Here is a 115,343-nt window from a genome sequence, read left to right on the forward strand (position 1 = left end):
ATGTAGGTTCTGTTTCAAATGTAACGGCAAGTTAATAAACATCATACTGTTGCAAGTCCACATCAATAAGCATGCTAAGGCTAAAAATGTTGTAGATTTGCGATTACTTTCAATACCATTTTCTCGTAATGTCTCATCCGTTTCCCTTGGCTTAACGTGACGTTGTACCGAAGATGGCAACATTAACACCACAATAAGAATAGAAACGGCAAAAATCAAAGCAGCAACAATATACATAAAGGTAAAACCGAAATTACCCGATAAATAATAAGCTACCGGAGGGCCGATAATCCAAGCGAGTGAAAGTTGTGCTCGTAAAATCGTATTGAACATCGTCCCGTCTTTTTGTTTGCTTTCGGTATATTCTCGAGAAAGCGCAAAGACTTGTGAAGTAGCGGACGAACCTAATCCGATAATCAGGGTACCGACAATCAGTAAAGTATAATAATCTCGGTTAAATGCAAAAAGTAAGCAACCGCTCAGTTGCATAACACAACTAAGTGTAACGATCCATTTACGGTTTGTATAAAGATCCGAGTAATGGGCTACAATCTGACTCAACACCATCGCCATCAAGGAGTTAACCGAATAAAATATACCAATCATAAATGGGTCGCTAGTTACTTCATTATGCAGGAAAACACTGAGTGCAGGCACCCTCAATGCCCCTGCAAGACCTGTCATAAAGATAACAATCAGGAAAGCAAAAGAAGCTAATCTTAACAAGCCTCTTTGGATAACAAGCGGTCTTAAATTGTCAGAATTTTGCATTTGTAGGATCTCACAAAAAGAAAAGGCACGTCATTATAACGTGCCTTTCTTAATTTCTTTGTATTTTTCTACAAAAAGATTATTTGATCTACATCCTAACGTTTATGCGGTAATTTTTCCCAAGTTACTTCATTACGTAAATAAACCGGTTCAATTTGTAATGCCGATTGTGTATTCCCTTGAGCAAGTTCGAATTCTGCAAGTGTGAGCATTGATTTTGCTGAAGGTAATGTAATATCACTTACTAAAAGTGATAATTGTGCATCAGAAAATTGCGAATATGCCACCCAACCGGTACCTACCACCACAGTATTATCTTTCGGCTGTATTTGGCTAATAGCATGCTCCGGAGAACAGACTTGCTCAGCAACAATTGCTTGCCAGCACTGCCCTACTCTCTCATATTGCGCAAAATAAACTTCATTCATACGGGCATCAATCAGTGCAACAACATTTGTTGCTCCTGTTTTCTCGTAAGCTGCTTGTGCCATTGTTAAGAGATTTGAGACCGGCACAACTGGTAAATTTGCTCCCATTGCCAGCCCCTGAGCAATACCAACACCTACTCGAACACCGGTAAAGCTTCCCGGCCCTCGACCAAATGCTAATGCATCGACTTGTTTAAGAGAAAGTCCTGCCTTTGCCAATAATTCATCTACCATGGGCAGGATTCGCTGCGTATGCGTTCTAGGACTTAATTCATCTAATGAAGAGATTTGTCCATTATGTAATAACGCCACAGAGCAAGCTTCAGTGGCCGTATCAATAGCAAGAATTGTTTTGTTCATTAATTTATTATCCTAAAAACGACAGAAAACACGGAAACAAGCGGTTAACTTTACAAAAAAGTTTGCAAAAACCAATTATTTCCGTGTTTCTGATATTAATTTTAGTGATTAAGCATGCTTAGCTCGGCGCTGTTCAACCGCTTCCGCTAATGCAAATAACGCTTTTTCACTGTCTTCCCAGCCAATACATGCATCTGTCACGCTTTGACCGTACACTAAATTATCTAAATTACCATCACCCAGTTCTTGGCGACCCTCAACTAAATGGCTTTCAATCATCACGCCAGAAATCAATTCTGAACCATTCGCAATTTGCTGGCATACATCGGCACAAACATCCATTTGACGTTTAAATTGCTTTTGGCTATTTGCATGGCTAAAGTCAATCATTACGTGCGGACGGCGACCGGATTTCTCAATATCCGCACACACTTTTGCAACAGACTCCGCATCATAGTTTGTGCCATTATCGCCACCACGTAAAATGATATGGCAATCAGGGTTACCTGCCGTAGAGACAATCGCAGAATGACCAAATTTGGTAACCGATAAGAAATGGTGTGGTGCTTCTGCAGCACCAATTGCATCTAAAGCAATTTTTACGCCGCCGTTTGTTGCATTTTTAAAGCCAACCGCACAAGATAAACCTGAAGCTAATTCACGGTGTACTTGAGATTCGGTCGTACGAGCACCAATTGCACCCCAGCTCATAAAATCAGCCATATACTGGGGCGTGATCATATCTAAAAATTCACCTGCTGCCGGTACGGTTAAGTCATTGATATCAGACAATACTTTACGCGCAATACGTAAACCATCATTTAGCGCATAAGTTTCGTTTAGGTATGGATCATTGATTAGTCCTTTCCAACCGACAGTGGTACGAGGTTTCTCAAAATACACTCGCATCACTACTTCAAGATTTTGATTAATTTTAGGATCAGCACGAAGGGCTTTAATACGCTGTGCATATTCTAAGGCTGCTTTAGGATCGTGAATTGAACATGGGCCAATCACTACCAATAAGCGATCGTCCGCACCATGAATAATTTTATGGATAGCTTGGCGAGCATTTTCCACCGTTTCAGCAGCGACTTCACTTGCCGGAAAACGTTCTAATAACGCAACCGGTGGCAAAAGTTCTTCAATTTTAGTAATACGTAGGTCATCATTCTTGTAAGACATTGTGTGCTCTCTTATTGTTTGTTTTAAACAGTTATTAGAAAAGGTGTAGACCTAACTTAATAAAATTATAAAATGATGTCAAATGGTTTTTGAACTATTTAACTAGTACAAAAATATTTTGCTGATTTAACGAACAGAAAATGTATCACAAACAGCTGGATTACCGGATTGTAATCCCTTACGGAACCAAGCCAAACGCTCAGCAGAAGAGCCGTGTGTAAAGCTATCAGGCACAACATAACCTTGAGCTTGTTTTTGCAAACGGTCATCACCAACAGCCTGTGAAGCAATAAATGCCTCTTCTACATCACCGGCTTCTAATTTTCCTTCTTTTTGAATTTGGTAACCCCAAACACCGGCAAAACAGTCTGCTTGAAGCTCTACGTTTACTGATATTTTATTCGCTGTCGCTTGGTTACGAGCGTTACGTTGTGCTCTTTGAGTCTGCTCACTGATGCCTAATAAGTTTTGAACATGATGACCAACTTCGTGTGCAATGACATAAGCAAAAGCAAAATCACCTGATGCCCTGAGCTGTGACTTCATATCATCATAGAACGATAAATCGAGATAAACTTTTTGATCTGCCGGACAATAAAATGGTCCCATAGCCGATTGCCCCGTGCCGCAAGCGGTATGCGTAACGCCTGGGTAAAGCACTAATTTGGGTTCACGATAAGTCAAACCGTTTTGTTTAAAATAATTACCCCATATACGTTCCGTAGTGTACAGTACTTTGCGAGCAATCGTATTAAGTTCCGCTTCTTCTGCAGAAATAATCGGTGCCGTTTGTTGCTGCTGATAAGAAGATTGTGAATCGTTATATCCCATCAAACCGGTTAAATCCACGCCATAATAAGCCCCAATTAATACGATGATAAAGCCTAAAATCCCACCTTTAGCTCGTCCACCGGAAGAACGACGACCATAACCGGAGTGTCCGCGTCTATCTTCTACGTTCGAACTCTCTCTTTCATTATCTAAACGCATTTTGCTTTCCTTGAAACTAAAATAATAAATCAACCCTAATTTTATACGAATATCCAGAGATATCCTACAAGTAATTCCTATGCTAAATCCAAATAACAAAAAGCGATTAAATTCAAAGCCAAACTTGCAAAGTTTTGCCAAAATTTAACCGCTTGTTTAAAGAATAAAACGTTACATTGTCGCTTTATCTTGCTAAAATTTCACGTTTTCCGTTTTTTCCTTGCTCTGAAAGAATACCTTGTGCTTCCATTTGATCAACAATGCGTGCCGCACGGTTGAAACCTAATGAGAAGCGGCGTTGGAGACCACTTATTGAAGTCACTCCACTTTCAATCACAAATTCAACAACTTCATCAAATAGTGGATCGAGGTCACCGACTCCACCAATACGCTCCGTACCTTCGGATTCTTCAACGGAAGCAACAATACTTTCTAAATATTGCGGCTTTCCTCGTGCACGCCAGTTATCTGCCACACGTTGCACATCTTCATCGCTCATAAACGCACCGTGGATACGAATAATATCCGGACTGCCTGCACCAGAATACAGCATATCACCACGCCCTAATAATGCTTCCGCCCCGCCCGCATCTAAAATAGTACGAGAGTCAATTTGACTTGCTACGGTAAACGCAATACGGCTTGGGATATTCGCTTTAATTACACCGGTAATTACATCGGTTGAAGGACGCTGCGTTGCAAGAATTAAGTGGATACCGACTGCTCGAGCCTTTTGCGCAATACGCATAATATATTCTTCAACCTCTTTACCGGCAGACATCATTAAATCTGCAAATTCATCCACAATCAGTACAATATAGCTGAGTTTCTCTAGAGCCGGCGGTAATTGATCCATTGAATCGCCCGGACGCCAAGTTGGATCAGGAATCGGGTAATTCATCGCGGCTGCCTGATCAATTTTATCGTTATAGCCTTCAATATTACGCACACTTAAGTGGCTTACTAATAAATAACGGCGCTCCATTTCTTCCACCGCCCAACGTAAAGCATTTGCCGCTTTCTTCATATCGGTCACGACCGGTGTTAATAAATGCGGAATATCGTTATAGATGGATAGTTCAACCACTTTCGGGTCAATCATAATAAAACGCACTTGTTCCGGTGAAAGCTTAAACAATAAGCTCAAAATCATCGTGTTAACACCAACCGATTTACCACCGCCGGTTTGCCCTGCTACCAGTAAGTGCGGCATTTTCGCCATATCAACCACAATCGGTTCGCCACTAATATCTTTACCTAGCGCCATTGGTAAGGTTGCTTTGCTGTGTTTAAAGGCATCACTATTTAACACATCACGAAGCCAAACCGTTTCACGCTGTTTGTTAGGCGTCTCAATCCCCATATAAGGCTTACCCGGCACCACTTCGGTGATACGAATTGCTTTAAACATTAATTCGCGGGATAAATCGCTCGCTAAACCGACTACTTTTGCGGCTTTAACACCGGCAGCCGGTTTGATTTCATAGCGAGTAACAACCGGACCAACCAATACGTCTTCAACCGTTGCTTTCACACCATAATTTGCTAATGCACTTTCTAAACGATGGGAAGTTTCAACAATCTCTTGCTCGGTAATTTGCTGTGTTTGACGTGGCGACTCATCTAACAAATCAATCGTTGGTAATGGCGTTGTCGGTTTTTCTGTTGTATGGTTACGTTGTAGCAATGGGTGTATTAATGTATCGCCATAACCTTTTGGATAATTAGGCGTTGATACTGATTCCACTTCCGACGACATATTAGCTACTTTCACACTTGGCATAACGACGGGCTCCGGCTCACTCTTGACAATTTGTTCAAATGTTTGCTCTAAACCTTGCGCTTTAGCACGTTGTTCCATTTGCGCTAAACGAGCCTGCTCCGCTTGTTCAAATTCTTTTGCTAACAATGCTTCATAATCTTCTTCAAGCTCTTCTTTCTGTGTTGATTCTTCAAGCACCGGTTGTAAACGTACCACCGGTTTCGCTTCTTGAACAAATGCCGGCATAGGCGGATTCATATCTTGATATTCAACCGTTGCATCTGCCTCATCATTATTCTCTACTACTTCAAATTCATCTTGCTGTTCAAGCGCTTGCTTGAATTCATCAGTTGGCGAAATCACTTCAGACTGAGGTACTGCCGCTTCTACTAACGGATTTAAACGAATTTTCGGTAATTCAATTTCTGCATTAGGCTCAGCAAATTCTTGGGTGGCAATCGGCTGACTAGCAATTTCCATTCCTTGAATATTAATTTTTGGTAACTCAAGTTCAGTTTCTACGTTAAACATATTTTGATCTGCTAATTCAGAATCCATCTTATTGTCTGCAAATTCAGGTTGTACTTTCAAACCGGTAATATTCGGACGACTAAATACTGAAACATCCGTCAGCTGCTGAGTCTCAGAATCATCTTGAGCCTCTTCTGCTGTATTTTCATCAATAACAAGCGGTTGAATTTCTTCTGAATTTTGCAAATGAGCTTCATTTGCTTCCGTATCTGCTGCTACCGACGTCTCTTTAGGCTGATCTTTTGCCACAATCCAATCATAGAATTGGGCAAATAGTGGTAGGAGTGATTGACCTGAACAAAAATAGAAACCAATACCGGTAAAGATCATCGCTACAAATAATGCACCGAATTGACCGATCGTGCTTGCCAGTAAGGATTGGAACATTCCGCCGATAAAACCACCGGATAAATAATAGGCATTATTTGACAACACCACGCTAGCAAGCCCAGCCAAACCAATCAGTAATAAAATAAAACTACTGAAACGCAAGCAAAAATGTTTCCAAGTCCATTCATTCGCTAAACGGAAAGCCAATGAATATACCGATACGCCGCATAAGGTCAATGGCACAATAAATGCAACTTTACCTAAGAAAGCATACAGTAAATCCATCGTCCAAGCACCGAATACCCCCGTTTTATTCAATACCCTATGCTCCGTGACACTACTTGCCGTGCTCCAAGCATTATCTAGCGGACTATAACTTGCCCATGCCACGATCAAATAAAAGCCAAATAACCCTGCCAAAATTAATGCAAGGTTAATCATATTTTCCTTACCCTTTAATCGTGGTTTGAATCGTTCGATCACACTCACTCCTTATTTTAATAAGAGATAATTAGTTTGTTTTACTTCTTCCATTACCACGTATGTACGAGTGTCATTCACACCGGGTAAACGAAGTAAAGTCGTGCCTAATAATTTACGATAAGCTGCCATATCCGCTACACGTGTTTTGAGCAAATAATCAAAATCACCGGAAACTAAATGGCACTCTTGAATTTCATCCAGTTGTTGCACTGCACGATTGAATTCCTCAAATACATCCGGTTTTCCGCGTACTAAGGTGATTTCTACAATCACCAGTAATGGTGCTTCGAGTAATTCCGGATTCAGCAACGCACGATATCCCATAATCACATTTTGCTTCTCTAAACGTTTTACACGCTCCAAACAAGGTGTCGGCGATAAACCAACTCGTTTAGAAAGCTCAATATTAGAAATTTTACCGTTACGTTGTAGCTCATTTAAAATTTTTAAATCGATCGCATCTAATGCTTTAGGTAGTTTTTTATGTTCCATTTTTTACCCTTTATAGTTTTTTGTGCTAATGAGCCATTGTACAGGGTTTAAGCGCATTGGTCTAATCGAGTTTGCAAAAAATAAGGGAAATTTTACCGCTTGTTACGGTAACCTTTCCCTTTCACATTTAAGATCTAATTTTAGAGAACTTGTACGAGTTGCATACCAAACTCTTTTCGCCAACCTTTGAGCAATTCCGGCAATTTATCCGGATTTTGCCCTCGAATAAACCAACTAAATAATTGATTTAACTGACGCTTGCTTGCTAATAATTCAGGTGCAAGATCAAGCGGTCGAATTTCTGCCAATTTTTGCTGTAATAATTTTAAGCTGTGTTTATAACCTGGTTCATCGACAAGACGGGATATTGTCGGCGGATAATCTTCTTCCCTAACCGCCTTCCCTTGCTCAACTAATAGTAATAACTTTTTACCATGTATACGAACTTCATTCGGGTGCATAAATTCCAATAATTGAGAAGTATGTTTAGGCTGTAGCTTGGCTATTTCAAATAAATTCTGCTCTTTTACAACAAAGTTAAGCGCTAAATCACGTTTTTCCGCCTCTTCCATACGCCATTTGGCTAAAACTTGTAATACAGCTAATTGTGCTGGAGTTAAACGCCATGCATTAGAAATATCTTTGTATGCTTTTGAACTATTCGGTAAGTTTTGACGTTTTTCCAAGAGAGTTTGGCACTCTTCTTCTACGGCATTCTGCCAACGCGTAACATCAAGATCTACAACTAGGCGTTGATAAACCGGTAATAAATACCATACATCTGCTGCTGCATATTGTAATTGCTCTTCACTTAAAGGACGGGCTAACCAATCTGTACGAGATGCACCTTTATCCAGTTCAATCTGTAAATAATGCGCTACTAATTTAGCAAATCCCATCGAAACACCGATTCCGGCAAAGCCTGCCATAATTTGTGTATCCACCAGAGGTGTTGGTAATTGTTTAAAGCGGTGTTGGAAAACCTCGAGATCTTCACTGCAAGCGTGTAAAACTTTTACTACTTGTTGATTAGCTAATAACGCAATAAAAGGCGAAAACTCATCAATTGTGGTTGGATCAATAAGACTCACCTGTTCGCCATCAAATAATTGAATCAAACCTAATTTAGGATAATAAGTACGAGTACGAATAAATTCTGTATCCAATGCAACTGCCGGCTTTTGACTTGCATTTCGACAAACTTCGGCTAATTTTTGATTGGTATCAACCCAAATATAGTGAATGTTCTGATTCATTTGTATGCTCTTTTTAGTTAATTTTTTCAAAAAATAAATTAATTATGTGAGTTAGCTCACATAATTACAATAAAGTGGTTGTACTTCAAATGTATTGAAGCAAAAATAATTATCTTATGGAGTGTTTGCTTTTGTAAATTTTAATAGCTGTGCTTCTTTTTATAAGTATGAAGTACTGTTTAACCTAAGGATTATACTATGATTTCTGATAATAAAACCCAACATCTTGGTACAATTTATCGACTAGTGGAACAATTTGAACTTATTTCGCGAACAGATCTTGCTAAACTTTCTGGCTTAGCTCCCGCTTCTATCACTAACCTCACCAAATCTCTGATTGATAATAAATTCATTTTGGAACGTACAGTACAAAATAATACCTCTCGTGGCAGACCTGCGGTCGGATTGGCCGTATCTAATTTTTTCTGGCAATTACTTTATTTTACGATTTCTCCGAATAACGTAGAAATTTCATTGTGCGAATTAAATGGCAAACCAATTCAGACCAAACATTACCCTCTTTCATCTAACGACTATCCGCAACTCGATTCTTACTTACAAACTTGCTTAAATGACCTCTTTTGGCATTCACCAATGGAAGCTAACCGAATATTAGCGGCTTCTATTAGCGTAGTTGGACAAATTAGTGCTGATCACAGCAAAATTATCCGTTTAGGTGATACCGCTATTGAAAGTTCCTTTGTAGAAACATTAAAAGCACAATTTGATTGTCCAATTTTATTAAATGAACATTTTCAATTATGGCTTCTCACAGAATCAACACTTGGCAGTTTAATTAATAATGATAATGTGATTTTCCTCCAATTAGATGAGGCGGTAAATTTAAGTGTCTTATTGCGTGGTAATCTATTGCATCAACAATCAAAAATGAATGTAGATAAAATGCTGATGCCTAAATTTAGTCCATTAAGCGATATTGCTGCACCGAATGATTGCGATGAAATTCAACGCTATCAGCTAAATAACCAAGTCACTTTCCCAGCGATCGTACGCTTAGTTGATCATTATCTACCGAATAGCTTTACTCAGAGCCATGAAAAAATTCAGTATTTATGTGAGCAAGTTGAGCAAAGAAATGAAACAGCATTAATGATTTTAGAACATATCAGTGATAATTTAGCTTATGTTTTAATGAATCTGATCAATATTTTTTCCACGGAAAAAATTATGTTGAACTCGCCGCTACTGCGCATTAAACATATTCTATTCGAACAGATTCAACAAAAATTACAAAAAGAGTTACTTCTTGGAAATCTCCATGTAGATCTAGTAACCAGCCAGTTTGAATGGGATAGCCCTCTTATTGCTTGTTCCGCAATAAAACAAGGGATTTATGAGGGAAATTTGATCAAGGACATCATTCAGCTTTAAAACTTCAGTTAAAATATAGGCGATTTTGTAACTTTTTTGTTATTTTTAGATAATAGAGAAATAAAATATGCCTTCGTTATTTATTACCGGCACGGATACCAATGTGGGAAAAACCATTGTTACTCGTGCTATTTTACAAACATTAGCTGCTAACCAATTTATGGCTGTCGGTTATAAACCGATTGCTTGTGGCGGTGATGACTCTCTTCCGACAGAACCTAATCAGGCAGACTATGCTAGCGAAGATAATCTGGATGTATTGACAATTCTAGATAGTTGTCCTACGCCCGTTGCTTATCGAGAAATTAACAGTTATACCTTTATTCACTCCAGTACACCAGTATTTGCTGCATTAGATGCCGTTCACCATATCCAAGAAGAAAAATTAAACCAAGATTTAACCCGTTTACAGCAAAATTATCCGAATGTTGTGGTTGAAGGTACTTATGGTTGGCTAACTCCGATCAATAAAGATTTAAGTTTTGCTGACTGGGTGAAGAACAATCAAATGCCAGTTGTATTAGTGGTAGGAATTAAAGAAGGTTGCGTTAATCATGCGCTATTAACTGCACAGGCGATTAAGCAAAAAGGGGTTAAGTTAGTTGGGTGGATTGCAAATCGTATTAACCCGGGGCTACGTCACTATGCCGAGCTCATTGAACTGCTGAGTCAGGAAATTGATGCGCCACTATTGGGCCAAATTCCTTATATTGGCTATCCAAATAAGAAAGATTTGACACCATATATTCAAAATCCCGAGCCATTATTACAATATTTTCAAAAATAAAAATGCCAAAGGCCTCCTTTTAGGAGGCTTTTTATTGTTTGCTATTGCTTGAGCTAAATTGGTAAAAAAGATAAGAAATTCAACCGCTTATACAAATTTAGAGATAAAAAGGTATAAAAAAAGCCCCTCAACTAGGGGCTACTCGGAAAGCAAATTTATGAAATCGGTTGTTGAACACAACACTTTTTGTTAAGTACGTATAGGATACGTCAATTTATTAAATTTTTCAAATTTTATTCCAATAAATTTGTAACTTTTTTCTAAAAATGTGATCTCTGTCATATTTTTAAATTATAAACGGCGAGCTTGCCAGAAAGTTCTCGACCAATATGGTGAGTTTATATCTGAGTAAATAACTCCCCCCTTGGTCGAAGCATGTAAGAACTGTCCGTTTTTTACATATACGCCAACATGTTTACCATTAGGACCTCGTCCTGTTTTGAAGAATACTAAATCACCAGTTCTAAGCTCATCACGATCAATTCGAGTTCCCTCTTTTGCTTGCTCTGAGGTTGTTCTCGGTAAATCGATTCCAAATAAATCACGGAAAGTTACCTGCATAAAGCCGGAGCAATCAATACCTGCTTTGCTATTCCCACCTAAACGGTAACGTGTACCTTTCCATTCATGTTGTTGTTCACTTAAGCTACTGATCGCCATAATCGGATCAGATAATGTACTGTGATGAGTGCGGAAAATTCCTGCTCTTGCCTTAATTGGTCCTGATGTATTATCACTACTTGAACATGCTGTTAATAGCGCTGCACAAGCTAAAATAGCAAACGAAGAAAATCGTTTTTTGTTGAATTTAATCATATATTCACTGCCTATAAAAAAACATCCTACAGGCTTTATTTCGCCTGTAGAATGCTATAACTTTTTTATGCCTTCACTTTTACATTTTCGACTCTGTCTCTAAGCTTCTGACCGGGCTTGAATACCACTACTCGGCGAGCTGTCACGGCAACAGTTTCTCCGGTTTTAGGATTTCGCCCTGGGCGAGCATTCTTCTCACGTAACGAGAAATTACCGAAACCGGATAGTTTAACCTCTTCGCCTTTCTCTAGAGAACTACGAATTTCTTCGAAAAATTGCTCTACAAAGAGCTTAGCGATACGTTTATCAAAGCCACATTTTTCAACGAGGCTTTCTGCGAGTTCAATTTTAGTGAGTGCCATAAAAATAATCCTTAAATCTAATCTCTTAGATATGCTTGGAAACGTTGTGCTAATTCAGCTAAGACTGCTTGAGTTACAGCTGAAATTTCTTCTTCTTCAAGCGTTTTTTCAGTGTCTTGAACCGTTAAGCTAATTGCTAAACTTTTCTTACCAGCTTCTAAATTTGTGCCACGGTAAACGTCAAATAAGTTTACTGCAACTAATTTTGAGCCACCTGCATTGCGACATGCATCTAATACATCACCAGCTGCTACATTCTCATCTACCACAACTGCAATATCACGATTATTCGCAGGGAATTTAGAAATTTCTTTTGCCGCAGGAATTGGACGGTTTGCAATCGCTTCCCCGAGAATCTCAAATACCACTGGTTTACCTTTAATACCAAGTTTTTGCACGATAGACGGATGCACAGAACCAATGAAGCCGATTTCTTTACCATCTAACATAATTGCCGCAGATTGTCCCGGATGTAATGCAGGGAATTGTTTTGCCACAAATTTTAAATCATGACGAGCTGACGTTAGTGATAATACACGCTCCATATCGCCTTTCAAGTCGAAGAAATCTACCACTTCGCCTTTACTTTCCCAATGTACCGGACGTTTATCACCGACAATTGCTGCACCGAATACGAATTCTTGACGAACTCCTGATTCTGCTGTTGCATCTGGAATAAAGCGTAAACCGCCTTCAAAAATACGAACGCGTGTTTGCTGACGGCTTTGGTTGTAAACAATCGTATCTAATAAACCGGTTAAAAGCGATAAACGCATTGCTGACATTTCGCTTGAAATCGGGTTAGGTAGAATTAACGCTTCTTGATTCGGATGCAATAATGATTGTTTTTTCGGATCAACGAAGCTATATGTCACCACTTCTTGGTAATCGCTATCCACTAATGCAGTACGGATACGGCTTGCTTCTAATAATTTCTCCGGTGTGCCTTTCATTGTTAAGTGTGCAAGCGGAGAATTATTTGGAATACTGTTATAGCCATAGATACGAGCAACTTCTTCGATAAGATCTTCTTCGATCTCAATGTCGAAACGCCAACTTGGCGCTACAGCAGTCCAACTATCATTTGTGAAGGTTACGTTTAAACCTAAACGAGTTAAAATATCAGTTACCGTTTCATCTTCAATGTGGTGACCGATTACAGCATCTAATTTGCTACGACGTAAGGTAACCGTATTACGTTTTGGTAAGTGTTGTTCACTTACTGCTTCTACGATTTCACCCGCTTCACCGCCACAAATTTCAAGTAATAATGCAGTTGCACGTTCCATCGCATCACGTGCTAATTGTGGGTCAACACCACGTTCAAAACGGTGTGATGCATCGGTATGTAAGCCATATTGACGTGCACGGCCGGTAATCGCTAATGGTGCAAAGAATGCCGATTCTAATACTACGTCAGTCGTATTTTCATTTACACCGCTTGCTTCACCACCAAAAATACCCGCCATTGCTAATGCAACTTTGCTATCGGCAATGACTAAAGTATTTGGCTGTAATTTTGCGGTTGTACCGTCTAATAAAACTAATTCTTCACCCTCTTTTGCCATACGTACTTGGATAGCACCTTCAATTTTAGACGCATCAAAAGCGTGCATCGGTTGACCAAGTTCTAACAGGCTTAAGTTAGTAATATCGACAATCGGATCGATTGAACGAATACCACAACGGCGTAATTTCTCTTGCAACCATAATGGTGAAGCTGCTTTTACGTTTACATTTTTCACAACACGAGCAAGGTAACGCGGGCAAGCTTCCGGCGCTTGTAATTCTACAGCCACTTTGTCCGCAATCGTTGCAGGTACGGCCGAAATCACCGGCGATTTTACTTCCGCTCGGTTAATTACGCCCACTTCACGTGCGATACCTGCAATGCTTAAGCAGTCCGCACGGTTTGGGGTTAAACTGATTTCAATTGCCACATCATTTAAATCTAAATATTCACGGAAATCTTTACCAATTGGCGCATCTGCCGGTAATTCGATAATACCGCTATGATCTTCTTTGATACCTAATTCAGAATATGAACAAAGCATACCTTCAGACGGCTGACCGCGTAATTTGGTTTTCTTAATTTTAAAATCGCCCGGTAATACCGCACCTTCCGTTGCACACGCCACTTTTAAGCCCTGACGGCAGTTCGGTGCGCCACATACGATATCTAATAAGCGATCACCGCCTACATTCACTTTAGTGACACGTAATTTATCCGCATCCGGGTGTTGAGCACATTCAACCACTTCACCCACAACTACACCGGTAAATGCGCCGGCAACCGGTTCAACATCATCGACTTCTAAACCTAACATGGTGATTTGGTCGCATAATTGCTCTGTTGATACTGCAGGATTGACCCACTCACGCAACCAAGATTCATTAAATTTCATTTTATATCCTCTATTTTCTTACACGGAATTTGCAAAATTCCACTTAATTTTGACCGCTTGTCATTCCCGTGTATTCAGTGAATCTAACTATTATTTAAATTGTTTTAAGAAACGTAAGTCATTTTCAAAGAACGAACGTAAATCCGTTACGTTGTATCGTAACATCGTTAAACGCTCAACTCCCATACCTACCGCAAAACCACTGTATTCTTCCGGATCGATACCTACGTTACGTAATACATTTGGATGCACCATACCGCAACCTAATACTTCTAACCATTTACCGTTTTGACGCATTACGTCCACTTCAGCCGAAGGCTCTGTGAATGGGAAGAATGACGGACGGAAACGCACTTGTAAATCTTCTTCGAAAAACGCTTTTAAGAAATCGTGAATCAAACCTTTTAACTCAGTAAAGTTTGCTTTTTTGTCCACATAAAGCAATTCGATTTGGTGGAACATCGGTGTGTGAGTTTGGTCGTAGTCGTTACGATATACACGGCCCGGTGCCACGATACGGATTGGCGGCTGCATATTTTCCATGGTACGAATTTGTACGCCTGACGTTTGCGTACGTAATAAACGTTGCGCATCGAACCAGAACGTATCGTGATCCGCACGTGCCGGGTGGTGAGCAGGAATATTTAACGCATCAAAGTTATAGTAATCCGTTTCGATTTCCGGACCGCTTGCCACGGTAAAACCTAATTCAGAGAAAAATTTTACGACACGTTCAATCGTAATTGAGACTGGATGTAAACCACCTAATTCGGTTTTACGACCCGGTAATGATACGTCAATGCTTTCCGCCGCGAGTTTTGCGTTTAACGCTTCTTGTTCCGACGCTTCTTTTTTCGCATTTAAAATATCAAGAATTGTTTGCTTCGCTTCATTGATTTTCGCACCGATTGCCGGACGCTCTTCCGCCGAAACATTGCGTAATTCTTGCATTAACGCAGTAAAATGACCTTTTTTACCGAAATATTCAACACGAAACTCTTCTAACGCATCTAAACCTTGATCTAAGGCATCTAAAGCATTTCTCGCTTTCTCTGTTAATTCTTTTAGGTGTTGCATTACCTATCCTCTAAATATATTGATGAAAAATTATTGTGATGATAATACTTTGCCTGAAGAAAGTAAATGTAAAGTTAAGCTAAAGTGTTGATTTTTAAGGTTTCACAAAAACAATTAATTTGAATGATTTATCTATACAAGCGGTTTATTTTTGGAGTTTTTTTGCAAAAATTAGAAATAAAACAAAGTTTGGTGATTTGCTTTTATGAAGCATTAGCTTAATAGTTGATAAAAGCGTATTATCACAGCGTTTACTACAACTATGAATGAGGAAATTATGTCACATATTGCCAAACAAGACGTTCTAGACGCATTTAGCTTCCGCGCTGCTTGTCGTAGCTATGACCCGGCTAAAAAAATCAGCCGTGAAGATATGGAATATATTTTAGAGCTCGGTAGATTATCACCAAGTTCTGTAGGTTCCGAACCTTGGAAATTCATTGTGCTGCAAAATGCGGTTATCCGTGAAAAAATTGCGCCAGTTTCTTGGGGAATCAAACACCCAATGCACGAAATGAGCCATTTAGTCGTGATCTTAGCTAAGAAAAATGCGCGATACGATTCGGATTTCTTCCACCAGGGCTTATCAAAACGTGGCTTAACACCGGAACAAATGGAAACCACCATTGCTCGTTATAAATCGTTCCAAACCGATGATATTAAAGTGTTAGAAAGTGATCGTACCTTATTCGACTGGTGCTCGAAACAAACTTATATTGCACTCGCAAATATGATGACCGGCGCAGCAATGATTGGGATTGACTCTTGCCCGATTGAAGGCTTTAACTATGATGCGGTAAACGAAATCTTAGCGAAAGAAGGCTTATTTGACGCTAACGAATACGGTGTTTCTTGTATGGTGACCTTCGGTTATCGTGCGAAACCGATTACCAAAAAATACCGTAAGCCGGCTGAAGATGTGATCAGTTGGGTGGAATAAATCTTGCTATCCATATCAATAACAAAGGGGCTTAAGCCCCTTTTTCTATTTTCGATAACAAGCGGTCAAATTTCATAAAAATTTTACCCAAAATCACCGCTTGTTATGCCCGATTAAGCCACTTGTTACTTAATGTGCCTGCCACCATTGAACCATTTACATTTAATGCGGTGCGTCCCATATCAATTAACGGCTCAACTGAAATTAATAAGCCAACCAATTCAATCGGTAAATTTAAGGTGGAAAGCACGACAATCGCTGCAAAAGTTGCTCCGCCGCCTACACCGGCAATGCCGAATGAAGAAATCGCTACCACTAGAATTAACGTGACAACGTAACTGAGACTAAACGGATCTATACCTACAGTTGGTGCGACCATCACCGCTAACATTGCAGGATAAATCCCAGCACAGCCATTTTGCCCAATAGTGGCACCGAAGGTCGCCGAGAAATTAGCAATAACATTATTATTACCCAATTTATCGGTTTGCGTCTCAATATTTAGCGGTAAAGTCGCAGCACTTGAGCGAGAGGTAAAAGCAAAGCTAAGAGTCGGTAACACTTTCTTGTAGTAATCCAGCGGATTCACTTTTGCCACGAAAAGTAGAATGCCATGTACTAAAAACATCAAGCCGATTGCTAAGTAAGACGCCACAATAAAGCTACCCAAATTAACAATATCTTCCCATTTTGAAGTAGTTGCCATTTTTAGCATGAGTGCAAATACGCCGTAAGGGGTTAAGCGAATCACAAAACGGACTAAACGCATAATCAGTTTATTTAAGGTATCCACCCCAGTTGCAATACGTTCACCTAATGCGGCATCTTCTTTGGCAAGGCTTAATGCCGCCACACCTAAAAATGCAGAGAAAATTACCGTGCTAATAATTGAAGTCGGGTTTGCACCGGTTAATTCTAAGAATGGATTTTTTGGAATAAAAGAGACTAACATTGCCGGTACAGATAAATTTGACACTTGCTCTGCACGCCCCGCCACTTTGCCCTGCGCAGCTAATTCTCTCTCACCAGCTACTAATCCTTCCGCTGATAAATCAAATAAATACACCATTGCAATACCGATTGCAGCCGCAATTGCGGTGGTAATCAATAAAACCGATAGTACACTGAAGCTGATTTTACCCAATGATCCCGCTTGTTTTAGACGGGTAATCGCAGACAAAATCGAAATAAACACTAACGGCATTACAATCATTTGCAATAAACGTACATAACCGTTACCGACTAAATTCACCCACTCTAACGTTGCGTCAATTTCTGACTTTTGGTAAAAATTTTGCAAAATTGCACCACTTACCACCCCAAGTAATAAGCCGACAAAAACAGTTTGTCCTAATTTTTGCGTGTTTTTATACAGTAAAAACAGTAGGAATAGTAGCGCTGTAAACACAGCTAAATTAAGGATAATCATCCGAATCTCCAACACAATAAAAAATAAAAGCGAGAATATAACTCTCGCTCTATATTTTCAATATAACTTTCTCATTTTATAGTACTAAAAGTTATATTATTGTACTTCCCAGCTTAAATTAGAGATTAAACGACATTTATCACACTTAAAGTGGAATACTTGATGCAACGGTTGTGCTAATTTCCATTCTCCTTGGCATTTAGGACATTTACGCTGATGTTCTGCAGCTAAATCATTACCTAAACGATATAAATAATAGAAAGTCGGCACACCGCTTAGTGCTTCAAGTTGATGACATAACGTTATTCCTGTTTGTGAAAGTTCGCTATCGACTTCACTAATTTGCGCTAAAGCCTGCTGTTCTAGTACACCGCCATTCATTTGTAACTGATCACAAGCTTGCCAATTTTCTTGCCATTTAATCAACTGTTCGCCAAGTTGTTGCTGTTGCTCGGTTGCTTTATAGAGTGGAATCGCACAAAAATCCTCACCACCATAAACCGGTGAACAGCTATCTAAGTGGGTAGTATAAAGAATTTGGAACGCCTGTTGTTCAAGTTCGCTGGTTTGTTCTGCTTGATAATCTCGACCAACAATCTCAAACGATTCGAATTCTACGCCATTTTCTTCCGCTTGTAATAGTGCCTCATTAACTTCTGCACTATTCCATTCCGGCATTAGACTGGTTTGCTCCGGGGTTGAAACTCGTACTTGAAAATGCGCCAGCGGATTTTGGTGGTAAGTCACCGCAAATTCTCTGCCGATAATCTGTCCGTTAAAACGCCATTGATTGACAACTTGGTTAATTAACGTGACAGGATCGCTTTCAAAATCTTGATAGCTAAAATTAGCGATAACTTGGTACATAATCTTTTACTTGTCCTAATTTAAGTTCTTGCTGAACAATTGAGGTTGGCTCTTGATGAATAATAATTTCCGAACGAGGAAAAATCGCTAGAATTTTCTGTTCCAGTGAATCGGTAATATCATGCGCTTCCCGTAAAGTCAGGTTATCTTCTAGCTCTAAATGAAGTTGAATAAAACGCACAGCCCCCACTTGGCGAGTAAGCAAATCATGCATACCGATAATTCGCTCATGATGTGCGGCAAGTTCTAAAATTTGATCGATTTCTTCCTGTGGTAATGCTTGATCTAGTAGTACTTGTACCGCTTCCCAAAACATTTTAAAAGCATTAATACCGATATAAAGTGCAATCCCAATTGCAAAAATCGCATCGGCATAAACAAAGCCATACAGACTTAGCAGCATAGCGACTAGAATCGCGGCATTCATTAACAAATCCGTTTGATAATGCAGAGAATCTGCCGCAATTGCCGGACTTTTAGTTAAAGCCACAACGCGTTTTTGATACCACACTAAAGCGCCGGTCACAATAATCGAAATCAGGCTGACAGCTATCCCTATTTCCGATCCTTCCATAAAATGCGGATGCATCAATTTATGCACACCTTGTAGCACTAAGAACACCGCCGAGCCACCGATAAACGCACTTTGAGCAATCGCAGCAAGCGATTCCGCTTTGCCATGCCCGAATGTATGATTTTCATCTGCCGGTAGCAGTGCAAAACGTAGCACTAAGATATTGGTGATCGAGGCCAATAAGTCCACAACAGAATCGGTCACTGCCGCTAAAATCGAAATTGAGCCGGTTTTCCACCATGCAAACGCTTTAATGACTATCAGCAAGCAAGCTACCAAAATCGCAAAATTTGCTGCTCTTTTCACCAATTTAATATATTGTTGCTCCATACTCCCCCCAAGTATGTACTATTTATCCTTACTTACAAGTAATTAGCCATGGCATTGCCGCCAGCTGCTGTGCTAATTGGACTAATGAGGCTTGATAAGCGGTCGAATTTTGCCATTTTTTTGCAACCATAGCGCGTTTGTCCGAATATTGAATTTGCCCATAGCCACACTGCAAATCTTTGCCTCGAGAGACTTCAAGTAATACGTCATTAAAACGTTCTGTCGGCGGATAAATCACTTCACTGCGCAATTCTTGCTGCTCAATACTCACTTTAGATTGCGTATTATTTTGTTGCGCAAAAGCAGCCTGTCGAAGCACTACTCGTTGTTGCAACGTTTTACCCTGCGAATTCTGATCTAGAAAAAATAAAATCCCATTATTCCAATGTTCAGGATCTTGCTTTCCATCAGCCGGTAAATAGAGCAATTGTCGCATTTCATCAATACGATTATCCGTTACCTTCACATAAGATTTACCTTGAAAATCCACTTTTTCCGGTAAATCAAATTGCTTTTGGGTTAGGCTACAAGCGGTCAAAAATAACGAAAATCCTGCAAGAAAAAGCCAACGCATTATGCCTGCTCCTTGCGTTTAAAGACGAGTTCCGTTGCGCTGGAAGCCTCTTCATCAAACCAATAGCCACCATAATTAAAAGCTTTCAGTTGTTCTACGCTAGTCGGTTGCGTTTCTAAAATAAAGCGTACCATCATACCGCGCGCTTTTTTCGCATAAAAACTGATTTGCTTAAACTTGCCGTTCTTTTCATCTAAGAATACCGGCTTAATAATGGTTGCCTGTAACTGTTTTGCTTTTACTGCACCGTAATATTCGTCCGAAGCAAGGTTCACTAAGATATTATCGCCTTGTTCATCAATCGCAGTCTGTAAATGTTGGGTAATAATCTCGCCCCAAAACGCATAAAGATCTTTGCCTTGTGGATTAGCTAACTTCGTCCCCATTTCTAAGCGGTATGGCTGCATTAAATCAAGCGGTTTTAATAGCCCATATAAGCCGGATAACATTCGCAAATGTGTTTGTGCATATTCTACTTGCGCTTGAGTAAGAGTTTCCGCATCCAGTCCTGTATAAACATCACCTTTAAATGCAAATAAAGCCGCTTTAGCATTTTGTTCGTTATGTTCCAGTTGCCATTCTGTAAAACGGGCTACATTCAGGCTAGCGAGTTTATCGCTGATCGACATTAATGAGCCTAATTCTGCCAGTGAAAATTGTTTGCAGATATCGACAAGTTGTTGACTATAAGCGGTTAATTTCGGTTGAGAATTTGCAAATGGGAAATTAGGTGCGGGCGTTTCAAAATCTAATGTTTTTGCAGGAGAAATGATGGCTAACATAAAAAATACCTTGATTAAAAATTTGGTTCATTTTAGCACTTGTCAGGCGATAAAAACAGAAAAGGCAGGAATAATCCTGCCTTCTGCTGATAATACTTTCGTATATCTGTAATACTCGAAATTAACGTTTTGAGTATTGTGGACGACGACGTGCCTTGTGTAAACCCACTTTTTTACGTTCAACGCGACGTGCGTCACGAGTAACGAAGCCAGCTGCACGTAATGCAGGGCGTAAAGTTTCGTCGTATTCCATTAATGCACGTGTGATACCGTGACGGATCGCACCTGCTTGACCAGAAATACCACCACCTTTAACAGTGATGTATAAATCTAATTTATCTAATAACTCAACTAATTCTAATGGTTGACGAACTACCATGCGTGAAGTTTCACGACCGAAGTAAACGTCTAAAGAACGTTGGTTGATGGTAATGTTACCACTGCCCGGTTTGATAAATACACGAGCTGAAGAGCTTTTGCGGCGACCTGTGCCGTAGTTTTGATTTGCTGCTGTCATTTTCGATGCTCCGTGATTAGATGTCTAAAACTTGTGGTTGTTGTGCAGCGTGGTTGTGTTCGTTACCTGCGTAAACTTTTAATTTACGGAACATTTCACGGCCTAAAGGACCTTTTGGTAACATACCTTTAACTGCGATCTCGATCACTGCTTCTGGACGACGTGCAATCATTTCTTTGAAAGTTGCATCTTTGATGCCACCTACGTAGCCAGTGTGCCAGTAGTAGATTTTGTCAGTTTCTTTTTTGCCAGTTACTGCTACTTTCTCTGCGTTGATAACGATGATGTAATCACCTGTATCTACGTGTGGAGTATATTCAGCTTTATGTTTACCGCGTAAACGGCGTGCTAATTCAGTAGCTAAACGACCTAAAGTTTTACCTGTCGCATCTACTACGTACCAGTCACGTTTTACTGTTTCTGGTTTTGCTACAAAAGTTTTCATTAATTAAATACCAATATTTTTAGTTATAACCCAATTCACTTATAAATAAGCGAATTACCTATATGACGGTAGAATCCGACCCCTTCGAGTCAAAATCTGACCAAACTTGTTCGGCGGGAAAGTCCAAACAAAACAGGGTGCGAGGATTATACAGATATTTTATCTAAAAAGCTAAGTTTTTTTGCATTAAATCTGAAAAATGTCGGAAAGCTCAAATTTTCAAAATTTAATCGCTTAAAGCCCTTCTCTTGCCTAGCGGATCGTGATACAAAAAGCTGACTTTTCACTAGCAAGAGGAATCGATTATGATGGGACAATGGACACCAGAAGTTTGGTCTGCAATTGGCGTTGCCTTTGTGATTGGCATCATTGCAGGATGCGTGATTGTACGTGCTTTTAAGGGCAATGTGCAGCAACATATTCAACTCGAAAATGAGCTAAAAGACACCAAAGAGAAAGTGGAAGAACAAAAGCAGCAACTTGAGCAACATTTTGAACAATCCGCTGCTTTACTCTCAACCCTTGCTGAAGATTACAAAAAATTGTATCAGCACTTAGCGAAAGGTTCGGAAAAACTATTACCTGAAGCAGAACAAATCGCTTTTTTCAAACAATCTCAACTTCCGCTCAAACATGAAAATAGTGAAGACCAACCGAGAGATTATTCGGAAGGCTCATCAGGCTTATTAAAATCGTAAAATTTCATCAAAAAAAGACCGCTTATTTGGCATAACCAATAAGCGGTCTTTTTATGTTATGAATCGGACAATTCCTCTAATAAACATGTTTTCAGTAATTTCTGCTGTTCTTTGCTTAATGCCTGATTTTGCGAGGTGCAGACGACAAAGAAATCCTCTACCCGTTCACCGATAGTCGTAATTTTTGCATTGACCAAGACGAGTTCTAATTGCCCGAAAATATGACTTACCTGAGCAAGTAATCCTTCTCTGTCTAAGGTAAATAACTCGAATGAAGTTTGGTTTGGGTGTTCATCCGAGAGAAATTTAACTTTGGTTGTGCGTTTAAAAGATTGATGTTTCACCGGTTTTCTCAATAATTTAAACGTTACGCTTTCCGCATCGGTCAGTACTCGCTGCAAAGATTGACGAACTTGTTCACAACGAGAAGGGTCAAGCTCTGCACCGCTTAATTCCGTGACGATGAAGCTATCGAATACCAAGCCATTATTACTCGTGATAATTTGTGCATCGTGAATACTGATCTTTTTCTGACTCAACGCTTGAGCAATACGCGCAAATAATTGCGGTTGGTCATTACAGTGCACAAAAATTTCGGTCGCCCCTCGTGCATATTCGTTACTCACTAATACCATTGGTAACGTTTTATGTTTGAGATAGTCTAATGCGTGCCAAACCAGCTGCTTTGGCGTATTACGTAAAAAGTAACCATCAGGACAAGGCGCCCAAAAGTCTTGCAAGCGTGTTCGTTCTAGAGGTGATAAGGCAAACTTCATAAGTTCTAACGCATCTAAACGATTTTGCTGGCTAACACGTTGATAATCCAGTCGTTTTTCTAATTCCTCGATAGTAAATTGATAAAGTTGCGTAAACAAAGAACGCTTCCAATCATTCCATAAACTTTCATTAGTTGCGCAAATATCCGAAATAGTTAGGCACATCAAATCGGTTAAAGCGGTCGAATTTTCCACTATTTTTGCAAAACTTTTCACTACCGCAGGATCATGAATATCACGGCGTTGTGCAGTTAATGACATGGTTAAATGCTCTCTCACTAGCCATGTGATTTGTTGCGCTTCAGCTTCGGAAAAACCGTGTAATACCGCAAACTGATAAGCATCGACCGCTCCGACTTGAGCGTGGTCACCTTCTCGGCCTTTCGCAATATCATGGAATAATGCCGCAAGATACAAAATAGGTTTATGTGTACAAGCCCGGAAATATTTACAGCATAAAGGATGTAATTCTTCAGCATCATCAGTTAAAAAACTTTCCAATTTCTGCATAACACGAATCGTATGCTCATCAACCGTATAGATGTGGAACAGATCAAACTGCATTAGCCCTTTAATGCCGTCCCACTGTGGCAAATAGGCGGATAACACGCCCAATTGGTGCATTGGTATAATCGCACGTTCCACCACCTTCGGCTGAGAAAATAACGAGATAAAACGGGCTCTAGCTTCAGCATCCATAGATAACGGCTGTTGCTGTTTTTTTAATGCCAATCGTAAATTACGTAGTGTGATAGCGTTAGCTTTAGCTTCCGAATACTGCGTTAAATGATAAAAAAGATCTAAAATTGATACCGGATCTTGCGTAAAACAACGGCGATGACGACAAACAATCTCTGTTCCTTGTAAATAGTAGTTCTGATCAAGCGGTCGTTTTTCGGCAACATTTTGCTGGCCGAGAATAATTTGCTCGAAGTTATCCAGTAGCAATTGACTTAGTTGCGAAATGGATTGAGTAGCTTGGAAAAACGCTTTCATCATTGCTTCAACCGGCTGATTCCCTTCGCCTTTATAGCCCAATTGTTCGCTTAGCTGCAATTGGCGATCAAAACGTAGGCGGTTGTCATAACGCTTAAGCTGCAGGTGTAAGGCAAAACGCATCTGGAAAAGTACGGTTTGCGCTTCATTCAGCTCACTAAATTCTTCAGGAAAAAGAATCCCTTTATTCAATAAACTCTCAAACGTATAAGTACCGAAGTGTCTTAATGAGATCCAAGCAATCAAATGCAGATCTCGCAACCCGCCCGGACTATGTTTTAGATCCGGCTCAAGGTTATAGCTGGTATTATGATAACGCGCATAGCGCTCGTTTCGTTCTTGTATTTTAGCGCTAAAGAAGTGGTCAATCGGCCAGAAATCTTCTGCATATAAGCTTTCGAATAAAGCCTGCCATAGCGCTTTATTACCGATTAAATAACGCCCTTCATACATATTGGTCGCCACCGATAATTCGCTTTTGCCGATCTCAATACATTCTTCGAGCGTACGAATACTGGCGCCGACTTGTAATTTACTGTCCCATAGTAAATTAAATAAGTCATTCAGCTTTGAATGTGTTTCATCATCTAATGTTTGCGCTGTAATTACCAAAATATCTACATCGGATAAAGGAAACATTTCTCGTCTGCCATAACCCCCAACTGCGATAAGTGTTAAATCGTGGCATGCTGTAAAGCCGAATTGTTGCCATAAGTTCAGTAATAGCTGATCATAAAAATCGCTACGTTGACGTAACAACGTAACGACTTCTGTAGTAGCAAAATCGTTTTTTTGTTGTAAGTTAAATTCGGTGAGTTGATTTTTCAACATTGTGTTTGTCATCTTTTTATCTCTAAAATATAACGTGCTTCAATAGCACATCTATTCTCAACAAAATAACATCAGCAAGATTAAAGATAAATAAAAAAGCGGTTAGAATCTGCAAATTTTTTGCAATTTCTAACCGCTTGTTTTTAATTAGCCGGCAACTTGTGGTAAGTAACCTAGCTGAATAAAGAACGGAATAATCATAATAATGACACCGGCGATTAACGCAATCACAAGTGCTGCATTGCCGCCAATGACTCGATAAGCTAAATTAGGATGTAGCTTACGAGCTTTCCATGCTAAACCGATTGGTAATAACATTCCGTAGAATGCAAATAGCAAGCCTGCATAACCTAATGCGGCAATAAATCCGTTTGGATAGAACAGCGCAAACAATACCGGCGGAATAAAGGTTGCTAAGGTCAACCATAAACGATTCGCCGGTAAATTCACACGTTTTAATAAATCACCAACACACTCGAAAATACCCATTGCCACACCTAAGAATGAGGTAATCAATGCAAGTGCTGAGAATAAACGCACCATTTCACCTAAAATCGTGCTGCCGGTAATTTGGCTGGTTGCTTTAACTAAACCGTTTAGTGTTGGGTCTTGTTTTAAGATCTCAACGAATTCCGCTTGGGTTAATACACCGTGCGTTGCAAGTTGCCATAATAAATACGCTACTAACGGAATTGCAGTACCGATATAAATCGCAATGCGGATTTTGCGAATATCCGCATCTAAATAGGTATTGATACTCGCCATAATCACGTGGAAACCGAATGAGGTAAAGAAAATCGGAATGGCTGATACTACAAATAAGTTATCAAGCGGAACGGCAGTTAAATTCTCCAATTTTGCTTTTGGTAGCATCATTAGTAATACAAAGACAAACGCAACAATTTTCCCGATAAATAATAAGCGAGTTAAACCATCCACGCCTTTAATACCAATTACCACGAATGAACCAAGTAAAACGGTAAAGAGTAAAATACCGACTTGAGTTGTAGTATGCGCATCGCCAATTTGAGGTAATAAGCCAGAAAGCAGCGAGCCGCCGCCAGTAATATAAGCGGCTAATAATGCATATAATAAAATTAGTAAACTTGCTGTCGCTAATACCCTCCCCGTGATACCAAAATATTGTTCCGCTAAACTTGCCACACCAATATCTTGCTTCGGTGCGGTTTGGTAAACCTCCATAAACAGCAAACCGGTATAAGCTAATAACGCCCATAAGCAAATGAGTAACGCGACTGTTGCGCCAAATCCCATTCCCGCTGAAGTAAGCGGCATCGCTAGCATTCCTGCACCAATTGTTGTGCCGGCAATCATCAAGGCACTGCCTAAAATTTTATTTTTCATTTATATAATAACCAATTAGATTGTATTTACAGTTAACTTAAAACAAGCGGTCAAAATTTGTAATTTTTTAGCAAAACTTGGCCGCTTTCACTCATCATTAGCCAATTACTCTCGGTAAATAACCGGCTTCAATAATAAATGGCACATTAATGATAAATATTGCTAATAATAATGCAATCAATAATGCCACATTGCCACCAAATACTTTGTATTTAGCATCCGGATACAATTTTCGGAATTTCCATACCATCGCAATCGGTAAAACTAACGCATAGAAAGCAAACATTTGTCCTGCGTACCCCAGTGCGGCAATAAAACCTTCCGGATAGAAAAAGGCGAATAGCATTGGTGGAATAAAGGTTAATGCGCCAAGAGAAATGCGAGGTGTGTTGATATGTACTCGTTTAAATAAATCCTCTAAACACTCAAATAAACCCAATGCCACACCTAAGAATGATGTAATTAAAGCTAATGCTGAGAATAATTTCACTGCGCCGCCAATTACCGAGCTACCGGTAATTTGCTGAATCGCTTCCGCTAAGCCATTTAAAGTCGGATCTTTCTCAATTAACTGTAAAAATGCGGTTTGATTTAACAAACCGTGTGTTGCAAGTTGCCATAACACATAAGCAATTAATGGGATCGCCGTACCGACTAAAATTGAAATACGTAACGCTTTTACATTACCGCCTAAATATTTATTTAAGCTAGGAATTGAACCGTGGAAACCGAAAGCCGTAAAGAAGACCGGTGTTGCAGAAATTAATAATGCATTATCAATCGGCATCTCAAGCAAATTGCTTACCGAGATATTCGGTAATAACAGCGCTAATACTAATAAAAATGCACCGATTTTCGTTAAGAATAAAATACGGTTAATCACATCTACACTTGTAGTGCCAATAACAACAAAAGCACCAAATACAAGGGTAAAAATAACACCCGCAATTCTTTTGGTTGTTTCAGCATCATTGATGGTTGGCATGATACCAGCCAATAATGAACTACCACCAGAAACATAAGCGGAAAGAATCGCATATAAAAAAATCACTAATACAGCAGTAGAAACGATACGGCCGAAATTTCCATAATATTTTTCGGCTAAAGTGCCAATGCCCGCATCACTTTCCACGTTTTGATAAAGTTCAACAAACAGCAAAGCACTAAAAGAAAGTAATAACCAAAGTGCGATAAGCAATGCAACCGTCCAGCCGAAACCAATTCCTGCTGAAGTGAGAGGCATTGCCAGCATTCCTGCACCAATTGTCGTCCCCGCAACAATTAATGTACTGCCAAAAGTTTTGTTTTGCATATCTAACCTCTAAAATTGTTATTAGGTGGGCTATTCTACAAGAACAAAAAACAAATGTAACGAAAAACTTTCACTGTAAACCATATTTTACACCATTAAAAATCAATGAGTTAGCTCCATTTTAGGGCTTGTAAGTTTCCAAAAAAATTCAACCGCTTGTAAAATCAACAAATTATTGTAATAAAAAAGCCGAGAAACATTTGCTTCTCGGCTTGTATTGATAGCTAATAATTAAGCGTCTGCTTGTTTATCTGCAACTTCTGCATCCGTATTCGGCGCATCTGTCGGCTGCTGTTCATCAGACTTCGATGCCGTGCTGGAATCATTTGACGAACTATGATCGTTCTTATCATTCCAACCAGCCGGTTCACCAACCGGACGACGATTCATTAAATCATCAATTTGTTTGCGATCTAAGGTTTCATATTTTAACAATGCGTCTTTCATCGCATGTAAAATATCCATATTGTCTTCTAAGGTTTTCTTCGCACGCTCGTAGTTACGATCAATGATTTTACGCATCTCTTGGTCAATCAGTTTTTGTGACTCTTCCGATACGCCTTTGATTGCCCCCATACCGTCTTCATTTTGATAGAACAACGGACCTAACTCTTTAGAGAAGCCCCATTGGGTTACCATTGCACGAGCAATTTGCGTTGCACGGTGAATATCCGAAGACGCACCGGTAGTAATTTTATCTTCACCAAAAATGAGTCCTTCGGCAATTCGTCCTGCAAATAAGGTTGAAAGCTGACTTTCCAATTTAGTAAAGGTTTCGCTTACACGGTCACCTTCCGGTAAGAACTGCGCAAAGCCAAGCGCTTGACCGCGAGGCACAATGGTTACTTTATTGAGCGGATCGTGCTCAGGCATTAAATAACCGACAATAACGTGACCGGCTTCGTGATAAGCGGTATTCATCAATTCTTTTTCGGTCATCGTATTTGAACGACGTTCCGGTCCCATATTGATTTTATCGCGTGCTTTTTCAAAGTCATCCATAGTTACGACACGTTGGTTTTTACGTGCGGCAAATAATGCGGCTTCATTAACTAAGTTTGCTAATTGTGCACCTGAATAACCCGGTGTACCACGTGCAACCACCATTGGATCAACATCCGGTGCAAGTGGCACTTTTTTCATATGCACTTTTAAGATTTGCTCACGACCTTTCACATTCGGTAAATCTACCGTTACTTGACGGTCAAAACGTCCCGGACGAGTTAACGCATCATCAAGCACATCCGCACGGTTCGTTGCAGCGATAATAATAACGCCTTCTGAGCCTTCAAAACCGTCCATCTCAACTAACATCTGGTTAAGGGTTTGTTCACGCTCATCATGACCACCGCTAAAACCAGCACCGCCACGTTTACGACCGACTGCATCAATTTCATCGATGAAAATGATACAAGGTGCATTTTTCTTCGCTTGTTCAAAAAGATCACGTACACGAGAGGCACCTACACCGACAAACATTTCAACGAAATCAGAACCCGCCATAGTAAAGAACGGTACACCCGCTTCGCCAGCAATTGCTTTCGCTAATAATGTTTTACCCGTACCTGGAGGCCCCACCATCAAGATACCTTTTGGAATACGTCCACCTAGTTTTTGGAATTTACTCGGATCTTTTAAGAAGTCCACTACTTCACCGACTTCTTCCTTAGCTTCATCACAGCCTGCAACATCGGTAAAACGAGTTTTAACTTGCTCGGCAGTCAGCATTTTTGCTTTGCTTTTACCAAAGCTCATTGCGCCACGACCGCCACCGCCTTGCATTTGGCGCATATAGAACACCCAAAAGCCAATTAGCATTAACATCGGGAACCATGAAATAAAAATCTGCGATAACAAACCACGGCGTTCTTCCGGTTGACCGGTAACCGTTGCGTTTGTTTTTGCTAGATCCGCCAATAAGTATTCATCATACATCGGCATCACGGTTTGATATTGCGTACCATCATTTTTAGTAACAGAGATGGTTTCATCATTACGTTTGAAATCCACTTCTTTCAGATTATTCGATTTGATATCGTTTAAGAACGTTGAATAAGCAACCGTATTATTGTTACCAAAGTTTGAGTTAAAGCCTTCAAAAGCCGTCATGAGCACAATCGCCACAACTACCCAAAGGACAATATTTTTAACCATATCGCTCAAGGTTAATTTCCTCTTTTAGAATAAAAAAAACTTGTTATGTCGCTAGATAATAAGCGGTCTGATTTTGCAAATTTTTTGCAATTTTTAACCGCTTATTAACCTTTATAACCTGTTGCTACAATATAAACTTCTCTTGAACGATCTCGAGAAGCTTCAGGTTTACGCACTTTCACGGTGCTAAACATTGCACGAATATCTCTTAAATAATCATCAAAGCCTTCACCTTGGAACACTTTAACGACAAAACTACCTTTAGGTGCAAGTACCTGACGACACATATCTAAAGCCAGTTCTACTAAATACATTGCTCGCGGAATATCAACTGACGGCATACCACTGAAATTCGGCGCCATGTCCGACATTACCACATCCACCATATCATCACCGACACGTTCTAACAGTGCATTCAGTACCGATTCTTCTCGGAAATCGCCCTGTAAAAAATCCACACCGACAATCGGATTCATATCTAAAATATCACAGGCAATAATACGACCTTTACTGCCGATTTGCGTTACCGCATATTGTGACCAACCGCCCGGTGCCGCCCCTAAATCCACTACGGTCATCCCCGGTTTGAATAAGCGATCGGTTTGTTGAATTTCATCTAGTTTAAAATAAGCTCGTGAGCGTAATTTTTGTTTATGTGCTTTTTGTACGAACTGATCTTTAAAATGTTCTGCCAGCCAACGCGATGAACTCGCACTTCTTTTTCTGCCCATTAAAATAAATCTCTTTCCTGCCTTTTAAAAAATCTAGTTTACCATAATAAGGGCAATTTGGCGCTATTCAAGAGCGAAAAGAGAAGTAAAGTTAAAATTTTGTAATAAGCGGTCGATTTTTGTCATTTTTTACAAAAAACAATCAACCGCAACCGTTTGCGCAAAATTCAATTTTACAACTTTGTAAAACACCTGTATAATTCGCCCGCAATAATTTCTAGACAGCAATTTTATTTTATCTTTTAAGGAACTATTGCAAATGGCATTACGTATCAAACAAGAAGCCCTTACCTTTGATGATGTTTTACTCGTCCCAGCACATTCTACCGTGCTTCCAAATACCGCAGATCTTTCAACTCAACTTACCAAAACGATTCGTTTGAATATCCCAATGCTTTCAGCTGCAATGGATACCGTTACTGAAACCAAATTAGCGATTTCTTTAGCGCAAGAAGGTGGTATTGGCTTTATTCACAAAAATATGTCCATCGAACGCCAAGCAGATCGTGTACGTAAAGTGAAAAAATTTGAAAGTGGTATCGTTTCTGAGCCCGTTACTGTATCACCGGATCTTACCCTTGCCGAACTTGCCGAATTAGTGAAGAAAAATGGTTTTGCCGGCTACCCTGTTGTCGATGGTGAAGATAACTTAGTCGGTATCATTACTGGTCGTGATACTCGTTTTGTGAAAGACTTAAGCAAGCCTGTTTCTAAATTAATGACACCTAAAGAGCGTCTTGTGACTGTAAAAGAAAATGCAACTCGTGACGAGATCTTAGAATTAATGCACGATCGCCGTGTTGAAAAAGTCCTTGTGGTTGATGATAACTTCAAACTAAAAGGCATGATCACCGTTAAAGACTTCCAAAAAGCGGAACAAAAACCGAATGCGTGTAAAGATGAATTCGGTCGTTTACGTGTTGGTGCGGCTGTTGGTGCTGGCCCAGGCAATGAAGAACGTATTGATGCGTTAGTAAAAGCGGGTGTGGACGTGTTATTAATCGACTCTTCACACGGTCACTCTGAAGGCGTATTACAACGTGTACGTGAAACACGTGCAAAATATCCTAATTTACCAATCGTTGCCGGTAATATTGCAACTGCTGAAGGTGCAATCGCATTAGCGGATGCCGGTGCAAGTGCAGTGAAAGTAGGTATTGGTCCAGGTTCAATCTGTACTACACGTATCGTAACCGGTGTAGGTGTACCACAAATTACTGCAATCGCAGAAGCAGCAGCAGCATTAGAAGGCCGTGGAATTCCGGTCATTGCCGACGGTGGTATCCGCTACTCTGGCGACATCTCAAAAGCAATCGCAGCGGGTGCAAGCTGTGTAATGGTAGGTTCTATGTTTGCTGGTACCGAAGAGGCACCGGGTGAAATCGAACTTTACCAAGGTCGTGCATTTAAATCTTACCGTGGTATGGGTTCATTAGGTGCGATGAGCAAAGGTTCTTCAGACCGTTATTTCCAATCGGATAACGCCGCAGACAAATTAGTACCAGAAGGTATTGAAGGTCGTATCCCTTACAAAGGTTTCTTAAAAGAAATCATCCACCAACAAATGGGTGGCTTACGTTCTTGTATGGGCTTAACAGGATCAGCGACTATCGAAGATTTACGTACCAAAGCACAATTCGTACGTATTAGCGGTGCAGGTATCAAAGAAAGCCACGTTCACGATGTAACGATTACTAAAGAAGCACCTAACTATCGTATGGGTTAATTCTTAGGTTATCTTGTGCAGCACAGTACCCACGGCTTATGCCGTGGGTTACGCATAATTCAGCTTCTCTAGAGCTGGGCCTTACAAATAAACAAGAGCTACAGCGTAGCTCAACTATGCGTAACCTAGGGCGGCTCGCCCTAGGTTTTTATGAAAAAGAGAACAAAATGAACAACATTCACAATCATAAAATTTTAATTTTGGACTTCGGTTCACAATACACGCAATTAATCGCACGTCGTGTGCGTGAGATTGGGGTTTACTGCGAGCTTTGGGCGTGGGACGTTACCGAAGAACAAATCCGTGAATTTAACCCGACCGGGATTATTCTTTCAGGTGGTCCTGAAAGTACCACTGAAGAAAATAGCCCTCGTGCGCCGGAATACGTATTTAACGCAGGCGTGCCAGTACTTGGTATTTGCTACGGTATGCAAACCATGGCGATGCAATTAGGCGGTTTAACTGAAACTTCTGATCATCGTGAATTCGGCTATGCTTCAGTTGATTTACAAGCGACCGATGCGTTATTTGCAAAATTAAACGATAATTTGACCGCTTCCGAGCCGAAATTAGATGTTTGGATGAGCCACGGCGATAAAGTAACTCGTTTACCGCAAGGTTTCCAAATCACTGGTGTCACACCTACTTGCCCGATTGCTGCAATGTCAGACGAAAGCCGCCGTTTTTACGGTGTACAATTCCACCCGGAAGTAACCCATACCAAAAGCGGTTTAGAGTTATTAACCAACTTCGTAGTAGGTATTTGTGGCTGTGAATGTAAATGGACAGCAGAAAACATTATCGAAGACGCTGTGGCTCGCATTAAAGAGCAAGTGGGCGATGATGAAGTTATTTTAGGCTTATCAGGTGGCGTGGATTCATCAGTAACTGCACTTCTTCTACATCGTGCAATCGGCAAAAACTTACACTGCGTATTCGTGGATAACGGTTTACTTCGTTTAAATGAAGGCGATCAAGTGATGGAAATGTTCGGCGATAAATTCGGTTTAAACATCATTCGAGTAAATGCTGAGGATCGTTTCTTAGATGCATTAAAAGGCATTGATGAGCCGGAAGCAAAACGTAAAACCATTGGTAAAGTGTTTGTCGATGTATTCGATGATGAATCGAAAAAACTGACCTCAGTGAAATGGTTAGCACAAGGTACTATTTACCCTGACGTGATCGAATCGGCAGCAAGCAAAACCGGTAAAGCACACGTAATTAAATCTCACCACAACGTAGGCGGCTTACCAGATTATATGAAACTCGGTTTAGTGGAACCGTTACGAGAATTATTCAAAGATGAAGTGCGTAAAATCGGTTTAGCACTTGGTTTACCGGCAGAAATGTTAAATCGCCACCCATTCCCAGGCCCAGGCTTAGGCGTGCGAGTATTAGGTGAAATCAAGAAAGAATACTGTGATTTACTGCGTAAAGCAGATGCAATCTTTATCGAAGAGCTATACAAAGCAGATTGGTATTACAAAGTAAGCCAAGCGTTCACCGTATTCCTTCCGGTGAAATCGGTGGGTGTAATGGGCGATGGACGTAAATACGACTGGGTTGTTTCACTCCGTGCAGTGGAAACTATCGACTTTATGACCGCACATTGGGCGCATTTACCATACGATTTACTTGGTAAAATCTCAAACCGTATTATCAATGAAGTAAACGGCATTTCCCGCGTGGTATATGACGTTTCAGGCAAACCACCTGCAACGATTGAGTGGGAGTAAGATTTAAAGGCACTATTTATAGTGCCTTTTTTATATCAATGTAGAGAATATGTAATGACTACAGAAATACTCAATGAATTATCGCCCCTTTCAAGTTCAGAAAAGAATCCCGAACCTTGGCATGTTTTGATAAAAGCAGTTAATACTACGGATATTATTGGTACAGTTTTACGCCTACACTTAGTTCTAGAGAAAACTATTGAAACATATGTTTGCATAATCACAAATCAAAAGAACTTATTTGGATTCTCATCAGTGGATAATGAAAAATTTATTATTGAGTGTTCAACCAAGCTAAAAATGGCTAAGGCTATAGGACTCCCGAGTAAATTATATAAAGCCTCATCAAAAATTAATAAAATTAGAAATGAAATAGCTCATATAACCGATGTAACTATATCAGAATCGGATCTTAAAAGCGCACTCGCGCATCTAACACAATATTTAGCTGAACAAGACAAAGATATATTAAAGTATGGATTAGAATTACGAGAATTTGATGGGACTATTCTTTATAATAAAACATTTGGAGATAAAGACATATCAAGCAAAGATAAATTTATACTAATTGTAAGTACCATAGTTAATGAAATCCATCATCTGATGATAACTCAAAGTCATTAATATAAAGATCGTAATTGACACTAATGCTATACTCCCCTTTTTAGATAGCCAATTCCTTATCTAATTACTTAATAAAAAGTGGGTTTGCCTAGGTAAAGACTTATAACCCACTTTATGATAACTTTTACTAGGTTAACTATTTCTTCCTAGCAAAATTCTCATCATTCTGACAATATACTAAACAATCACGAATTAACCCACTGATTCTCAATATATTTTCAGGTCTATCTATAATAATATTACTTCCTGTAATATCTAATCCTGCTCTCTGAATCTCTGCCCGGTGAATATCTAAAAGCTCTAATGGCACATTAATGCAAGGATGCTGTTTATTATCAAAATAACGTAATATCCAGCGATTAGACTTTCCTTGAAATAAAATACTAAAATAGCTTTCAGTATCTTTAGCCACTAATTCTACAGATTCTCCGAGTATTAATACAACATAGTCAAATAACTGTCTTTCTGTATACGTTGTTATAATTTTATTGTTTTCTGAATCTACTATCGGAGCCTTCTCATCAATTTGAGGTTCTTGTGCCTCTGTATCTTCTACTTCATTCTGAGCCTGTCTTGATAACCCAGACACAACCATTGCGCTAACAGCTTTTTCAACCGCTTGCTTAACGATGGGAGTAATTGCGTCAATAAAACGCTGATTAAGCTGCCTTCCTACATTAGAACGTCCTGCTACATATCGAACAAATTCAGAGTCAACCTCTTTTAAGCTTTCACTTATTGTCTTAGTGAATGCCGATAAATATACACTCTCTTCTGCTAATGTTCTCAACGCTTCTGGCTGAAAACGGTCATGACAAAATTGGCTTAACTGATTAATCTTTGAGTCATCTACATTTTCGAAATTAATCCGCAAAAATGGCGATTCATCCATAATATTTTTATCTTTTAGATCCGTAAAAAATCGCCATTCTCGCCCATTAGTCACAGCAGCAACAGTTACCTCGGGTGTTGCATTAAAATATCTCGCTAATTGTGGAACATGATTAGATAAATTTTCATTATATGATTTAGCTTCAATGAACATTACCGGAACATCATGGCAAAATAAAGCATAATCAACACGTTCCCCATTTTTCACACCAGGAAAGTCTGCCCCATACTCAGCTCGAACTTTCGTTGGGTCATAAGGGTTAAACCCCAAAATATCTAGCAATGGTAAAATTAATGCTTGCTTGGTCGTTTCTTCCGTACTGCAATGTGAACCGACCTTAATAACATGCTGAATATGTGATAATACTTTTTCTTTAAATATACTTTGATTCATTATTTTATCCTCATAGGTAAGAAAACTATAATCTATCCGATTCGGTATTTATATACTGTGATAGCAATCACAAAATCATGAAATAAAATAATAAAAAGTCATTTATATATTAATAACTAAGACCTGAGCTAGCTTTCACGCACACTTTTTCTCCCCAACTCATAATACTCTTTTATTGAGGTGCCATAGCCATCTTTAGTTATTGTGCCATTTTGGGCAAATTTGATTGCGTTGCCGACGCCTTTGAGATGTGCGGCGAATAGAAGTCCTGCTTTATGTGCGGCACTGCCTTGATAAACGCCTTTTGTTTCCATTGTGCGAGCATTGCGGTTCATTAGTTTAATAACAGCATCATCTTGAATCATTTTTGAATTCAAAAAGGCAAACTTCCCGCCGGCTAATACCCAATTCTCTGCGTTTGCCAGAAAAGCTCTGTGCTGAACAGCATTTGCACCACTGGCAATACCCGGTTTTGTTTTAATTGCTGCTGCATATTTATCTTTTTGAATCAAACCAACATCTACTAACGCCGCAGCACCGAATTGATAAGCACCTAAATAGCCATAGCTATTTTCTGCCGTATAATCTCCCCCGCTCTCACGCTTGGCTAGTGCTTGTAATAACATTTTGGTTTGATTCAAAGTGAGTCCTTGTACCGTATTCCCTTTTCCAATTGATTTTAAAGCTAAATCAGCAATTTGTTTTGCCATTTTAATTAAACTCATTTTTACCACCTTTTTGAGATTAATAATGCTTTTTGGCAATCAATCTATAATTGGGTTCAGTTTTTGTCTTTTCCTTAAATAATTGACACAAAAAAAGCGAACCATTCGGTTCGCTCTTAAACATATTATCTACTAATTAATTATTAGCAATCTTGCTTGCCATATTGCTCTTGGCGTAATAATTCACGTACGCTTTCATCGAATTGGCTTAATACTTTATCTGCATCTGCCGCATCTTTACCTTTTGCATCTAAGTAGAACTTAATTTTCGGTTCTGTACCAGACGGACGAGTAATTAAACGGCTACCGTTTTCTAATACGAATACAAGAATGTCGCTTTGACGATCTGTTTTCGTATGGTCAATTAATTGAGCCACGTTGAAACCACCGATTGCACTTGGTGGGTTGTTGCGTAATGCCGTCATTAATTTACCGATTTCAGATAAATCGCTTACACGAATTGAAATTTGACCGCTTACATAAGCGCCGAATTCATTATTGAAATCGTTGATTGCGTCTTGTAACGTTTTACCTTGTGCTTTCAAGTTACGGATAAAGTCTAAGAACACAATAGCCGCTGAAATACCGTCTTTATCACGTACTTTATCAGGGTCAACTAAATAGCCTAACGCCTCTTCGAAACCGAATAATAAACCATCTACTTTACCGATATATTTAAAACCGGTTAAGGTTTCTTCTGATTGTAAACCGTATTTTTTCGCAATCTCAGCCAATGCAGGTGAAGATACTAATGAACAAGCTAATACGCCTTGTTTACCTTGTGCGTGATACTGCTTAGCTAAATACCAACCTAATAAGCAGCCTACAACGTTACCGTGTAAACCTTTCCAGTTGCCTTGCGCATCCGGCATTGCCACCGCTAAACGGTCTGCGTCTGGGTCGTTCGCAATGATAAATTCCGCATTTTTCTCTTTCGCTAATTTAATTGCTAAGTCTAATGCACCTTTTTCTTCCGGATTTGGGAAATTCACGGTTGGGAACGAACCGTCCGGTTGAATTTGTTCTGCCACTAAATGCGGTTGTGGTAAGCCGGCTTTTTCTAACGTTTTGCTTAACACTTCATAACCGACACCGTGCATTGCGGTATAAACATAGTTAATCTCTGCTGCCAGCTCTTTCGCTAATGCAGCTGTTTTTGCGATATATGCTTCTACGATTTCATCATCTAATACCGTAAAGTCTTGGCTACGTGGTAGATCCGCAATATTACCTGCCGCAACTTTATCAATTAATGCTGCAATATCTTTATCCGCTGGTGAAACAATTTGACCACCGCCGTTTGCTTTACCTAAATACACTTTATAACCGTTATCTTCCGGTGGGTTGTGACTTGCTGTCACCATAACGCCCGCTGTAGTATCAAAATATTTAATTGCATATGCAAGTACAGGCGTTGGCAATTTACGAGGTAATAAGTAAGCTTTGATACCTGCACCCGCCATAATTTCCGCGGTGTCACGTGCAAACACATCTGAGTTTTTACGGCCGTCATAACCAATAACGATTGAAGGTTCTTTATCATAGCCTTTCAAGTAATCCGCTAAACCGCCGGCAGCTTGAGCCACTAATACTCGGTTCATCCCCATAGAACCTGCTTGTAAACGACCACGTAAACCTGCCGTACCAAACTGTAAACGGCCGTCAAAACGTGCTGTTAACTCTGCTAACGCTTTTTCGTCACCTGCTTGTGCAGCTTCAATCAGTTGAGCTAATTCAGCACGAGTTTCTTGATCTGGGTCTTGTGCTAACCAGTTTTGTGCAATAGTAAAAATTGTACTCATAGCAATTCCTTAAACTAAAAAATAATGAATGAAAACATGTATAGCCTATCTGAAAACAGCGTAAATAAAAATGATTTATTTCATCTTTTTAGCAAGTTTGTGATCTATTTCTCAAATAAAAACCAAGCAAACGGTTGCGACTATCTAAATGAAAAATAAGCATTTTTCGTATTAATCAGATTTTATACAGTCGAAGGGGGAATCTGCTTATTATGCCATTTTTTTACACGAAAAGACATTCGCTATCGCCCTAAACAAGCGGTTAAATTTCAGCTAGATTTTTCAAATTTTTCACAAAAAACAACCGCTTATTCTCTGATACGAATCCTGATTGTAAACTTTTTAAAATTAATAGATAAATTTTTCGGATAAGGTCAGAATGCGCACTTTTCTAGTTATTTTGAAATTTTCTTTCAGTTTAAGATGTTAACGACTATGTTTACTTTTATCCAAAAAGCAGTCAATAAATCGCTGCGTAAAATCATTAATACAAAAAATCGCCAAGCTTTACAAAATCACTCGATGTCAGTAGTTTCTATTAATTGCAACGGTGCATTTATCTTGCATGAATTAGGTGAACAATTCCGTTCGCCGTTTGTTAATTTATACCTTTCACCGACCGATTTTTTAAAATATTTAAAAAATATGTCGCATTATATGCAAGCAGAACTCACTTTCTTGGCTACGGAAAAAAATTATCCGGTGGGTAAGCTAGATGATCTTACGATCCATTTTATGCACTACCATTCAGAGCAAGAAGCGGCAAGCAAATGGGAAGAACGAACCAAACGCATTAATTTGGATAATTTGTTTGTAATGATGACCGACCGTGATGGCTGCACTTACCAAGATTTACAAGAGTTTGACCGCTTACCATTCGAAAATAAAGTGGTATTTACTCACAAGCCTTACCCGGAATTAAAATCAGCTTTATATGTGAAAGGGTTTGAAGATAAAACACAAGTCGGTGATTTGTTTGAGTTTTCTGGTTGGAACGGCAAGAAATATTACGATCAGCTGAATTATGTGAATTGGTTTAACGGGAAAGGGGGCTAGTTTATGTTTAAGGTTTATGGCTTGACCGTAGATAATCAGACACGCTGTCAGCATTATCATTCCGTACTGGATATTATCGCTATTAAATTCAAATGTTGTGATAAGTTTTACCCGTGTTATCAATGCCACCAAGCCTGTGAGACTCACGCTATTGAACGTTGGCAAGCAACTGAATTTGATAAGCAAGCAATTTTATGCGGCAATTGTCAACAAACGCTGACCATTCAGCAATATATGCAGGTTACACATTGCCCTTATTGCCAAGCACAATTCAATAGTGGTTGTCAGAAGCATTATTCGATCTATTTTGAAGTATGAGTTTAAAGCTCGAAATAGTTCGCACATAAATAGAAACAAGCGGTCGAATTTGCAGAAAATTTTGCAAATCCGACCGCTTGTTACATATGTATTGAGTAACTAAGAACTATTTTTTCTTAGTTGGGCGCTGCCAGCCTTGGATATGACGTTGCGGTACACGACTAATCACTAGCTCATTTTCCGCCACATCTTTGGTGATAGTTGCACCCGCACCGATAGTTGCACCGTCTGCGATAGTAACCGGTGCGACTAATTGGCTATCTGAGCCAACAAACACATTGTTGCCGATAACCGTTTTGAATTTGTTTGCACCATCGTAGTTACAAGTGATTACACCTGCACCGATATTACAATTGCTACCTACTTCCGCATCACCGACATAGGTTAAATGGTTTACTTTTGAACCTTTACCTACTTGAGCATTTTTAATCTCAACGAAGTTACCAACGTGAGTTTCTTCCGCAAGATTTGCGCCCGGACGTAAACGAGAGAACGGACCGATTTGCGCCGCTTTACCCACTACTGCATCTTCAAGCACAGAATATGGTTTGATTTCTACATCATCACCAATTTCGCAATTTTTAAGTACACAACCTGCACCGATACGAACACGATTACCTAGTTTTACTTCACCTTCGATAATTACGTTTACATCAATTTCAACATCTTTACCGTGTGTTAAGCTACCACGAATATCAAAACGAGCCGGATCAATTAAACGCACACCGGCTAATAGTAATTTTTCTGCTTGTGTTTTTTGGTAGAAGCGCTCTAACGCGGCAAGTTGTAAACGGTTATTCGCCCCTTCAACTTCCATAAATTCACTTGCTTGTACCGCTTGAACTTTATAGCCATCTTGGTTTGCCATTGCGATTACATCTGTAATATAGTATTCGCCTTGTGCATTGTTGTTATTTAAATTACCTAGCCATTTTTTGAAGCTTGCGCCGCTTGCAACCATTACACCCGTATTCACTTCACGGATTTTTAATTGTTCCTCATTCGCATCTTTTTGCTCTACGATCGCAACTACAGATCCGTTTTCACGAATAATACGTCCATAACCTGTCGGGTTATCCAACTCAACGGTTAACAGCGCAATACCATTTTCTGGTTTTGCTGCAATTAGACGTTCTAAAGTTTCTTTAGTGATTAACGGCGCATCACCGTAAAGCATTAAGATATTCTCATCATCCGCAAAGAATGGCGCTGCCTGTTGCATTGCATGACCTGTACCTAATTGCTCTGCTTGTAATACCCAGTTTACCGGCTCAGAACTTAAGCGTTGTTGTAATAATTCACCACCGTGGCCATAAATTAAATGAATTTGTTTTGCATCGATTTGCTTCGCTGTATCAATAACATGTTTAACCATTGGCTTTCCTGCAACGGTGTGAAGCACTTTGGGTAAATCAGAATACATACGAGTACCTTTACCCGCAGCTAAAATTACTACGCTTAATTGAGTCATTGTGTAATCCCTTAATGAATTAAATAAATACTATAATATTGTAATAGAAAAATGTAATAAACAGAATGGGCGATATTAATTAGAGCTCATTTTGCTTAGTTTACTTTTATTGGATACGAATTCATCCAATTAGTTCGAATCTCTTTGCAATATTTTATCAATTATAATATATAAATAAAAAGCTCCGACCAATGGACGGAGCTCCTAATTAATTACACATTTGCGTGTTCAATTTTTTCTACTTCTTTAGCATACTTTTCTTCATCAAACTCGCGTAGCGGTTTGTGTGATTCGCCTAAGAATGTATAAATTACCGGCAGAACGAATAAGGTAAATAATGTACCGATACTCAAACCGGCAACAATTACCATACCCATACTAAAACGAGCAATCGCACCTGCACCTACCGCAAATAATAATGGAATCAAACCTGCTACCATTGCTGCGGTTGTCATCATAATAGGACGTAAACGAATCGTCGCTGAGTGAACAATTGCATCAAAGCGAGATAAACCATTGTTTAACTGCTCTTCTTTTGCAACTTCACACATTAAGATACCGTGCTTCGTAATTAAACCGACTAATGTCACTAAGCCAACTTGTGAATAAATATTCAAAGTTGCGCCGGCAACACCTGCAATGCCAAGCAAATTAAGTACTAGCAATGCACCACTTAATGCTAATGGTACAGAAACTAGAATTACCATCGGATCACGCCAAGATTCAAACTGAATCGCAAGTACGAGGTAAATAATAATTACCGCTAAGGCAAAGGTCATCGCCATTGCATTACCTTCTTGAACATACTGACGAGCTTCAGATTTAAAGTCGTATTGATATCCTTTAGGTAAGCTGCGATCCAACTCATCTTTCGCCCAATTTACCGCATCACCAATCGAGCTTGATACTACGCCCGAAATGGTTGCTGAATTTAATTGGTTCATACGAGGTAATGCTGATGGTTCTGTCGAAAGCTCAAGTGTCACAAATGAGCTTAATGGAACCGATTCACCACTTGCTGTTGTAACATAGTAATTTACTAAATCTTGTGGATTTAGACGATCTTTACGGATAGCTTGCGATACAATCGGATACGCACGAGAATCAATATCCACACGTGTAATAATCGCACCAGATAAGTACGCACCTAACGTACCACTCACTTGTTGCATCGTTACGCCATAAGTTCCCATTTTCTCACGATCAAATTTCCATTTCATCGTTACCGTATCAAATTTCAAATCAAGACTCGAGAAAAAGAATTGACCTGAAGCTTGCGCTTTTTTCAGGAACTGAGTTGCCACATCAGCTAACTTAGTATAGTTATCTGCGGTAGTAATCACTAATGAGAACGGTAAACCGTTTTCACCGGTTGAAATTTCTGGGAATGAAATCGCATTAATATCCATCCCGACAACATTTTTAGCAATTGCAGAAACGTCTGCTGAAATTGGTGCACGTTCACGTTCACGATCATTCCAATCCTTTAATGAGATAATTGATAATGCACTATTTGCACCATTAAACCCGGATACAGTCATCATTGATGCTACTTCCGGTATTTTACCTACCTCTTCATTAAACTTCTCTGTCGCAGCTTGCGTATAATCTAAGTTAGTGTTTGACGGACCATTACCGATACCAACCACGAAGCCACGGTCTTCTGTCGGTGCAACTTCACTTGAAAGTGATGTTAATAATGTCGGTAATACAGCAAAAATTCCCAATGCAAAAATCAATACAAACCAACGCATCGCCATCACACCTCTCAGCATATTGGTGTAGCAGCTGGTCATTTTGTCTAACATCGCATTGATACATTTTGAGAAACGACTTTCGTGATCTTCATTGTGCTCTTTTAATACTCGGCTAGACATCATCGGTGATAACGTCAATGCAGCAATACCTGAAATAAATACCGCACCAGCTAAGGTTAATGCGAACTCCTTAAATAAAGAGCCTGTTACACCATCCATTAACGCCATTGGAGAATATACTGCCCCAAGTGTAATCGTCATCGAAATAACTGGAATAGCAATCTCTCGCGTACCAATAATAGCCGCATCAAACGGCGATTTGCCTTCTTTAACATGACGTTCTACGTTTTCAAGAACAACGATCGCATCATCCACCACTAACCCGATTGCAAGCACTAGAGCAAGTAATGTTAATAGGTTAATAGAGAAACCAAACATTTGAAGCATAAATAATACCCCGATCAATGAGATCGGAATGGTGATAATTGGCACAATCATCGCACGTAATGAACCTAAGAATAGGATAATTACCACTAATACGATGACAGTTGCTTCACCAATGGTCTTAATTACTTCATTAATCGAACTATTAATAGCAATGGTTTTATCATATAAAATTTGACCGCTCATTGATGACGGTAAGTTTTTGGTAATTAATTCAAATACCGGATAAATGTCTTTTGCTACAGTCAATGAGTTTGCTGTCGTTGCAGCACTCACCGCTAATACAACCGCTTCCTTACCGTCTGCAACTACTCGAGATGCGTCTTGGTATTTATCTAACTCAACCTTTGCAATATCTTTAAGTTTAACAATACGACCGTCCGATGTTGTTGAAATCGTAACGTTTTCTAATTCTTCAACTGACGGCGTACTTGATTCCACCTTGTTTTTATAAACAGTATAGTAACCGTTCGCATTCCCCGCGGCAGTATTTAAGTTATTCGCGCTTAGTGCTGATAATACAGCCGCACCGGAAAGGTTATTGCCAGCCATTTTTTCAGGATCTAACCAAATACGTAAACCGAAAGTTGCCGCACCAAAAATATCTACGCTTGAAACACCGTTTACTGTAAAGAATTGTGGTTTTACCACACGGTTAATGTAGTCGGTAATTTGTGAAGGATTTAATTCATCCGATACAAAACGAATATACATTAACGCATCATTTGAACCTGATGATACGCTAATAGACGGGTCATCGATCCCACTTGGTAAATTTGCACGAATTGCATTCACCTTCGCAGAAATATCCGCTAACGCCATTTGCGGGTTAGTATTTAACTTCATCTTAATCGTGGTAGTTGATGTACTCGGACTACTTGAAGAAGTTACATAGTCGATATTATCCGCTTGCGCTACCGCCTCTTCGATTTGAGAAGTTACCAACGCTTGCATCAAGCTTGCATCCGCACCTGAATAGTTAACGTTAACAGTTACGATCGAAATCGTCATTTCAGGATATTCACGAACTTGCAATTTATTAATAGATTGCAAACCTAAAATAGTAATCAGCAAACTAATACAAACGGCAAGTACCGGACGTTTAATAAAAATATCAGTAAATTTCATTGATTACCTCAATTAAAGTCTACTTTCTTTAGCAGGTTGAGTAACACCTACCGCCTCTTGTTCAGAAACAATCACAAGTGCGTTATTACTTAAACGTTGGAAGCCTCCTGTCACAATTAAATCGCCGGCTTTCACTCCTTTAGCTAATTGTGCATAAATACCGCTACGGTCTAATGTTTTTACTTCAACCTGTTTTGCGCGATACATTCTATTCACATCTAATTTCGGATTTTGCTCTGCCATTTTTGCAACTAATTGCTTATCTTCGTCAGAAAGCGGTTGTAACACATAAAGTGTTTCACCATACATTGTGTATGTCACTGCAATTTGTGGTACAACAATTTGCTGTTTCTCGGTCGGTAATGCCACATTCAGACGAGCAAACATACCTGATAAAAGAAGATTTTGGTTCTCTGTAATCACCGCTTCTACATTAATTAAGCCGGTTGTATGATCTACTGCTGGATCGATTGCTGCGATATTTGCTGGGAATGTTTGACCCGGTAACGCATCAATGACTGCCGTTACTTTTTGGCCTACACTAATTTTTTGCACATCAGTTTGCGGTAAAGTAAAGCGAACTTTCATGACACTTTGATCTTCAACACGCACGATCTCTGTACCCGCTGGAATGTATTGCCCTACGTTTACATTAACGATACCGGCAATACCGCTAAACGGTGCGTAAATTTTACGGCGACCGATAGAGGCTTTAAGTGACTCAATATTCGCAAGTAAGTGGTTATAAGTTGATTGCGCATTATCTAATTCAGCTTTCGATGCACTATTTGATGCGACTAAATTACGGAAACGATCGTAATTTGCTTTTGCATTTGGTAATTGCGCTTGCGATGCGCGTAAAGTCGCTTCTTCAACGGCACTATCAAACTCTACCAATAAATCGCCTTTATTTACACGCTGACCCGAGCGCACATGTACTCGAGTTACTGTACCAGTTGCTTCTGCACTTAGCATAGCACCTTGATTTGGACGAATGTATCCCACAGCAGCAATGCTCGGTGTCCACTCTTGTGGCTCTACTTTCATCGCAGTAATTTCACTTACGGTTTCCGGCATATTCGCTGCCGCTTCAGCTTTTTTCCCCGCAATAAATTTTTGCATTCCAGCAACACCACCAAAGGCAACCAGCACTACTGCTAAGGTTGTCACAATTAAAAACTTTCTGCCACGAGAGGGCTTTTGGTTTTCTACTGTCATATATTCTCCATAGACAAATTAACTAAATTTAGAAAGTAATAGCTTTCCAAGTACGTGAAATAATTTCCTCGAAATATTCTTCCGGAACAACGTCTTTCTTGACCTGTTGTAAATACGCAATGTCTGTTGCCGTTCCCATACTCAGGTAATACAACACCTCGTTAGGTAAATCGACAATTACACCTTGCTTTTTACCTTCGTCAACAAATCGGTTCCAAATAAATTCTGGATCATTAATTGTTCTATAAACAATTTCGCTGAAACCAAGCATCGCTTGGTATTGGGACAGGTGAATAGCAATCATGGGGTTGTCAGACAAGAACTGCCACTTTCTAACCCACATTTGACGATATTGCTTGAAGAGAGATTCGTTCGGATCAAAATCAATGTTGATATAGCAGCTATAGCGTTCATAAATATGATTGGCTAGCTGACTTAAAAGTTGATCTTTTGTACTAAAATATAAATAAAGTGTACCGGCTGCCACGCCAATTTCTTTTGCTATCTTGCGCATTGATAAATTCTGTAAGCCTTCCTTTGCTACAAGTAACTCCGTTGCCGATAAGATATGGTTGATCATATCATTCGGATCAGTTCGTCTGGACATAAAACCTCCCATGTTTAAATCCAATGAACAGTCGTTCATTTTATATTTATTCATTATAATTTAAAAGAAAAATATCTCGGCCGATAAAAAGCCGAGAAAAATTAACTGAGCATTTTATCACTAACTCCTTTGTATAGTGATTTTTTTACTCTAATTTGCAAAAATATGGAAAATCCCACCGCTTATTACTCTCATTCCGACTAATTTTATGCTACTATTTGCCAAATTTTTTTAACCTATCTTTTTAATATGGCAACTCAATCAAAATATCAAAGTAAACAATTCGATGCATTATCCAGTGATTTAATTGCAACACTGGAAAAACATAAAGCTCCTGTTGATCTTTCATTAATGGCATTAGGTAATTTAATTACCAATATCTTACGTGAAAACGTTCAAACCGAAGCACAACGTCATGCTTTAGCAGATGCTTTCTCAAATGCATTAAAAAATTCTTTAAAAACGAAATAAGTATGTTTACACGCCTTCGCTCATTATTACCGACCAATTCTCGTCAATATCGAGAAGAAACCTCACAACGCATTACGTGGGGTCATTGGTTTACCCTTTTTAATGTAGTGTTGGCGTTACTTATTTCTTCCCGCTACGCTTTTAATGCCGATTGGCCTAATACACTGTCAGGTAAACTTTACTTTTTTACCAGTCTGTTCGGGCATTTCAGTTTTATTGTATTTGCCTGCTACTTACTGCTACTCTTTCCATTAAGTTTCGTCATCAAAAATGACCGTACTTTCCGAGGTATTTCAGTTATTTTAGCAACTATCGGGCAAACCTTTCTTTTAGTCGATACCGAAGTATTTAAGCGATTCTATCTGCATTTATCACCGCTTGTTTGGGACTTATTAGTTAATCCCGAACAAGGTGAACTTACTCGTCAATGGCAATTACTCTTTGTACCAATGCCACTTATTTTGTTAGCGGAAATGCTCTATTCACGTTGGTGTTGGCAAAAATTACGTAGTTTTAATCGCCAAAAATGGGGTAAATATGTTGCTTATTTTTTCTTAAGCTGTTTTACCGCGACACATTTAATTTACGCTTGGGCGGATATGACGTTATACCGTCCGATTACCGCACAAAAGGCAAACTATCCGTTATCACATCCGATGACCGCTCGTACCTTCTTACAAAAGCATGGGCTGATTGATCGTGCTGAGTTACAGCAAGAAATTGAAGAAAATGGTCGTTTAGACAGTTTCTATTTAAATTACCCGAAACACCAACTGACCTTTACTAAAAAGCCTCATTCAAATATTTTACTAATCAATTTATCAGGATTACGTAATAACGCTATCAATAGCGAAAACACGCCAACACTTGCTGACGTTAGTCGTAAATCATTACGTTTTATGCAGCATTACAGCAGTGGTGACTCTCACTCTGCCGGTGTATTAGGCATCTTTTATAGCTTAAGTGGTAAATATCTGGATTCGGTATTAGGTAATAAAGAAGCCTCTCCGTTGATGCTAGCTCTTCGCCAATCCGGTTATCAGCTCGGCTTATTCTCGCATAATGGCTTTGCGGATCCGGTATATCACCAAGCAGCTTTTGCCGGTATTTTATTGCCTGAATCCAAAAATAACCTAGACGCAATCTCACAATGGAAACAATGGCTAACAGAGCGATCTTTAAATGAGCCGTTTTTCAGTTATTTAGATTTAAGTTTACCGCAGGCAAACGCTTACGATCAGCAAACCCGATTGCTCGATTGGCAATTTAGTGAGATTTGGTCACAATTAGAAAAGAACGCTTTATTAGCAAATACCATGGTAATTATTACCTCTGATCAAGCTAATCCAACTGATGAAATGAGCTTTACTCAGCAGGATATGCAAGTGCCGTTAATTATCTATTGGCAAGGTGAAGTGAAAGAATACGATTCGCTCTCAAGCCATTTAGATATTATGCCGACACTGTTAACCCAGTTCTTTGGGGTACGGAATCCTCTTAGCGACTATTCTCAAGGGATCAATTTAACCGCCCCAAATAATCGTCTATGGGTATTAGCGTCTAACCATAATTGGAATGTTGCGATTATGCCGAATGGTGAACAATACCATATTGATCGCAAAGGTCATTTTGAGAAATTTAATGCTCAAGGCGAAAAAGAGAAAAGCGATCGTCCGCCTTTAGCGCTCTTCTTACAAATGATTCAGCAAAGTAACCAATTTGTCGAGAAATAAGGATTAGAAATATAACAAGCGGTCAAATTTAGCGAATTTTTTACTAAATTTAACCGCTTGTATTCTCTATAAGCATTTATGTGTTAAGCATATAAAAACTTAACATACTATTCTGCCGTTTCATCATAATATACTTCACCCATCATCAGCGGTTTAGCAGTACGTACCAGCGCTGCTCGAGTGAATTTATAATCACCATCTACGTTCTCGCAAACCATGTCAACGCTGATAAAACCGGAAGGATGTTCAATCGTTACTACGCTACCGGTATCTTTATAAAGCGGATGCGCAATCGTACCTTCAATATTACACGCTGCAGAAACACAAATTGAACCGGTTACCGCATGGCTTGCATGGCATTTGTCCGGCACGAAGTAGCGAGACGTAATATTTCCTTTGCCCACCGGTGCCGATAAAATCCCCATTTTCGGAATCACTTTTTCAGATACATCGCCTAATCCCATCATTTCACCTGCTTTACGACGAATTGGCTCAATGACTTCGAATAACGCACGATTCTCATCTAGTTCCGCTTTGGTTTCTTTACCGGTTAAACCAAGATCTTGTGCATTAAACAGCACCATCGGCATCGCTACATCAATACAAGTCACATTATAGCCATTGATATTATCTTGTTTATTGCCGGTCGGAAAAACTTTACCGGTTTTGGCCCCTTCAATCTGACTAAAATTGAGATTTACCGGCGATCCCGTTCCCGGAACACCGGAAACTTCCGCATTACCCGTATATTTTAATTGCTTATTTGGTGACTCGGCAGAAACTTCGATAATACTGTTGGTATTAACGTTATTTACTACGACACTTGTGATACCATCTTGTAATTCAATCAAGCCCTTTTCACTCGCAAAACAGATAATACCGGATAAAATATTACCGCATGAAGGTGCCGTATCTACCACTTTTTGACCGATACCCACCTGTGCAAATAAGTAATCTAAATCAACCCCTTCTTTTTCAGATTTTGAAACGATCGCCACTTTACTGGTTACACTTGTCGCACCGCCCAAGCCGTTAATTTGAGTCGGATCGCCCGATCCCATAATTGCCATTAAGAATTTATCACGTTCAGCTACATCTGCCGGTAAATCATCTTTTAAGAAATACACGCCTTTTGATGTACCGCCACGAATGATCATACAAGGGACTTTTTTCATTTTTTCCACCTTTGCAAAAAAGTTATGAAATTTGACCGCTTGCGCAATCTGCTAAGCGGTCAAATTTGCGAATTATTTTACTAGCCTAAAATACCCATACTTTGGAGCATTGACCACCAACCAAAACCAACTGTTACTTGGATAAATAATGTCACCAACGCACATACTCCACCGGCAATCCAAAATGACTTCACATCGTGATAGCCTAAGCCGTAGATAACTGCAGCCGGTGCCGATGCATAGTGCGTTACCATGCTGCCATAGCTATTAGAGAATAATAAACCGAACGCTAAAAATACTGGATCAGCTCCCGCTGCCATACCTACTGCACAAAATACCGGCACCATTGATGCAACATAAGCCGCCCCTGAAGCAAATACATACCGAACAAGCACACTCAGCGTAAGTAGTAAAATAGTAATTACCATTGGACTACCTAAATCAGCCGGTACTAAATTGCTCATTGTATTTGATAGCCAAACAAAAAATTTCGCTTGTGTAAGTACAGCTGCAATACCTAATAAACCACCGTACCAAGTCAATGTCGTCCAACCGCCTTTGTTTTTAAGCACATCGTCCCAAGACAACACCGATGTAATCACAATCGCAGCCATTGCGGCAATTGCCACGGTAAATTCAGAAAGATTTAATTGTTTTGAGAACACCCAGCCTAATACTGCACTGATAAATACGCCGGCTAATACTTTTTCTTTCGCCGTCATTGGTCCCATCGCTTCTAAACCTTCACGAGCAATCGTTTTGTTATCAACATTTTTAAGTTCCGGTTTGTAAAGCACATAAGTGACAAAAGGTAACAGTAATAAAGTGAGTAAGCCCGGCACTGATGCGGCTAAGAACCATTGCGTCCAACTTACATCAATATTTAAAATCGGACGCATCAACTCAAGCGCTACTGCATTTGGTGCCATTGCCGTTAAGAAAATAAAACCTGTGGTTTTAACCACCATATAAGTATTAAGCAGCAAATAATGCCCCGCTTTACGAGGTGAAGTTTCAGGTTCTGAGCCTAAAGAAACGGCGATAGATTGCATAATTGGAGCTAGGATACCGCCACCACGTGCCGTTGTTGATGGCATTGCCGGTGAAATTAATAAGTCTAGCATCGCATTTACATAGCCTAAACGTAACGTTGTGCTACCAAATGCGCCAATCATTTTATAAGCAATACGGCGACCTAAACCGGTTTGCACAAATGCTGCGCTCATAGAAAACGCAGCAAACACTAACCAAGTTGTACCCGATTTATAACCATCTAATACTGAACCTTGTTTTACTGCGACTTTTGTACCGTCAGCTAACACTTCAGCGGGCGTATTACCAATAATAATAGCGGAAATCGCAACGGCAGCTAACAGAAGAGGGGGAGCCGGGAAAGGTTTAAGAATGAGAGCAAGAATAGTACCGATATAAACACCTAAAATGTGCCAGCCAAGCACAGATAAGCCTTCAGGCGTAGGGAAAATATAAGTAACTATTGGGCATGCAAGAATAATTACATAGTGCAGAAGTTTTTTCAGGTTCATAAGAAATACCTCATTGTAAGTATAAATTCGTATAGTCATATATATAACTAGTTGTATTTATACTTGCAAGTACCGATCTCGCAAAAATTTGAGATAAATCATAAAAAAGGGCAAAGATTACTCTTTGCCCATTATTGTTCTATTATTTGCACTTTTTTTGCAAAATTTGACCGCTTGTTTAAAGTCTTTCTTAGGTAATAATCGTCTCGTAGTAGAAATCTTCCGCTAAACCATAAGATTCTCGATACTCAATAATGCTCCCGTCCAATCCTTTCGCTGCACGACACACTTTAATCACGGTTTTATCTTGCCCGTCCGTTAGATAAGTATCGCTATGGCTTAATAAAATCGTCATTTGCTCCTTTGCCGAGACGACTAATTGTCCACATTTCTTAAAATAAAACGGATAAAGCAGATTCTCAAATTGCTCCGGTTTTACTGAAAGTAATTCACTAAATTTTTCCGGAGACAGCCAAATCTTATCGCTCACAATCACTTTATTATCGACGGAACGGATTCGCTCAAGGTAGATAAGCTCTCGCTCCACCGGCTCGCCCAATAACTGATTAATCTTTGGGTTTGCTTTCACACTTTTAATGCATTTAACTTCACCGATTGGTGTTTCCGGCTTCCCTTCTTTGGCATTACGTAGATAGAATCGCACAATCGACGATTCAACAAATGCAGGATGTTTTAAGAAAGTTCCCTTACCTTGATGCTTAATCAGCACCCCTTCTTCCACCAAGCCCTCAACCGCTTTACGCACAGTTCCGATGGACACTTCATAAGTTGCCGCTAATTCCTGTTCACTAGGAATTGCTTTCTCAAAACTCCAATTATTTTCAGCTAAAAATCTTTGCAATTCGTATTTAATTTGTAGATAACGGGGAATTTTATTTAAATCGACATATTTTTGATCATAGTTAAACATTTATATTTTTCTCTTAAAATCAATTGACTCACTACCGAAAAATAAGTAGTGTTTCGACATATAGTCATCTATATGTTTATAGGTTTCTTCTACTTCTAATTTATTGTGGGGTGACAATCATGTCTAATTTTCTTCAAACATATTATGAACACGTTGCCGAACGTGCGGCAATAGGGATTGTACCAAAAGCATTGGATGCTCAACAAACCGTACAGTTAATCGAATTGTTACAATCACCGATTGCCGGCAAAGAAGCCGAACTTCTTGAGTTATTTGAAACACGCATTCCTGCCGGCGTGGACGATGCCGCCAAAGTTAAAGCTGAATTTCTGACAGGCATTGCTAATGGTAGCATAACTAGTCCATTAATTTCTCCTGAACATGCAGTAAAATTATTGGGTACAATGAGTGGTGGCTATAATGTCACACCGCTTGTTGATTTGTTAGACCATGCGCAATTGGCACCGCTTGCTGCTCAAGCCCTTTCTCATACCCTGCTTATTTTCGATAGTTTCAAAGACATTGCTGCTAAAGCTAAACAAGGTAATCCTCACGCTCAACAAGTACTTCAATCTTGGGCTGATGCCGAATGGTTCACTTCTCGCCCAACACTTGCGGAAAAAATCACACTGACAGTATTTAAAGTACTTGGTGAAACCAACACGGACGACCTTTCTCCGGCGCAAGATGCTTGGTGTCGTTCCGATATCCCGTTGCATGCCAATGCGATGCTAAAAATGAAACGTGAAGGCATTGAACCGGATCAAGAAGGTGCGGTCGGCCCGTTAAAACAATTAGCCGCGTTAAAAGAAAAAGGCTTTCCACTTGTGTATGTCGGTGATGTTGTCGGTACCGGTTCATCACGTAAATCGGCAGCTAACTCAGTGTTATGGCACATGGGTACCGATATTCCGTATATTCCGAATAAACGTACCGGTGGTTTTGTCCTAGGAGGTAAAATTGCACCGATTTTCTTTAATACGGCAGAAGACTCCGGTGCATTACCGATTGAATTAGATGTGACTAAACTAAATATGGGCGATGTAATCGACCTTTACCCATACGCTGGTAAAGTATGCAAGCATAATTCAGATGAAGTGATTACTACTTTCTCATACAAAACCAATGTGTTGTTGGATGAAGTTCGTGCAGGCGGTCGAATTCCATTAATTATCGGCCGTAGCTTAACCGCTAAAGCACGTGCAGAACTTGACTTACCGGAAAGTGATGTATTTGCCAAACTTGCTGAAGTCGCTGACTCTGGCAAAGGTTATACTCTAGCGCAGAAAATGGTAGGTAAAGCTTGCGGCGTAAAAGGGGTACGTGCAGGGCAATATTGTGAGCCTGCAATGACTTCCGTAGGTTCGCAAGATACAACCGGTACAATGACTCGTGACGAATTAAAAGATCTTGCGTGCTTAAGATTCTCTGCACCGCTTGTCATGCAATCATTCTGCCATACCGCGCCGTATCCGAAACCAAGTGATGTGGTTACTCATCAAACATTACCGGAATTTATCACGAGCCGTGGCGGTATCGCATTACGTCCGGGGGACGGTGTTATCCACTCTTGGTTAAACCGTATGTTAATGCCGTTTACGGTCGGTACCGGTGGTGACTCGCATACTCGTTTCCCAATCGGGATTTCTTTCCCTGCTGGTTCCGGTTTGGTGGCTTTTGCTGCCGCGACAGGTATGATGCCACTTGATATGCCGGAATCCGTGTTAGTCCGCTTTACTGGCACGATGCAAAAAGGTATTACATTACGCGACTTAGTCCATGCAATTCCTTATTATGCTATCCAAAAAGGTTTACTCACCGTGGAAAAAGCGAATAAGAAAAATGTTTTCTCCGGTAGAATCCTTGAAATTGAAGGATTAGAACACCTCACCGCAGAACAAGCATTTGAACTTTCCGACGCAACCGCAGAACGCTCAGCAGCTGCTTGTACAATTAAGTTAAGCCAAGCATCAATTGAAGAATACTTACGTTCAAATGTCGTCTTGCTCAAAACTATGATTGCCGACGGTTACAGTGATGCCCAAGCTCTTGAAAATCGTATTAAAGCGATGGAAGCGTGGTTAGCAAATCCTGAAATGCTCGAAGCAGATAGCGATGCGGAATATGCGGAAATCATCGAAATCAATTTAGATGAAATCAAAGAGCCGATTTTATGTGTACCGAACGATCCTGATGACGCACGCTTATTATCTGAAGTACAAGGTAATAAGATTGATGAAGTGTTTATCGGTTCTTGTATGACCAATATCGGTCACTTCCGTGCTGCTGGTAAATTACTCAGCCAAGTAAGTGGAGAGATCAACACCCGTTTATGGCTTGCTCCACCAACCAAAATGGATGCAGCTCGCTTATCCGAAGAAGGTTACTACAATATTTACGGACGTTCCGGCGCTCGTACCGAAATGCCGGGTTGCTCGCTCTGCATGGGTAACCAAGCTCGTGTACGTCCAAATTCTTCGGTGGTTTCAACTTCAACCCGTAACTTCCCTAACCGTTTAGGACAAGGTGCAAATGTTTATCTTGCGTCTGCGGAACTGGCTTCTGTCGCAGCGATCTTAGGGCGTTTACCATCACCACAAGAATATTTGGAAGCGGTTGCAACACTTGATGAACAACATAATGAAGTTTATCGCTACCTCAATTTTGATCAGCTACCAAATTATGTGCAAAAAGCGGAAAGTGTAATTTTCCAAACCGCTCTCTAAGCGAAAACAAAAAAGTGGGCGATTAGCCCACTTTTTATTTGCCTTTTAAAACTGTTATTTCACTACTCGATAGCGTAGTGAAATAAACACAAACCACAAGATTGCAATCCCTGCTAATCCGCTACCAATTAATCCGATATAAGGTAAGCCAATATGTTGGATCACTTGGCTACCGATTAATGCTCCGCCACCAATTCCAACATTATAAATGCCTGAATAAATTGCTGTTGCCACATCAGTCGCATCTGGTGCGAGATCCAACACTTGCATTTGCAATGCGATACTCATGGCGGTAATACCAATCCCCCAAATAAACACAATGCCGAACATTGCCGCAATATGATCGCTCAATGGTAATAAACACAATTGCATTAGCATAATGAGTGCCATATTAGCGATGATAAATTTTTTCGGCGCTTTCGGATATAAACGCCCGAATAAGAAACTTGCCACTACACCGGCTAAACCGAACACTAATAAAATTGCCGTACTGGTTTGTTCACTCATTTGGCTGATCTTCACCATAAACGGTTCAATATAACTATAGCCGGTAAAATGCCCGGAGATCACGACCACCGTGAGCAAGTAAATACCGATTAGCATCGGACGCTTGATTAAAATCGGTAAACTGGCTAATGACCCCGAATTTTTGCTTGGTAAATGTGGTAGTAACTTCCACATAATCAACATAATACCAAGTGCAATAATGCCGATCAGCGCAAAGGTTTCACGCCAACCGAATGCTTGTCCAATCATTCGACCTAACGGTAGACCAAGAATCATCGCTAATGAGCTACCTAACGCTAATAGCCCTAGCGCCTGTTGTTTCTTATCTTTCGGTGCAACTCGAATCACCAGCGAAGCGGTTATTGACCAAAAGATAGCGTGAGTAAGTGCAATCCCAATTCGAGATACCAATAACATTGCAAAACTGGTGGCGAAATAAGAAATCGCATGACACACAATAAATACCGCAAACAATACGAGCAACAAACGCTTTCGTTCTACTTTTGCAGTAAGTAGCATAAAAGGTAACGAAGCGAGAAACACCACCCACGCATAGGCGGTAATCATTAAGCCGGTTGTTGCCGTTTCCATCTCAAAACTCGCTGCGATGTCCGAAAGTAAGGCTACTGGAATAAATTCCGTGGTATTAAAAATAAATGCGGACAGTGAAAATGCAAACACACGTAAAAATGAAAGTCTGCGCTGTTCTTTTCTGGTTATCATTTTATCTTCCTAAAAAATTAAGCGGTCAGATTTTGCAATTTTTTTGCAATTTCTGACCGCTTGTAAGTTTACGCTTTAGTGTTGCCCAAACCCTTTCAATCCGACCACGTGTACATACTCTTGGTTATTGGTAATTTTACGCACCAATTTATAAGTCGTACCACGTTCCGGGCTGATATTTTCCGGTGCGGCAATCAATAACTGCATATCTAAACGTTCGCACAATTCAAACAAGGTATTGATTGAAGTTGCATCCAAACGTGCCGCTTCATCAAGGAATAATAAGCGGCTCGGTAAAATATCTTTCGCACGCATACGGCGAGACTCTTCTTCCCAGCTTTGTACCACCATTAACAGGATTGACATACCGGTACCGATCGCTTCACCGGTTGAAAGTGCACTACTTTCCGCACGCATCCAACCGTCTGCGCCACGGAAGGTTTCCACTTCAAGATCTAAATAGTTACGGTAATCTAATAACTCTTCACCGATCGTTTGTGGCGTACGTTGTCCCATATCAATATGCGGATTCACACGTTTATACAACATTGCCAACGCTTCTGAGAAACTGAGTTTTTGGCTGTCGAATAAGTCTTTATGCTCTTCTCTACCATTGCTCAATGCGTTAAGTAGGATTGCGTGCGTATCACGAATATTCACGACTAAGCGAACGCCTTTCACCTGACCGAAGGCAATATTTTGTAGCCCTTGGTTAAGCTGCAAGATACGGTTTTGCTCACGTTGAATCGTTTTACGCAAGATATTGGCGACCGATTCCGCACTGATTGCTAATTTTTTCTCACGGCTGGTTAATTCGTTGGTTAAACGAGATAACTCAATTTCCATTTGTTCAATCGCATCAATCGGATCATCGGTTTTGATAATATCCTGACGAATACGCTCACGTAAGTGCTGATAAACCGCAATAAAGAATGCGACTTTATTTTCCGGCTTACGGCTATCTTCCGAAGCTCGTAGGCTGTCACGGAGATATTCGTTATCCGCCACAGCGGTACGTAAAGCACCTAACGCTTTATCGGAAATCGAACGTAATTCTTCCGCCGATTGATAAGCTAACTCACGGCGATTTAAGCGTTTTTCTACATCGCTGTTACGTGAAAGTTTAAGTACCAAACACCAGCTGACTTTCGCTTGCACCACTAACTCACGTTGTGTGTGGTAATCACGTTCCGCTTTGCGTAGCGTACGGGTTAAATTATCAATTTCCGCTTCAATCGTACCTAATTGTTTATCTAAATAACCTTTGCGTGAACGCTGTTGGCTTAAACGTTGTTGTAATTCGTCACGACGAGCTCTTGCACGTTCTTCCGCACCGACATCACCCCGTACGCCTAAGTCATCGATTTCACGAATCAATTCTTGCAACATCTGCATTTTCGCATCACACGAACTGCGTAACCCAGTTAACACTTGGTTGTATTGAGTAAATTGTGCTTGTGCTTGACGTAATTGATCACGGGCTTGCTCACGTTCACGTTGTGCGCTCTCTAAACGAGCTCGTAATTGTTCGGTTAATGCAGATCCTTCCGAACCGATCGCTTCTTCGTAGCTGAAATGCACTCGGCGTTGAATCACATCAGACAGTGCAAAAACTTTTTGTTGTACTTGTTTTTGTTCTGCTTTAGCTTGTTGGTAATCTTGCTCCAACTGTTCAAACTTCGCCGGATCGCTCTTCAAGCTCGCCGCAATCGGTTCTAATTGAGTTAAGTAATTACCGAATTGGCGAACGAACTGTTCATCTTCTTCCGCTTCATCTAATTGCGCACGGCATTCTTCCGCACGATCCGCTAAGGTTTCGTCTTCTAACAAGCTCACAAGCGGTAGAATTTTATTCAACATTTGCAATTTTGCTTTTGCCGAATCTAATTGGGTGCGTAATTGCTGTTCATTGCCTGCCGCTTGGTTAAGTTCACGTTCGATTTCAGTACGTTCCGCCGCAATTTCTTGCATTTGCTCTTCCGGATTCGGCTGGAAGGCTAAACTTAAATGCGTACCGACAAATTGGCTTAAATGCTGATGTAAACGCTGACATTTTTGCACGTCAAAGGCACGTTCCGCATGTCGTTCGCTCACTTCATCACGTTCTGCTTTTAACGTTTCTAGATGTTTCTCACGTGCTGCACGTCCGAATAACGGCACTTCCGGGAACTTAGAATAACGCCATTGACGATCAGATACTTTGACCACCACACCTTCGGCTAATTCTTCTGCAGTAAATACCGCATCATCAAATGCTGACGGGTCACCTTCAATCAAATAAAGGTCTGTCGGGCAATCCTCTAATTTTTCTAATTGTGCTTTAACGCTTTCTAAATCACGCACCACAATAGCGTGACGAGCTTCACCGTAAAGTGCTGAGAAATACGGTGCATCATCAATTGAAACATCATCATATAATTCAGAAAGCAACACGCCGCCAAAACGTTCCGCCAATTGATTTAAGCGGACATCATCCGAACCGTCCGGCTGACTTAAACGAGTAATCTGTGCGTCTAACGCGGCTTCTCGGCGTGCTAATTCATCACGAGCTAAGGTTGCTTCACGCTCTTTAGTCAGCATATTTTGCATAAACTGCATTACTGACTGGCTGGCTTCAAATTTTTCACCACATTGCTCTTCTAAACGTGCTAATGCGGATTGCGCCGTATGCCATGCCGGTGCGGTTTTCGCTAGTTGGTTATATTGCTGATTAAGCTGCTCACGTTGCTGACGCTGAGTCGAACGCACTTCAACAAATTCCGCTAATTCTGCTTCCACATCTTCAAGGCGAGCCTGTTGCTGTTCGAAATAGCTTTCTAATTCTTCCGCTGTCTCAAATTGCGTTTGGGCTTTTTGATTAAACTCGGCTAATAAGCGTTCCGCATTTTGTTGTTGATGTAAACGCTGTTCCAAATCTGCAAGTTTTTGGCGTAAAGCGACCGCTTGTGTTGCCTGCATTTTTTGATCGGTAAACGCTGTTAGCAAACCTCTCGCTTCATTCCACGCTTCAGAGCGGTCAATTTCACCGGAAATTTTGCAAACTAATTCATAAGCTTTTTCGAACTGCGTTTTCGCCATATCTGAAACGGATAAACGCTGCTCCAGTTCAAAGACTTGATCGGTTAAATCGTCCGCCTGTGCGGCAAACTCCGCATGATAATCTTCTACATTATGGAGATCTAAATGCGGTAAGCCACAAAGTTGTTTCGCTTTTTCTAATGCAGCAATCGCCTGTTGATATTGCAACGCACGTGTTTGCTGAGCATCTAACGCTTGCTGATAATCCGCCATTTGTGAGCGTAACTCTTCCACTTGATCATCGGCATCATCCGCTCTTGCTTGTGCAGTTTCTACTTGTTCGGAAACTTCTTCCAACGCAATTTGTTGCTCTTCTAGCTTTTCATTGAGTTCCGCAACTTCATCTTGATAACGTTCGATTTTTTCTTGGTGACGAAGCGCATTCATCACCAAATTTAAGTGATCGTTCGCTGAATTGTATTCCGCTTCTAAGCCACTTTCGTTTTCTGAAATATCCGCTACTTCACGGCTAAATTCGATTAAACGTTGCTGTTCTAACTCAAGTTTAGATTTCGATTCATACCACGCTCGGCGTTGCTCTAGAGCAATTTGTACGTTACCACGGCGCTCATTTGCATTGCGCATATAATCAGCCGACACGTAGTTAGTTGATTCGGTGATCAGGTGTTTAAACATATCACGATCAGATTGCGTGACCTTAATCGCTTCTAACGTCATACGGTTTTCACGTAATGCCGATTCCATATCTTGGAATGCTTGACGAACGCCGGTGTTTTCCGGTAATAAATAGTCACGTAACGATTTGGTAATCACGCTTGAAATACCACCGTAAAGCGATGCTTCGATTAATTTATAGAATTTGCTGCGATCCGCTGAAGAACGTAAACGTTTAGGAATCACGCCTAAATCGAACATAAAACTGTGGTAATCAGTAATCGAGTGATATTGTTTAAATACTACTTCCGAACCATCAAATTTATCTTTTAAATCCGCTAACGGTAACACGCGCGCTTTTTCGCCGACTTGTTCGGTTAAGACGCTGATAATTGAATTGCTCATCGGCACGTTTTGTAACGAGAACGAACGAATATCTACTTTTTTGTCACGTCCTGCTACTTGTTGTAAACGCACACCGGTAATCACACGCTGTCCACGTGAGTTCAATGACTCTAACACCGCATAACACACACCGGCTTTTAATTTACCGTATAAACCTTTATCACGAGAGCTCGAGGTTGAACCGGCTTCTGTCGTATTACGGAAGTTTAATAGGGTAAGATCGGGGATCAAAGCAGTCACAAAACCCGCCATTGTGGTGGATTTACCCGCACCGTTACCGCCCGAAAGCGTGGTAACCAGCTCGTCTAAATCGAAGGTACGTGCAAAAAAACCGTTCCAGTTAATTAACGTAAGCGAACGGAATTTACCACGGCTCACGGTATGCTGAGGATTGGCAAGCGGTGCGATTGGTGCAGAATTTTGCAACGCAGTGGTTTGATCTTCAAATAATTCGTTTATATCTGTCATTTGCTTTATCTCGTTAACTGTTATTCTGTTTCATCTTCTAATTCGTCAGTTGCAGAATTTTCTGCAAATTCGACCGCTTGTTCCGCTAAAATTGCCGGTGTTGTCGCTTCACCATCACGAATTAAGCGTAATTGTGCTTCTCGTGGATCATCTCCCACTCGAACATCCGCTCCGAAGCGGAACACTGATTCCGAGATGACAAATTTTTTGCTGTTTTGCTCTCCGATACGGGTAATAATACCGATACGTGCTAAACGGCGTAGCGCACCACCAACTTTCTCTGCTAATTTTGCTTTATCTAAGTCAGAACCGGTCGAACGTGGGTTCACCGCCTTAAGTAATTTGCTTTCATCAGCGAGATTCATTAGCTCTTCATACACATCGTCTTGGCTGAAAATGCCTTGTTGGGCTAAACGCTCCGGACTGAGGTAAAGATAGCAAAGCACTTTACCCACTAACATTTCCATTTCCGACATTGCCGAACGGGCGATCAAGGTTGATGCTTTCGGACGTAAGTAGAAAAAGCCTTCCGGCGCACGAATTAATTCCACGTGATAACGGCGGTAAAAACTTTCTAACTCGGTTTGGAAGTCCATTAAGAATGCGTGTTCGTCCAGCTGTTCCGTATTAATATGGCGACCGGCACGAAGTTGGCTGTCTAGCTCTGGGAAAATCGGGTTAGCAATTGCCACTGCCAATTTTGGAGAAATAACGTCTTGAATTTGCTCTGTCATATTTTACTCTCGTAGGGCAGGCATTCCTGCCTACCATTAAACTTTCTGTTTTTCCAATGGTGGGCAAAATGCCCACCCTACTATTTGTTATATTGGTCGATTACGTTCGCCTGAACTTCCGCACCCTTATCATTAATTGCTTGCCACTCTGGGTAAACCGCTTGGCTATCGAGGCTTGCCATACCGAGTTTTACCGCTTGATCCACAATAATTCGTGCCACATCAAAATGACGAGATTGCGGATAAAGTGCCAGTTGCTCTCGTAATACCGCACCGAGATCGATTGGTTTACCTTCTGCTCTAAACGGTGCTAAATGCGCTTGCATTACGCTGATAATTTGTTCTTGAACATCCGAAAGCGATTCATATTCCAACTCACTCGGTAATTCACCGACCGCTTCCGCCTCATTCAGCATCGTTTCATCATCACGCAAATCTAATAACGATTCCGCTTTCGCAGTATAAAGTAGCCAAGGCGCATTGAAATAATCTTGAATAGATTGGCGTAAACGCTGACCGAACACACGATTTTTATCCATATCAATTGCTGTACGAATAAACTTGTGTACATGACGATCATAACCGATCCACAGGTCAATCGCTTGTTGTCCCCAGCTAATGATGCGGTCTAATTTGTTTTGCAGATTGACAATCAGTTGATCGACAAAATCCAAATCATCTCGCCCGATCAAGCAGCTTTGAATACGTAGTAATTGTGCCTGTAACTTATCACCTGCCGCATTAAGCGTATCTTGTAACTCACGTAAATTACCCGAAGTTTCATCTAGTAATTGTTCACAACTAAGAATCGCTTCATGCCAGTTTTGGCTTAACAGTTCGGCAATTCGCTCACGAATTTGATGTTGGTTTTCATCCATCATACGCTGAGAAAGATCGATGCTGTCGAAAATTTCCGCGACCGAATATTTAAGCGGTGCAAACACGTTATTACGCCAAAAACGCTCGTCACCGCCCTCTTCCGCCGCCGATGAAGCACGTTGAATCTCGTCCGCTACAATCGAAAGTTGGATCGATAAACGTAAAGTCGAAAATTCGCGCTGGCGCACATAATAATCCGCTACACCAACACCTAACGGTGTTACTCGGTAGATTGCTAAGCCTTCGGTAAATTCGCTAGAGAAACGGTTAAGAAAACGCTGTTTAACTAAATCGTTAATCGCATTATTGGCACGCTGTGTAAGGGTGGCTTCCGATTGGTCGAATGCTTCCGAAACATAACGGAAAAGATCAACAAGATCGCTTTCTAAAAGTTCTCCGTCCGTTTGTTCGTTATTATAAATGGAAATCGCCAAGAGAAAGGCAAGGCGATCAGAAGATAACGAAAGTGAAAATTCTCGCTCTTTCGTCCAGTTGATCAGTTCTGGGATTGTCTGTGCCAATTCGTTTTGCATACAGATTTGTCGTTTGTTGATGAAAAATGGCTTTTATTGTACAGGAATGTGAATCAAATAGGAACGAAATCAAAAAAAGAAGCGGTCAAATTCCGCAAAGTTTTTACGAAATTTGACCGCTTGTCTGGTAAGGAAATAATTAGTCTACAATTTCCACAGTCGAAGTCGCGCTGAGGCCTCGTACAAGTTGAGATCCTTTTCTTGCACGTTCACCACGATAATTATCAATATCGCTCGGCTTAAGGGTGATTTTGCGTTTGCCGGAAACAAACACTAACGACTGTGTCGGTTTAACCAGTAATAAACGGGCAAGCAATTCATTACCTTCTTTTGCCGCCTGTGCGGAAATATTGATAATCTTATTCCCTTTACCTTTCGAAAGCTGTGGTAATTCGGTGATCGGGAATACTAACATTCGTCCGACACTACTCATTGCAACAAGCGAAAGTTCTGCTTCATTATCAATTAATTGCGGTGGCAACACTTTGGCATTTTCGGTTAAAGAAATGACCGCTTTACCCGCTTTATTACGAGAAACCAAATCTTCAAAGCTACAAATAAAGCCATAGCCGGAATCCGATGCCATCAGAACTTTAGTGTCCGAGTTCGCCATTAATACTTGCTGAACGGTTGCGCCTTCCGGTAAAGTGATCTTACCGGTGAGCGGTTCGCCTTGAGAGCGTGCTGATGGTAACGAAGTCGGATCAAGCGCATAAGCTCGCCCCGTGCTATCAAGGAACACGACCGGCTGATTACTTCTGCCATGCGCATGTGCAAGATAACCGTCACCGGCACGATAACTTAAGCCTTGCACGTCAATATCATGCCCTTTCGCACAACGCACCCAGCCTTTTTCCGATAGAATCACCGTAACATCTTCAGTCGGGGTTAAGTCACTTTCAGAAATCGCTTTTGCTTCGGCCCGTTCAACGAGTGGTGAACGACGTGGGCTAGCAAACGCTTTTGCCTCCGCCTGAATTTCTTTTTTGATCAGCGTATTTAAACGGCGTTCCGAACCAAGCGTTAATTGCAATTCATCACGCTCTTTTTCAAGCTGTGATTTTTCTGCCTGTAATTCATGTTCTTCTAGTTTTGCTAAATGACGTAAACGTAAATTTAAAATCGCTTCAGCTTGTACTTCACTTAAATTAAAGCGAGCCATTAATGCCGTTTTCGGTTCATCTTCATTACGAATAATTTCAATCACTTCATCAATATTGAGGAAAGCGATCATCAAACCGTCTAAAATATGCAAACGGTTTAAAATTTTATCTAAACGGTAACTTAAACGGCGAGTTACCGTAGTACGGCGAAATGCTAACCATTCGGTTAAAATTGTTTGCAGATTTTTTACCGCCGGTTTACCGTCCAGCCCGATCATATTCATATTGACTCGATAGCTTTTCTCAAGATCGGTTGTGGCAAATAAATGATCCATTAACGCTTCAAAATCAATACGATTTGAACGAGGTACAATCACGATACGAATCGGATTTTCGTGATCTGATTCATCACGAATATCATCCACCATCGGCAATTTTTTATTACGCATTTGCGTTGCGATTTGCTCAATGATTTTTGACGGCGAGGCTTGGTGCGGCAGTGCCGAAATCACAATTTCTCCGTCTTCTTTTTTCCATACCGCACGCATTTTGATTGAGCCTTTGCCTTGCTCATACATTTTGGCAATATCGGCCTTAGGGGTAATAATTTCCGCTTCGGTCGGATAATCCGGGCCTTGTACTACCGTCATTAACTCGGCAAGGCTTGCTTTCGGATTTTCCAATAACATCACGCTTGCTTCGGCTAATTCGTTGATATTGTGCGGCGGAATATCGGTTGCCATACCGACTGCAATACCCATAGTGCCATTTAGCAAAATATGCGGTAAGCGTGCCGGTAAATATTTCGGTTCTTCAAGCGAACCGTCAAAATTCGGTTGGTAATCGACCGTGCCTTGCCCTAATTCGCCAAGTAATACTTCTGCCATTTTCGACAGTTTTGATTCGGTATAACGCATTGCAGCGAAAGATTTTGGATCGTCAGGCGCACCCCAGTTTCCTTGCCCGTCAATGAGCGGATAGCGATAAGAGAACGGCTGTGCCATAAGTACCATTGCTTCATAACAAGCACTGTCACCATGCGGATGGAATTTACCTAACACGTCCCCGACCGTACGCGCAGATTTTTTATATTTTGCCGAGGCATTTAAGCCCAATTCGGACATAGCATAAATAATACGGCGTTGTACCGGTTTTAACCCATCACCGATAAACGGCAATGCGCGATCCATAATAACGTACATTGAATAGTTGAGGTAAGCGTCTTCGGTAAAGCGCTTAATCGGCATCTGTTCAACGCCTTCGTAATTAATTTCTGTACTCATTTTTGCAAATAATTTAGTAAAAAAGGCCGCTTATTCTCTATGATTTATGGATATCTGTCCACCTCAAAAATGACAAGCACTTGGATTTTGTAAAAATCGAACTGCCGCTAAAATAATTAACGATTTTCTATAAATTTTTCTGTATAATGAATTCGCTTTATTTCTTGATTTTAGAGAGGCGGCTATCAAAAACTATTTGTTGGCACCCAGAGAGTTTTTGCTAGTCGCAATTTAAAGAAATAAAACGAAACGATTAAAAGTAAATTAAGGAATTTCAAAAATGAATCCAATTGTTAAGCAATTTAAATACGGTCAACATACCGTAACATTAGAAACAGGTGCTATCGCTCGCCAAGCAACGGCGGCAGTTATGGCAAGTATGGACGATACAACCGTATTCGTTACCGTAGTGGCTAAAAAAGATGTAAAAGAAGGCCAAGATTTCTTCCCATTAACCGTTAACTATCAAGAACGTACTTATGCGGCTGGTCGTATCCCAGGTGGTTTCTTCAAACGTGAAGGCCGTCCATCTGAAGGTGAAACATTAATCGCTCGTTTAATTGACCGTCCTATTCGCCCACTTTTCCCAGAAGGCTTTTTCAACGAAATCCAAGTGGTTGCAACCGTTGTTTCTGTAAACCCTCAAATTAGCCCGGATTTAGTCGCAATGATCGGTGCATCAGCTGCACTTTCATTATCAGGCGTACCTTTCAACGGCCCTATCGGTGCAGCACGTGTTGGTTTTATTAATGATCAATTCGTACTTAACCCAACTATTTCAGAACAAAAACAAAGCCGTTTAGATTTAGTGGTTGCTGGTACAGATAAAGCGGTATTAATGGTTGAATCTGAAGCGGACATTCTTTCTGAAGAACAAATGCTATCTGCGGTAGTATTCGGTCATCAACAACAACAAGTTGTGATTGAAAACATCAAAGAATTCGTAAAAGAAACAGGTAAACCGCGTTGGGACTGGGTTGCTCCGGAACCAAATACCGCATTAATCAATCAAGTTAAAGCATTAGCGGAAGCTCGTATCGGTGATGCATACCGTATCACTGAGAAACAAGCTCGTTACGAACAAATCGATGCAATTAAAGCAGATGTTATTGCACAATTAACTGCGCAAGACGAAACAATTTCTGAAGGTGCAATCGTTGATATTATCACTGCTTTAGAAAGCTCTGTCGTTCGTGGTCGTATCCTTGCGGGTGAACCGCGTATTGACGGTCGTACGGTAGACACCGTTCGTGCATTAGATATTTGCACCGGCGTTTTACCTCGTACTCACGGTTCTGCGATCTTCACCCGTGGTGAAACGCAAGCATTAGCGGTTGCAACTTTAGGTACTGAGCGTGACGCACAAATTATTGACGAATTAACCGGTGAGAAATCAGATCGTTTCTTATTCCACTATAACTTCCCTCCATATTCTGTAGGTGAAACAGGTATGATCGGTTCACCAAAACGTCGTGAAATCGGTCACGGTCGTTTAGCAAAACGCGGTGTGTTAGCGGTAATGCCGACTGCGGAAGAATTCCCATATGTAGTACGTGTGGTTTCTGAAATTACCGAATCAAACGGTTCTTCTTCAATGGCTTCTGTATGTGGTGCATCTTTAGCATTAATGGATGCCGGCGTGCCGATTAAAGCGGCAGTTGCGGGTATCGCAATGGGCTTAGTAAAAGAAGAAGAAAAATTCGTCGTACTTTCAGACATCTTAGGTGATGAAGACCATTTAGGTGATATGGACTTTAAAGTAGCCGGTACACGTGAAGGTGTAACGGCTCTTCAAATGGACATTAAAATCGAAGGTATTACACCAGAAATTATGCGTATTGCATTAAATCAAGCGAAAGGTGCTCGTATGCACATTCTTGGCGTAATGGAACAAGCAATTCCGGCTCCTCGTGCAGATATTTCTGATTTTGCGCCTCGTATCCACACGATGAAAATTGATCCGAAGAAAATCAAAGATGTTATCGGTAAAGGTGGTGCGGTAATTCGTGCATTAACAGAAGAAACCGGTACTTCAATTGATATTGATGACGACGGTACAGTGAAAATAGCCGCAACTGATAATAATGCAGCGAAAATTGTAATGGCTCGTATTGAAGATATCGTTGCAGAAGTTGAAGTAAATGCAATCTACAAAGGTAAAGTTACTCGTGTTGTAGACTTCGGTGCATTTGTATCTATCTTAGGCGGTAAAGAAGGCTTAGTTCACATTTCACAAATCACAAATGAACGTGTTGAACGTGTTGCCGACTACTTAAGCGTAGGTCAAGAAGTGACTGTGAAAGTGGTTGAAATCGATCGTCAAAACCGTATTCGTTTAACGATGAAAGACATCAACAATGATGCTGCAACCCCAGCAGAAGAAACAGAAGCTCAACCTCAAGAGCAACAAGCTGAGATCTAATAGCACTCACATAATCTACCCTCTTTAGCAGAGGGTAGATATTTTCTCAAAGGCTGCTTATCTAATGTTTTCACTGATATTTAAAGTGTTTCATATTCGCTTCTTAATGTTCAATCTTTTCACATTCTTATTTCTGACCGGTTGCGTCAATCGCAATATTTCAGAAATGGTTTCGTCAAATCATTTAGCATTAGCCGAATTAAACCCGCAATTACGCTTTGAACAAGAAGTGATGGTTGTCCGTTTAACACAGGTATTACAAGAAGCAAAATTAAGCCCTGCCGAACGTGCAGATCTTCATTTTGAACGAGGTGTACTCTATGACAGCTTAGGTTTATGGTCCCTTGCTCGTTATGATTTTGCCCAAGCTATCGGTCTTAGCCAAAAAATGGCTGCTGCCTATAATTATATGGGTTTATATCTGTTACTTGAAGATGATTACGACAGCGCTATTGATGCCTTCAATGCCGTATTAGAACTTGATCCAAGCTATAATTATACTTACTTAAATCGTGGTTTAGCTTTTTATTATAGTGGTCGTTATTCGGAAGCAGAACGTGATTTATTGCGTTTTTATGAAGAAGAAAAGCAAGATCCATATCGTGCATTATGGTTATATTTCAATGAGTTAGAACTCAAACCTAATGAAGCAAAAGCAAATCTAATTGCTCGAGCCAAATCATTATCTCCAGATTTTTGGGGAACAAATGTGGTACATTATTTCTTAGGGGAGTTAACTCTTGGACAACTTCGTGATAGAATAGAAAAAGAAGCGCAACCAAATACTGCTTCTTATGCGGAAATTCTAACCGAAACGTATTTTTATCTAGCAAAACAACAACTCAAACTAAATAAAACGGATGAAGCCACCACGCTTTTCCGTCTCTCTCTTGCAAATCAAGTGTTTAACTTTGTTGAGTATCGTTTTGCCTTATTTGAGCTTTCTCAGCTACGTAGTAATAGCGCAGCAGCTCAAATTACTCCCGTTGTTGGGAATAATTAGGACGATTTAAGCGGTCTAAATTTTGCAAATTTTTTGTAAAAACAGACCGCTTGTACTCTTTGGGACAAATTGTTAAAAGCATCTGATTTGCTTCATTACTTTATTTTTTCTTTCCTAAGCTCAACAATTTATTATCAATTGATAATGGATAACTAAGATAATTTGTTATGTATTGCAATGCATAACCTAATTATCTTTATCACGCCATTATTTATTACTTATGGTTTTTTATGACAACTAATTCTTTAACTTTCGCAGACTTAGGTCTTCCACAATCAATTCTTGACGCAGTAAATGAAATCGGCTTTGTAAACCCATCGCCAATTCAACAAGAAACTATCCCTCATTTATTAGCTGGCCGTGACGTACTTGGTATGGCGCAAACCGGTAGTGGTAAAACAGCGGCATTCTCTTTACCGTTACTTGCACAAATTGATCCGGCACAACGCCACCCGCAAATGTTAGTGATGGCACCAACTCGTGAATTAGCAATCCAAGTAGCAGATGCGTGCGAACAATTTACTAAAAATATGAAAGGCGTGCGTGTTGTAACCGTTTACGGTGGTCAACGTTATGACATTCAATTACGCGCATTAAAACAAGGTTCACAAGTTGTTGTTGGTACTCCGGGTCGTATTCTTGATCATATTCGTCGTGGTACATTAGATCTATCTGCGCTTCAATCTATCGTATTAGATGAAGCGGATGAAATGCTTCGTATGGGCTTTATTGACGACGTTGAAACCGTGATGGCGGAATTACCGGAAAATCACCAAACAGCATTATTCTCTGCAACGATGCCTGAACCGATTCGTCGTATTACCCGTCGCTTTATGAAAGATCCGCAAGAAGTTAAAATTCAAGCGACTCAACGTTCTGCACCAGATATCACGCAAAGCTACTGGTTAGTAAATGGCTTCCGTAAAAATGATGCGTTACTACGTTTCTTAGAAGTAGAAGAATTTGATGCGGCAATTATCTTTACTCGTACCAAAACCGGCACAATTGATATTACCGAATTATGTGAACGTAACGGCTACCGTGCGGCGGCATTAAACGGTGATATGACCCAGCAAGCACGTGAGCAAACGTTAGAAAAATTAAAATCAGGTCGTTTAGATATCTTAGTAGCAACCGACGTGGCAGCTCGTGGTATCGATATCGAACGTATCAGCCTTGTAGTGAACTTTGATATTCCATTAGATGCGGAATCTTATGTTCACCGTATCGGTCGTACCGGTCGTGCAGGTCGTTCTGGTCGTGCATTATTATTCGTAGAACCTCGTGAGCGCCGTTTACTTCGTAATATCGAACATTTAATGAAAAAACCGATCGATGAAGTTGCGATTCCAAATCATGAGATTCTAATGGAAAAACGTCGCGAGAAATTCAAAGCACGTGTTTCAGCACAGTTAGAACACCACGATTTAGAGAAATACCGTGAACTACTTGAAGATTTATTCACAGCCGACCAAGACCACGAGGAATTGGCAGCGGCAATGATGATGATGCTTCAAGAGAAACAAAAATTAATTCTTCCGCCGGATCCGGAAATTCGTGCAGCACGTAGCGAACGTGGTCGCAGAGACCGTGACGATCGTCGTGGAGGACGTGATGAGCGCCGTGGCGGCCGTGAACACCGTGAAAATAACGGTGTGGCAATGGATTTATATCGTATCGAATTAGGTCGTGAAGACGGTGTGGAAGTACGTCATATCGTAGGCGCTATCGCTAACGAAGGTGATATTAGCAGCCGTTATATCGGTCACATTAAATTACACGATACTTACTCTACGATTGAGTTACCACAAGGTATGCCGAACCACATCGTGCAACACTTTGCGCAGAAAGCACGTGTATTAAACAAACAGATGCAAATGTCTTTGTTAGGTCCTGCCGGTGGTGTAAACAGCCAACCGTTTGAAGAACGCCGTGGTGGTGGTCGTCGTAGCGATAGAAATGATCGCAATGACCGCCGTGGAGATCGTGGTGGCCGTTCTGACCGTCGTGAAGGTGGCTTTAACGACCGTAAGAAAGGCGGTTTTAAAGAAAAACGTTTCAATGACAGAGGTCGTGGTCGTCGTGACTAATTCACGTTGTTAACTAAATGCCCCAGTTTTGGGGCATTTTGCTATCCAATCAAGCGGTTAAATTTTTTCTAATTTTTACGATTATGTTTATCAAACCTCAAACGACCCAATGTTCACTAGCCATCTCAGCACAAGATATTCACTTTATGCAATATGCTTTAGCATTAGCAGATCGTGCGGAAGCAATAGGTGAAATTCCTGTTGGCGCAGTTCTGATCGATAGCGATGGAAACATTATTGGTGAAGGCTGGAACCAAGTGATTCAACTTGCCGATCCTAGTGCGCATGCAGAAATGCTTGCAATACGTCAAGCAGGTAAAGTACAAAATAACTATCGCTTATTAGGTTGTACTCTATATGTCACTTTAGAACCTTGCACTATGTGTGCCGGAGCTATTTTACATAGTCGCTTACATCGCTTAGTTTTTGGTGCGAGTGACTATAAAACCGGTGCTATCGGTTCGAGATTTCATCTGTTTGAAGATTACAAAATGAACCATTTTCTTGAAATTCGAGGAGGAGTATTAGCGGAAGACTGTAGCCAAAAAATCAGCCGATTCTTTCAACGTCGTCGTCAAGAACAGAAGCAACAAAAACAAGCGGTCTAATTTTCTGCATTTTTTGCAAATTCCTTGAATAAGGACACCTATACGGTGTCCCTAGTGCCAACAAAAACACCTTATCCTTTAATCTGTTGTAACAACAATGCCATAATACGGTTATCTGAAGTTAATTCCGGATGAAATGCACAAGCCAGTAAATTACCTTGCTTGGCAAATACAACATTTCCTTGCCATTCCGCCAATACCTCTACCTCATTTCCAGCAGCACTAATATAAGGCGCACGAATAAACACTGCCGGAAAAGGTTCGGTAAATCCTTTAATCATTAATTCCGCTTGGAAGCTATCAACCTGCCGCCCAAAAGCATTACGTTGAACTTGAATATCCATTTTCGCCAAATGAGGTTGCTCATCGCCTTCAAGTTTATTCGCTAATAGAATCAATCCGGCACAAGTGCCTAAGATAGGTTTATCAAATGATTGTAGCGCCTGAAATAAACCGCTTGAATGAAGTAATCGTCCAATTGCGGTGCTTTCGCCACCGGGTAATATAAGTGCATCAACTTGCTGCAATTCGGCTAACGTTTTTACCATAATGGCTTTTGCGCCCAGTGTCTCTATTTGAGCAATATGTTCCGAAACCGCTCCCTGTAGTGCTAATACGCCTACAGTATATTTTGTATAATCTTTCATTACCAACCACGCTCTTGCATACGATCTTGTGCCGCTAATTTGCTGATCTCCAAGCCTCTCATCGGTTCACCTAAATCTGCTGAAAGGCGGGCAATTAAGTCATAATCTTGATAATGAGTGGTAGCTTCTACAATCGCTTTTGCAAACTTTTCCGGATTTTCGGATTTAAAAATACCTGATCCGACAAATACGCCGTCTGCACCGAGTTCCATCATCAAGGCGGCATCTGCCGGTGTGGCAATTCCGCCTGCCGCAAAATTCACCACCGGTAATTTGCCTAGCGTTTTGATTTGTAGCAATAATTCAAACGGTGCACCTAATTGTTTAGCTTCAGTCATCAGTTCATCATGACTCATATTAATCACTTTGCGTAATTGCGCATTAACCTTGCGTAAGTGACGTACCGCTTCCACCACATTTCCCGTTCCCGGTTCACCCTTAGTACGCAACATCGAAGCGCCTTCTCCAATACGGCGCAGTGCTTCGCCTAAATCTCGGCAACCGCACACAAAAGGTACGGTATATTCGCTTTTTAATAAGTGAAACTCTTCATCTGCCGGCGTTAATACCTCACTTTCATCAATATAATCTACACCCATTGCTTCCAGCACTCTCGCCTCAACAATATGTCCGATACGTGCTTTTGCCATTACCGGAATGGATACCGCTTCCATCACTTCACGCACAATCGTCGGATTTGCCATTCTTGCTACCCCACCCGCTGCACGAATATCAGAAGGTACACGTTCCAACGCCATAACGGCAACCGCACCGGCAGCTTCTGCGATACGAGCTTGTTCCGCATTCACTACATCCATAATGACCCCGCCTTTTTGCATTTGTGCCATTCCGCGTTTAACCAGATCCGAACCTAAAATTTTAGCCATATTAATTTCCTTTTTATTGATGTGAAAAACGGTGGCTATTTTTAGATCAATCAGATATGATTAAAAGTATCAATTTTATAAATATTAATGAGGTCAGAAGTGAAAAAATTAAGCTATCTACTCAATAAGCAGCAAACTACACCGCTTTATTTACAACTTTATCAGCAAATCAAGCGGTCTATTTATAACCAAGAATTACAACTTGGCGATAAATTGCCGTCTAAACGTCACCTCTGTGAATACTTACAAATTAGCCAAAATACGGTGGAAAGCGCCTATGCACAGCTGTTAGCAGAAGGTTATATCGAATCTAAGCCTCGCAGCGGTTTTTTTGTCTGTTTTCAAGCTGAGCAAGCTTATCCGAGTGCAAATGTCGTAAAAAATTTTATAAATTCGACCACTTCTACAGAGTATGAGATCGATTTCAACTCAAATAAAATCGATAGCCTATCTTTTCCATTGAATCGTTGGAAAAAGTGTGCCAATTGGACAAATAAAGATTTTTTAAATATGGGTGACAAGCAAGGCGACCTCAATTTACGTCAACAGATCTCCCAATATTTATTGGCTTCACGCGGGGTAAATTGCGAGCCGGAACAAATCGTGATCGGTGCGGGAGTAGAAAGCTGCTTACAGCAATTGATTTTATTATTTCAACAGCTCAACCCCGCTATGAATTGGGCAATGGAATCTTACGGTTATCCTACGGTAGAAAAACTATTGAATCTCTATCAAAAGCCAATTTTTAAAATGCCGTTCAGCTCGGAAAATTATCAACTGGATATACCTTTTTTGGAACAGAACCAAATTAACGTAGCGTATCTGACTCCTTCGCATTTATATCCGTTCGGTCATATTCTAACCGTTGGACAACGCCAACAATTACTCGAATGGGCAACAGCACAAGACGGACGTTATATTATTGAGGATGACTACGACAGTGAGTTCCGCTACACCGGCAAACCGATTCCGTCGTTACAAAGTTTAGACCGACAAGATAAAGTGATCTATCTAGGATCATTTTCTAAACTATTAATGCCCTCACTGCGGATTACGTTTTTAGTGTTACCTCGCAATTTATTGAGCAAATATCAGCAATATTGTGAATTTTTTAATGCCTCTGTTTCTCGCTTGGAACAGCAACGTTTAGCCAAATTTATTCAATCCGGTGAATTTGAAAAACATATTAATCGAATGAGAAAAATTTACCGCCGTAAAATGGAGTTATTATGTGATCTACTCTCGCCCCATACTAAACAGATTAAATATTATGGCGAACATTCCGGCTTCTATTTGCTGATCGAATTATTAAACGAAACAAGAACGTTAGATCAATTAGTCGAACTGGCAAAAGCACAGAAAATTAAGGTCTATCCGATTCATCACCAACAACGCAGATTATTTAGTTTAGGCTTCGGTCATTTGTCGGAAGAACAACTTCGGAAGGGATTGGGTAAGTTGCTGCACTGTTGGGATATTGCTTGCTAACAAGCGGTCAAATTTTACAATTTTTTTGCAAAAATAAAGGCACGTCAACACGTGCCTTTTTCTTCATTCAGCAAAGATTAGAAATCTAATAATTCTTTTTCTTTTGCCGCTAATACTTCATCTACTTTTTTCACATAACCGTCAGTGATTTTTTGGATTTCATCTTGTGCTTTACGCTCTTCGTCTTCACTGATTTCTTTGTCTTTTAATAACGCTTTGATTTGGTCATTTGCATCACGACGTACGTTACGGATTGCAATTTTACCTTGTTCGCCTTCGCCTTTTACGATTTTGATTAAATCACGACGACGCTCTTCTGTTAATGGTGGAAGTGGAACACGGATTGTTGCACCGGCTGATGAAGGGTTTAAACCTAAATCAGAGGTTAAAATGGCTTTTTCTACTGCGCTAATTAAAGAACGGTCAAATACGTTTACCGCTAATGTACGCGCATCTTCCGCAACCACGTTTGCTACTTGACGAAGTGGTGTTGCAGAACCGTAATACTCTACTTGGATACCGTCTAAAAGGCTTGGTTGTGCACGACCGGTACGAATTTTAGAAATATGGCTTTTTAACGCTTCTAAGCTCTTTTCCATACGATCTTGCGCATCTTTTTTAATTTCGTTGATCATTTGTTGTTCCTTTCAATATTTGAGTCAATAAACTTGTCAATTCTACCTAAATCCCTTTCATTTTCATAGCCCTAACACCAAATTTCTCGTTTTGTTAAAACATTTTACAGACGTTAAAAGCAAATAGCAGGCAATAAAAAACGGTCTGCTTTCTTTATTTGTAAATCATTAAAGAAAACAGACCGCTTGTAGATCATTCAGATAATTAAGAAATGATCGTACCTTCGGTTGTACCGGTTACCACTTGTTTTAAGGCGCCCGGTTTAACCATATTGAATACACGAATCGGCATACTGTGGTCACGTGCTAACGTAAATGCCGCTAAGTCCATTACTTGTAACTCTTGATCGATAACTTCCGCATAGCTTAATTGGTTGTAAAGTTTCGCATCGGCAAATTTAGCCGGATCTTTATCATATACACCGTCAACTTTAGTTGCTTTTAATACCACGTCCGCTTCAATTTCGATACCACGTAAACACGCTGCAGAGTCTGTGGTAAAGAACGGGCTACCTGTACCGGCAGAGAAAATCACCACACGTTTTTCACGTAACATTTTGATTGCTTCAGACCAGTTATAAGTATCGCAAATGCCGTTTAATTGGAATGCAGACATTAATTTTGCGTTTACATCCGCACGGTGTAACGCATCACGCATTGCTAAACCGTTCATTACAGTCGCAAGCATACCCATATGGTCACCCACAACACGGTTCATACCCGCTTTTGCTAATTTCGCACCACGGAACAAGTTACCGCCACCAAGCACAACGCCAACTTCTACGCCCATTTCTACTAATTCTTTTATTTCTAACGCCATACGATCCAAAATTGATGGATCGATGCCGAAGCCTTCATCACCTTGTAGCGCTTCGCCACTTAACTTTAATAAAATACGGTTGTAGATTGGTTTACTCATTTTAATTGCCTCTTATGCTGTATGGACTAAAAACAAAATTACGCTATTATAGACTATCCTGTTTAATCAGGAAATAGCAACCGATTATATTTACTTCTTGGAATAGCAAATGACACAGAAATTAACAAAACAACAAGTCATCTATACTTTTATTGCGCTGCTTTTAGCAATTTTCGCCGGCTACTTTATGCTAAAAGGTTCCGGTTTCTTCCCTACACCTAATCTTATTGAAATACTATGCGCCGTCATTTTAATTATTGCGCTCGGAAGTTCTAAGATTTCGTACTACGCATTATTATTACCGATTACTATCGGCTATATGCTATATACGCCAATCGGCTTATCTTTCGGTGCGCCATCTTATCAATATATTGCTTCATTATTTGCAACCGATTTACTGGAAGGACGAGAATTTCTCACTCAGTTACCGATTAGCAATTATTTGATTGCTATCGGAATCTTACTCGCGATCATTTTTTTCCGAAAAATTACCAAACAGCATCAGATTAATTTCTTGAACAATCGTACATTTATTATTAGCTCATTAGTGGTTTCACTTTTCAGCCTTGCGCCCTTCAAATTCTTTCACGAATTTTTTAGTGAAAGTATGAAGGTAAAACAGGAATTAGAAGCGCTAAATAACAGTACTGCGATTCCTTCCGAATGGGGCAATTCCACACTTTCTAGCGATTCAAAATATGATGATTACGTGTTAGTTATCGGTGAAAGCGCCCGTAAAGATTATCATCATGCTTACGGCTATCCGGTTGAAAATACGCCGTTTATGAGCAACGCGAAAGGCACGCTAATTGATGGATTCACCGCCGGTGGAACCAATACCATTTCATCATTAAAATTATTGCTCACTAAGCCGAATACTCAAACTTGGGAAGGCAATTACCGCTTAAATTTAGTCGAGCTAGTCAAATCCGCCGGGATTAAAACTTACTGGATTTCCAACCAAGGCTATTTAGGACGTTTTGATACGCCGATTTCTTCATTGGCAAACAAAAGCGATGAGAAGATCTTTCTCAAATCAGGTGATTCATTTAGCCAAAATATCAGTGATTTCGCATTACTGCCGAAATTCAGCCAAGTAATTTCGCAAGCGACCCAAGGCAAGCGCTTTATTGCGGTGCATTTATATGGTTCACATCCGATTACCTGTGATCGCCTAACCGATTACCCGAAGATCTTTGATGATGCCAAAATTGCGCAAAAATATCACAACGTAAACTGTTATCTTTCTTCGATGAAGAAAACCGATGAATTACTGGAAAAACTGTATAACGAGTTAAACCAAAATAAAGCGAAAACCGGCAGAAGTTTCTCCATGGTTTACTTTTCCGACCACGGTTTAATTCATAGTGAAGACGAAAAAGGCATCCATATTTTAAATACCGCACAAGGCAAACTACACTTTGATGTGCCGTTATTTAAAATTTCAAGCGATGATACCGAACGCCACGTTTATAAAGTGTTTAAATCCGGTTTAAACTTTACTGACGGTATCGGTAAATGGATAGGCATTAGTAATGAAAAATTAAATCCGCAAGCGGATTTGTTTAGCAATCAAAGTGATAAAGACGATTACGGACTGAAGCAAGTAATTGAAAAGATTCCGGCAAAAGCCGATCCTGCGATTGTAATTCCAGCCAAATAGTTAGCTGATAACAAGCGGTCATTTTTAGCAAGAAATTTGCAAAAATTTCAGCAAATATGACCGCTTAACCAATTGGTAGATAGAAACAAAAAAGCAGGCCAAAGCCTGCTTTTTCTATTTTCATACCGAAAATTAAACTTTTTGCATTGCAGCAACTTCTGCAGCGAAGTCAGTTTCAACTTTCTCGATACCTTCACCAACTTCTAAACGGATGAAGTTAGATACAGAAGTGTTTACTGATTTTAAGTATGCACCAACTGTTTGTGAAGGATCCATTACGAATGCTTGACCAGTTAATGAAACTTCACCAGTGAATTTAGCCATACGGCCTTCAACCATTTTCTCAGCGATTTCTTTTGGTTTACCAGAGTTCATCGCGATTTCGATTTGGATTTCACGTTCTTTAGCAACTACGTCTGCAGAAACGTCTTCTGGGTTTACGAATTCTGGTTTAGATGCTGCAACGTGCATTGCAACTTTCTTCAATTCTTCTTCTGAACCTTCACCAGCAACTAATACACCGATTTTCGCACCGTGTAAGTATTGTGCAATTACGTTACCGTCTAAGTATTGAACACGACGGATGTTCATGTTTTCACCGATTTTAGCAACTAATGCAACACGTTTTTCTTCGAATTGTGCCGCTAATGCTTCAATTGTGATGCCTTTGTTTGCTGCTGCGAAATCAACAACTTCGTTTGCTAATTCTAAGAAACCAGCGTCTTTTGCTACGAAGTCAGTTTGGCAGTTCATTTCAACTAACACACCGAAACCGTTAGCAACGCGAGCTAAGATAACACCTTCAGCTGCCACGTTACCTGCTTTTTTAGCCGCTTTAGCTTGGCCTGATTTACGCATGTTGTCGATTGCTAATTCGATATCACCGTTTGCTTCAACTAACGCTTTTTTACATTCCATCATACCTGCGCCAGTACGTTCACGAAGTTCTTTTACGAGTGATGCTGTGATTTCAGCCATTTTGTATTCCTCTAAGGTTGAATTAGATAAGAAAAGCAGGGGGATAAAAAATCGCCCCTGCTCCAAAGTGATTTAAGGGCTATGCCTTAATAACGATTATTCAGCTGTCGCTTCTAACTCAGCTTCAACGTTTGAACCACGACCTTCTTTAACTGCTGCTGATGCTGCGTCTAAGTAAAGTTGGATTGCACGTGTTGCGTCATCGTTACCAGGGATGATGTAGTTAACACCGTCTGGCGTAGAGTTTGTATCAACGATAGCAAATACCGGAATACCTAAGTTGTTTGCTTCTTTGATTGCGATATGTTCGTGGTCAGCACCGATTACGAAGATTGCATCCGGAAGACCAGCCATATCTTTGATACCGCCTAAGCTTAACTCTAATTTTTCTAACTCACGAGTACGCATTAACGCTTCTTTTTTAGTGATTTTGTCAAAAGTACCGTCTTGAGTTTGAGCTTCTAAATCTTTTAAACGTTTGATTGATTGACGTACTGTTTTCCAGTTAGTCAACATACCACCTAACCAACGGTGGTTTACGTAGAATTGTTGGCAATCTACTGCTGCTGCTTTAACTGCTTCAGACGCTGCACGTTTTGTACCAACGAATAAAATTTTACCGTTGTTGCTTGAAATGCGAGTTAATTCCGCTAAAGCTTCGTTGAATAAAGGTAAAGTTTTTTCTAAGTTGATTACGTGAACACCGTTACGCGCACCGAAAATGAATGGTTTCATTTTTGGGTTCCAGTAACGAGTTTGGTGACCATAGTGAACGCCCGCATTAAGCATATCGCGCATAGAAACTTGTGCCATAAGAATTTTCCTTAAATGTTGTTTGCTTTGTCACTTATGAAAGACAAAGCGGGGTTTAGCCTCCACATATCCTAATAAATCAACCACTTACGTAGCACCCCGACCATTAGCTTGTGATATGTGTGTGTTTTAGTGTTAAAAAATAAATGTAAATGTTTTTCGCCTAAAATTCTTCAGACAAAAAACGGGGCGAATTATGCCAAAAAACGGACAAAATTACCAGCAGTTTTTTGCAAAAATACCGGCAAATTTAACCGCTTGTATTAGCCGCAATTCATACACTCACAACGTTCCCTTTCAGTCAAATTAATTTGCTTGTTATGGAATTGCTGCAAAGTACAACGATGCCCTACGCTAATGATAATGCTGTTCGGCAATCGGCTACGAATTGTTTGATACAAAATCGCTTCGGTCGGTTCATCTAACGCCGATGTCGTTTCATCGAGGAAGATCAACTCCGGTTTCGCCAATAAAATGCGCACAAAAGCAACTCGCTGCAATTCACCCGGTGAAAGCGTTGCTTGCCAATCGGTATCGAAATCCAGCGAATCCACATATTTGCTCAAACAGCATTGCTGCATTGCTGCTTTTAACTGTTCGTCCGTCACGACTAAATTCGGGTAACAAATTGCTTCACGTAAACTGCCTTGCGGTACATAAGGGCGCTGCGGTAAAAACAACGGTTGTTCTAAACAAGCACGCTCTGCCACGCCGAAAGTTTCAAACGGATAAATCCCCGCCAATGCTTTCAATAAAGTAGTTTTTCCACTGCCGGAAGCGCCTTGAATCAGTAACGAATCGCCGGTGTGTAATTCGATATTGATATTTTTCAGCAAAATTTGACCGCTTGCGTCTTTGACCCCAAAATCTTTCAGCACAAAGCCTCTTGAACACGGGTAAGGCGCATTTACCGGCATTTGGTCGAGCTTATCCAAGGTAATGAAGAAGCCGTATAAACGATTCAAACGGGCTTGGTATAAGGTAAATTCTTCATAAAACAAGCGGAAAAAAGACAATGCGCGCATTAAGCGATTAAATGATTGTACCGTTTGGTGCATATCGCCTAATGTCGCTTGGCCGGCAAAAAAACGGGGCGCTTGTAACATCAAGGGTAAAATCATCGCAACTTGTGTTACGCCGGTATTAAAGCCGTCCAGCCCTAACATTTTGCGCACAATTTTCCAGCGATTGGCAATGATATAATCGAATTTAGCGGTTAAATTATGCTGCTCTCGTGATTCACCCGAATAGAAAGCGATACTTTCGGCATTGTCTCGCACACGAATCAGCGAATAACGATAATCCCCTTGTAGCTTTTCTTTATTAAAATTTAAACGAATCAGCGGTCGCCCAATCCAAATCGATAAAGCGGTTGCAAAAATGATGAACAGATAAATAAAGAACACAACGCCTTTCGGAATATCTACACCAAATAGTGTCAGCAGTCCCGATAAGCCCCATAAGATAATGGTAAACTCAATCGTTGCCACAATCGAATTAATCACACCCCGAGTGACTTCCACCGTCCCCGTCACAAAAGCAGTCGCATCTTGTTCGATACGTTGGTCGATATTATCCGGCAACGTTTTCTCATACTGTAGCAGATAGTAATTTTTATTTTGCAACCAACGATTTAACATCTCACTGTTAAGCTTTTCCAACCACTTAATTTCAAACGATTGGGTAAGAAAATAATTGATAATCAAGTGAACAATCTTCACGATCACCAATAACGCATTAATCCCCGCAAAAAACCAAAACGCCTCAACCGCTTTATCCTGTAGCGATTTGTATAAGCCATTATAGAAAAAAGTATTGAGTACGCTAATCCGCACTTCAAGTAGGATCAAAAAGATCAACAATAAAAGTAAGCCGAGCGTTTTCCCTTTATGGCTTTTCTGCCAACAAGGTCGGGTAATATGCCAAAAGCGCTGCCCGAGCTCGGTTTGCTTGAGTAGCCAACCCGTTGCTAAAAGCCCCGCAGACACGCAGCAAAGTGCCGTTATCAGCCACAAAAAACTATTATTTAATTCTGTTTGCCAGTTCATTTAAAAATGTATTGAAAAAATAACAACTTACGTTTCCGAATAAAAAAAGCGGTCGAAATTGGCAAATTTTTTGCAAAATCCGACCGCTTGCCAAATGGAGATTTAGAATGAATATTCCATATTTGCCCAATAAGTACGAGGCATACCTAACACGGCAAAACTGCGATCATATTGACCACGTTGTACCTGCCAGTAACGCTTGTTAAAGGCATTTTCCACCCCACCACGTAAGGTCAGCGTCTGTTTATCCGCTACTTTCACTACATATTTCGCCCCGAAATCTACCGTAGTATAAGACGGCAAACGATAATTCGCTGCAGTATCTTGGTAAGATTTTCCATAGTATTGTAGTGCGGCATTCAGCGTTAAGTTAGCCACAAACGGCGTATCCCATTCCACATTCGCCTTTGCCATCCAGCGAGGGCTGGTGACTTGTACACCGTCGGTAATCACATCGGCATAAGTTGGGAAATCAAAGACTTTCGCTTGGTTATAAGTTAGCCCTAATGAAGGACGTAACGTGTTATTTAACAAACTTGCATAGGTATTAAATTCAATCCCACGATTACGTTCTTTGCCATGCTCTTTACCCGCAAGTGCTTTCAATGCGGCCTTATTACCACGAATAATCCCCGGGCGACGAATTTCATACGCACTTAGCGTGGTCGTTAGCCAGTTATCCCAATTTTTACGCATCCCCACTTCGATTTGTTTGCTAACACGAGGGCTATTCATTTCGCCGGTTTCAACATCAATATTACCCGGTTCTAAATCTTCCAAATAGTTACTGTAAAGCACTAAATCCGGATTCGGCACATAAGCAAGGGTGACCATCGGGCTAAAGCGATCTGCTTTCACTTCCGTACCGGCTTTTTTATCTTGTTGCTTAATCCACTGGAAACGACCGCCTAAAGTTAGGCGAACAGTATTTTCCACAAAGCCTAATGTATCTGCGAATGCAAGGCTATTAGCGCTCAATTTTGAATCTGTGCCCTGCGTATTGGCAGTTAAATCAAAGTTTTTTAACGGCGCAAAACTTGGTGCATAGATTGTACCGCCTTTAATTTTTCCGTTAGTTTTACTGCTTTGGTCATGATCTCGCTGGCGTACCACCGAATCAAAAGCTAAATTCCAATTATGCGAAATCGCTCCCGTTTCAAAATCACCCTGTAACTTCAAATTACCACTAGTGGTACGAGAACGGAAATCAATGCCACGAATACCACTAACTTCAAACTCACCATTCTGCTTAAGTGAAGTGATTTGTCCGAATGCACCCGAATAACGAGATTCCATATGACCTAAACCGCCCGATAACATCATTCCGTAAGGCAAATCATATTCGAACGTCCCCATTACGGTTTCGTCTTCGGTGGTCTGCCCGATCCAATGCGGATTCAAGTTGGTTTTACCATTTGGCGCAGCAGGAACGGTATAAGCAAGATTTTGCAAGTCCTGTAAACGGGCACGTCCGCCATCGGTATCTCGCTTGCTGTACATATAATCCAAACCGACACGCAACGCATCGCCACGATAATCCGCACCGATCGCTAATTCTTTATTCATTTCATCATAATCATTACGTGCAGTATTGCCGTCACGGTATTTACCACTTACACGTACGCCCCATTCGTTATTCGCACCGAAACGGCGACCGAAATCGAACGATTCTTGTAAACGATTATTGCTATACCAACCGAAGCCGATTTTATTAATCTCTTCATCGGTTGCACGTTTGGTTTCGATATTCATTGACGCACCGGCAGAACCTTCCGGATCCATACCGGTAGTTGCCGTGGAAGCACCTTTAATCAATTGTGCCGAAGCCACCGCAGCGGTCGGAGAATTATACGTCGAATATAAACCCGCCAAACCGTTTACACTCACTTGGCGCATATCTAATTGCAAGTTACGCACATACACACCGGATAACGTATTGGTTTCACCACCGAAATTCATTACAGAAGCATCTGTTTTCGCAATTGCATCCACCACATTACGAGGCGCTTTATCTTCAAACGCTTTCTCATCATAATTGACCACCGAAATCGGTGAAGTAAAGGCGGTTTGTCTGCCCAGCAGACTCAAATTCACAATTTCTTTTTGTTTATCGCCTGCCGCTTTTGCTTTTTCAAATTGCGCACTAACGTTCACCTGTTCCAGCGTTGCCGCTTCATCTGCGATTGCGATTGAAGGTAAAACAAATAATGCACTATAGATCACACTGTATTTGAATTTCATACCAATACTTCCATAAAATAATCAATGAAAAATACCTAAATCAATAGGTTTAAATTATTGAAAATAATTCTCAATCAGAATTTAAGATCATACCTATCTTTCCAATAGAAATCATCCTGAGTTCTTATTATTTATTTTTATTTACAAAGTAATTATCAAAAAACAACAAGCGGTCGTTTTTAGCACAAATTTTGCAAAAATTTGAACCAAAACAACCGCTTGCAAAAAATCTATAAGAGTTAAAACTGCCGTTTATCTTTCATTAACCAACCAAATAAACCGATAATTAACACCATCACCATAATCAACGTTGAGCCGTATGCCACCGCCAATCCGTATGCACCGTCTTCAACTCTATTCAGAATATAAGAGGTCGCCACTCGGGTACTTGGTGAAACTAAAAATACGATCGCACTAATTGTGGTCATCGAACGCACAAAACTGGTCACCAATGCCGATAAGAATGCTGGTTTTAACAATGGCAAGGTTACAAATAGTAAAGTTTTCAACGAACTCACTCTTAATGAAAACGAGGCTTCATCCAATGATTTATCTAATTGTTGCAATGCCGCCATACAGGCTCGCATACCAATCGGCATATTGCGTGTCACCATCGACAAAACGATAATCGCTGCCGTACCGGTGAGATAAAGCGGCGAATGATTAAACGCCACCACATAAGACACGCCGGCAACCGTCCCCGGCACGGCAAAACAAAGTAAGGTAACAAATTCCAAACTTTGCTTGCCGACAAAGTTACGGCGAGTAAGCAGATAAGCAATTAATAACCCCAATATCGCACTAATCGGAGCGGCAATCAGTGAGTACAATACCGTTTGAATCAATGACGGGAAACCGCCCTGATCTAAGCCTTGCCCAAATAACTTGCGATAATTTTCTAAGGTAAAGCTATGATCCACGCCCCAATTTACGGTAAAGCTGCCGTAAAAAATCGAGCCGTACAGTAAAACGGTAAAACCGCCCCAAGCGGCGAGTATGCAAAAAATTAGGCTTTTTAGATCGCTTGGTAACGGCTGGAATGTACCTCTATACCCCTTTCCGGATACCGTGACATAAGATCCTTTACCAATCCACCAATACTGAATTAGAAAAAACAACAATGAAAAACCGAGTAAAATTGCGCCTAAACCGCTTGCCGCAGCATAATCTAATTGCGTGCCAACAAGGTAAAAATAAATTTGGCTCGCCAACACATCAAAATTACCGCCCAACACAAACGGCGTACTAAAATCGGCAAGCGATTGCACGGTAATTACCAAAAACGAATTAGCTAATGCCGGTTTAAGCAACGGTAATAATACAAAGCGGAAAGTTTGCCAACTGTTTGCTCGTAACGTATAACTCGCCTCTTCTAGCACCACGTTAGATGACTTTAATGCTCCCTCTAAAATCATAAACGCCATCGGTGTAAGTGCTAAGGTGTGTGAAAGCGCAATCCCTGTAAAGCCATACAGCCAATTTGCACGAAAGCCGAAATATTCCACCAAAAAGTCGGTAATATAGCCGGAACGCCCGAGCATTAACGTAATGCCTAAACTCACCACAAAAGGCGGCGTCACCATTGGCAAAACCGAAAAACATTTACTGAGCAAGCGAGTGCGTTTGCTTGCTATTCGCGTGGTATAAAGTGCAAAACATAAGCCGAGAACGGTGGATAACACACCCACGGTTGCCGATACGCTTAATGAGTTCCAAATAATTCTTAAAATGTAGCTTTGTTCTAGGATCGCAAACGCATTGCCCTCGCTGAACATCGTGCTAAAAATTGTGGTGATCGGATATAAAATAAAAAACGCTATCGTCAATACCACCACTAACAAGCTCACGATCAAAAAGCGATCGGCTTGTAACACTTTTAAATTTGCCAACGCATTGCTACTAATTGCCAATAAAGCTAAAGCAAGAAAAATAATCGCATAGCCGAAACGATAGTTGAGATAAACGGCGGAAGATAACAGAAAAAATGTGAGTAACAACGCCAAACCCAATTCAATTCGGCTGCGTAAGATGCGATCTTTTATGAAACGAAACGCTGGAAAAATCAGTAAACTGCCAAACCAAAGCCAACTGATATTAATGTTACTCCAGCCCATTGCCGCCGTGAATTCGCTTTTGGTTGCACCGAATAAGCCGTAATCTAATGCCTGTGAAGGCAAACAAACAAAGGCAAACAGTGCTAATAAGATCCAAAAATAAGAATGAGAAAAACGTTGTAACATAAAAGATTTGTGCTATTCAAAAAAATAAACCACGGCATAGCGTGGTTTATAAGCGGTTAAATTTAGCCGAAATTTTGCAAATGTTTTTGTAAAAATTAAGGAAAATTCGACCGCTTGTTATCAAAGAAAATTATTTCGCTAATTTAATTTCAGTAAGCCATTTATCAATCAAACGCTTACCTTCTTCACTCGAACCGAATTTATCAAAATCGAACTCCAATAAGTCCAGCTTTTTCGGGTCAACCGAGCTTGGCGAAGCCTTCGCATTCACATTGGTCGGAATCTGATACACGCCATGCTCTCGCCACGGCAACTCTTGCGCTTCGGCACTGAGTACGTAATCCATAAATAACTTGGCATTCTCTAAATTGCGCGCATTTTTAATAATACTTGCACCGCCTAACGCATAGCCGACTTTACCTTGCGGAATCACCGTTTCAACCGGCGCACCTTTTTCTTTTTCCGTAGCATAAGCGTGCACAAAGCCAATACTTGCCGTACTTTCACCTCGAGAAAGATTTGCCGTGACTAAATTGCTTTTCACATATTGCGATACGTTTTCATTTAATTTTTTAAGGTATTCGAACGCTTTCTCTTCGCCCAATTTTTGAATAAGCGTTGCCATAATCGTGTAAGTCGTACCTGAAGATCTCGGATCGGGCAATTGAATTTCGCCTTTAAATTGCGGATTCAACAAATCTTCCCAGTTTTGTGGTGCTTTCTCCCCTAATTTCTGTAACTTATCACTATTTACCCCAAAACCTAGCACTAACATATAGATAATCGAGGTTTTATCGCCACGTTTTTCCATTAGTGATTTAAATTGCGGCAAAATCTCCGCTTGTTTTGGCGAACGATAACTTTCTAATAAGCCTAGTTCTCCGGCCTGGAAATGCGGTTCAATCGTACCGCCGACCCAAATATCTGCTTGCGGATTGTCTTTTTCCGCTTTAATTTTACCGAAAATCGTACCGGTACCGCCGTGAATAAACTGGGTTTCCACTTGATATTGCTTCGCAAACTTTTGGGTTAAATTTTCGCACACCTCATTTTGCACCGTACAATACACAGTCAAGCGCCCCTCCGCCTGAGCCGTGTTCGCACTTAATAATGCTGATGTTGTACTTGCGATTAAAGCCAACGTTTTTAGTTTTGCTTTCATTATACTTATCCTTTTTATTTGCAGAAAATAGTGCGTCATTCTCAAGATAAACAGGCATGATTTAAAGGGTCAGAAATCAACATTTTAACAGTGTCAGATTTACAAATAACGCTAATAAAATAACAAGCGGTCGTTTTTGCAAAAAATTTCACAAAAACGACCGCTTGTAATCAGCAATCTAGATAAAACAATTACTTAGTAATTGCGCCTAAGATGCCACGCATGATTTGTTTAGAAACTTGGTTGGTCAGCTTTTTCGCTATCGACTTCGTCACTTCACTCACCACTTGCTCAGCAATGGTTTGATCTTTTTTCTTTTTCGTACCGAAAATCGAAGCAATCATACCACCGAAGAAATTGTTTTCTTCTTCCGCTTTTTCCGCTTCGGCTTGTTGTTGAGCGGCTTGGGCTTGAGCAACTTGCGCATTCAATAATTCGTACGCCGATTCATTATCAACATATTCACTGTAATAAGCATACAGATCATCTTGTTTTACTAACGCATCACGCTCTGCTGCGGCTAACGGGGTTAATTGGCTTTTCGGCGGATGAATATACGCCACTTCCACCGGTGTCGGCATACCTTTTTCATCGAGCACCGAAATCAGCGCTTCACCCACACCCAGTTGGGTAATCGCTTCAACCACGTCCACGCCTTTATTAGCACGGAAGGTTTCTGCCGCTGATTTTACCGCTTTTTGATCACGTGGGGTAAAGGCACGTAAAGCGTGCTGCACACGGTTACCTAGCTGACCTAATACCGAGTCCGGTAAATCTAACGGGTTCTGCGTCACAAAATACACGCCAACCCCTTTCGAACGAATTAAACGCACCACTTGTTCGATTTTGTCCACCAATACTTTTGGCGCACCGTCAAACAATAAATGCGCTTCATCAAAGAACAGCACAAATTTCGGTTTTTCCGGATCACCGACTTCCGGTAGAGTCTCGAACAATTCCGCCATAAACCACAATAAAAACGCACCGTACATACGAGGCGAATTAATTAACTTCTCTGAATTGAGTACGTTAATCACGCCTTTGCCATCACGGGTTTGCATCCAATCTTGTAAATTTAATGCCGGTTCACCGAATAAATTCGTTGCCCCTTCGTTTTCAAGAGCCAATAACGCACGTTGAATCGCACCGACACTCGCCGCCGAAACATTGCCGTATTCCACTTGGAATTCTTTAGCGTTTTCCGCTACAAATTTAAGTAACGCACGTAAGTCTTTTAAGTCGATGAGCAATAAACCACGATCGTCCGCTACTCGGAAAACCAAATTTAATAAGCCTTCTTGCGTTTCGTTTAAATTTAATAAACGAGAAAGCAACATTGGGCCCATTTCCGAAATGGTGGTGCGCAGCGGAATCCCCGATTCACCGAATACATCCCAATAAGAAACCGGATAACCGCTTAAATAGCTTTCCCCGCCTAATTGGAATTGCTCGACACGTTCTGCAATTTTTCCGGATAAACTGCCCGCTTGTGCAAGCCCTGAAAGGTCACCTTTTACATCAACCAAGAAAACCGGTACACCGTCATCACTGAAAGCTTCTGCGAATTTACGTAATGTCACCGTTTTACCCGTACCGGTTGCACCGGCGATTAAACCGTGACGGTTTGCCATTTTTGAATTTAATGAAATAATTTGCCCTGTTTTCGTTTGGGCGAGTGCGTATTGTGCCATATTGAATACTCTTAAATAATGACGTTTATCATAAGTTGAACCGCGCCATTTTATGCTTTTTTCACCCCAACTTTAAAGCCTTTTTCCCAATTTTGTTGGAACTGATTGGCGTTGGATAGCGTTCCTTTACAATAATTCACACGTTGCTGATACATCGCCTCTTTTTGGGTGGTAAATGAATAGCCGACACGATAGCCGTCCAAATACCAATCATCTGCATCCTTGCACTGTGTTGTATTAATTCTTCCATGCGTAACCGTTTGTTTTTCCAAATTTTTTGGTTGCTTTGGTCGTTGAGCATAGGTTAGCGCTTTCGGCTCCGGATAGCCTTTTGTCACTTGTACACCCTGACGTTTTTCTGCTTCAAACAGCTTGCCTAAATTACTTAGATCTTCCAGTACCGTTTCTGTATCCACAGAACCGCAAGCGCTGAGTAAAAAAGGAATAGTGGTAAATAATGTTAATTTTAGTTTTTTCATTTCTACTCCAAAACGTCTATCAAGCATTTGATAGACCCCTTAAACACCACAAAAGTGGTATGACCTCAATAAAAAGCGCACAAATTTACAATAAATTCTGAGATTTGTAAAAGTAATTTTTAGGTATCGCAAGCGGTTAAATTTCAGGATTTTTTTGCAAAAAAGAAGCCTCCGCAATAAGCAACTTGCGGAGGCTTCTTGATATAGTATAGAAAGATTAACGACGTTTAGCTGCCGAATGTCTTGGGCCTCGAGCCACTCGAGCCGGCTTCGGCAACGCTAATAACGCACTGGCGTCATATTGGCTCACCGGAATCGCATGGCCGATATATTCTTCAATTGCCGGTAAATTCACAGCGTAACGCTCACAGGCAAAGCTAATCGAATGACCGCTCTCTCCGGCACGTCCGGTACGCCCGATACGATGCACATAGTCTTCACGATCATCCGGCAAATCATAGTTAAAGACATGGGTCACTTCCGGAATATGCAAACCACGGGCAGCAACATCGGTTACCACTAAAATATCTAACTGACCTTTGGTAAAGCTATCTAACAGTGCCAAACGTTTTTTCTGTGCAATATCACCGGTTAACAGCCCAACACGGTGACCATCCGCCACTAAATAACTCCAAATTTCTTCACATTTATGTTTAGTGTTGGCAAAAATCATACAACGATCCGGCCACTCTTCTTCTAATAAGGTGAGCAATAACGCCATTTTGTCTTCATTAGAAGGGTAAAATAATTCTTCTTTAATGCGATGTCCGGTACGTTGCAACGGCTCAATTTCAATATATTGCGCATCATTCATATCTTCATACGCCAACTCTCGCACACGTGGCGAAAGTGTTGCAGAAAATAACATGGTCAAGCGTTGCGCCGGTTTCGGGCATTTACGCATTAAATAACGAATATCTTTAATAAAGCCGAGATCGAACATACGATCCGCCTCGTCCAACACCACCACTTGCACTTTATCTAAATTGATCACGCCTTGTTTAACATAATCAATTACACGTCCGGTGGTGCCGACTAAAATATCTACACCTTGTTCAATCGCTTGCACTTGCTTGTCATAACCGTCTCCACCGTAAGCCAACGCAAGTTTTAAATCGGAATGTTTCACCAATAGCTCGGCATCCGAACCAATTTGCACCGCAAGCTCACGAGTGGGCGCTAAGATTAAAGCTCGAGGCTGATTAGTTGCTGTTTGAATATCGTTAGTTAATAAATGATGGAAAGTTGCAACCAAAAACGCCATGGTTTTACCCGTACCGGTTTGCGCCTGTCCGGCAATATCATTGCCGGCTAAAGTAATCGGCAACGTTTTCGCCTGAATAGGCGTACAGAATTCAAATCCTTTACTGTCGAGTGCCGCAATTACATTTTCATGAATCGGAAAATCAATAAAACGCTGTTCGGTGAGATGTTTGGACATCGCAAATCTCCTTTTGATGGTTCAATTTAAAGCCGTAGCACAGGCTATAAGCATATCACAGAAGCGAAATATTGAGTAGAAGGTGATTATTTCGCCAGTCAGATTGCGTTACTCCGCCCTCCCTCTAATTAGCTGCTCGCAAATTAGCCTAACACCTCCTTAATGTTAATTTACATTTCATTACATAAAATTAAATTACTCAATTGTTAAATTTACCTTTGGAAATAAAATGCACAGCAAAGATCAATTTTTGATCAATCAAACCATTTTATTTTTTGCACACAACTGATTAGACCAGTTTAAATTAAAACCAAAAAGCACATGCTTTAATCACCTTATTTTAACATTTAAGCAACTTTTTATTTAAATAACATTAGCAAAAAAGTGGTTATCTTCTTGGAATTTGCTGAATTTTGCACACAAAACCTAGCAAAAGTCATAAATATCATTTTTCATAACAAAATATAAACAATTTTTTATCATACTTTTCAAATATAAAGTTTACTTAATATTACATAGATTGAGCTTAATATTTACAATTTACAAAACTGAATTTATTATGCACCCCGCCAACGCATAACGGATTTCATGTATTGGCAAAATTCATTTCATTTTTTAATTTTTGATAATAAGGAGTTTATTAAAAATGTTATCAACTTTAACCACAAAAGCTTATATCGCTGTAACTGAAGGTATCCGCAACTTTAAACAAAACCAACAAGGTGTAACCGCTATCGAATACGGTTTAATTGCTGTGGCTTTAGCAATTTTAATTATTACTGTGTTCTATAATGATGGTGGTTTTATCCAAAGTTTAAAAGCTAAATTTGCTGATCTTACAAAATCAATTGATAGTGTTAACGGGAAATTAAGTATTAACCAATCAAAATAAAATTCTTATACCTTTTAATTGGGTATAAAAATACGAAAGTCTCTCAGCCATAAACATGAAAAAACTTCTACAGTTTTCTCGCCTGCAACAAGGTGTTACCACCATTGAATACGGCTTAATCGCTGTCGCAATGGCGGTTTTTGTTGTGGCAATTTTATATGGTGAGGCAAGTTTCACGGATGAAACCTTAAAAAAATATAACCAGCTTTCCGAGTTGGTTAGAACGGCGCTTTTGAGTACGTCTTAAAGGCGCCGGTAAAGGGCATAAACGATAAGGATATCACTTATGACACTCTTTATAACCTCCCTTCTTGCCATAATCATTTGTTTACTGATAACCCTTTGCTGGACGGACTTACGTTATCGGCTTATCAGTAATCGAATCATTATGGCATTATTGTTGGTCACTATTCCCTTTAGCTATTTAGTGCATGGCACACTGTTTTGGCTACCTGCATTGCTCTGTTTAGCCATCGGTTTCATACTCTTTATGTTCAACATTATCGGCGCCGGCGATGTGAAGTTGCTTGCGGTGTTGATGTTGGCAATTCCATCACATTTTGCAGTTTTTTTCCTTTTTTTAACCGCTTGTGCGGGTTTGTTGCTCATTATTATCGGCTGGTTGTTTTATCGACAGTCCATTCGGGAAAAAGGATTACCTTATGGTATCGCAATCAGTGTTGGCTTTCTTACCACCTTACTACTTTTTAACTATTAGAATTTAAACCTAAGGAAATAACTAATGAACTATAGAGTGCTATTTATCATCTCGACCTTCATTCTCGTTATCGGCTTTGGTGGACTATTTATGCTGCCGAATGCAGAAGATAACGTTCCTCAAAACGAAACGGCTGCAGCAAGTACGGAAACAACCACGCAGCCTGAAGTGGCAACTAAAGTGATTACTACCGCCACCCTTAATCGAGACTTAACCAAAGGGACGTTAATTCAAGCGGAAGATTATACCCTTTCGGAATTAACTGTACCGGAAACCAGTCCGTTACTCAGTAACGATTTAAAAAGCTTACTTGAAGCAGCAACCGTACCAACGCTACAAGGTTTTGTTGCTACTGAAAATATTAAAGCCGGTTCTTTACTGCAACCGGAATTGCTGATTACACCGGACGATCCTCGTTTTATTCTGTTTAGCATTAATCCGCAACAAGAAGTTGCCTATCGAGTGTATATCCAAAGTGCCGAACAATATATTTTAGATTCGGTACGTAGCGGCGATAGCGTTTCGGTATTTAGCCAACAAACCGATCTTGCTCACCGAGAAAGAGACCAAGGCTCTTTAGTAAAACTTGCCGATAACCTTACCGTGTTACAGGTAAAAACTTTCACAGCGGAAGAAAACAAAAATGCAAGTGAACAGAAAAAAGATTTCTTAGGCTACATCAGCTTAAAAGTAGATGCAGCGATGCTGAAATCATTTTATTCACTTGATAAGCAAGCCAAATTAATTGTGTTACCAACTGATGCTGCAACCAAAGCTATTAATCATCGAGGTATGTTTATTCGCCAATTACGAGGAAAAAATAATGCGAACTAATTTCTTTCCGAAAACATTAATCTGCTCTGTGCTGCTAGGCTTATTTGCATTTTCACATACTGCAGCGGCAAAAACCTTCACTCTTGAACAAGGGCAAAGCCAGTTAATTAAAACCGATGCCAAAATTGATACGGTATTTGTTTCTTCGCCGGATATTGCCGATTATGAAATTTTAGATGACAACACCTTTATGTTATACGCCAAAGCGGAAGGTCGTGCCGAAATCGTCGCATTTGATGTGGACGGTACGCCATTAACCGAAGATTTCATTAACGTGAATAATGCGATCAATAACATTGCAGCAACAAATGAACAAATCCAAACACGTTTTCCGAACAGTAACCTTTCGGTAAAAAAAATCGGGAAAGCTTATGTGATTGAGGGAAAAGCAAAAAACGCCGCCGAGAGCGAAGAGATCAACCGGATTGTCGGTGAATCGCTCGGAGCTGGTAAAAAAGTCGTTGAAGCGAAAGTCGAAGGTTCAGAAGATGCCATTCCTTTCTTAGATAAGTACCAATACGAAGGCATTATTAATAACGCTAACGAAGAAGACGCAACGCAGATCAATGTGAAACTAACCGTTGCGGAAGTGAATAAAACCTTCTCAGACGAAATTGGGATTAACTGGAACAATCTAAGCGGTAACTTTTTCCGCAATTTAGGTAGTGCGGCAATCAATGGCGGTTTTGGTAAAAGCGGCGGTCAATTAGCATTGGTAAATTCGAATAATTTAAATGTGTTATTAAGCGCCTTAGACAACCAAAACAACGGCAAAATTTTAGCTGAACCGAATATATCAATGCTTTCCGGCGAAACCGCAGATATTTTGGTCGGTGGTGAAGTACCTTTCGTACAACGAAACAGAGACGGTGAATTGAACGTACTTTATAAAGAGTTCGGTATTAAACTTGCCGTGGGCGCTAAAGTGCAAAAAAGCGATCGTATCCGCTTATTGTTATCACAATCGGTTAGCACCATTGCCGGTAACTACGAAATCGATGATAACCATATCCCGATTTTTAATACTCGTCGCTCAAAATCAACCTTTGAAGTTGGTAATGGTGAGAGCTTTATTATCAGCGGCTTACTCAATAAACAAGATATCGAAGGTATTAAGAAGGTTCCATTCTTAGGCGATGTACCGATTTTAGGCGCATTCTTCCGTAGTGCGAATTCATCACGTGAGAGTAAAGAATTAGTGGTTGTGGCAACGGTTAATCTAGTTAAACCGGTTGATGGCTCACAAATACTTTATCCGACATTTGAAAATACCGGCACGATGGAACGTTTCTTTAACAGTACATCACTGAAAAATGTTTATCACAAAACATTAACGTCTAACTTCTTAAAAAATGGTGGGTTTATCCAATGAAAAAATTAATCACAATTTGTGCAGGTTTAGGTCTGACACTAACCACCTATGCAATGGCTAGCACTGAATTACCTAAAACAATTCGTCCGGTACAGCCGACTCATAGCGAATTGGTTTCAAATAAATCCTTAGTAGTAAAACGCTTTATATTAGCCGAACCATCGGATGTGGCATTTGAAAACTTAGTTTCAGATGTAAGACGCCATTCATCCAGTGATAAAAATAGTCAAGCGATCCACATTATTTCGTATGACAACTCAGCAAAAACATTAGCTAAAAATATTAGCAAGCGTTTAAAAGCGTTACACGTTAAACCGGCTATCCACGTAGAACATTATAAAACGAAAAATAGCCTTTATCCGCTTTATGTAGAGATCCGTCAAATTGCTAAGCGTACTTCGCTATGCAAAGTGGAAACGGCTGAAGATCATATCGGGTTCGATTCATATCACGATTGTGCTCTCAAACATAATAACCAAGTGCAGCTGAAATATTAGGACTCATTCGGGATTGTTGCTTTTATATTGTGTACGAGGAGGTCTTTATCTAGCCAATATAAAAGACATTTTAGCGTAAATGGCAATCCCCATTTAAATAATAACTAAAAGGATTTAATTATGTTATTGCTCGATCAAGAAGGTCATGGCGGCGAAGGTGTTGATAGCATCCGCAAAATTGCCATTATCTCTGAAAAAAATGGCATTAATAATCATATTGCCCAACTTCTTCGTTCTCGTGGATTAGAAAATATTGAATTAATTCACGCTAACTTTTTTAACGCCGAAAATCTCGCATTTTCTGCAGAAGAAACTGTAGGTGTCATTGTTGATATTCAAGATGAAACCAAACTCGCCAACATTACCGGTCGCATTCACAGCGTTATCCCACAAAATGTATGGTGTTGTGTGGTTGGGGAAAGCGACTCCATTTCACTTTTACAAAAGCTATTAGAACAAGGCGTACTGTATTTCAACAGTGAAACGCAATTAACCCAAATGGTTGCTCGTATCTTGGGTGGAATGAATATTCCATTAGTGCGCCATACTATCAAGATTTCCGTATTAGGTTGTAAAGGCGGTATTGGGGCAAGTTTTATTAGCTCTCATATTGCGCAAACCATTGCTACCGAGAAAAAAGTGCCGGTGTTGCTGGCACAAGGCTCAAACGGTTCGCAAGATTTAGATTTGCTATTTGATAAGAAGCTGCAAAGTGACGTAGCGGAATATACTGCAAATTTAGATTTATATCGTGGCGTACCATCCAGACTTGCTAGCGAAACGCTGAATAAATACAACTTCATCGTTTATGACCAACCGATCTTTAACGTAAATAAAGAAGACTACCCAAGCATATTACAACACAGCAATACTTTTGTATTGGTCGTGGAACGTAAGATTAGCTCTCTACGTGTAGCGAAACAGTTCTTAGGCGAATGCGAGCGAATGAAAGCCAATACCGGCAGATTAATTCGTACCTTTGTCTGTATTTCTGACCATAAGCAAGAAACAGCAAAACTGATGGCAACCGCTGATATTGAACGTTTATTGAAATGTGAAGTAGATGGTGTGATTCCCTATAACAAACAATCTACCAATAAAGATACCGTACTGACATCAACTTTAAGCCGCCAAGGCAAAAAAGAAATAGCAACGCTGGCGATGAAGGTCATTGGCATACTCTCTCGCCAAGCAGCTCAACGTAATAAAAAAGTAGGTCTGTCCTTATTCCAAAAACTCTTTAAATAACGATTATTATGCTAACAAAAGAACAACAAATATTCTTCCGCACAGAATTACTCAGTAATTTGGACGTGGAAAAACTCGATGAAATCCAAAACGAGCGTAATAAATTAATTGAAGAACTTACTCAGTCTCTTTATCGCATTGCTAGCAGTAATGCGATTTATCTGACACCTGCCGATGCTACTTATATGGCAGGCTTAGTCGCAGATGAAATTGACGGGTATGGCCCGATACGTGAGTTAATGGAAGATGAAACCGTCAATGATATTTTAGTTAACGGCCCGGATAATATCTGGATTGAACGTGCAGGTATTCTTGAGAAAACCAACCGAACCTTTATCAATAACGAACAATTAACCGATATTGCAAAGCGCCTTGTCGCTCGAGTCGGTCGCCGTATTGATGAAGGCATGCCGTTAGTTGACTCTCGTTTACCTGACGGTAGCCGTTTAAACGTAGTTATTCAACCGATCGCATTGGACGGAACTTCTATCTCGATTCGTAAATTCTCTAAATCGAAAAAATCATTACAAGATTTGGTTAATTTCGGTTCAATGACGTTGGATATGGCAAATTTCCTAATTATTGCCGCACGCTCACGTGTGAATATCATTGTTTCAGGCGGTACGGGGTCGGGTAAAACCACCTTACTTAATGCGCTCTCCAACTATATTTCACCAACCGAACGTGTACTAACGTTGGAAGATACGGCGGAATTGCGTTTAGAACAGCCGCATGTAGTTCGACTGGAAACTCGTTTAGCCGGTGTAGAAAAAACCGGTGAAATTTCGATGCAAGACTTAGTAATCAATGCGTTACGTATGCGTCCGGAACGAATCATCGTCGGTGAGTGTCGTGGTGCGGAAGCATTCCAAATGTTACAAGCGATGAACACCGGCCATGACGGTTCAATGTCAACCTTGCACGCCAATAGCCCAAGAGATGCGACCGCTCGTTTGGAAAGTATGGTGATGATGTCGAATGCTTCCCTACCGCTTGAGGCGATTCGCCGTAATATTTCTTCTGCGGTAAATATTATTATTCAAGCGTCTCGTTTGAATGACGGCTCTCGTAAAGTTACCAATATTACTGAAATTTTAGGCATGGAAAACGGGCAAATCGTCTTACAAGATATTTTCTCATTTGAGCCGAGTAAATATCGTGATGAAAATAACAAAATTATCGGTAAGTTTATCAATCACGGCTTACTCACACGCTCGGTGGTTTATCAAAACGCCCAAATGTTTAATTTAAGTAATGAGCTACAAAACATCTTTAAGGAGAAATAATGATACTACTCTATTATTTTGTCCTTGCCTTTGGTGCGTTATTGTTGCTGTTTACCGCTTCTGCTTGGTTTAAAACGACTAAGAAAATTAATGCTCGTGAAACTAACTTTAGCGAGAACCTTGATAAAACCGCCAAAAAACTGCAAAAGATGGCTCATTTATGGTTCTATTACTTTACATCCGGCGATAAAAATAATCTTGTCCGAAATATCATTATCCACTTTTTGATCTTTACCGGCTTGTATTATCTCAATGCCCAATTTATTCGCTTTAATAACCAACTCTTTATGGTGGTGGAATTAATTGGCTTTATCGTTGCTGTATGGAAATTAGGTCAACGCCGCAATAAAAAGCTATTTAATGAAAAATTTCCTGAAGTGATTCAGGTGCTTAACTCTGCAACCTCTTCCGGTATTAGTCTGTTACAAGCATTAGAGCGCTGTGGTAAAGATATTACTGGCCCTATTGGAGAAGAGTTCAGCATAATCTACAAACGTTTAGCTCGAGGGGAAGATGCAATGGCGGTATTTCATGACAGTTACTCTCGCTATCCTTATAAAGAGTTTTACTTCTTTATCAGCATTATCCGTACCAATCTCTCTCGAGGTGGGCAAATGCGTGAAGTAATTTCTCGCTTAGGACGTGCAATTGCAGATTCAAACAAAATGGAACAAAAGAAGAAAGCAATGACTTCAGAGGCTCGAATGTCTGCCGCAATTGTTGCCTGCTTTCCTGTTGCGTTCTTCCTATTTATGAAAGTAACCACACCGGAAAACTTTGATTTCGTAGTAAATGATCCAAATGGCCGAATTATCCTTTATTACGTGGTGGGAAGTGAATTACTCGGGATGTTTATTATCTGGTGGCTAATGAGGAAATCGACCTAATGAATCCTATTTTATTCTTCCTTGGCATTATTTTTTCTGGCGTATTTATTTTAATTGTGGCGTTTTCTCATAAAAAGAAAATCGATCGTAACAAAGAAATCTTAGAAGGCATTCGTCCGAAAGACAATGTTGAAGATAACAGCCAGAAAGGAAAAAACAAACAACAAATTGAACTGGAATTATTACTCGTTAATAAAAATCCATTGCTTAAGTTTCTTGGTTTAGTTGATAAGAATATTAAAGTGAAAATGTTGGTTATCGCCCTGCTTACTTTGATTAACTACCTTATCAGTGAAGACCAAACCACCTTTTTACTAGGTTGTGCCGTAGTGGTGGTATTAGCAATTATGCTACCAAGTATCACAATCGGCATAATTCTGAAAAGTAAGATTAAGCGCATTATGAACGATATCCCCGGTTTTATCGATCTAGTTGCGGTTAATGTTCAGACCGGTATTAGTATCGAAGCGGCATTTAAACAAGTGGCAATCGACTTCGAACATTTAAATGCAGACTTAACCTACGTGATTCTACGCATCATGCGTAAAGCTGAACTCACTAGCTTAAGTGCCGCATTACAAGATATGGCAATTTCGTTACCAACCAAAGAAATTCGAATGTTTTGTACGGTAATGCAGCAGAGCCTAAATTTCGGTTCTTCACTTTATGAACATTTAACACAACTGTCTGCCGATATTCGTGAAATGCAATTACTTGTAATGGAAGAAAAGCTCGGAACACTTTCTGCCAAGATGAGTATTCCGCTCATTCTATTCATTATGTTCCCTATTATTATTTTAATTGTTGCACCTGGTGCTATGAGGGTTTTACCACATGTCTTCTAAATTATTTAAAACAATTTTTGTTTCAACCGTATTATTGTCTTTATCTGCTTGTTCAAGTCTTACAACTTCAACTTCTGCGACACAGAGTGTAGATCAACAAGAAAGACTTTACCAAGATACTAAAAACTATAGTGCATTAATTTCGTTATACCGTGAACAACTTAAATTAAATCAAGATCCACAACTGCAATACAAACTGGCGAAAAGCTACTACTTAGCCGGCGATAGTAAGTCTTCACTACTTTACTTAGAACCACTGCGCTTTACTCAACTCTCATTTAATGACGATGTAGAATTATTGTATATCCGCAATCAAATTCAAGTAGGTGATTACAATGAAGCTTATTTAACGGCAAGTGATCTGATTGCTTTATCACCCAAAAATAGCGAGGCATACAACTTGCGAGGCATTAGTTCTGCACAATTAGGCAAATTAGCTGATGCTGAAAAAGATCTGAATAAATCTCGAGAGTTATTTATTCACGACACGATTGCTATCAACAATTTAGCGATGCTAAGCATTTTAAATAATGACTATAAAAATGCAGTAAACCTATTACTACCACAATATTTAAACGGCTCAACCGATTCTCGTTTAATTCATAACCTTGTCTTTGCGTTAGTTAAGGCGGGGGATACTGAATATGCGTTAGATATTATTCGTAAAGAAAAACTAAATACTTCACCGGAAGATTTAGTCAATGCATTAAAGAAAACTGAAAAATTACCGATGGTAGGTCGCAAATGATGAAAAATACGCTTTACCGTTTTCTCCATAATGTAAAAGGCGTAGCAACTATTGAGTTCAGTCTCACGATTGGACTCTTTATTCTCGTCCTTTTTATGATCGCAGAAGGGTGTCGGATCGCCCTTCTCTCGTCTTATTTAGATTTATCGGTTTCTGAGGCATCTCGCACCACCAGAAAACAAGAAATTGGCAGTAATTATAAAGAACTATTCGAACAAAGTCTGAAACGTAAAGACAGCATTTGGACATTTCTAAATCAAGATTCTATTACGGAAGTTAATGTGCAATATGCCAACAGCTTGGATGATTTAATCGCTCAAAAATTCCAATCTGCTGCCAGCGGTGTAGCTTTTGCACAATACTCATTCCAATATAGATACAAACCGTTGTTCTTCTGGGTGCCAAGCGCTGCAGTCGAACCGTTATTTAATCGCTCTATCGTGGTACTACAAGAATATGAAAAAGATAAAGCAATTTCTCACTAATCCTCGAGGCTCAGTTACTGTTGAGTTTATATTTATTTTCTTCCTGTTTTCCGTACTACTGATTTTCTTAATTGATGTCACCATTTTGCAATCAACCACTGGGAAACTACAACGTACTTCTTATTCATTACTGAATATCACCAAAGAACGTACTGCCGTATATAAAGGCAATGAAACTATCACTCAAGAGGAAGCAGATAAACTTAAACAACTTGCGATTTCATTAATGGGAGAAGAAAAGGACTCCAACAATATTGCAGTAACAATTGAGTACTATAAATTTGATAGTGTTAAGCCTCAACAAGCCGTTTCCGATATTTTAGCAACCAGACCGAACAAAAAAGAGACTGTGACAAAATTCTCTTCCGGTAATAACGTATGTGAAGCAAGTGGAACCCAAGATGTTACAAATGCCGCACCACTTACTCAAAACTTCCGAGGTTCGCTACGCTATGCATCAATTTATCGTATAACGGTTTGCCGCAAAATGACGAACTTATTTAAAGGTCTTACGCCTGCAAAAGAAGACCAAGTATCTGGTTGGATAAGAGCTACCGCTATGGGTGTAAGCCGCTAACCACTCTCTTTCTAAGGATGGAACTTTTATGAAAATAACATCATTTAATCAGATTAAACGCTTTATTCAGGATGAATCCGGCGTCTATGCGGTAATCGGCGGATTATTAGCTTTGCCGATTGTCGCGCTTATGTTTGTCTCGCTTGAAAGCGCCGGCATTATCCAAGATAAAGCTCGTTTATCCGACAGCCTCGAACAAGCCGTGTTATCGCTTAGTGCGGAAAACAATAGTGGCAGAAAGTCTAATGACTATAAATTATCTAATACTGATGCCGAAAATGGTCACTTTAACCCTAACTCAAAAATTGGTGAACGTGACCTTGAAATTTCGAAAAGTTTTGTGACAACTTATCTGCCGCAAACAGATCCAAACAAAATTAAACTTCAGCCTGTTTGTACAACAACTGATAAAAAAAATAGACAAGGACATACCGCATCAACTGAAACCATTTGTACCGTAGCTGGCACAATTGAACATAAGTCATGGTTCCCACTTAAAGTCGGTAGCACGGAAGTTATCCCAACAGAAGTTAATATTGCAAGTAACTCAAAAGCCATTAAGAAAAATACTATTAGTATCCCAATTGATTTAATGGTGGCGGCGGATTTATCGGGGTCGATGCGTTATGATTTAGAAAATAGATATGAACCAAAAGATGGAACAAGCAAAATTGATATTTTAAAAGCTGTATTAACCGAATTATCTTCTAACTCTTTGTTTAGCCAAGAGTCAAATGATAATAATCGTATTGCTGTATCGCCATTTGCATTAGGTGCAGAATATTCAACTACGGAATGTACACTTCCCTTTGCTTTGAAAAATAATAACAGAACTATTAATTACACAAAGAGTTTGGGCATACCAACAACAGAAAATGTACAAGATATTATCAAGAATTATCTAACCAAATCTGGTTCTTCAAATTCACAATTGTCTAGAGCTATCTTTACACAAAGCCTAGTAACACAGATTGATGTCACTAATACACTTTCTTCAATAGGTTCTCTAGACAAAGTTGGCTTAAAATTTCCTAAAAATGCCTATTGTTTAGGAGATAAGAATAGAAATCAACACCAGTGGTTTACACGAGAAGAACAGGATAAATTTTCTACATTTGTTAATAGCTTAGAAGCCATTGGTAGTACATTTGCAGGATCAGGGTTATTAGCTGCCGCTGATAAAATGTTAAAAGAAACAAGCCGTACTCAAAAATTAGGCGAAGAAACCAAAAGAGTTCTATTAGTTCTTTCCGATGGTAATGATGAATTAAGAGCAGATGACACTGGAGTACCATTTACAAACTACAGTAGATTAACTGAAGACCTTATTTTAGGCTATCAAGAAGAAATTTTTACATCTCCATCTGAACAAAAATCTTTCCATGATATTACTTACTATGGAAGAAGAATTTATTCAGGGAAATCTGACATTATTTTAGGTAATAGAAGAACACCATTATCGAAAGACTTACAAATGTGTAATATTATTCGTGATAAACTAAACAAACTGAATGACGACAAGAATACATCGATTGTTTTTGTAGAATTCGGCTATAAATCAAAATCTGCTGATGCTTGGAAACACTGCGTAGGTGATGGAAACTACTACTCTGCTAAAGATAAAGAATCACTACTTAATTCATTTAAGCAAGCGATTGGTCATACTGATGATGTAGGTCATAGTATTAACTAAGCCTAGGTTGAGCTAGGACAAAAAACAAGCGGTGTAATTTGTAAAAAGTTTTGCAAATTACACCGCTTTTATTTGGTAGGTAGTTAACTTAAGCGCTTTTTAGCTTGTTCGGCAGAATACTTTGGAACAGTTCTCGGCTCTTAAGCGGTTGTGAACCTAAGTAAGGTTTGAGCGCAATACGAGTAAAGCGTTTTGCCGCTTGTAAAGTTGCTTTATCAGAAAAATCCAGCTGCTCAAAAGCCAATAAATCTTTGCCCAAAAAGCTAGCGTTATTCTGCAACAGCGAAGCAATAAAGCCTTGATTTTCTTTAAATTGATACGTCATTGACGGTGAAATCGGATCTCCGGTTGCAGCACATACGCCGAAATTCACACCGTAACCTAATGCTTTTAACGTGTGAAATTCAAAAGTTCTTAAAATCGCTTCGAGATTATCAGGCTGAGTTGCTAAGTGTGTTACACACTGTAAATAGTGCTGAAAAAGCGCCGGATAAGCGGTCTGATTTTCCAAAACTCTTGCAAGAACTTCATTTACATAAAAGCCGCTGTATAACGCCAAAGTTTGCATTGGTAAAGTTAACGAAGCCGGTTCGGCTTTGGTTAAAGTTTTTAACTCCCCTTTTCCGCTCCAACGTAATAGCAACGGCGTAAATGGTTGTAACACGGCTTTTAATGGCGAACAAGGACGTCTTGCGCCTTTGGCAAGTAAGCTAATACGTCCGTGATCTTCGGTAAAAAAATCTACCAACAAACTTGTTTCACTATATTCACGGCGGTGTAAAACAAATCCTCGATGCCAATTTTCTATCATGATTTATTTCAGAAACTACTCGTCCATATAGCCTAAACTACGTAATGCACGTTCGTCATCCGCCCAGCCGGCTTTCACTTTCACCCATAATTCTAAGTGAACTTTGTTATCAAATAAGCGTTCCATATCTGCGCGCGCTTCAGTACCGATGGTTTTGATTTTTTGACCTTTTGCGCCGATCACCATTTTTTTCTGACCATCACGTTCTACTAAAATCAGGCCGTTGATTTCATAAGTACCACGCTCATTCAGTTTAAATTGTTCGATTTCAACCGTAACTGAATAAGGTAATTCTTCACCGGTAAAACGCATTAATTTTTCACGAATAATTTCCGATGCCATAAAGCGTTGGCTACGGTCGGTAACATATTCTTCAGGGAAATGGTGAACCCCTTCACGTAATGATTTACGCACAATTTTTTGCAGAATATGGACGTTTTTACCACGCTGTGCAGAGATCGGTAAAATTTCTGCGAAATCGAATTTTTGTGAAAGCTCGGTAATATGCGGTAATAACTCATCTTTTTCTTTGATATTGTCAACTTTATTAATCGCTAATACTACCGGTGCTTTTGCCGCACGTAATTTATTTAACACCATTTCGTCATCGTCGGTCCATTTTGTGCCTTCAACCACGAAAATAATTAAATCAACATCACCGATTGCCGAGCTTGCCGCACGGTTCATTAAACGGTTGATCGCACGTTTTTCTTCAATATGAAGTCCCGGCGTATCGACGTAAATCGCTTGATATTGTTCTTCGGTATGAATACCGACAATACGGTGACGTGTTGTCTGCGCTTTGCGAGAGGTAATCGAAATTTTTTGACCTAAAATTTTATTTAATAATGTTGATTTACCAACGTTTGGGCGACCAACAATGGCAATAAAGCCACAATAGGTTTTAGGTTGTTGATTTTGTTCTGTCATTGTTATTCCTTGATGCAGCGGAATACTTTATTGTTATCTTTTATTTCGCTGCTATAGATTATTTATTTAATTTTACCAGCACTTGCTCGGCGGCATTTTGCTCCGCTTTACGGCGGCTGGTACCAACACCGATAAAGGTTTCATCGAATGTTTCAATTTTACAAGTGACTTTAAAGGTTTGATTATGTGCTTCACCTTTAATATCAATCACTTCATAGGTTGGTAACTGTAATTTACGACCTTGTAAAAACTCTTGTAAGCGTGTTTTCGGATCTTTCTGCGCATCACCCGGTTTCATTTCGGCTAATAAGTCTTGATACCATACGGATACACGCTCAATCGCATTATCCATACCGGAATCCAGATAAATCGCAGCAATAATCGCTTCCACACAGTCAGAAAGAATCGACTCACGGCGGTAACCACCACTTTTCAATTCGCCTGCACCTAATTTCATATATTCGCCTAAATCAAATTGACGAGCTAAAATCGCTAGCGTTTGTTCACGCACGAGTGTTGCTCGCATACGGCTTAATTCACCTTCATTTGCCTTAGGGAATTTCTCAAATAGCGCTTTACCGATAGCAAAATTCAAAATCGAATCACCAAGAAATTCTAGGCGTTCATTATTTTTGGCTCCGGCACTACGGTGGGTTAATGCTTGTAAAAGGTAATCTAGGCTAATAAATTTATAGCCTAATTTTTTTTGTAATCGCTCGATATGCATAAAAAATTAAAGGGTGGGCTTACACCCACCTTTCTCTGGTTATTGGATTGAACTGAACATTCGACCAAAACGAATACCGCTTGGGAATTCATTTGGCTTCTTATCAAGGCTTAACCAAATATAAGTTGCCTTACCTACTACATTTTTTTCCGGTACAAAGCCCCAAAAACGGCTGTCTTCACTGTTGTCTCGGTTATCACCCATCACGAAGTAATGACCTGCCGGCACAATCCATTCTCCGGCTGGCATTCCCTCTTGTGTGAAGAAATACGGTTCATAATTAAACGGCTGTGGATTATTTAAGATTTGGTGAGTCACATCACCTTTCTCAGTACGCTCCACTTGCATTTCACCATGATAGAAAAACTCTGGGTTTGGTACGCCTACGCTATAGTCAAATACAACTTGTTGGCCATCTGCGTGGGTCACCGTTAATTGCTGAGTACGTACATCATATTTAACTCGGTCACCACCTACACCAACGACACGTTTGATATAGTCGATATGAGGCTGTTTCGGTGCTTTAAACACAATCACATCACCACGTTGCGGTTTACCGGTTTCGATTAACGTATTCTGCCAAATCGGATCTTTAATGCCATAACTAAACTTGTTTACGACCAAAAAATCGCCTACACGCAGGGTCGGTTCCATTGAACCGCTTGGAATTTGAAACGGTTCAAAAATAAACGAACGTAATAGCGTCACTAAAAAAAGCACGCCAAATAATGAGGCAAAAAATTCACCGGTTGCCGAACGTGGTTGAATCTCAGCTTTCTCTTCTTCCGTTAACGGACGATTTAAATGCTTTTCTTCACGAGCAATTGCCAATTTACGGCGAGGATCCGCACTAAACTTGTAAAACGCCCAAAATCCGCCACAAATCACAACTAATGAAACCAATAAAATGGAGATTGTGTTTGGTAATTGCATTGAATCAAGCCATTTCCAAACACCGTATAAAATTGCGATAAAAATAATCGGCATAATTTGTGCCATTGTGTTCTCCCTTGTTTATCTACTGCTATCTACGACAAAACCACGGAATATAGCAGATAAAACTTGCAAAATTTTTGCAAAAATCGACCGCTTGTATTCCGTGATTCTAAGCATCAAGCGGTAAATGATTAGTCTTTACCTACATGAAGAATTGCTAAGAATGCTTCTTGTGGCACTTCTACGTTACCGAGAGATTTCATACGTTTTTTACCCTCTTTTTGTTTTTGTAGAAGTTTCTTCTTACGGCTCACGTCACCACCGTAACATTTCGCCAATACGTTTTTACGTAATTGTTTTACGGTTGAACGAGCAATAATGTGGTTACCGATTGCCGCTTGAATTGCAATATCAAACTGTTGGCGTGGAATTAAATCTTTCATTTTTTCCACTAACTCACGACCACGGTATTGCGCATTATCTTTATGTACGATCAATGCTAACGCATCCACACGTTCACCGTTGATCATAATATCAACACGTACCATATCCGCCGCTTGGAAACGTTTGAAACCGTAATCCAATGAGGCATAACCGCGAGAAGTCGATTTTAAGCGGTCGAAGAAGTCTAACACCACTTCACCCATCGGGATTTCGTAGGTTAATGCGATTTGGTTGCCGTGGTACACCATATTGGTTTGTACGCCACGTTTTTCCACACAAAGGGTAATCACGTTACCTAAATACTCTTGCGGCACAAGCATATTACATTCCGCAATCGGCTCACGAATTTCCGCAATATTGCTAATTGGCGGTAATTTTGCCGGGCTATCGACATAAATGGTTTCGCCGTTAGTTTGTACCACTTCGTAAACTACCGTTGGCGCGGTAGTAATTAAGTCGAGATCATATTCACGCTCTAAACGCTCTTGAATGATCTCCATATGTAATAAACCTAAGAAGCCGCAACGGAAACCGAAACCTAATGCAGTTGAGTTTTCCGGCTCATAGAAAAGCGATGCGTCATTCAGACTTAATTTACCTAATGCGTCACGGAATGCTTCATAATCGTCCGAGCTAATCGGGAATAACCCCGCATATACCTGCGGTTTTACTTTTTTAAAGCCTGGTAACACTTCAGTTGCCGAATTGTGGTGATGAGTTAAGGTATCACCCACCGGTGCGCCTAAAATATCTTTAATCGCACATACTACCCAGCCCACTTCGCCGGTTTTTAATTCTGTCGTATCAACTTGTTTCGGCGTGAAAATACCTAAACGATCAACGTTATATGATTGACCGGTACTCATTACCTTAATTTTGTCGCCTTTTTTGATTGAACCGTTTTTCACACGTACTAAAGAGACAACGCCTAAGTAGTTATCAAACCATGAGTCGATAATTAGAGCTTGTAACGGTGCTTCAGGATCGCCTTCCGGTGCCGGAATTTTTTTTACGATGTCTTCTAATACATCTTCGATACCTAAACCGGTTTTTGCAGAACAACGCACCGCATCCATCGCATCAATCCCTACGATGTCTTCGATCTCTTCCGCAACACGCTCAGGATCTGCCGCCGGTAAGTCGATTTTATTTAAAATCGGCACAACTTCTAAATCCATTTCAATCGCAGTATAGCAGTTTGCCAATGTTTGCGCTTCTACCCCTTGACCAGCATCCACCACTAATAATGCGCCTTCACACGCAGCAAGCGAACGAGAAACTTCATAAGAGAAGTCCACGTGTCCCGGTGTATCGATAAAGTTTAATTGATAAGTTTCGCCATCTTGCGCTTTATAATTGAGCGTTACGCTTTGTGCTTTAATTGTGATACCGCGTTCACGCTCTAAATCCATCGAGTCTAAAACTTGTGCTTCCATTTCACGATCCGATAAGCCGCCGCAAGTTTGGATTAAACGGTCGGATAAAGTCGATTTACCGTGGTCAATGTGAGCAATAATTGAAAAGTTACGAATGTTTTTCATATTCATCGGGCAATAAATGTCCTGTGTTGTAATAAATTTATTTAAAAGGGAAATTAACCGACCAATTCTACTTTAAATCCGTTGCTTTGGAAAGGAAAAGCACAAAAAAGCAAGCGGTCGTTTTTTCGAAAATTTTGCAAAAAAATCCGGAAAAAAGACCGCTTGTTCAGACAACCGTTTAAAGTAACGCTTTAACCGCTTGCGAAACATTAGACGCTAAGCTAATTGCACTAATCACTGCAATCCCATTTGCACCATTTTGCTTAAGTATTGCAACGTGTTCAGCTTTAACGCCACCGATAGAAACAATCGGTTTACGAATTCCTGCATCACGGGCTTTCTTAACAAAATCCAAACCGATCGGTGGATTATGTTTTTCTTTAGAATTAGTCGGGAAGACGGGCCCTAGCCCACAATAATCCACTTCAATCATTTGTTCGGAACGCCAAAGATCTTCCAAGGTATTATTCGATAAACCGATAATCAACGGTTTATTGGTCATCTGGCGAATCATGATTGGAGATATATCTTTTTGCCCGACATGAACACCGTCCGCATCAATCTCGATCGCTAACGCAACGTTATCATCCACAATAAACGGAACCTTGTATCGGTGACATAAATCACGGCATTGAATCGCCAATGCTTTTTGGGCTTGTGGCTGAGCTTCTAATGAATTATTACCTTTATCACGAAACTGAAAGCAAGTAATCCCCGCTTGCAACGCCTGTTCTAAAATCAACAATAAATTTTGCGCGCGATCTTCGGTCGGATTCGGACAATCTTGTGTACCGGCAATAAAGTAAAGTTGAAGCATTTGTCGTATATCGTACATAATCATTCCTCTATGGGTAAATCTTGATAAGCCCAATGATTAGTCGGCCCATATCCATAGCCAATATTCAGAGGATGCGAAATTGCTGCGCTGATATAGTCTTTTGCAATTTTTATTGCAGTTTCGACCGCTTGTCCTTTGGCTAATTCCGCCGTAACGCAAGCAGAAAACGTACAGCCGGTACCGTGTGTATGACGAGTTGGAAAACGTGGACATTCCAAAATAAAATGAGTCGTTGGAGTAAAAATCCAATCACGGCAATGCGTACTTTGCGAATCCGCCAAATGCCCGCCTTTAATCACCACAGTATTCACACCTAAATCTTGCAATTTTTTTGCCGCCTGATAAGCGGTCGAATCATCGATAATTTTTATACCGGTTAAGGCTTCTGCTTCGGGCAGATTCGGCGTAATCACATCCGCTAACGGTAACAAATACGTTTGTAATGCACTAATCGCATCTTGTTGTAATAGTGGCGTGCCACCTTTGGCGATCATGACTGGATCAAGCACTAATTTACCAAAATTATACTGACATAAAGCATTTGCCACACACTCAATCGCTTTCGCAGTGCCTAACATTCCGATTTTAAAGGCAGAAATTTGAAAATCTTCTGCAATTGCTTTGATCTGAGATTCAATCGTACTTAACGGCACAGAATGAATATCGAATACGCCTAACGTATTTTGAGCGGTAATTGCAGTAAGAACCGAAGTGCCAAAAACGCCTCGCATTTGGAACGTTTTCAGATCCGCCTGAATCCCTGCACCACCACCGCTGTCCGAACCTGCGATGGTTAAAGCCTGACTAATCTTACTCATAAGAGACCCTCCCGTATTTTTCGATTGTATCGGCAGAAAGCGCGCCCAGCTGATCTAATAATGCAATATTGAATGAACCAAATGCATTAGTAGCTAATCCTTTCGCAGCCAATTCACCGGTAATAGCATACGCTGTTACGCCCTCGCAAGTTGCCTCAAAAATTTGACCGCTTGTCGCAACGGCACTAAATGCTGCCAATACAGATCCAAGCAAACAGCCCGAAGCCGTAATCTTGGGAAATAATGGTGTACCATTGACAATTTTCGCTAAGCGTTTGCCATCGCTGATATAATCAACGCTTCCACTAACAGCAACTACACATTGATATTTATTCGCTACATAATGCGCTATCTCTGCAATATTTGCCGTTCCATTACCTGCATCGACCCCTTTAGTTTGCCAATTTAGTTCGGCTAGTGTGGCTATTTCACCTAAGTTTCCCCGAATCACCGAAAAATGAATTTCATCTAACAGTCTCATCACTGTCTGGTAGCGGTAATCCGTTGCAGCAATTCCAACCGGATCCAATACAATAGGGATTTCTGCTTGATTCGCAATTTTCCCAACTAAACACATCGCTTCCACTTCTGCTGAACTTGCCGTACCAATATTGATAAGGAGTGCATTGCTAATTTTTGCCAAACTTTCAGCTTCTTCAATAGCGGTGGACATTAATGGTGAAGCACCGATAGCGAGTAAGCCATTAGCTGCAAAATGAGCGGCAACCACATTAGTCATATTGTATATAAGAGGATTTTGCTGGCGAATTTGTTCTAAATAATTTGATTTCATATTTATCTCCATGGGTAAGTGTAAAAAATGACGCAAATAGATAAGTCATCCTTACTCAAGGAGGCATAAGATTTCTTATCATGCATAAAAATAAATGCACGCAGCTATTCATCTTGTTTATCTCAAGCACAGATATAACCATTACAAAGCTTGCTGTGATGTTTTAAATGAATGGCAACAAAAAAATGACAAGAAAAAGGAAAGGGTAAGAGAAATAAAGATTGGCATATTAGTTTCCTACGTCAGTATTAACTGTATCAGGTTCACGGGTTTAATCTCAGCCTCGTTGGAGGCACCCCGACTAAAAATTGTTGTTAGTTTAAAGACATTACCGATGAAAACCAATCGGCTGATGTTGAATATGTGAACAAGATCACACTAAAAAAACAAGCGGTTAAAAAATGTAACTTTTTTGCAAAAAATTACGAAATTTAACCGCTTGTCTCAAAGTTAGAACTGATAGCCTACATTTGTATGGAATGATGTACCAGAGAAATTGTCACGACGACCTAAATCACGTTGCACCGCAAGTTGGAAATGCCATGGACTTGATTTTGCTTTCCAATCAAGGCCTGCTTGTACATTCACCCAACTCTTATCTGCTTGCGCTAAGCCTACTTTAAATTTGCTATTGTTAAAAGTAGTCACTAATTCTGCCGGTGAATCACGCCACTCTTTTACCCAACGAGCATTTACATACGGCTGCCAATCGGTAAATTGATAACGATATTCCGCACCAACACCGCTACGCACGCTACGAATTTGCTGTTCTTCAAAACTTAGTCGCATTGCATTCGCTTCCGTCTCGCCAAAATCTGTTACTTTACCATGGCTATTGGTAAGATCCGCTAATAATGCCACTTGGCTCTGATCAAACTTCCACTCATAGCCACCAAATACGCTGGCACTGATGACTGCTCCGCTTGTTTCACCTTTTTGTGAACGTTTAGCACTGCCTAGCTGAATCTGACGACTGGTTTTATAGTCATTGTCGCTTAACTGTAATGCAGCACCAACCCACCACTTATCCGCATCATAACGTACCGCGGTATTAATCGCTTTGCTCTTAATCTCGCCTTTCGTTGAGCCTTTTGAACCGTCTAAATCACTTTGGCTAAATAATGCGGAGAATTGCCATTGTGGGGTAAATTGCGCTTTCAACCCTGCATAAATCGCATCACCTTCGTTATAACGTTGATATGCTGCGATACCTTGTACAGTATTAGTTTCTTGCTTTAATAAACGATTACTGTTGCTTTGTTGACGAGCGAAATCAAAAGTTTTCTCCGTTGAATATAACGCTAACTGTGGTAATACGCTTACTTCGCTTGGCGCTTGTAATACATTTAAAATGTAATCCGCCATCACTTTGTGCGCTACCGCCCCCGGGTGGAAACCGTCTGCAAATAATTTACCGTCTGCGCTAGTTTGGTCAGTTGGAGTACAAACTACCTGTGTAGTTGATGCACATACGGTTGCAGTTGTATTGGTTAAACCGAAGTCTGCCGGATTACTCAACATATCCGCAAATAATGCATCCGTATCAATGCGAACAACATTACCACCGACTGAATTTAATGCTTGGGTAGTTGCACTATTTAAGAAACTTGTTGCGCTTGCTGCTTGTGTTGCAAACTGTTGATATTGTTGAAGAAGCGTATTAGTAAAAGTCTTCTGATCAATTACTGCACTTAGTGCTGAACCTAATGAAGATTGATAAAGCGCTCCTACTGTATTTGCTAATACCTGCATACGTGCATTTTCAAAATCTGCCAGATTTGTTTGAGTCGTATTATTTAATGCGGCTAAATTTGCATCAAACGCATCCTGAAAAGCTTCCTTTGCCATTTCACCATAGCCAGTTTGAGCTGCGAAGCTACTTGCTGCAGATGTACCAAATTGTTGGAATAATGATGGCGTATAAGCCACATTAGGTACTGTCGGTGCAACAAGTAAAGTTACACCCGATTGTTTTAAAGCTGCCCATTGTTGTGCGCTATTTTGCGCCGCTACTGTGCTTTCGGTTTGAACTGTTTGTAAAGCATCTTGGCTTGCTATCGCTTTCGTTAAAATTGCCGGCATATCATTACCGCCTGCCCACATAACATGTAACGCATCATTTTTTACGCCATTTGCCAAGTAATTTTGAATTTGTTGTGCGACTGCAACATTGGGTTGCACATTGGTATATTGGCTATTAGTTGGAACAACTACCCCACCGCTATAAGCATAGTTAGATCCGCCTTTTGATGAAGCTGTTAAAGTACTGCCCAATGTTTTTGCTATATGTTCATTATAAAGGGCATTTGGCGTGCCGTTCGGTTGATTATAGGTCGCTTTATTTAACCATCCTGTTTGCCCCACATCGCTTAAACTGTCTCCAAACACTACAACATCTTGCGCAATTGCCGCAGAGGTTAAAGCTGAAGCAAATAACGCTAAATGTGTTTTTTTCATTTTCACTGTTTTTCTCCTAAAAATAATAAAGCGATAACATTCATTTACAAAATAATGTAAATAAATGTTATCGCTTTACAAATAAAAAACAGATTGGACTTGTTAGCTAATTAGTCATTTTTAGACTTCCAAATCAACGGATCCACTCCACGATGAATTAGATCTTGATGCTCTTCAATCTTAAATACCGGATCTTGTCCTGCTTTAACTTGACGGATATAGTCTTTCAATAAGCGCCATACAATTGGTGCGAGGATTAAAATTGCAATTAAGTTAATCACCGCCATTGATGCCATTACCGTATCGGCAAATGCCCATACAATACCGCCGTCACGCACTGCACCGAAATAAACGAAGAATAACACGATGATTCTGAAGCCCCAAACAAACCAAGGTTTGTTTTTAATATAACGAATATTGGTTTCTGCATACGCATAGTTGCCGATAATCGAGGTATAGCAGAATAATAATAAGATGAACGCTAAGAAATGTAAGCCAAACTCACCTAAATGGTATTGTAATGCGGTTTGAGTCAATTCAACGCCTTTCAAGGTGTCACTACCGTAATTATCCGACATTAAGATAATCACTGCGGTACAAGTACAAACCACCATTGTATCAACAAATACACCCAACATCTGGATTAAACCTTGGCTTGCCGGATGTTTTGCGTCTGACGTTGCAGCGGAATTCGGTGCTGAGCCCATACCTGCTTCATTCGAGAATAAACCACGTTTGATCCCCATTAGCATGGTTTTTGATACTAATGTACCAAACATACCGCCAGCTGCTGCCGAGAAATCAAATGCACTATCAATAATTAACGCTAATACCGATGGAACCCGCTCAATATTCATTCCAAGAATAATCACGGCAATAATCAGATAAAATAATGCCATCATCGGTACAATTTTAGAGGAAACTTGACCGATAAGCTTAACACCACCCGAAATGATAATACCGGTTACGATCACTAGTACAACGCCGACATATTGTCCGTCCCATTCCCAAGCTTTACTGGTTGCCGCCACAATAGAGTTCGATTGCACGGCATTAAACGCAAAACCGAAAGTAAAAATTAGTGTCACCGCAAACGCAATCGCCATCGGCTTAAATTTTAGACCACGTGTAATATAATAAGCAGGACCACCACGGAACATACCGTTCGGGTCACGAGTTTTATATAACTGTGCAAGCGAAGATTCCGCAAATGCAGAACTCATTCCCATTAATGCAGTAATCCACATCCAAAAGACTGCGCCTGGTCCACCTAATGCAATGGCAGTTGCTACACCGCCGATGTTGCCCACACCGACTCGGCTTGCTAAACCGGTTGCAAATGCCTGAAACGGTGTAAGTGAGTTCCCTTCTGCTGAACGTCCGCCCCACATTTCTTGGATACTTCTCGGCAATAAACGTAATTGCACCAAACCGGTAGTAATGGTAAAAAACATTCCGACGCCTAAAAGTAGAAGAATAGTTACGTCCCAAAGCGGCCCGTCAACAGTGTTGACAATCCACGTCAGCAGGTTTTCAAAGCCTGAAACAATAAAATCCATTAAAAAAGCCTCATAAAAAGTTAAAAATAGAAAAAGGGAAACGATTGCATTGTAATGATTTTTTAACGTTTGAAAAGATTTTTTAATCTAATCAATTAACAAAAGTTATCGTCTTAGTAATCCAGAACCAGTCGTAATCTCAATAAAACTGCTATGAAATAAGGTGATGCCTAGCAAAATCAAACCAAGCCCTGCAGCAATTTTCAAAAAGAGTACCAATTTTTTACTGGTCTGTTCAGAGATATACCACGAACTTAAACGAATCGCTTTATTGCGAGCGACTAAAACCAGCCAAGCAAATAAACTTAGGGTTAAACCGGTGCCGACCGCCATTACCAACGCTGAAGCAACCCCCCAAATATATAAATCCAACGTATAGGCTAAAAATAAAACTAA

At 40.2% G+C, this 115,343-nt stretch carries 94 protein-coding genes and 1 riboswitch (2 of these 95 only partly in view); of the genes, 32 read left to right on the plus strand and 62 right to left on the minus strand.

Annotated elements, in window-relative coordinates; translation table 11 throughout:
• The 7 genes from ASU1_RS03740 to rnd form a co-directional block, all read right to left on the minus strand.
• Positions 1-771: the 5' portion of a sugar efflux transporter gene (locus ASU1_RS03740; protein ID WP_014991524.1), read on the minus strand. Its footprint begins 438 nt before the window's first position; only the first 771 of its 1,209 coding nucleotides appear in the window; its start codon is at positions 769-771; the stop codon falls past the left edge of the window.
• Positions 772-866: 95 nt separating this feature from the next.
• On the minus strand, positions 867-1,559 hold the full coding sequence (gene tsaB, locus ASU1_RS03745; RefSeq protein ID WP_014991525.1) for a tRNA (adenosine(37)-N6)-threonylcarbamoyltransferase complex dimerization subunit type 1 TsaB: 693 nt from the start codon (positions 1,557-1,559) through the stop codon (positions 867-869).
• A 108-nt stretch (positions 1,560-1,667) separates the two neighbouring features.
• Positions 1,668-2,744: a 3-deoxy-7-phosphoheptulonate synthase AroG gene (gene aroG, locus ASU1_RS03750; RefSeq protein ID WP_014991526.1), complete on the minus strand. Its 1,077-nt coding sequence runs from the start codon at positions 2,742-2,744 to the stop codon at positions 1,668-1,670.
• A gap of 126 nt (positions 2,745-2,870) precedes the next feature.
• Positions 2,871-3,734, minus strand: a complete 864-nt coding sequence (gene ypfJ / locus ASU1_RS03755) for a KPN_02809 family neutral zinc metallopeptidase (RefSeq protein ID WP_014991527.1) — start codon at positions 3,732-3,734, stop codon at positions 2,871-2,873.
• A gap of 184 nt (positions 3,735-3,918) precedes the next feature.
• Positions 3,919-6,840 (minus strand): DNA translocase FtsK, encoded by a 2,922-nt coding sequence (locus tag ASU1_RS03760; protein ID WP_039195040.1) that lies wholly within the window; start codon positions 6,838-6,840, stop codon positions 3,919-3,921.
• Positions 6,841-6,849: 9 nt separating this feature from the next.
• A complete protein-coding gene (lrp, locus tag ASU1_RS03765) occupies positions 6,850-7,332 on the minus strand; it encodes a leucine-responsive transcriptional regulator Lrp (RefSeq protein ID WP_005596879.1) in 483 nt (160 codons plus the stop codon).
• 140 nt (positions 7,333-7,472) lie between these two features.
• Entirely contained in the window at positions 7,473-8,588 is a 1,116-nt protein-coding gene (rnd, locus tag ASU1_RS03770) for a ribonuclease D (protein ID WP_014991529.1), read from the minus strand.
• A 198-nt stretch (positions 8,589-8,786) separates the two neighbouring features.
• Here rnd and ASU1_RS03775 point away from each other — a divergent pair, with 198 nt between their 5' ends.
• Positions 8,787-9,980, plus strand: a complete 1,194-nt coding sequence (locus ASU1_RS03775; RefSeq protein ID WP_014991530.1) for an ROK family transcriptional regulator — start codon at positions 8,787-8,789, stop codon at positions 9,978-9,980.
• 67 nt (positions 9,981-10,047) lie between these two features.
• On the plus strand, positions 10,048-10,767 hold the full coding sequence (gene bioD, locus ASU1_RS03780; RefSeq protein ID WP_014991531.1) for a dethiobiotin synthase: 720 nt from the start codon (positions 10,048-10,050) through the stop codon (positions 10,765-10,767).
• 291 nt (positions 10,768-11,058) lie between these two features.
• Here the strand turns inward: bioD and ASU1_RS03785 are convergent, their stop codons facing one another.
• From ASU1_RS03785 to pheS, 4 genes are all read right to left on the minus strand, one after another.
• On the minus strand, positions 11,059-11,583 hold the full coding sequence (locus ASU1_RS03785; RefSeq protein ID WP_014991532.1) for an NlpC/P60 family protein: 525 nt from the start codon (positions 11,581-11,583) through the stop codon (positions 11,059-11,061).
• 65 nt (positions 11,584-11,648) lie between these two features.
• Positions 11,649-11,945, minus strand: a complete 297-nt coding sequence (locus ASU1_RS03790; protein ID WP_005596864.1) for an integration host factor subunit alpha — start codon at positions 11,943-11,945, stop codon at positions 11,649-11,651.
• Between the two features lie 17 nt (positions 11,946-11,962).
• A complete protein-coding gene (gene pheT / locus ASU1_RS03795) occupies positions 11,963-14,350 on the minus strand; it encodes a phenylalanine--tRNA ligase subunit beta (protein ID WP_014991533.1) in 2,388 nt (795 codons plus the stop codon).
• A 90-nt stretch (positions 14,351-14,440) separates the two neighbouring features.
• Positions 14,441-15,427 (minus strand): phenylalanine--tRNA ligase subunit alpha, encoded by a 987-nt coding sequence (gene pheS / locus ASU1_RS03800; protein ID WP_014991534.1) that lies wholly within the window; start codon positions 15,425-15,427, stop codon positions 14,441-14,443.
• A 277-nt stretch (positions 15,428-15,704) separates the two neighbouring features.
• Here pheS and ASU1_RS03805 point away from each other — a divergent pair, with 277 nt between their 5' ends.
• Entirely contained in the window at positions 15,705-16,367 is a 663-nt protein-coding gene (locus ASU1_RS03805; protein ID WP_014991535.1) for an NAD(P)H-dependent oxidoreductase, read from the plus strand.
• Positions 16,368-16,470: 103 nt separating this feature from the next.
• Here ASU1_RS03805 and ASU1_RS03810 read toward each other — a convergent pair whose 3' ends face one another.
• The 7 genes from ASU1_RS03810 to rplM form a co-directional block, all read right to left on the minus strand.
• The gene (locus ASU1_RS03810; RefSeq protein WP_014991536.1) at positions 16,471-17,796 is read right to left on the minus strand and encodes an L-cystine transporter; all 1,326 of its coding nucleotides are present in this window, start codon (positions 17,794-17,796) and stop codon (positions 16,471-16,473) included.
• A gap of 96 nt (positions 17,797-17,892) precedes the next feature.
• On the minus strand, positions 17,893-18,663 hold the full coding sequence (locus ASU1_RS03815) for a Zn-ribbon-containing protein (protein WP_014991537.1): 771 nt from the start codon (positions 18,661-18,663) through the stop codon (positions 17,893-17,895).
• On the minus strand, positions 18,644-19,567 hold the full coding sequence (locus ASU1_RS03820; RefSeq protein ID WP_014991538.1) for a cation diffusion facilitator family transporter: 924 nt from the start codon (positions 19,565-19,567) through the stop codon (positions 18,644-18,646). The genes ASU1_RS03815 and ASU1_RS03820 overlap by 20 nt, the downstream gene beginning before the upstream one ends.
• A gap of 28 nt (positions 19,568-19,595) precedes the next feature.
• A complete protein-coding gene (locus tag ASU1_RS03825; protein WP_014991539.1) occupies positions 19,596-20,141 on the minus strand; it encodes a hypothetical protein in 546 nt (181 codons plus the stop codon).
• Positions 20,141-20,923 carry a peroxide stress protein YaaA gene (yaaA, locus tag ASU1_RS03830; RefSeq protein ID WP_014991540.1) on the minus strand — a complete coding sequence of 261 codons (783 nt, stop codon included), beginning with the start codon at positions 20,921-20,923 and terminating at the stop codon, positions 20,141-20,143. The genes ASU1_RS03825 and yaaA overlap by 1 nt, the downstream gene beginning before the upstream one ends.
• A 121-nt stretch (positions 20,924-21,044) precedes the next feature.
• Positions 21,045-21,440: a 30S ribosomal protein S9 gene (gene rpsI / locus ASU1_RS03835; RefSeq protein ID WP_005622826.1), complete on the minus strand. Its 396-nt coding sequence runs from the start codon at positions 21,438-21,440 to the stop codon at positions 21,045-21,047.
• 16 nt (positions 21,441-21,456) lie between these two features.
• Positions 21,457-21,885, minus strand: coding sequence for a 50S ribosomal protein L13 (gene rplM, locus ASU1_RS03840; protein ID WP_005596850.1), 429 nt, complete (start codon positions 21,883-21,885; stop codon positions 21,457-21,459).
• A gap of 308 nt (positions 21,886-22,193) precedes the next feature.
• Here rplM and ASU1_RS03845 point away from each other — a divergent pair, with 308 nt between their 5' ends.
• Complete coding sequence (locus ASU1_RS03845) at positions 22,194-22,583, plus strand: Z-ring associated ZapG family protein (protein ID WP_014991541.1); 390 nt, start codon at positions 22,194-22,196, stop codon at positions 22,581-22,583.
• Positions 22,584-22,639: 56 nt separating this feature from the next.
• On the opposite strand, the gene glnD is transcribed toward ASU1_RS03845, so the two are convergent.
• From glnD to rlmE, 5 genes are all read right to left on the minus strand, one after another.
• Complete coding sequence (glnD, locus tag ASU1_RS03850; protein WP_039195054.1) at positions 22,640-25,198, minus strand: bifunctional uridylyltransferase/uridylyl-removing protein GlnD; 2,559 nt, start codon at positions 25,196-25,198, stop codon at positions 22,640-22,642.
• Positions 25,199-25,333: 135 nt separating this feature from the next.
• Positions 25,334-26,551 (minus strand): aromatic amino acid transporter, encoded by a 1,218-nt coding sequence (locus ASU1_RS03855; RefSeq protein ID WP_014991543.1) that lies wholly within the window; start codon positions 26,549-26,551, stop codon positions 25,334-25,336.
• 97 nt (positions 26,552-26,648) lie between these two features.
• A complete protein-coding gene (locus ASU1_RS03860) occupies positions 26,649-27,863 on the minus strand; it encodes an aromatic amino acid transport family protein (RefSeq protein WP_014991544.1) in 1,215 nt (404 codons plus the stop codon).
• 231 nt (positions 27,864-28,094) lie between these two features.
• Positions 28,095-30,017 (minus strand): ATP-dependent zinc metalloprotease FtsH, encoded by a 1,923-nt coding sequence (gene ftsH / locus ASU1_RS03865; RefSeq protein WP_039195713.1) that lies wholly within the window; start codon positions 30,015-30,017, stop codon positions 28,095-28,097.
• A 104-nt stretch (positions 30,018-30,121) separates the two neighbouring features.
• Positions 30,122-30,748, minus strand: coding sequence for a 23S rRNA (uridine(2552)-2'-O)-methyltransferase RlmE (gene rlmE, locus ASU1_RS03870; RefSeq protein ID WP_014991546.1), 627 nt, complete (start codon positions 30,746-30,748; stop codon positions 30,122-30,124).
• 259 nt (positions 30,749-31,007) lie between these two features.
• On the opposite strand from rlmE, the gene guaB reads away from it, so the two are divergent.
• The 3 genes from guaB (at position 31,008) to ASU1_RS03885 (ending at position 34,837) form a co-directional block, all read left to right on the plus strand.
• On the plus strand, positions 31,008-32,474 hold the full coding sequence (guaB, locus tag ASU1_RS03875; protein WP_014991547.1) for an IMP dehydrogenase: 1,467 nt from the start codon (positions 31,008-31,010) through the stop codon (positions 32,472-32,474).
• Positions 32,475-32,641: 167 nt separating this feature from the next.
• Entirely contained in the window at positions 32,642-34,213 is a 1,572-nt protein-coding gene (gene guaA, locus ASU1_RS03880) for a glutamine-hydrolyzing GMP synthase (RefSeq protein ID WP_014991548.1), read from the plus strand.
• A 54-nt stretch (positions 34,214-34,267) separates the two neighbouring features.
• Complete coding sequence (locus ASU1_RS03885) at positions 34,268-34,837, plus strand: hypothetical protein (RefSeq protein WP_014991549.1); 570 nt, start codon at positions 34,268-34,270, stop codon at positions 34,835-34,837.
• A gap of 136 nt (positions 34,838-34,973) precedes the next feature.
• Here the strand turns inward: ASU1_RS03885 and ASU1_RS03890 are convergent, their stop codons facing one another.
• The 3 genes from ASU1_RS03890 to ASU1_RS03900 form a co-directional block, all read right to left on the minus strand.
• Complete coding sequence (locus ASU1_RS03890; protein WP_014991550.1) at positions 34,974-36,122, minus strand: type I restriction endonuclease; 1,149 nt, start codon at positions 36,120-36,122, stop codon at positions 34,974-34,976.
• A 128-nt stretch (positions 36,123-36,250) separates the two neighbouring features.
• Positions 36,251-36,832: a lysozyme family protein gene (locus tag ASU1_RS03895; RefSeq protein WP_116743951.1), complete on the minus strand. Its 582-nt coding sequence runs from the start codon at positions 36,830-36,832 to the stop codon at positions 36,251-36,253.
• A gap of 158 nt (positions 36,833-36,990) precedes the next feature.
• Entirely contained in the window at positions 36,991-38,649 is a 1,659-nt protein-coding gene (locus ASU1_RS03900; protein ID WP_014991552.1) for a phospho-sugar mutase, read from the minus strand.
• Positions 38,650-39,084: 435 nt separating this feature from the next.
• Between ASU1_RS03900 and ASU1_RS03905 the strand changes: the two genes are divergently transcribed.
• Together ASU1_RS03905 and ASU1_RS03910 are read left to right on the plus strand one after the other, a co-directional pair.
• A complete protein-coding gene (locus tag ASU1_RS03905) occupies positions 39,085-39,705 on the plus strand; it encodes a DUF1919 domain-containing protein (RefSeq protein WP_014991553.1) in 621 nt (206 codons plus the stop codon).
• A gap of 3 nt (positions 39,706-39,708) precedes the next feature.
• The gene (locus ASU1_RS03910; protein ID WP_014991554.1) at positions 39,709-40,023 is read left to right on the plus strand and encodes a CHY zinc finger protein; all 315 of its coding nucleotides are present in this window, start codon (positions 39,709-39,711) and stop codon (positions 40,021-40,023) included.
• Positions 40,024-40,129: 106 nt separating this feature from the next.
• On the opposite strand, the gene glmU is transcribed toward ASU1_RS03910, so the two are convergent.
• From glmU to ASU1_RS03930, 4 genes are all read right to left on the minus strand, one after another.
• Positions 40,130-41,494 (minus strand): bifunctional UDP-N-acetylglucosamine diphosphorylase/glucosamine-1-phosphate N-acetyltransferase GlmU, encoded by a 1,365-nt coding sequence (gene glmU, locus ASU1_RS03915; RefSeq protein WP_014991555.1) that lies wholly within the window; start codon positions 41,492-41,494, stop codon positions 40,130-40,132.
• 212 nt (positions 41,495-41,706) lie between these two features.
• On the minus strand, positions 41,707-44,823 hold the full coding sequence (locus ASU1_RS03920; protein ID WP_014991556.1) for an efflux RND transporter permease subunit: 3,117 nt from the start codon (positions 44,821-44,823) through the stop codon (positions 41,707-41,709).
• A gap of 12 nt (positions 44,824-44,835) precedes the next feature.
• Entirely contained in the window at positions 44,836-46,041 is a 1,206-nt protein-coding gene (locus tag ASU1_RS03925; RefSeq protein WP_014991557.1) for an efflux RND transporter periplasmic adaptor subunit, read from the minus strand.
• 28 nt (positions 46,042-46,069) lie between these two features.
• Positions 46,070-46,648, minus strand: coding sequence for a TetR/AcrR family transcriptional regulator (locus tag ASU1_RS03930; protein WP_425512864.1), 579 nt, complete (start codon positions 46,646-46,648; stop codon positions 46,070-46,072).
• 249 nt (positions 46,649-46,897) lie between these two features.
• On the opposite strand from ASU1_RS03930, the gene ASU1_RS03935 reads away from it, so the two are divergent.
• Together ASU1_RS03935 and ASU1_RS03940 are read left to right on the plus strand one after the other, a co-directional pair.
• On the plus strand, positions 46,898-47,119 hold the full coding sequence (locus ASU1_RS03935; RefSeq protein WP_014991559.1) for a YejL family protein: 222 nt from the start codon (positions 46,898-46,900) through the stop codon (positions 47,117-47,119).
• A gap of 2 nt (positions 47,120-47,121) precedes the next feature.
• Positions 47,122-48,852, plus strand: coding sequence for a DUF3413 domain-containing protein (locus tag ASU1_RS03940; RefSeq protein ID WP_014991560.1), 1,731 nt, complete (start codon positions 47,122-47,124; stop codon positions 48,850-48,852).
• A 107-nt stretch (positions 48,853-48,959) separates the two neighbouring features.
• Here the strand turns inward: ASU1_RS03940 and ASU1_RS03945 are convergent, their stop codons facing one another.
• The 3 genes from ASU1_RS03945 to ASU1_RS03955 all read right to left on the minus strand — a co-directional run bounded on the left by ASU1_RS03945 (position 48,960) and on the right by ASU1_RS03955 (position 52,502).
• Positions 48,960-50,027: a 4-oxalomesaconate tautomerase gene (locus tag ASU1_RS03945; RefSeq protein WP_014991561.1), complete on the minus strand. Its 1,068-nt coding sequence runs from the start codon at positions 50,025-50,027 to the stop codon at positions 48,960-48,962.
• Positions 50,028-50,107: 80 nt separating this feature from the next.
• The gene (locus tag ASU1_RS03950) at positions 50,108-51,571 is read right to left on the minus strand and encodes an anion permease (protein ID WP_014991562.1); all 1,464 of its coding nucleotides are present in this window, start codon (positions 51,569-51,571) and stop codon (positions 50,108-50,110) included.
• Positions 51,572-51,761: 190 nt separating this feature from the next.
• Positions 51,762-52,502 (minus strand): GntR family transcriptional regulator, encoded by a 741-nt coding sequence (locus ASU1_RS03955; RefSeq protein ID WP_014991563.1) that lies wholly within the window; start codon positions 52,500-52,502, stop codon positions 51,762-51,764.
• A gap of 119 nt (positions 52,503-52,621) precedes the next feature.
• Between ASU1_RS03955 and acnB the strand changes: the two genes are divergently transcribed.
• Positions 52,622-55,228, plus strand: a complete 2,607-nt coding sequence (acnB, locus tag ASU1_RS03960) for a bifunctional aconitate hydratase 2/2-methylisocitrate dehydratase (protein ID WP_014991564.1) — start codon at positions 52,622-52,624, stop codon at positions 55,226-55,228.
• A 54-nt stretch (positions 55,229-55,282) separates the two neighbouring features.
• Here acnB and ASU1_RS03965 read toward each other — a convergent pair whose 3' ends face one another.
• The 5 genes from ASU1_RS03965 to parC all read right to left on the minus strand — a co-directional run bounded on the left by ASU1_RS03965 (position 55,283) and on the right by parC (position 65,556).
• Positions 55,283-56,458, minus strand: coding sequence for a sugar transporter (locus ASU1_RS03965; RefSeq protein WP_014991565.1), 1,176 nt, complete (start codon positions 56,456-56,458; stop codon positions 55,283-55,285).
• 75 nt (positions 56,459-56,533) lie between these two features.
• Positions 56,534-61,024 carry a chromosome partition protein MukB gene (gene mukB, locus ASU1_RS03970; protein ID WP_014991566.1) on the minus strand — a complete coding sequence of 1,497 codons (4,491 nt, stop codon included), beginning with the start codon at positions 61,022-61,024 and terminating at the stop codon, positions 56,534-56,536.
• 20 nt (positions 61,025-61,044) lie between these two features.
• Positions 61,045-61,758 (minus strand): chromosome partition protein MukE, encoded by a 714-nt coding sequence (mukE, locus tag ASU1_RS03975; protein ID WP_014991567.1) that lies wholly within the window; start codon positions 61,756-61,758, stop codon positions 61,045-61,047.
• A gap of 80 nt (positions 61,759-61,838) precedes the next feature.
• The gene (gene mukF / locus ASU1_RS03980) at positions 61,839-63,170 is read right to left on the minus strand and encodes a chromosome partition protein MukF (protein WP_014991568.1); all 1,332 of its coding nucleotides are present in this window, start codon (positions 63,168-63,170) and stop codon (positions 61,839-61,841) included.
• 139 nt (positions 63,171-63,309) lie between these two features.
• Positions 63,310-65,556, minus strand: a complete 2,247-nt coding sequence (gene parC, locus ASU1_RS03985; RefSeq protein WP_014991569.1) for a DNA topoisomerase IV subunit A — start codon at positions 65,554-65,556, stop codon at positions 63,310-63,312.
• Positions 65,557-65,836: 280 nt separating this feature from the next.
• Here parC and pnp point away from each other — a divergent pair, with 280 nt between their 5' ends.
• The 4 genes from pnp (at position 65,837) to tadA (ending at position 71,679) form a co-directional block, all read left to right on the plus strand.
• The gene (gene pnp / locus ASU1_RS03990) at positions 65,837-67,978 is read left to right on the plus strand and encodes a polyribonucleotide nucleotidyltransferase (RefSeq protein ID WP_014991570.1); all 2,142 of its coding nucleotides are present in this window, start codon (positions 65,837-65,839) and stop codon (positions 67,976-67,978) included.
• A 64-nt stretch (positions 67,979-68,042) separates the two neighbouring features.
• Positions 68,043-68,981, plus strand: a complete 939-nt coding sequence (gene nlpI, locus ASU1_RS03995; RefSeq protein WP_039195060.1) for a lipoprotein NlpI — start codon at positions 68,043-68,045, stop codon at positions 68,979-68,981.
• 230 nt (positions 68,982-69,211) lie between these two features.
• On the plus strand, positions 69,212-71,071 hold the full coding sequence (locus ASU1_RS04000; RefSeq protein ID WP_014991572.1) for a DEAD/DEAH box helicase: 1,860 nt from the start codon (positions 69,212-69,214) through the stop codon (positions 71,069-71,071).
• 17 nt (positions 71,072-71,088) lie between these two features.
• Positions 71,089-71,679 carry a tRNA adenosine(34) deaminase TadA gene (gene tadA / locus ASU1_RS04005; protein ID WP_081541507.1) on the plus strand — a complete coding sequence of 197 codons (591 nt, stop codon included), beginning with the start codon at positions 71,089-71,091 and terminating at the stop codon, positions 71,677-71,679.
• A 71-nt stretch (positions 71,680-71,750) separates the two neighbouring features.
• Here the strand turns inward: tadA and pdxT are convergent, their stop codons facing one another.
• Positions 71,751-72,326: a pyridoxal 5'-phosphate synthase glutaminase subunit PdxT gene (gene pdxT, locus ASU1_RS04010; RefSeq protein ID WP_014991574.1), complete on the minus strand. Its 576-nt coding sequence runs from the start codon at positions 72,324-72,326 to the stop codon at positions 71,751-71,753.
• A complete protein-coding gene (pdxS, locus tag ASU1_RS04015) occupies positions 72,326-73,213 on the minus strand; it encodes a pyridoxal 5'-phosphate synthase lyase subunit PdxS (RefSeq protein ID WP_014991575.1) in 888 nt (295 codons plus the stop codon). Before pdxS ends, pdxT begins: the two co-directional genes overlap by 1 nt.
• A 99-nt stretch (positions 73,214-73,312) precedes the next feature.
• Here pdxS and pdxR point away from each other — a divergent pair, with 99 nt between their 5' ends.
• Positions 73,313-74,701, plus strand: a complete 1,389-nt coding sequence (gene pdxR / locus ASU1_RS04020) for a MocR-like pyridoxine biosynthesis transcription factor PdxR (protein ID WP_014991576.1) — start codon at positions 73,313-73,315, stop codon at positions 74,699-74,701.
• A 77-nt stretch (positions 74,702-74,778) separates the two neighbouring features.
• On the opposite strand, the gene frr is transcribed toward pdxR, so the two are convergent.
• Together frr and pyrH are read right to left on the minus strand one after the other, a co-directional pair.
• Positions 74,779-75,336 (minus strand): ribosome recycling factor, encoded by a 558-nt coding sequence (gene frr / locus ASU1_RS04025; RefSeq protein ID WP_014991577.1) that lies wholly within the window; start codon positions 75,334-75,336, stop codon positions 74,779-74,781.
• Between the two features lie 205 nt (positions 75,337-75,541).
• Positions 75,542-76,255 (minus strand): UMP kinase, encoded by a 714-nt coding sequence (gene pyrH, locus ASU1_RS04030; protein WP_014991578.1) that lies wholly within the window; start codon positions 76,253-76,255, stop codon positions 75,542-75,544.
• A 109-nt stretch (positions 76,256-76,364) separates the two neighbouring features.
• Between pyrH and ASU1_RS04035 the strand changes: the two genes are divergently transcribed.
• Positions 76,365-77,918 (plus strand): phosphoethanolamine transferase, encoded by a 1,554-nt coding sequence (locus tag ASU1_RS04035; protein WP_014991579.1) that lies wholly within the window; start codon positions 76,365-76,367, stop codon positions 77,916-77,918.
• 132 nt (positions 77,919-78,050) lie between these two features.
• On the opposite strand, the gene tsf is transcribed toward ASU1_RS04035, so the two are convergent.
• The 9 genes from tsf to rhlB all read right to left on the minus strand — a co-directional run bounded on the left by tsf (position 78,051) and on the right by rhlB (position 91,011).
• Entirely contained in the window at positions 78,051-78,896 is an 846-nt protein-coding gene (gene tsf, locus ASU1_RS04040; protein WP_014991580.1) for a translation elongation factor Ts, read from the minus strand.
• A gap of 96 nt (positions 78,897-78,992) precedes the next feature.
• Positions 78,993-79,709, minus strand: coding sequence for a 30S ribosomal protein S2 (rpsB, locus tag ASU1_RS04045; protein ID WP_014991581.1), 717 nt, complete (start codon positions 79,707-79,709; stop codon positions 78,993-78,995).
• A gap of 263 nt (positions 79,710-79,972) precedes the next feature.
• Positions 79,973-81,757: an ABC transporter ATP-binding protein/permease gene (locus ASU1_RS04050; RefSeq protein WP_039195065.1), complete on the minus strand. Its 1,785-nt coding sequence runs from the start codon at positions 81,755-81,757 to the stop codon at positions 79,973-79,975.
• Between the two features lie 102 nt (positions 81,758-81,859).
• Positions 81,860-83,998 carry a TonB-dependent siderophore receptor gene (locus ASU1_RS04055; protein WP_014991583.1) on the minus strand — a complete coding sequence of 713 codons (2,139 nt, stop codon included), beginning with the start codon at positions 83,996-83,998 and terminating at the stop codon, positions 81,860-81,862.
• Positions 83,999-84,237: 239 nt separating this feature from the next.
• Positions 84,238-86,238 (minus strand): ABC transporter permease, encoded by a 2,001-nt coding sequence (locus ASU1_RS04060; RefSeq protein ID WP_014991584.1) that lies wholly within the window; start codon positions 86,236-86,238, stop codon positions 84,238-84,240.
• A 130-nt stretch (positions 86,239-86,368) separates the two neighbouring features.
• Positions 86,369-87,400, minus strand: coding sequence for an ABC transporter substrate-binding protein (locus ASU1_RS04065; RefSeq protein WP_014991585.1), 1,032 nt, complete (start codon positions 87,398-87,400; stop codon positions 86,369-86,371).
• A gap of 191 nt (positions 87,401-87,591) precedes the next feature.
• Entirely contained in the window at positions 87,592-89,091 is a 1,500-nt protein-coding gene (locus ASU1_RS04070) for a helicase HerA-like domain-containing protein (RefSeq protein ID WP_014991586.1), read from the minus strand.
• A gap of 50 nt (positions 89,092-89,141) precedes the next feature.
• Positions 89,142-89,570: a hypothetical protein gene (locus tag ASU1_RS04075; protein WP_039195721.1), complete on the minus strand. Its 429-nt coding sequence runs from the start codon at positions 89,568-89,570 to the stop codon at positions 89,142-89,144.
• A 217-nt stretch (positions 89,571-89,787) separates the two neighbouring features.
• Positions 89,788-91,011, minus strand: coding sequence for an ATP-dependent RNA helicase RhlB (gene rhlB, locus ASU1_RS04080; RefSeq protein WP_014991588.1), 1,224 nt, complete (start codon positions 91,009-91,011; stop codon positions 89,788-89,790).
• Positions 91,012-91,657: 646 nt separating this feature from the next.
• Here rhlB and ASU1_RS04085 point away from each other — a divergent pair.
• The 14 genes from ASU1_RS04085 to ASU1_RS04150 all read left to right on the plus strand — a co-directional run bounded on the left by ASU1_RS04085 (position 91,658) and on the right by ASU1_RS04150 (position 103,093).
• Positions 91,658-91,903, plus strand: a complete 246-nt coding sequence (locus ASU1_RS04085) for a Flp family type IVb pilin (protein WP_014991589.1) — start codon at positions 91,658-91,660, stop codon at positions 91,901-91,903.
• Positions 91,904-91,958: 55 nt separating this feature from the next.
• Positions 91,959-92,150, plus strand: coding sequence for a Flp family type IVb pilin (locus ASU1_RS04090; protein WP_014991590.1), 192 nt, complete (start codon positions 91,959-91,961; stop codon positions 92,148-92,150).
• Positions 92,151-92,189: 39 nt separating this feature from the next.
• Positions 92,190-92,621: an A24 family peptidase gene (locus ASU1_RS04095; RefSeq protein ID WP_014991591.1), complete on the plus strand. Its 432-nt coding sequence runs from the start codon at positions 92,190-92,192 to the stop codon at positions 92,619-92,621.
• 24 nt (positions 92,622-92,645) lie between these two features.
• A complete protein-coding gene (locus ASU1_RS04100; protein ID WP_014991592.1) occupies positions 92,646-93,455 on the plus strand; it encodes an SAF domain-containing protein in 810 nt (269 codons plus the stop codon).
• Entirely contained in the window at positions 93,445-94,827 is a 1,383-nt protein-coding gene (locus ASU1_RS04105; protein ID WP_014991593.1) for a type II and III secretion system protein family protein, read from the plus strand. Before ASU1_RS04100 ends, ASU1_RS04105 begins: the two co-directional genes overlap by 11 nt.
• Entirely contained in the window at positions 94,824-95,324 is a 501-nt protein-coding gene (locus ASU1_RS04110; RefSeq protein ID WP_014991594.1) for a hypothetical protein, read from the plus strand. The genes ASU1_RS04105 and ASU1_RS04110 overlap by 4 nt, the downstream gene beginning before the upstream one ends.
• 120 nt (positions 95,325-95,444) lie before the next feature.
• On the plus strand, positions 95,445-96,572 hold the full coding sequence (locus ASU1_RS04115; protein ID WP_039195069.1) for a CpaE/TadZ family protein: 1,128 nt from the start codon (positions 95,445-95,447) through the stop codon (positions 96,570-96,572).
• A gap of 8 nt (positions 96,573-96,580) precedes the next feature.
• Positions 96,581-97,858 (plus strand): TadA family conjugal transfer-associated ATPase, encoded by a 1,278-nt coding sequence (locus ASU1_RS04120; RefSeq protein ID WP_014991596.1) that lies wholly within the window; start codon positions 96,581-96,583, stop codon positions 97,856-97,858.
• Complete coding sequence (locus ASU1_RS04125) at positions 97,858-98,745, plus strand: type II secretion system F family protein (RefSeq protein WP_014991597.1); 888 nt, start codon at positions 97,858-97,860, stop codon at positions 98,743-98,745. The genes ASU1_RS04120 and ASU1_RS04125 overlap by 1 nt, the downstream gene beginning before the upstream one ends.
• Entirely contained in the window at positions 98,745-99,590 is an 846-nt protein-coding gene (locus tag ASU1_RS04130) for a type II secretion system F family protein (RefSeq protein WP_014991598.1), read from the plus strand. The genes ASU1_RS04125 and ASU1_RS04130 overlap by 1 nt, the downstream gene beginning before the upstream one ends.
• Complete coding sequence (locus ASU1_RS04135; RefSeq protein ID WP_014991599.1) at positions 99,580-100,338, plus strand: tetratricopeptide repeat protein; 759 nt, start codon at positions 99,580-99,582, stop codon at positions 100,336-100,338. Before ASU1_RS04130 ends, ASU1_RS04135 begins: the two co-directional genes overlap by 11 nt.
• Complete coding sequence (locus ASU1_RS04140) at positions 100,338-100,823, plus strand: TadE/TadG family type IV pilus assembly protein (RefSeq protein WP_014991600.1); 486 nt, start codon at positions 100,338-100,340, stop codon at positions 100,821-100,823. The genes ASU1_RS04135 and ASU1_RS04140 overlap by 1 nt, the downstream gene beginning before the upstream one ends.
• Positions 100,795-101,400: a tight adherence pilus pseudopilin TadF gene (tadF, locus tag ASU1_RS04145; RefSeq protein ID WP_014991601.1), complete on the plus strand. Its 606-nt coding sequence runs from the start codon at positions 100,795-100,797 to the stop codon at positions 101,398-101,400. Before ASU1_RS04140 ends, tadF begins: the two co-directional genes overlap by 29 nt.
• Positions 101,401-101,428: 28 nt before the next feature.
• Complete coding sequence (locus ASU1_RS04150) at positions 101,429-103,093, plus strand: TadE/TadG family type IV pilus assembly protein (RefSeq protein ID WP_014991602.1); 1,665 nt, start codon at positions 101,429-101,431, stop codon at positions 103,091-103,093.
• An 88-nt stretch (positions 103,094-103,181) separates the two neighbouring features.
• On the opposite strand, the gene recO is transcribed toward ASU1_RS04150, so the two are convergent.
• The 11 genes from recO to ASU1_RS04210 form a co-directional block, all read right to left on the minus strand.
• The gene (gene recO, locus ASU1_RS04155; RefSeq protein ID WP_014991603.1) at positions 103,182-103,904 is read right to left on the minus strand and encodes a DNA repair protein RecO; all 723 of its coding nucleotides are present in this window, start codon (positions 103,902-103,904) and stop codon (positions 103,182-103,184) included.
• Between the two features lie 15 nt (positions 103,905-103,919).
• Positions 103,920-104,834, minus strand: coding sequence for a GTPase Era (era, locus tag ASU1_RS04160; RefSeq protein WP_014991604.1), 915 nt, complete (start codon positions 104,832-104,834; stop codon positions 103,920-103,922).
• A gap of 58 nt (positions 104,835-104,892) precedes the next feature.
• Positions 104,893-105,561: a ribonuclease III gene (rnc, locus tag ASU1_RS04165; protein ID WP_014991605.1), complete on the minus strand. Its 669-nt coding sequence runs from the start codon at positions 105,559-105,561 to the stop codon at positions 104,893-104,895.
• Positions 105,562-105,600: 39 nt separating this feature from the next.
• A complete protein-coding gene (lepB, locus tag ASU1_RS04170; protein ID WP_014991606.1) occupies positions 105,601-106,560 on the minus strand; it encodes a signal peptidase I in 960 nt (319 codons plus the stop codon).
• Between the two features lie 128 nt (positions 106,561-106,688).
• Positions 106,689-108,482, minus strand: a complete 1,794-nt coding sequence (gene lepA / locus ASU1_RS04175) for a translation elongation factor 4 (protein WP_014991607.1) — start codon at positions 108,480-108,482, stop codon at positions 106,689-106,691.
• A 178-nt stretch (positions 108,483-108,660) separates the two neighbouring features.
• Positions 108,661-109,317 carry a thiamine phosphate synthase gene (gene thiE / locus ASU1_RS04180; protein WP_014991608.1) on the minus strand — a complete coding sequence of 219 codons (657 nt, stop codon included), beginning with the start codon at positions 109,315-109,317 and terminating at the stop codon, positions 108,661-108,663.
• A 2-nt stretch (positions 109,318-109,319) separates the two neighbouring features.
• Positions 109,320-110,138, minus strand: a complete 819-nt coding sequence (thiD, locus tag ASU1_RS04185; protein WP_014991609.1) for a bifunctional hydroxymethylpyrimidine kinase/phosphomethylpyrimidine kinase — start codon at positions 110,136-110,138, stop codon at positions 109,320-109,322.
• On the minus strand, positions 110,131-110,931 hold the full coding sequence (gene thiM, locus ASU1_RS04190; protein WP_014991610.1) for a hydroxyethylthiazole kinase: 801 nt from the start codon (positions 110,929-110,931) through the stop codon (positions 110,131-110,133). The genes thiD and thiM overlap by 8 nt, the downstream gene beginning before the upstream one ends.
• Positions 110,932-111,148: 217 nt before the next feature.
• Positions 111,149-111,241: riboswitch (TPP riboswitch) on the minus strand.
• A gap of 140 nt (positions 111,242-111,381) precedes the next feature.
• On the minus strand, positions 111,382-113,388 hold the full coding sequence (locus tag ASU1_RS04200; RefSeq protein ID WP_039195723.1) for an autotransporter domain-containing esterase: 2,007 nt from the start codon (positions 113,386-113,388) through the stop codon (positions 111,382-111,384).
• A 110-nt stretch (positions 113,389-113,498) separates the two neighbouring features.
• Entirely contained in the window at positions 113,499-114,947 is a 1,449-nt protein-coding gene (locus tag ASU1_RS04205; protein WP_039195074.1) for an alanine/glycine:cation symporter family protein, read from the minus strand.
• Positions 114,948-115,052: 105 nt separating this feature from the next.
• Positions 115,053-115,343, minus strand: the final stretch of a protein-coding gene (locus ASU1_RS04210) for a nickel/cobalt transporter (RefSeq protein ID WP_014991613.1). The gene runs 726 nt beyond the window's last position; the window shows 291 of its 1,017 coding nt (coding positions 727-1,017); the start codon falls outside the window, past its right edge — the gene reads right to left on this strand; its stop codon occupies positions 115,053-115,055.

Origin of the sequence: Actinobacillus suis ATCC 33415 (assembly GCF_000739435.1) — a bacterium.
Taxonomy (GTDB): Bacteria; Pseudomonadota; Gammaproteobacteria; order Enterobacterales; family Pasteurellaceae; genus Actinobacillus; species Actinobacillus suis.

Excerpts from the sequence above, each read along its gene's own strand:
- tsaB (WP_014991525.1), bottom strand. The coding sequence starts at position 1,559 with ATGAACAAAACAATTCTTGCTATTGATACGGCCACTGAAGCTTGCTCT.
- aroG (WP_014991526.1), bottom strand. The coding sequence starts at position 2,744 with ATGTCTTACAAGAATGATGACCTACGTATTACTAAAATTGAAGAACTT.
- ypfJ (WP_014991527.1), bottom strand. The coding sequence starts at position 3,734 with ATGCGTTTAGATAATGAAAGAGAGAGTTCGAACGTAGAAGATAGACGC.
- lrp (WP_005596879.1), bottom strand. The coding sequence starts at position 7,332 with ATGGAACATAAAAAACTACCTAAAGCATTAGATGCGATCGATTTAAAA.
- rnd (WP_014991529.1), bottom strand. The coding sequence starts at position 8,588 with ATGAATCAGAACATTCACTATATTTGGGTTGATACCAATCAAAAATTA.
- ASU1_RS03775 (WP_014991530.1), top strand. The coding sequence starts at position 8,787 with ATGATTTCTGATAATAAAACCCAACATCTTGGTACAATTTATCGACTA.
- bioD (WP_014991531.1), top strand. The coding sequence starts at position 10,048 with ATGCCTTCGTTATTTATTACCGGCACGGATACCAATGTGGGAAAAACC.
- ASU1_RS03785 (WP_014991532.1), bottom strand. The coding sequence starts at position 11,583 with ATGATTAAATTCAACAAAAAACGATTTTCTTCGTTTGCTATTTTAGCT.
- ASU1_RS03790 (WP_005596864.1), bottom strand. The coding sequence starts at position 11,945 with ATGGCACTCACTAAAATTGAACTCGCAGAAAGCCTCGTTGAAAAATGT.
- pheT (WP_014991533.1), bottom strand. The coding sequence starts at position 14,350 with ATGAAATTTAATGAATCTTGGTTGCGTGAGTGGGTCAATCCTGCAGTA.
- pheS (WP_014991534.1), bottom strand. The coding sequence starts at position 15,427 with ATGCAACACCTAAAAGAATTAACAGAGAAAGCGAGAAATGCTTTAGAT.
- ASU1_RS03805 (WP_014991535.1), top strand. The coding sequence starts at position 15,705 with ATGTCACATATTGCCAAACAAGACGTTCTAGACGCATTTAGCTTCCGC.
- ASU1_RS03810 (WP_014991536.1), bottom strand. The coding sequence starts at position 17,796 with ATGATTATCCTTAATTTAGCTGTGTTTACAGCGCTACTATTCCTACTG.
- ASU1_RS03815 (WP_014991537.1), bottom strand. The coding sequence starts at position 18,663 with ATGTACCAAGTTATCGCTAATTTTAGCTATCAAGATTTTGAAAGCGAT.
- ASU1_RS03820 (WP_014991538.1), bottom strand. The coding sequence starts at position 19,567 with ATGGAGCAACAATATATTAAATTGGTGAAAAGAGCAGCAAATTTTGCG.
- ASU1_RS03825 (WP_014991539.1), bottom strand. The coding sequence starts at position 20,141 with ATGCGTTGGCTTTTTCTTGCAGGATTTTCGTTATTTTTGACCGCTTGT.
- yaaA (WP_014991540.1), bottom strand. The coding sequence starts at position 20,923 with ATGTTAGCCATCATTTCTCCTGCAAAAACATTAGATTTTGAAACGCCC.
- rpsI (WP_005622826.1), bottom strand. The coding sequence starts at position 21,440 with ATGACAGCAGCAAATCAAAACTACGGCACAGGTCGCCGCAAAAGCTCT.
- rplM (WP_005596850.1), bottom strand. The coding sequence starts at position 21,885 with ATGAAAACTTTTGTAGCAAAACCAGAAACAGTAAAACGTGACTGGTAC.
- ASU1_RS03845 (WP_014991541.1), top strand. The coding sequence starts at position 22,194 with ATGGGACAATGGACACCAGAAGTTTGGTCTGCAATTGGCGTTGCCTTT.
- glnD (WP_039195054.1), bottom strand. The coding sequence starts at position 25,198 with ATGACAAACACAATGTTGAAAAATCAACTCACCGAATTTAACTTACAA.
- ASU1_RS03855 (WP_014991543.1), bottom strand. The coding sequence starts at position 26,551 with ATGAAAAATAAAATTTTAGGCAGTGCCTTGATGATTGCCGGCACAACA.
- ASU1_RS03860 (WP_014991544.1), bottom strand. The coding sequence starts at position 27,863 with ATGCAAAACAAAACTTTTGGCAGTACATTAATTGTTGCGGGGACGACA.
- ftsH (WP_039195713.1), bottom strand. The coding sequence starts at position 30,017 with ATGGTTAAAAATATTGTCCTTTGGGTAGTTGTGGCGATTGTGCTCATG.
- rlmE (WP_014991546.1), bottom strand. The coding sequence starts at position 30,748 with ATGGGCAGAAAAAGAAGTGCGAGTTCATCGCGTTGGCTGGCAGAACAT.
- guaB (WP_014991547.1), top strand. The coding sequence starts at position 31,008 with ATGGCATTACGTATCAAACAAGAAGCCCTTACCTTTGATGATGTTTTA.
- guaA (WP_014991548.1), top strand. The coding sequence starts at position 32,642 with ATGAACAACATTCACAATCATAAAATTTTAATTTTGGACTTCGGTTCA.
- ASU1_RS03885 (WP_014991549.1), top strand. The coding sequence starts at position 34,268 with ATGACTACAGAAATACTCAATGAATTATCGCCCCTTTCAAGTTCAGAA.
- ASU1_RS03890 (WP_014991550.1), bottom strand. The coding sequence starts at position 36,122 with ATGAATCAAAGTATATTTAAAGAAAAAGTATTATCACATATTCAGCAT.
- ASU1_RS03895 (WP_116743951.1), bottom strand. The coding sequence starts at position 36,832 with ATGGCAAAACAAATTGCTGATTTAGCTTTAAAATCAATTGGAAAAGGG.
- ASU1_RS03900 (WP_014991552.1), bottom strand. The coding sequence starts at position 38,649 with ATGAGTACAATTTTTACTATTGCACAAAACTGGTTAGCACAAGACCCA.
- ASU1_RS03905 (WP_014991553.1), top strand. The coding sequence starts at position 39,085 with ATGTTTACTTTTATCCAAAAAGCAGTCAATAAATCGCTGCGTAAAATC.
- ASU1_RS03910 (WP_014991554.1), top strand. The coding sequence starts at position 39,709 with ATGTTTAAGGTTTATGGCTTGACCGTAGATAATCAGACACGCTGTCAG.
- glmU (WP_014991555.1), bottom strand. The coding sequence starts at position 41,494 with ATGACTCAATTAAGCGTAGTAATTTTAGCTGCGGGTAAAGGTACTCGT.
- ASU1_RS03920 (WP_014991556.1), bottom strand. The coding sequence starts at position 44,823 with ATGAAATTTACTGATATTTTTATTAAACGTCCGGTACTTGCCGTTTGT.
- ASU1_RS03925 (WP_014991557.1), bottom strand. The coding sequence starts at position 46,041 with ATGACAGTAGAAAACCAAAAGCCCTCTCGTGGCAGAAAGTTTTTAATT.
- ASU1_RS03930 (WP_425512864.1), bottom strand. The coding sequence starts at position 46,648 with ATGTCCAGACGAACTGATCCGAATGATATGATCAACCATATCTTATCG.
- ASU1_RS03935 (WP_014991559.1), top strand. The coding sequence starts at position 46,898 with ATGGCAACTCAATCAAAATATCAAAGTAAACAATTCGATGCATTATCC.
- ASU1_RS03940 (WP_014991560.1), top strand. The coding sequence starts at position 47,122 with ATGTTTACACGCCTTCGCTCATTATTACCGACCAATTCTCGTCAATAT.
- ASU1_RS03945 (WP_014991561.1), bottom strand. The coding sequence starts at position 50,027 with ATGAAAAAAGTCCCTTGTATGATCATTCGTGGCGGTACATCAAAAGGC.
- ASU1_RS03950 (WP_014991562.1), bottom strand. The coding sequence starts at position 51,571 with ATGAACCTGAAAAAACTTCTGCACTATGTAATTATTCTTGCATGCCCA.
- ASU1_RS03955 (WP_014991563.1), bottom strand. The coding sequence starts at position 52,502 with ATGTTTAACTATGATCAAAAATATGTCGATTTAAATAAAATTCCCCGT.
- acnB (WP_014991564.1), top strand. The coding sequence starts at position 52,622 with ATGTCTAATTTTCTTCAAACATATTATGAACACGTTGCCGAACGTGCG.
- ASU1_RS03965 (WP_014991565.1), bottom strand. The coding sequence starts at position 56,458 with ATGATAACCAGAAAAGAACAGCGCAGACTTTCATTTTTACGTGTGTTT.
- mukB (WP_014991566.1), bottom strand. The coding sequence starts at position 61,024 with ATGACAGATATAAACGAATTATTTGAAGATCAAACCACTGCGTTGCAA.
- mukE (WP_014991567.1), bottom strand. The coding sequence starts at position 61,758 with ATGACAGAGCAAATTCAAGACGTTATTTCTCCAAAATTGGCAGTGGCA.
- mukF (WP_014991568.1), bottom strand. The coding sequence starts at position 63,170 with ATGCAAAACGAATTGGCACAGACAATCCCAGAACTGATCAACTGGACG.
- parC (WP_014991569.1), bottom strand. The coding sequence starts at position 65,556 with ATGAGTACAGAAATTAATTACGAAGGCGTTGAACAGATGCCGATTAAG.
- pnp (WP_014991570.1), top strand. The coding sequence starts at position 65,837 with ATGAATCCAATTGTTAAGCAATTTAAATACGGTCAACATACCGTAACA.
- nlpI (WP_039195060.1), top strand. The coding sequence starts at position 68,043 with ATGTTTTCACTGATATTTAAAGTGTTTCATATTCGCTTCTTAATGTTC.
- ASU1_RS04000 (WP_014991572.1), top strand. The coding sequence starts at position 69,212 with ATGACAACTAATTCTTTAACTTTCGCAGACTTAGGTCTTCCACAATCA.
- tadA (WP_081541507.1), top strand. The coding sequence starts at position 71,089 with ATGCCCCAGTTTTGGGGCATTTTGCTATCCAATCAAGCGGTTAAATTT.
- pdxT (WP_014991574.1), bottom strand. The coding sequence starts at position 72,326 with ATGAAAGATTATACAAAATATACTGTAGGCGTATTAGCACTACAGGGA.
- pdxS (WP_014991575.1), bottom strand. The coding sequence starts at position 73,213 with ATGGCTAAAATTTTAGGTTCGGATCTGGTTAAACGCGGAATGGCACAA.
- frr (WP_014991577.1), bottom strand. The coding sequence starts at position 75,336 with ATGATCAACGAAATTAAAAAAGATGCGCAAGATCGTATGGAAAAGAGC.
- pyrH (WP_014991578.1), bottom strand. The coding sequence starts at position 76,255 with ATGAGTAAACCAATCTACAACCGTATTTTATTAAAGTTAAGTGGCGAA.
- ASU1_RS04035 (WP_014991579.1), top strand. The coding sequence starts at position 76,365 with ATGACACAGAAATTAACAAAACAACAAGTCATCTATACTTTTATTGCG.
- tsf (WP_014991580.1), bottom strand. The coding sequence starts at position 78,896 with ATGGCTGAAATCACAGCATCACTCGTAAAAGAACTTCGTGAACGTACT.
- rpsB (WP_014991581.1), bottom strand. The coding sequence starts at position 79,709 with ATGGCACAAGTTTCTATGCGCGATATGCTTAATGCGGGCGTTCACTAT.
- ASU1_RS04050 (WP_039195065.1), bottom strand. The coding sequence starts at position 81,757 with ATGAACTGGCAAACAGAATTAAATAATAGTTTTTTGTGGCTGATAACG.
- ASU1_RS04055 (WP_014991583.1), bottom strand. The coding sequence starts at position 83,998 with ATGAAATTCAAATACAGTGTGATCTATAGTGCATTATTTGTTTTACCT.
- ASU1_RS04060 (WP_014991584.1), bottom strand. The coding sequence starts at position 86,238 with ATGTTACAACGTTTTTCTCATTCTTATTTTTGGATCTTATTAGCACTG.
- ASU1_RS04065 (WP_014991585.1), bottom strand. The coding sequence starts at position 87,400 with ATGAAAGCAAAACTAAAAACGTTGGCTTTAATCGCAAGTACAACATCA.
- ASU1_RS04070 (WP_014991586.1), bottom strand. The coding sequence starts at position 89,091 with ATGGCACAATACGCACTCGCCCAAACGAAAACAGGGCAAATTATTTCA.
- ASU1_RS04075 (WP_039195721.1), bottom strand. The coding sequence starts at position 89,570 with ATGAAAAAACTAAAATTAACATTATTTACCACTATTCCTTTTTTACTC.
- rhlB (WP_014991588.1), bottom strand. The coding sequence starts at position 91,011 with ATGTCCAAACATCTCACCGAACAGCGTTTTATTGATTTTCCGATTCAT.
- ASU1_RS04085 (WP_014991589.1), top strand. The coding sequence starts at position 91,658 with ATGTTATCAACTTTAACCACAAAAGCTTATATCGCTGTAACTGAAGGT.
- ASU1_RS04090 (WP_014991590.1), top strand. The coding sequence starts at position 91,959 with ATGAAAAAACTTCTACAGTTTTCTCGCCTGCAACAAGGTGTTACCACC.
- ASU1_RS04095 (WP_014991591.1), top strand. The coding sequence starts at position 92,190 with ATGACACTCTTTATAACCTCCCTTCTTGCCATAATCATTTGTTTACTG.
- ASU1_RS04100 (WP_014991592.1), top strand. The coding sequence starts at position 92,646 with ATGAACTATAGAGTGCTATTTATCATCTCGACCTTCATTCTCGTTATC.
- ASU1_RS04105 (WP_014991593.1), top strand. The coding sequence starts at position 93,445 with ATGCGAACTAATTTCTTTCCGAAAACATTAATCTGCTCTGTGCTGCTA.
- ASU1_RS04110 (WP_014991594.1), top strand. The coding sequence starts at position 94,824 with ATGAAAAAATTAATCACAATTTGTGCAGGTTTAGGTCTGACACTAACC.
- ASU1_RS04115 (WP_039195069.1), top strand. The coding sequence starts at position 95,445 with ATGTTATTGCTCGATCAAGAAGGTCATGGCGGCGAAGGTGTTGATAGC.
- ASU1_RS04120 (WP_014991596.1), top strand. The coding sequence starts at position 96,581 with ATGCTAACAAAAGAACAACAAATATTCTTCCGCACAGAATTACTCAGT.
- ASU1_RS04125 (WP_014991597.1), top strand. The coding sequence starts at position 97,858 with ATGATACTACTCTATTATTTTGTCCTTGCCTTTGGTGCGTTATTGTTG.
- ASU1_RS04130 (WP_014991598.1), top strand. The coding sequence starts at position 98,745 with ATGAATCCTATTTTATTCTTCCTTGGCATTATTTTTTCTGGCGTATTT.
- ASU1_RS04135 (WP_014991599.1), top strand. The coding sequence starts at position 99,580 with ATGTCTTCTAAATTATTTAAAACAATTTTTGTTTCAACCGTATTATTG.
- ASU1_RS04140 (WP_014991600.1), top strand. The coding sequence starts at position 100,338 with ATGAAAAATACGCTTTACCGTTTTCTCCATAATGTAAAAGGCGTAGCA.
- tadF (WP_014991601.1), top strand. The coding sequence starts at position 100,795 with ATGAAAAAGATAAAGCAATTTCTCACTAATCCTCGAGGCTCAGTTACT.
- ASU1_RS04150 (WP_014991602.1), top strand. The coding sequence starts at position 101,429 with ATGAAAATAACATCATTTAATCAGATTAAACGCTTTATTCAGGATGAA.
- recO (WP_014991603.1), bottom strand. The coding sequence starts at position 103,904 with ATGATAGAAAATTGGCATCGAGGATTTGTTTTACACCGCCGTGAATAT.
- era (WP_014991604.1), bottom strand. The coding sequence starts at position 104,834 with ATGACAGAACAAAATCAACAACCTAAAACCTATTGTGGCTTTATTGCC.
- rnc (WP_014991605.1), bottom strand. The coding sequence starts at position 105,561 with ATGCATATCGAGCGATTACAAAAAAAATTAGGCTATAAATTTATTAGC.
- lepB (WP_014991606.1), bottom strand. The coding sequence starts at position 106,560 with ATGGCACAAATTATGCCGATTATTTTTATCGCAATTTTATACGGTGTT.
- lepA (WP_014991607.1), bottom strand. The coding sequence starts at position 108,482 with ATGAAAAACATTCGTAACTTTTCAATTATTGCTCACATTGACCACGGT.
- thiE (WP_014991608.1), bottom strand. The coding sequence starts at position 109,317 with ATGTACGATATACGACAAATGCTTCAACTTTACTTTATTGCCGGTACA.
- thiD (WP_014991609.1), bottom strand. The coding sequence starts at position 110,138 with ATGAGTAAGATTAGTCAGGCTTTAACCATCGCAGGTTCGGACAGCGGT.
- thiM (WP_014991610.1), bottom strand. The coding sequence starts at position 110,931 with ATGAAATCAAATTATTTAGAACAAATTCGCCAGCAAAATCCTCTTATA.
- ASU1_RS04200 (WP_039195723.1), bottom strand. The coding sequence starts at position 113,388 with ATGAAAAAAACACATTTAGCGTTATTTGCTTCAGCTTTAACCTCTGCG.
- ASU1_RS04205 (WP_039195074.1), bottom strand. The coding sequence starts at position 114,947 with ATGGATTTTATTGTTTCAGGCTTTGAAAACCTGCTGACGTGGATTGTC.